This window comes from Cellulosimicrobium sp. MI9406, assembly GCF_040595865.1.
In the GTDB taxonomy this organism is placed as follows: Bacteria; Actinomycetota; Actinomycetes; order Actinomycetales; family Cellulomonadaceae; genus Cellulosimicrobium; species Cellulosimicrobium funkei.
Genome location: NZ_JALIZI010000002.1, coordinates 1 through 115343, shown reverse-complemented (window position 1 = coordinate 115343; position 115343 = coordinate 1). Strand labels below are relative to the sequence as shown.

Sequence of the window (115343 nt, the reverse complement as noted above, 5' to 3'; positions counted from 1 at the left end):
AGGACGTGTTCGCGGTCGCCGGCCTCGACGCCGAGGACCCACAGCTCGAGACGTACGACGACGTGCTCGCCGCAGCGCAGGCGATCAAGGACGCCGGGGCCGCGGACTTCGCGATCTACCCGCCCGCGACCGCGGACTACACGAACGTCAACTTCGACTTCTACCCCTTCTTCCTCGCCAACTCCGGTGGCACGCAGTTCATCGAGGACGGGAAGGCGACGTTCACGAGCGACGAGGGCCTCGAGACGCTCGCCTTCTGGCAGACCCTCTACGCCGACGGCTTCTCCTCGGCGGAGGCGTACAGCGGTGACATGTGGGCCGGCCCGTTCGCCGACGGCGTTGCCGCCATGGGTGTCGCCGGCCCCTGGGGCAAGGCGCAGTTCGACGGCAAGGTGAACTACGGTGTCGTCCCGCTGCCCACGGCAGCCGGTACCGCGGCCGAGGAGACGTCCACGTTCGCGGACTCGAAGAACGTCGGCCTGTACTCGTCGTGCGAGAACCAGCAGACCGCGTGGGACTTCCTGAAGTTCGCGACGAACGACGAGAACGACCTCGCGCTCCTCGAGGGCACGGGCCAGTTCCCGACCCGCACCGACGTGCCTGAGCTCGCCGCAGACTTCCTGGCCGAGAACGCCTTCTTCGAGCCCTTCGCCGCAGCCGTGCCGCTCGCGGTGGACGTCCCCACGGTGGACGGGCTCGCCGAGAAGATGCAGGTCTTCCGCGACGCGTGGAGCGGGTCGGTGCAGTCGGGGTCTGGTGACCTTCAGACCACGTTCGGCGAGGCCGCGAGCACCATCGACGGCCTGGGCTGACCAGAACGACGAGGTGAAGAACTCATGACCACCCTCCACGACGAGGACGTGCGGTCGTCCGCGCGGGCCACGGGCAACCGTGGCCCGCGCCCGGGCAGCGCGCGGCCCCGAGGGCGTCGCCTGCAGCGCTGGCTGGGGGAGCACCCCCTCGGGCTCCTTCTCAGCACCCCGTACACGGCGTTCGTCGTCATCGTGTTCCTCGTGCCGTTCGGGTTCGGGGTGTGGATGTCGTTCCACGACTTCTTCTTCACCGCACCCGGAGTGCACGTCCCGCACCCCTTCGTCGGGCTCGACAACTTCCAGCAGGTCCTTGCGGACCCCGCCGTGCGGCAGGCCTTCGGCAACCTGCTCGTCTTCGGCCTGATCAACATCCCTCTCACGGTCGTGCTCGGGCTCCTGCTTTCGTCGGGCCTTGACGCCGTCGTGCACTGGAAGGGCTTCTTCCGGGTCTCGTACTACATCCCGTACGTGACCGCGTCGGTCGCGACGCTCGCGGTGTGGATCTTCATGTTCAACGGCGGCGGGGTCGTCAACCAGCTGCTCGGCAGCCTGGCACCTGACCCGACCTGGCTTGCGAATCAGGGACTGATCATGCCGCTCATCGCGGTCTACGTGACGTGGAAGAACTTGGGGTTCTACGTGCTCCTGTATCTCGCGGCACTGCAGAACGTGCCGAAAGAACTCCACGAGGCGGCCGAGATGGACGGTGCCGGGGCATGGCAGCGGTTCCGCACCGTGACCCTGCCAGCGGTCCGTCCGGTGACGTCCCTGGTGGTGCTGCTCTGCATCATCACGACCGGGCAGATCTTCACCGAGCCGTACCTCCTGACCGGCGGCGGGCCGAACGGGGCGTCGATGACGCCTGCACTTCTCATGTATCAGAAGGGCATCCAGCAGGGTCAGCCGGACATCGCGGCGGCGATCGGCATGATCCTCGTCATCGCGGTGATGATCCTCTCGCTCGTCTCGCGCCGACTCACGGAGAGGAAGGGCTGATGGTCACCACCTCACCGCCCACACCGCGGGACGCAGGCCACCGTCCGCGCGGCGCCATGCAGCCAGGTGCGCGTCGCAAGAGGCGGGTCCTGCCGGCGCTGCGTTTCGTCGTGCTGCTGGTCGGTGCGCTCCTCGCGCTCGTCCCGTTCTACTACATGATCATCGGGGCGTTGCAAAAGGAACGGGACACGAGCGTCCTGGGCCTGCTCCCGCTGCCCGGCAACCTCACGCTGGACAACTTCGTCGGCGTCAACGAGTCGATCGACCTGCTGCGATCCCTGCTCAACTCACTGATCATGACGGCGGGTGTCGTGGGCTGCACGCTCGTGTTCGGCCTGCTCGTCGGGTACGCCCTGTCCGTGCTGTCGTTTCGCGGTCAGGGCCTCGTGTTCGCGCTCGTGCTCCTCGTGCAGGCGATCCCGTTCCAGCTGCTCATGATCCCGCTGTACGTCATGGTCGTGCGGTACTTCAACCTCGCGGACAACTACCTCGGCATGATCCTGCCGTTCGCCGTCAACTCGGTCGCCGTCCTGATCTTTCGCCAGTACTTCCTCCAGATCCCGCGCGACGTGTTCGACGCCGCGCGCATCGACGGCGCGAGCGAGCTGCGGATCCTGCGGTCGATCGCCGTGCCGCTCGTACGCCCGGCCATCCTCACCGCGATGCTCGTGACCTTCATCGGCCCGTGGAACGAGTTCCTGTGGCCGTTCCTAGTGACCAAGGACGCCACGATGCAGCCGCTCGCGGTGAGCCTCGCCAACTTCTCCCAAGCAAACTCCACGTTCCAGGCCAATCCGATGGGCGCCGTCCTGGCAGGGGCCTGCGTCCTCGCGATCCCCGCCGTCGTCCTGTTCCTGATGTTCCAGCGGCACTTCACGTCCGCAAACCTCGGCTCGGCCATCAAGGGCTGACCTCCCGTGTGACGCGACCTGCGCCGCGGACACTTCAACCTCTCAAGGCTAGGTAATGACCCAGGTGAACCACCCCGGACCCGTCACGACCGTCCCCTACACGCTCCGGCGGCTCGGCACGATCATGTCACCCCTACCCGGTGAGCCTCTCGAGGTCGAGGGCGTACTGAACCCCGGCACGGCCTGGGGTCCAGACGGTGAGCTATACCTGTATCCGCGTCTGGTCTCCGCGGGCAACGTCTCGCGCGTCGGCCGGGCTCGCGTCGTTGTCGAGGGCGGGGTCCCGGTGGGCGTCGAGCGGCTCGGCGTGGTCCTGGCCCCCGACGAGGGCTGGGAGCACGGGCGGCAGAACGCGGGCGTTGAGGATCCGCGGATCACGTTCGTCGAGCCCCTCGGCCTGTACGTCATGACCTACGTCGCCTATGGCCCGCTGGGGCCCAAGCCAGCGCTGGCCGTCTCGAAGGACACCGTGACGTGGCGCCGGCTCGGTCCGCTGAGGTTCTCCTACCAGCCCGAGCTCGACACCGACCTCAACCTCTTCCCCAACAAGGACATCGTGTTCTTCCCCGAGGCGGTCCCAGGACCCGACGGCCGCCCGGCTCTCGCGCTGCTGCACCGCCCGATGTGGGATCTGGACTGGCTGCGCCCCGGCGAAGGTGCCCGTACCCCGGCAGGGATCGACGACGCCCGCCCGTCCATCTGGATTGGCTACGTCGACCTGGACGCAGCGACCCGCGACCTGTCCGCGCTCACATACGTCCAGCACTCCGCGATGATCGCGGCACCCGAGATGACGTACGAGTCGTCGAAGATCGGCGGCGGCCCGGCGCCCCTGCGCGTCCCCGAGGGTTGGCTTGTCCTGCACCACGGCGTGACGGGCGCCGACTTCTCCGGGTTCGCCCTGGCCCACGGCGCCCGATACACCGCGGGCGCGATGCTCCTCGACCCCATCGACCCGCGGCGGGTCCTGGCCCGGACGCCTGAGCCGCTGCTCGTCCCGGAGACGGAGGAGGAACTCGAGGGGACGCTCGGCAACGTTGTGTTCCCCACTGCCATCGAGGAGATCCAGGGGCGCCGGTTCGTCTTCTACGGCATGGCCGACTCCAAGATCGGCGTCGCCGAGCTCGAGCGCCACGATGACTGAGGCGGAGACGCGCACGGGTCGGACCCACGACGCCCTGAGCCGTGTCGTCAAGGCGTACGACGTGCGCGGCATTGTCCCCGACGAGCTCGGACCCGACGTCGTCCGGGCCCTGGGAGCCGCTTTCGTCGAGGTCGTCGTGCGCCCCGAAGCAGGAGACGAGGTCGCCCGTGTGGTCGTCGCACGCGACATGCGGGACAGCGGGCCGGGACTTGTCGCCGCGTTCGTCGACGGCGCCCGGGCAGCCGGAGCCCATGTCCTGGACGCCGGCCTGTGCTCCACCGACGAGCTCTACTTTGCCTCGGGTTATCTGGACGCCGCCGGGGCGATGTTCACCGCGAGCCACAACCCCGCGCGGTACAACGGGATCAAGCTGTGCCTGTCCCGGGCACGCCCGGTCGGGACGGACACGGGCCTGCGCGCCGTCCGGGACCGGGCCGAGGAGCTCCTCGCGGGCGATCCCGTCGACGCCGGGCCGCGCGGCGGCCAAGAGACCGTCGACGTCCTGCGCCCCTACGCGGAGCGCCTGCGCTCACTCGTCGACCTGTCCGGGGGCCGGCGTCTGCGCGTGGTCGTCGACGCAGGCAACGGCATGGCGGGGCTCACGGTCCCCGCGGTGCTGGGGATGGCAGCGGGTCTGCCGCCGCTCCCGCTCGGGATCGTCCCGCTGTTCTTCGAGCTCGACGGGTCGTTCCCGCACCACGAGGCCAACCCGCTCGTGCCGGCGAACACGGCGGTTCTCCAGGCGGAGGTCGTGCGCCGGCGTGCGGACCTCGGGCTCGCGTTCGACGGCGACGCCGATAGGTGCTTCGTCGTCGACGAGCGGGGTCGGAGGGTGGACCCCGCGGTACTCACGACGCTCGTCGGGCTCCGCGAGGCACGTCGGGTGCGGGGCGAGGGCGGCGTGCCGGTCGTGCTGCACAACGCGATCACGTCGCGCGCGGTGCCCGAGATTCTGGGCACGCGCGGGGTGCGGACGGTCCGCACCCGCGTGGGCCACTCCTTCATCAAGGCGCTCATGGCGTCCGAGAATGCGGTGTTTGGGGGTGAGCACAGCGGGCACTTCTACTTCCGTGACTTCTTCGGCGCTGATTCCGGGTTGCTCGCTGCGATGCATGTCCTGTCGGCACTTGCCGAACAGGACCGACCGCTGTCCGAGCTGGTGGGAGAGTTGGACCCGTACGTGCGCTCTGGCGAGGTCGACGTAGCGGTCGAAGACCCGGAACGCGCTCGGGATGCCGTGCTCGCCGCGCTCGTTGAAGAGTTCGGCGCCATGACCCTTGAGGTCGACCGGCTGGACGGTGTCACCGTGTCCCGCTGGGCGGCGCCTGATCCTTGGTGGCTCAACGTTCGGGCCTCCAACACCGAGCCGCTGCTGCGCATCAACGTCGAGGCGGTCGATGCGGAGACCATGCGGATGGTGCGGGATCGGGTGCTGCGTGCGCTGGACGGCCAGCGGATCAGCGGCCAGGTAGACGCGCCGCAGCCTGACAGCGCTGCCACAGTACGTTCTACGGACGGGACGGTCTGACATGTACCGCCTTGAGGGCGCGATGCGTCGCTACTCCTGGGGTTCCACGACGCTCGTGCACCAGCTTCTGGGTCGGCCTGTCGACGGTCGGCCCATCGCTGAGGTGTGGCTTGGGGCTCACCCAGACGGCCCGGCCGTTGCCAACGGGGGAGGACGGAAGACTCCGCTTGACGAGCTCGTCGCGGCCCAGCCCCAGGCGATGCTGGGGCCGCGTGTGCTGGCAAGTACTGGACCACGGCTGCCGTTCCTCCCCAAGATCCTGGCGGCCGCGCACGCCTTGTCGATCCAGGTGCACCCGACGACCGCCCAGGCCGTGGCGGGCTTCGCGGCCGAGGACGAGCGGGGCGTCCCGCGCACCGACCCAGCGCGGACGTACCGGGACCGCTCCGCCAAGCCGGAGATCGTGTACGCCCTGACGCCCTTCGAGCTCCTCAGCGGGCTCCGGGAGCCGGAGCAGGCGGCGAAGCTCGTCGCCGAGCTTGAGGTACCCGCGCTTAATCCCCTCGTGGTGCTGCTGCGCGAGCAGCGCGCTGACGCCCACCGGGGTGCGCTCACATGGCTCCTCGGCCAGCGGGGGAGCGCGGCGCCGTGGGTGGAGGCCGTCGCAGCGACGGCGCGCGACGCCGTCGGCGCCCGGCCCGAGCTGGCCGTCGTGCACGACCTCGCCCAGCAGTTCCCCGGCGACCCCGGGCTCCTCGCGCCGCTCCTGCTCAACCACGAGCGGCTCGAGCCCGGCCAGGCCCTCTACACGGCCCCTGGCACGCTCCACGCCTACCTGCGTGGCATGGCCATCGAGGTGATGGCGGCGTCCGACAACGTCCTGCGCGCCGGCCTGACGACGAAGCACGTGGACGTGACGGAGCTGCTGTCGATCACCGACTTCACGCCGCGGCTCACCGGCTTCCTGCGTCCGGCGCGTGGAGTGCCCGGCATCGTGGACTACGTCGCGCCCGCCGCAAACCTGGGCCTGCGCGTGGTCACGCCACGAGCTGGTGAAACCTTGCCCGGGCCCGAGGAGGGTCCGCGGATCGCCGTGTGCGTCGAGGGCGAGGTCGAGATCGAGGTTGCCGCGGGTGAAGCCCAGCGACTGCTGCCCGGCGAGGCCGTGTTCGTCCCTCACATCGACGGTGCCTTGGCTGTGTCGGGCAACGGGACGGCGGTGGTCGCCCGCGCTTGACAGTCTCGCCCGTGGCCGGCGAGTGAAGCCACGGCTCGCGAGGGGTCCGACAACGCACGACCTCTTGCCATGTCGTCGCGTAACCGAGCTAGTCATTCAGAGATCAATGGAGATCGCCATCATGAAGAGAAGCGAACAGATTGCTGGGACGAGACGTCCGAACGGGGCGTCGTATCGCCAAACACTAGGCACGGCGCTCGCGCTCGCGTTGACCGTGACCACGGGCGGACTCGTTGGTGCCGCACCGGCAGTTGCCGCTGCGGAGCCCGGCGACTTCTCGTCGTCCTTCGAGTCGGGAGACCCGGCCGCGCTGCCCACCACGGTGGCCGAGCGCGACGGCGCACCCTGGCAGGCGAACGTCGGCTCGTTCACGGCCGGTCTGCCCGGGAGCGTCCTCGGGCAGCTGAAGGGCGTCACCGCGAGCGCGCAGAACCTGCCCAACGAGGGCGCGGCGAACCTGGCCGACGGCAGCTCGGGCACCAAGTGGCTCGCGTTCGCGTCGACCGGCTGGGTCCGGTACGAGTTCGCCGAGCCCGTCTCGTTCGTGGCGTACACGATGACCTCGGGCGACGACGCCGCCGGTCGCGATCCGAAGACGTGGACGGTCGAGGGCTCGAACGACGGCACGACGTGGACCGCGCTCGACCGGCGGACGGACGAGGACTTCCCGAACCGCCAGCAGACGCGCACGTTCGAGCTCGAGGCGCCCACGGCGGCGTACACGTACCTGCGTCTCAACGTCACGGCGAACTCGGGCGACTCCATCGTCCAGCTCGCCGGGTGGGACCTCTCGGGCGACCTGAGCGCCGGGCCCTCCGCGGCGCCCATGAACACCAAGGTCGGCACGGGCCCGCGCGTCAACTTCACCAACAAGGCGGGCGTCGGGTTCTCCGGCCTGCACTCGCTGCGGTACGACGGCTCGCACCTCGCCGACGGCGAGACCTACGCGACGAACGTGCTCTACGACGACGTGGACGTCGTCGTCGGCGAGGACACGCGTCTGAGCTACACGATCTTCCCCGAGCTGCTCGACGACCTGCAGTACCCGTCGACGTACGCGGCGGTGGACGTGCTGTTCACCGACGGGACCTACCTGTCCGACCTCGGCGCGCGCGACGCGCACGAGACGGTCGCGACCGCGCAGGCGCAGGGCGAGGGCAAGATCCTCTACGCCGACCAGTGGAACTCGGTGCGGGTCGACCTCGGCGACGTCGCCGCGGGCAAGACCGTGGACCAGGTGCTGCTCGGGTACGACAACCCGGGCGGTCACGCCGGGACGAAGTTCGCGGGCTGGCTCGACGACGTCGCGATCACGGCGGAGCCCGCCACGATCGACGGGTCGAGCCTCGCCAACTACGTCGACACGCGCCGCGGCACGCTCGCGTCCGGCAGCTTCTCGCGCGGGAACAACATCCCGGCGACGGCGACGCCCAACGGGTTCAACTTCTGGGTGCCCTACACCAACGCGTCGTCGCAGAGCTGGCTGTACGAGTACCACAAGGCCAACAACGCCAACAACAAGCCCGTGCTGCAGGGCTTCGGCATCTCGCACGAGCCGAGCCCCTGGATCGGCGACCGCAACCAGCTGACGTTCCTCCCGTCGACCGCGTCCGGGACGCCCGAGGCCACGCTCTCGACGCGCGGCCTCGAGTTCGACCACGCCGACGAGACGGCGCGGCCCGACTACTACGGGGTCACGTTCACCAACGGCTCCGCGATCGAGGCGACGCCCACCGACCACGGCGCGGTGCTCCGCTTCAGCTACCCCGGTGCCACGGGCCACGTGCTCGTGGACAAGGTGGACGGCTCCTCGAAGATCGCCCTTGATCGCGCGACGGGTGTGCTCACGGGATGGGTCGACGGGGGGAAGAGCTCGGCTGTGGGCCGGACGCGGATGTTCGTCGCCGGCACCTTCGACCGTAGTCCGACGGCGGTCGGGACGGCGGCGGGCAACCGCGCCGACGCGCGGTTCGCGACGTTCGACACGTCGTCCGACAAGACGGTCGAGCTGCGCGTCGCGACGTCGTTCATCAGCCTCGACCAGGCGCGCAAGAATCTCGAGCTGGAGGTGACGGGCAAGACCTTCACGGAGGTCAAGGCCGCCGCCGCGCAGGCGTGGAACGACCGGCTGGGCGTCATCGAGGTCGAGGGCGCGAGCGAGGACCAGCTCGTCACGCTGTACTCCAACCTCTACCGCCTCAACCTGTACCCGAACTCGCAGTTCGAGAACACGGGCACGGCCGAGGAGCCGGTGTACCGGTACGCGAGCCCGGTCTCCGCGACCACGGGCTCCGCGACCGACACGACGACGAACGCGAAGGTCGTCGACGGCAAGATCTACGTGAACAACGGGTTCTGGGACACGTACCGCACGGCCTGGCCGGCGTACTCGCTCCTCTACCCGGAGCTCGCGGCCGAGCTGGTCGACGGGTTCGTCCAGCAGTACCGCGACGGCGGCTGGATCGCGCGCTGGTCCACGCCCGGCTACCTGGACAGCATGACGGGCACGAGCTCTGACGTCGCGTTCGCCGACGCGTACCTCAAGGGCTCGCTCCCGACGGGCACCGCGCTCGAGGCGTACGACGCCGCGTTGAAGAACGCCACTGTGATCCCTCCTGGCGACCACGTGGGCCGCAAGGGCCTGCAGACGTCGCCGTTCCTCGGGTTCACCCCGGAGTCCACGCACGAGTCCGTGTCGTGGGGTCTGGAGGGCCTGGTCAACGACTTCGGCATCGGCAACATGGCCGCCGCCCTCGCGGAGGACCCGGCGACGCCGGACGAGCGCCGCGACACGCTGCGGGAGGAGTCCGCGTACTTCCTCGAGCGGGCCACGCACTACGTCGAGCTGTTCGACGAGGACACTGGCTTCTTTCAGGCGCGGAAGGCGAATGGACAGTTCCACACGTCCGCGCAGGACTACGACCCGCGTGACTGGGGCGGGGCCTACACCGAGACGAACGGCTGGAACTTCGCGTTCCACGCGCCACAGGACGGCCAGGGCCTGGCCAACCTCTACGGCGGCAAGCAGGGCCTGGAGGACAAGCTCGACGAGTTCTTCGCGATCTCCGAGGACGCTACGCGCAGTGGGGGGTACGGACAGGTCATCCACGAGATGCGCGAGGCGCGCGACGTCCGCATGGGCCAGTGGGGCATGAGCAACCAGGTGTCGCACCACATCCCGTGGCTCTTCGACGCCGCGGGCGCGCCGTCGAAGGCCCAGGAGAAGGTGCGCGAGGTCACCCGCCGCCTGTTCGTGGGCAGCGAGATCGGCCAGGGCTACCCGGGCGACGAGGACAACGGCGAGATGTCGTCGTGGTGGATCTTCGCCTCGCTCGGCTTCTACCCGCTCCAGGTCGGCTCGGACCAGTACGCGGTCGGTTCGCCGCTGTTCGACAAGGCGACCGTGCACCTGCCGGACGGCGACCTCGTCGTCAACGCCGAGAACAACTCGGTCGACAACGTCTACGTGCAGTCCCTCGCGGTGGACGGCGAGGCGCGCACCTCGACGTCGCTCTCGCAGGCCGACCTCTCGGGCGGCGCGACGCTGGACTTCGTCATGGGTCCGGAGCCGTCGGACTGGGGCACGGGCGAGGACGACGCCCCGCCGTCGCTCACCGAGGGCGACGAGCCCCCGGCGCCGGTGCAGGACGCGACGACGGCGGGCCTCGGCACGACGACCGTCGCCGACGGGGACGCGACCACGAGCGCCGCCGCGCTGACGGACAACACGTCCGGCACGCGCACGACGTTCGCCACCACGACGCCGTCGATCACGTGGGCGGGCAACGGCATCCGCCCGACCGTCGGGTCGTACACGCTGACCTCCGGGGCGAGCGGGACGGCGTCGCCGTCCGCGTGGACCCTCGAGGGCTCCGACGACGGCGAGACGTGGACGACGCTCGACGAGCGGTCCGGCGAGCAGTTCCGCTGGGCCCTGCAGACGCGGCCGTTCACGGTCGCCGAGCCGACGGCGTTCGCGCGGTACCGGGTGACGGTCACCGCGACGTCGGGTTCCGGTGCGCTGTCGCTCGCCGAGGTCGAGCTGCTCGCCGACCCGAAGGAGTCGGGGGCCGAGGAGCTCACCCTCTCGGCCGCGCCGGACCGCGACGCGGTCACGGGCCGCGAGGTCTCGGGCACCTTCGCCACCCTGACGGGGGTCGACGGTGACGCCGCGGGCCTCGACGCCACGGTGACGTTCGGGGACGGCTCTGAGCCGGGCGAGGCGACGCTCGTCGCCGGGTCCTTCGGGGCCTGGTCGGTGCGCGCCGCCCACGCCTGGGGCGCTCCCGGCGTCTACCCGGTGACGGTCACCGTCACGTCGGCGGTGGGGGACCCGGTCTCGGCGACCTCGCTCGTGACCGTCGGGCTGCTCCGCGAGGGCTCGCTGCTCGGCGCGTACGACAACGTCTGCATCGGCGACGTCGGCAAGAACGTGAGCGACTGCGACGGCGAGGGCGTGTTCTTCGACCGGGCGCAGCTCGCGGCGAAGGGCTTCGTCCAGGGCGAGCGCGCGACGGTGCCGGGCACGGACCTCGCGTTCGACGTCCCGGCGGTCCCCGCCGGGCAGCCGGACAACGCGACCGGCGACGGGCAGACCGTCGAGCTCGACGTCCCGGCCGACGCGGAGCAGCTCTCCGTGATCGGCACGGGGACGCTCGGAAAGCAGCCTGCCACTGGTGTGCTCGGATTCGACGACGGCTCGTCGCAGCCCATCGACCTGAGCTTCGGCGACTGGGCAGACAACGCACGCTCGACTCTCTACGGCAACATCCCCGTCGCGGTGACGGACAGCCGCCTCCGCGGCGGCAGCCCGCAGACCGGAACCCCGGCCGCGTTCTTCGCGACGGCGCCGATCACCCTGCCCGAGGGCAAGCGGCCCGTGAGCATCACGCTCCCGGACCAGCCGGGCGAGCTCTCGCGCGACGGCCGCATCCACGTGGTCGCGGTCGCGCACGACGGCACGTTCGCCGAGCACCCCGCGCTCGAGGTCACGGCCGCGGAGGGCGTGACGCTCGCCGTCGGGCAGACCACGGACGTGGCGCTGGCCCAGGTGGCCGGCGGCCGCGAGGGCGCCGACCTCCGGGCGGCCGTCACGTGGGGCGACGGGTCCGACGTCGCGGCCGGCACGGTGGCCGACGGCGCGGTGACCGGCGCGCACGCCTACACGGCGGCCGGGACGTACACCGCGTACGTCGTGGTCGACGACGGCTGGACCAGCCAGGTGGTCGAGGTCCCCGTGACCGTGACCGAGGGCCAGCCGACGCTCGCCGTCGACGTCACGGTGAGCACCCGCTGCCTCGCCGGCAAGGCGTACGTCGCGGTCCGCGCCGAGAACGGCGAGGACGTGCCGCTCGCGATCCGGCTCGTCACGCCGTTCGGCACCAAGGAGGTCGCGGCCGTCGCGCCGGGCGCCAACGCCTACCAGTCGTTCGCGACGCGGGCCACGGCGGTCGAGGCCGGCACCGTCACCGTCGAGGCGACGCGCGGCACCGGCGACGAGGAGGTGACGGCGTCGATCCAGACCGACTACGCCGCCGTGACCTGCGGCTGAACCCACGCGTTCTGCGAGCCCTCGTCCCGCGGGGGCATGACCCCTACACCGCAGTCATCAAAGGAGACTGGCATGAGACATCGACCCTTGGCACGACGATGCGCGGCGGGTCTGGTGACCGTTGCGCTCGCGATCACCTCGTCCGCAGCGTCCATCCTGGCACTTCCCGCCGCGGCAGCCGCCACGGATGAACAAGCCCTCGCCGACGTGACGACCGAGTACGTCGCAGATGCCTCGGCGGCCCAGCAGCGTTGGCTGTCCGTACCCGACTCGCGCATCGTGCTCAACCCCTTCGAGTTCGGCCGGTCCGGGAGCGAGCTGGAGCAGACGGCAGGTCCGTCGCTTCCGCTGAACCTGGGGTACTACGTGAACGACAAGGCTCTGCACGCCAGGAACGTCCTTCAGACGTTCGCCACGACGGGGGACCGACCACAGGGCAGTGCCTTCCGCAGCGCGCTGGCGGAGTCGTTCGACGACTCGTCGGGGTGGTCCGCGAAGGACGTCACTGCATCCTCGGCCTCGGGGACGACCACGTTGCGCCTGGCAGACGGCAAGCAGTGGGGGCATGTCGAGCGACGCATCACCGTCCAGGACGTGGCCGACACACGGTTCCTCACCGTCGACGTCGCATCCCTGAGCCCGAGCACGACGTGGAACGTCAAGATCAACGAGACCGGCTCGGGCGACGATCTGGCGGGCCTGCAGGCTGACTCCTCCCAGACCGGTGCCATCACGTTCGACCTGGCTGACACCTACGGGTGGCAGCCCGGCCCCAAGACGTTCACCGTGAAGCTCTACGCCGTCAACAAGACCGGGAGCAACGGCGGTACGGCGACGTTCCGCTCGCTGTCGCTCGACAACGGTGCGTCCCTGCCGTGGGAGGAGTCCTCGGCAGGGACGGTCGACGACCTCTCCGACACGTCAGCGTGGTCGACGGCGGCGCACGCTGGGAACGGCGCGGCGATCACATCGGACGGCACACAGGCGACCGTGCGCATCGGCGACGCCAGCTACGGCGCCGTCGAGCGCCAGGTCACGGTCGACCTCGACGCGACACCCCTGGTCAGCGTTCGCGTCGCCGAGACGAGCGGAAAGTGGGCGCTGAAGCTGTCCACCGGTTCCGGCGATGACCTCACCGTCCAGCCGGACACGTCGGCCACGGGCGTGCTCACCTTCGATCTGGCGGGAGCGACGGGCTGGTCGGGGGAGCGGACCTTCACGACGAAGCTGTTCCACATCGGGAAGAACGGCTACACGACGTTCGACGACCTCGCGTTCCATGCCGGTGAGGTGTGGTTGCGGTCGGCCGACGAGATCGGCAACGAGTGGTGGCCTGAGGCGCTGGAGTCCCGGGGTACGTACCCGGACGGGACGATTGACGTGCTCGACGTCTTCCACGACGCGGACTCGTTCTCGCGGACCGTCGAGGCGACCACGGACGGCGTCGCCCTGGCAGGGAACTACCAGGGCACGGCCGTGTGGGACGCGACGAACGCACTCCTGACCGTCACAGAGCAGTACCACACCTCGACCTACGCCCTGCCCGTCGGGGCCGACGTGCGTTTCGGCACGTCGGTGACCGAGCTCTCGACCAGCACCGGGTCCGCCACGCCCCTGAGCGGCCAGGGTGCCTGGGTCGCATCGTTGCCCGCAGGCTCCCGTCACGCGTCAGTGGGTGTCGGACTCGCGGTGAACGACGAGTCGGTGACCGCTGACCCGGCGGGGGCCTCGCGTGAACGAGCGCAGGCCGCGGCACAGGACCCGGACGGAGACCGCGAGTCCTGGCGGGGCTTCTGGGACGAGTACCTGGCAAAGGTGCCCGTCGTGCAGGACTTCTCCGTGCAGCGCGTCCCCGATGGAGGCGTCACCGCCGAGGAGATGCGGCACTTCTGGTTCAAGGCGTGGGTCAACCTGGAGATGAACGTGCTGCCGGCCACCCCGGAGACGGGGAACATGCACGCCCAGCTGGGCACGGGTAAGCCGTCGTTGTGGATGAACGGCACCCCGGGGACGAAGAACGTGGCGAGCTGGGACTCGTTGCTGGGTATGCAGCAGCTGGTCTACACCGACCCGGAGAATGCGTGGGCGTCCTTCGAGGGCATGATGGCTCTGGTCGAGGACGGTCCTGGTGCGACGGAGCCGAGCGACTCGGCGTACGGGACTCGTGGTGAGCTCGGTGGGGAGTCGCTGCCCTCGCGCAAGGCGCAGACCGCGTGGATTCTGTACTCGGTCACCGGGGACCGGGACCGGCTGGAGGGCGTCTACGACAAGCTGGCGCTGCACCTGAACTGGGAGCGCTACAACATGCGTTGGGTCCTCGGCGCGAACAACCACTTCGACGAGCGGGACAGCGAGTTCGTCACCTCCCTCGCCTACGACCTGAAGTTCGCGATCAAGATCGCCGACGAGCTCGGCGAGACCGCCGACGCCGACCTGTACCGGTCGATCATCACCGACATCAGCGCCAAGTACTCCGAGTGGTTCTTCCCCACGGCCGCTGACCAGGACGGCAAGGTCTGGGACACCGTCCAGAAGGTCTATCTCGACGCCTCCCGCACCACCGTGCCCTTCGGCGACGACACGGAAGGCCAGCCCTACCGCAACGAGAACGGGCAGTGGGTCCGTCCCGGTTGGTCGTTCTACACCTCGACCGCGTTCGTCATGGACGAGCTGACCGAGGAGTCGATGGTCAAGACCATGGACCGCTTCCTCGACGACTACGACGAGAGCGCCCAGCTCGCCGGCCTGGGGGACTTCGCCGTCAAGGCGCCCGACCTGCAGCTCATCGCCTACGGCCTGCTGGACATGGACCCGATCGCGGGGTCATCGGAGGCGCAGCTGCGTGACCGCGCCGCGGTGCTCGTCAACGCGATCACGCGCGACATGGTGCGCAGCGGCTGGTTCGCCGAGGTGTACTACGCGAAGGGCGAGCCGGGCGACGCGGTCGGGGCGCGCGGTGTGCGACCGTCGTTGTTCGGCATCTCGAACTACATCGACTTCGTCCTCATGGCGAACGGGGTGCGCACCGATGAGGGTGACCCGACGTTCGTGCGTCTCGCGGGCGCAACGGGCGGCGTGAGCGGCCTGACGTACCGGGGCGAGCGCCTCGACGTGGATCTCGAGGGCAACCAGGTGTTGTTCTCGGGGCCGGCCGTGCAGAACGCGTGCGAGGCGATCGATGTTGTCGAGGGCCAGACCGTCACGTGGGCCGAGGACTGCGGTACGACCACGCCCGCGGTTGCGCTCGACGTCCAGGCCCAGACCCGGTGCCTTGCAGGCAAGGCCTACGTTGCGGTGCGGGCGACCAACACCGGTGACGATCCGGCCGACGTGCGGCTCGTGACCTCGTTCGGGCAGCGCGAGTTCGAAGACGTCGTCCCGGGCGGCAGCGCCTACCAGTCCTTCGCCGCTCGTGCCATCAGCACCCCGCAGGGCACCGTCACCGCCGTCGGGACCGGTACCGACGGTCAATCCCGCTCGTGGGACGTCACGTACGACGCCACCACCTGCGGCTGACCGGCCACGCCCGGCCCGGGTAGAGAACCTCCCGGGCCGGCCTCCTTCGCGCTGCGGCCGGGTGCCGTCGCCGCGGCCGCAGCGCACCGAGTTCCCTCGGCACACACCCCAGTCCCTCAGCGAGGAGAGAGCTGATGAGTACGACGAGAAGACCTGCCCTGTGGCGACGTGTCGCATCGACGACGGCCGTCACGGCTCTCGTGTGCAGCGGCGCCGTGCACGCAAGCGCCGCCCAGACCGCCAGCCCGGACGGCGCTGCTGCACCTGTGACAAGCAGTGCCGTGGTTGCGGGAGTCGATGGCTTCCCGGGCGCGCCGTCCCCCTGGGGCGACCTCGACTGGCGTCAACGCGCGCTCGACTACGACGCCTACGTGTACGACTGGACCGACCGCGGCGTCTACACCACGATCCGCGAAGACAGCCACGCCCTCAACATGCCCGAGGGATCGACGACCTACTCCATGCCCGCCTACTACGGAGACACCCGGACGGTGAGCGGGGTCGGACACCAGGAGGCGGTCACCCTCATCGCCTCCGTGGTCGGAGCCACGCTCGTCGGAGTCGACAAGTCCGACCAGGACGGTCGCGACTACGTCGACATGCTGCGGACCTTCTTCCACCCCGACCTGGGGGTCGCGAGAAACACCCCCGCGTCGGACGCCGCAGACCCGGCCGCCCCCGGCGGCAAGAGCATGTGGTACGCCACGACTGCCAACGTCCTGTACTCCATGCTCGCCGCGCAGTATCCCGAGGCGACAGACATGACCACCATCCAGCGCTCCATCGCCGATCACCACTACGAGATGCTCGTCGCCCTCGGAGGCCCGCAGGCCGACCTCACGATGCAGGACTTCGACTTCGCCACCATGACGAAGATCACCGGTCGCAACGAGGGCGGGGACACGGCGGCCGGAACCGCCGCGATCCTGCTCTGGGCGCACCACGCGTTCGGCGACCAGAAGTACCTCGACGGCGCGATCTGGGCGATGGACTATCTCGAGCGCGAGAAGAACATCTACTATGAGATGCTTCCTCTGCTCGCCCCCTACGTCGCCGCCCGGCTCAACGCTGAAGCAGGCACCAACTACGACGTCACCAAGTACTTGGCCACCCTGCGCGCAGGCACCGACGTCCGCGGGGGCTGGGGCACCATGGAAGGCACGTGGGGTGGGTACGACGTCTCCGGCCTCAGCGGATCGCGTACCGACCTGAACGGCTACGCCTTCGCGATGAACAGCTTCGCCACCCCCTGGCTCGCGGCAACCGCGCGCTACGACACCCGCTACGCCGACGCGGTGGGCCGCTGGATGCTCCAGGTGTACAACGCCAGCCGGTTCTTCTACGCCGACCAGATGCCCGTCGACGCTCAGCAGCACGGGAACCGGTTCGTCGACGACCCCGCGCACGTCATCGCTTATGAGGGCATCCAGCACCGCGGCCCTGCCGGTCTGCTGGCTACTGCCGACACGTACGATCGGGCCGACGGCTGGGGCCTCAACCCGGAGACCACCCAGCTCGGCATGTACGGGTCGAGCTGGGTCGGTTTCCTCGGAGGCACCCTCAGCGCCACGAACGTCGAGCGGGTGCTGCGCACCGACCTCGACGCCCTCGACCTGTACGCGCCCAGCCCGTACCCCACGGCGCTGTATTACAACCCGCGCGAGGACGACGCGGTCGTCGATGTTCACCTCGAGTCGGAGGGTGCGCGCGATCTGTACGACGCCTTGACCGGGCGTGTGCTCATCGAGGACGTCTCCGGCGTCGCTCAGGTGACTGTCCCCGCGGGCTCGTCGCTCGTGCTCGTTGAGGCTCCCACGAACGCTGAACGTGACGTCGACGGGGCAACCACGACTCTCGACGGTGTTCCCGTGCGGTACGACACGGACCCGCAGCGCGACGTCGCGCTCACCGGAACCGCCTCCGGCCCTGGCTCGGAGCCCGGCGCAGCCATCGACGGGTACAGCGCGACGGCGTGGGTGACGGACAGCGCGAGCGAACACACGCTCGAGGTCGACCTCGGCACCCGACGCCCGGTGAGCGAGGTCACGCTAGACTGGTCGACCGCTCCCAGAGGAGTCGTCACGATCGAGACCTCTACCGACGGGACCACCTGGGCTCTGGCGGCGAACGCCGAGTCCGTGTCCGCCTCCGGCGTGTTCTCGCTCACCCCGCGTGGCGCACGGTTCGTGCGCGTGCGTGTTGCTGCCAGCACAGGAGACGAGCAGGCCCTCGCCTCCATGGAGGTCCGATCCCGCGACGTGGCTCGCGGTGCTCCCGCCACGGCAAGCAGCACGGCCAACGCCATCAATGTCGTCGACCACCTCACCGACGACTCGCCCTGGACCCGCTGGGAGTCGCAGGCAAGCGACCCGCAGCACGTGCAGGTCGACCTCGGATCCGTCCGCCAGCTCGGGTCGGTCGTGCTGCGCTGGGAGACCGCCGCCGCCAAGGCGTTCCAGGTCCAGGTCTCAGATGACGGCACGGACTGGCGCACCGTGGCGAGCGAGAGCGACGGGAAGGGCGGATCCCAGGTCGTCTCCCTCGACGGAGGCGCCGAGGCTCGGTACCTCCGTGTGGTCGGGACACAGCGGCTCACGCAGTGGGCGTACTCGCTCCACTCCCTCGAGGTGTACGCACCAGAGGGGCACACCGGGGGCCCGCAGCCCGAGTTCGTGAGCGCCGAGACGCAGGTCCGCTGTCTCGCAGGACGGGCGTATGTCGCCGTCCGCGCCCGGTCGGTGGCCACGGAGCAACTGACGATCGAGCTCTCGACCCCGCATGGCAGGATTACGCGCGAGGTTCCGGTCGGTGGGAACGCGTACCAGTCGTTCGCCACCCGCCTCAACGAGGTGCCGGACGGAACGGCACGCGTGACTGCTCGAGACGCGTCCGGTTCAGAAGAGGTCCTGAACGTGCCGTACACGGCAGCATCCTGCTCATGAGTCGTGGGCGGGGTCCGAGACTGGCACGACCCCGCCCACGACGCGAAGGATCTCGCGAGTGCGAGTCCCTCGGCATACCTGCATTTGCCCTCGACGGCGGCGGAGACCGCCGAGTAGGGCGTGTGCTGACCAGGGGTAGCAGTTAGGGCGCTGAGAGACCGCCTGAAGGCGTTTCGCCCGCGACCCTGCAAGCACCGCTCGGCGCCGTGCCGGCCACTGTGTCTTCTCCAAATGGCTCCACGACACCGAGATCTGCTTCGGGCGCAGGACGGCGGCGGGCACGCCAAAGCGTGGGTGCTCAAGGGCAGTCCCAAAAGGCAGTGTCTTCAGCGAGCGAGTGAGTTGTGGGGTCGTGGTCTCGCGGAGGTGTTGGACGGGGCCGCGGGGGGGGGAGTACGGACATCCTGGAGCGCCGCTTCGGTGCTGGGTGAGCGGCCCGCGCGCCGGGTCAAATATCGCGGTAGCGGTGCTGGCTGTGCTTGGGCGCTGTTGGGGCGTCGCTGTGATCCGGCGCGGGTGGGCTCGATCACGAACGGGGTCCGCCCGGCGCGGCGGTCGGCCGCGGCGTAGTGGGTCAGTACGCTTGCATGCCCGTGAACAATCGCCCGTACCAGACCAAAGTCATCACCCCAGCTGCGGTGTACGTCGGCATCATCCTCCTAGCGCTGGGACTGCTCGCCGCGGCGTTCGACGGCGGCGCGGGCCCGCTGCTCATCATTGTTGGTGCCGTCGTCACGATCATCGGGTTCGTAACCCGTGCGCGACGTCGACGCGAGGCGCTCGACTTCGAGGTCCAGTTGATGCTGCAGGCCGCGGACGACCCCGACGACTGACGCAGAAACTCTGCACCTGCGGCTTCGACTGTGGAGCTCAGTGGCTGGCGAAGGGATCGGGATGCCGCCTGGGCCCTTCGTCGTGTTCAGGCGGCGGAGGTGGACGCGCCGCCGAGTGTCATGAATCCGTGACAATGTCGCTTGTCGCTGCACTGTGACAGCCATGCCTCCTGTCTCTGGTCATCTCCAACTTGGGGCCGCGCTGCGCGAGCGGCGAGAGCGCGCCGGACTGACCCGGCCGAGCTCGCCGCGCGCGCCAACGTCTCGCGAGCCTTCGTTACCGAGATCGAGCGCGATCGGCGCCCGCGTGCGGAGCTCATGCGCGTCCTGTCGGTCATCCGCGCGCTTGACGCCGACATCATCTTCGTCGACCGCGACACGCGCTCGGTGGCGTATCCCCTCACGGAACCCAGAGCGGGCGTAACCACAGCCGACCAGCCCGACGCCTGTCAGTCGATTTCCCACAACTTGCATCGACGTCGCAGAACTGACGGCGGTCTCAACTCACCAACGCACCACAAGGGTGGATGATGCGTGGTCGTGGAGGTCGGCATGGGTGTGCTGGCGTCGCTGCCAGCGGCAGTACAGGACGTCGTGTGAAAGGCGTAGCGCGCGAGCGAACCCCTCTGGTGGATCGCCGATCGGGCCGGACTCCAGGAGCACCACGTGCGCCGCGACCTGCTGTGCCACGGCGGAGTGCGGCCCTCTCTTCCGAGACGGTCGCCGCGGCACCCTAGATCACGTGAGCGGGAAGAGATCTCGCGTGGGATAGTGACTGGCCTGTCTGCCCGGGTGATCGCCGAAGGGCTGGGTCGGTCGGCATCAGAGGTTTCGCGCGAGATCGCCCGCAACGGCGGCCGCGACACCTACCGTGCGATGCGTGCGGACGAGCGCGCCCACGTGGAGGCCAAGCGTCCGCGGCTTCCACGTCTTGCCGGCGATGAGCAACTGCGCACCGTGGTTCTGTCGCGGCCCGATCTGGACTTGTCCCTGCAGCAGATCGCGGCGTGGCTGCGTCGTGAGCACCCCGATGAGCCGGGTATGTGGGTCTCGCACGAGACGATCTACCGCGCGGCGTACCAACAAACCGTCGAGGTCTCACCGGCCGTAGGGAAGCGCGCAACGACTCGCCCGCCCTCGTCGAGCCCGTCACCTGACGCGTCGGCACCGGACGTGTGTTTGCGACGATCCCGGTTCACGGTGGTGTTCTAGCACCGACGGAGAGGGTGCCCCCGTGGCTGTGACAAGCGAGGTCTAGCACCAGGACGAGCAGTGGCACGTTGGTCGGCAGAGTGAGCGTGAGCCGTTGTGGAACCACACGACGAAGGACGACGCCGTAGCCGCCGGACGCGCGGCCGCCGACCGCGAGAGCGCCGAGCTCGTGATCAAGAACCTGGACGGGAACGACCGTTCGCAAGGACTCCCGCGGGCGCGACCGGCACAACATCCCAGGATGAGTCGTGGTCGACGCGAGGACGATGTCGTACGACGTCGGCCCCAAAATCGGCTTCCTCGGCGGAGACATCACCTCCGACCTCGTCAACACCCCCCGCCTACGCGGATACGAACGCGCCATGCGCGAGATGCGCCTCGAACCCCACATCGCACACGGCAACTCCCTCTACGAGTCGGCGCCAACAGCCCTCGCGACCCTTCTCGCCCGCGAGCCGGCCCTCACCGCCATCTTCGCTCTCAGCGACGAGATGGCCCCTACGCAAGATGGGGGGACTGGCGGTCGAGCGACTCCTGGGAACAGGGCCCAGCACCCGCGTGCTCGACCACCGCATCGTCGAACGCGGGAGTGTTCACGGCGCGGTCGGAGACCCGCAGGTAACGCCGAGGCATTAGGCTTCCAGTAAGCAGGGCGGGTGAATCCGTCAGAGACCGGGGTTGACGCGCTCGCCGGCGGTGACGGTGTCTACGAGCGCGACGCCGCCGTGGAGACAACCTCTGGACGCCGCGAGGCTGTGCCCCGAGCTCGCTCGGCTCCTCGCCGGGCTGCGAGAGGTCACCAGCTCGACGAAACAATGCGCTCAAAGCTCTCGGTGTACGCACGGATGGCTGCCTGTGCGCGCTCCACGCTGCCGCCGAACAGCCCGGCCTGGAGCGGAGGCCAGGCGTGCTGTTGGGCGGTCAGTTGGCGTGTGAACTCCTGCAGTGAGGTGACGTACCCGTGCCGTGCGCGCCAGGTCGAGCGGCCGAACCAGTGGGCGGAGGGGCGCCACCCGTTTGCGGCTTCGTTCGCGCGGTCCTGGTCGAGCAGTCCGAGGACGATCTCCGTGCGGTCGAACTGCCGGTCGTACAACGCCTCGTCGGGGAGCTGCTCGCTGAAGACCGGCTTGAGGATGCTGTGCAGCCATTCCGCAACCGGTGTGTGGAACTTGCCGACCCGCTTCTTCTCGAACGCTTCGAGCGCGACAGTTGACGTCTCGCCTTCTCGGGCGACGCGAGCGAGCACGTGGGGGACGAGGTCGGGACCCTCGAACGGCAGGTACGGGTAGATGGCGCTGACGAGGGGAGTGGGGGAGTCGCGCCGTGACTCTGTGACGACCATGTCCACCAGAAGGGTCTTGAGGTTGTCCCAACGGTCTTGACTGGCAGCCGAAAGCCCTGCAGTGAACGTCACGAACAGGAGCGGGAGTTGCCGGAGTCCGAGCAGGGCGGTGTTGCCTCCGAGGACCCGGTTGGACTCGCTGTGAACGCGCTGGATGGCAGACGTCCAGGGCGCGAGAGCCGTCTTGTCGGCCCAGCGGGCGGCGACTTGGAGCGTCGCGCACAGCGGCTCGGTGAGTGCCCAGTAGCGTGTCGCCGTGTCGACCACTTCGGCGAACGCCTCGGGGCCGTTCGTCACGGCGAGGCTCAGAGGGAACCGGGTCTCGTCCTGCATCGCTTGAACCAGTCGGCTTGTCTCCGTTGTTACCAGATCGTCGAGAGCGATGCGACGGCTGGGATTGGGCAACATCTCCTTCGTAAGGCGGCGAAGTTGGGCCGGCCTCGCGGACGAGCCGGCCGCTTCGATGGATGCCAGCGTTGTCGCTTCGTCGGCGGTCGAGTCGCCCATGACCCGGTGGATAGTGGTGACGAGTGCAGCGGCCTGGGCGGCGTACTGGTCACCGAAGAGATCAACCCGGTTGATGTCATCGAGGGTTCGGCCCGCGCCCAGGTCCATGAGCGGCACGTCGCTGTCGTCGAACCGGACCGGCACGAGCCATGGGCGCCCGTACGCACGTAGGCGGTACTCCTCGACGGCCAGAACAAGTTCCTCGTTCATGTAGGACTTGTCTCGAGCGCGCGACTTCTCGGAGAAGCACGCCAGGAAGACGAGAGCGCCGTCCTTGATGGCCTGACGGATCTTCAGCCGCCATGCGTCTCCTGGTCCGAGCGAAGTTCGGTCCCGCCAATACGGGATCTGCGCTGCGTCGAGAATCGCGCACAGTTGGTCAACCTCGCGGGAGTTCTCCTTGACGTAGGAGATGAAGACCCTCTTCGCGTCTGCCATGGGCGCGAGTGTACGAGCATCCTGGCGCCGCGCGTTTGCGCCTCCGCCGTACGACGCGGTCGCGCCGGTGTTTCCACGTCCCGCCCGATCACCGACGGTTCGCCGCAAGAGCGTTGTGGGCAAGCAGCAACGACTTACTTCACGCTCGGGTGATGTGATGCCGAGCGCAGCGGGAGCGGATTCACCTAGTGCATGGGAGGGGCTACAGCGAGAAGTCGCTCTGGGTGAGCGAGAGATCGAAGAGCCGCCCGGTATGCGCGACATCGACGCCTAAGGAGGTGGGAGGCCGTCAGTTGCGAGCAGGGTCGCGCTGAGAACGGGTGAAATTCGTTCCCGAAGGCGGCTGCTTTCCGCTAGTTTCGGCCGCTTCGGCAGGATTGAGGACGTAGGCCTCTGATTCGTCGCTTGTGCGGTCCACTACGGTGAGCGCGCAGATCGAGGTCGAGCGTGCCGGTTCGTGCCGGTGCGCGGGTGAGAAGCAGAGGGACGCAGCGTGGCGAAGAGGTCGAGCAGTGGGGGCGGGTTCGGTGCGATCGTCGCCGTGCTGATCGCGCTGGCGGTGGCGTACTACGTGATCGCGTGGCCCTACCAGCTCGGGGCCCGGATCGCGGTCGAGATGGGCGCCGGACTGCCCTCAACCCAGCGCTCTGTTCTGGCGTGGATCTTCGAGATCCTCTATCTCGGGGTGCTCGCCGGGGTGGGGGTGCGGTGGTTGTGGGTGCGGTACCGGACCCCGGACGCGTTGCCGCCCTTCGACCACGACGCGACGAGCCAGGTCCTGGCGATGATGGACGGTCGCACCGCGCCGTTCAGCGACCCGCGGGTGCCCGGGTCGGAGAGGGTCCGCGGCGGGTTCTCCGACGTGCGCCTGGTCGAACCGCGCGGACGTGTCGGAGCGAAGACTCCTACCGTGGTGTCCACGGGGACGTTGCTCCTCACAGACAAGGCGGCTAGGTTCGCCGGGACTGACGGTCGCACCTGTGTATGGAAGTGGACTGCGGTCAACCGCATCGAGTCCGAGGCCGGGTTCGTGAACCTGCCGGTGTCGACGCGGATGAAGGACTGCGGTGTGTCGTTCCCCGCGGCCCAAGACGCAGCCGGTCACGCGGCACTGGTGTGGTCCACCCGCATGGCGCAGGGCGCTGGCCCGGACGAGCTGGGTCAGATTGCGCGGAACCTTCGCACCACCGCGGCCGCCGTGAAGGCGCGGGCCCAGGCCCAGCCGGCGGGTCCGAAGCCTGTGCCGCGCCGCGTGCTCGGCACGGCCATTGCCGCGGTCGCGGCCACGGCACTGGTGTCGACGGGTGCGGTCGCGGTAGGGATCGGCACGGCACCGCCCGCGCCCACCGGTGTGGTCGGAGTGAACCTGGGCGGCGACGTCGCCGAGGATCCGGGCGAGTCGGTGGACGAAGCCCTGGTGGACACCGAGGAGGCTGCGGTCCCCGGCACGGACACCGCGACCGCGGAGCCCGTGGAGGCGGCCGAGCTCGACGCCGCGATCACGACCGCGTGGCAGAGCACGGCTCTGGCGGCGCTGGGCACGCTCGAGGTCAAGGGCCGCGCGCCCAAGACCGGGTATGACCGGGAGGCGTTCGGGCCGGCGTGGGCGGACGTGGACCGCAACGGTTGCGACACCCGCAACGACGTCCTCGCCCGCGACCTGGAAGGCGAGACGTTCAAGCCCGGGACCCACGACTGCGTGGTCCTGACCGGGACACTGGACGACCCGTACACCGCGACCACGATCGCGTTCCAACGAGGCAACGCCACGTCCAGTGCGGTCCAGATCGACCATGTCGTCGCCCTGTCGGACGCGTGGCAGAAGGGCGCCCAACAGCTCGACCGCGACACCCGCCAGGCGTTCGCGAACGACCCGCTGAACCTGCTCGCAGTCGACGGGCCGACGAACCAGGGCAAGGGCGACGGGGACGCCGCGACCTGGCTGCCCCCGAACAAGGCGTTCCGGTGCGAGTACGTCGCCCGCCAGGTCGCGGTCAAGGCCACCTACAAGCTGTGGGTCACCCAGGCCGAGCACGACGCCATCGCCCGCATCCTCACCACCTGCCCCGACCAGCTACTGCCCGCAGCCGACGGGGCCGTCGGCTCCTACGTCCAGGTCGAGGTCGCCGCCGAGCAGCCAACACCCGAACCCGAACCCGCGCCCGACCCGGTAGTCGCGCCCGAACCCGAGCCCGCACCGGTCGTCGTCCCCGACCCGGCCCCGGCACCGCCGCCCGCACCCGCACCGCAGCCCGAACCAGAACCCGCACCCGTGTTCTACAAGAACTGCGACGCCGTTCGCGCAGCAGGTGCCGCACCCATCTACGAGGGCCAGCCCGGGTACTCCCGCAAGCTCGACCGTGATGGTGACGGAGTCGGGTGTGAGTAGGCCACAGCTCCGTGCGTCCGTGAGCGCACGACAACCGGATAAGAGAACGAGGGAGGCAATGTGGCCCGCGTGAGCTTCAAGGTCGCACCAGGCGTGCGGATCAGCGCGTCGAGCAGGGGTCTGCGCACCAGCGTCGGTAACTCAAGAGCGCGTGTTTCGGTCGGGGGAGGGCGCACCTACACCTCGGCGAGCATCGCCGGGGTGCGCGTCTCGCAGTACCACTCCTCGGCTTCGCGACCGGCCCGGCCGCGAGTGAGCGCAAGCCAGCTTGAGCGCGAGACGCAGGCTGAGGAGATCGCGCAGATCGAGCGCGCGCTGACGACCCTGCACCTGGAGGACTTTCCACACTCGAAGCCACCGCAGCTTCCGTCCCCGACCCCGGTCGACGTCCAAGCGCTCGTCACCCGACGACGCAAGGAGTCCGTCTCAGGCATTGGGTTCTTCAAGCGTGCCGCTCGCCGCGCTGCGCAGGAGCGGGCGGAACGCGACGCCCGACATGAGGCTCAGCAGCAAGACGCAGCAAACCTCGAGGAGCACCGCACCCGTCAGGCCCAGGCTGAGTCGTTCTGGCAGCGGCTGGTCGCGCACGAGAGCGAGGCTGTGCTGGTCATGCTCGACGGCGTCTTTGCGGACAACGCTTCCGAAGCGACCTGCGTGGACGCGGGCACCGACGAGGGAAAGCGGTACGCGACAGTTGTGGTCGTCTTCCCGTCCGCCAACAGCATCCCCGAGCGCACCGTCGCGCTCACACCGGCAGGCAACACCACGACGCGCAAGCGCACCAAGAGCGACCGCAACGCACTCTATGTACGGGCGCTCGGCTCAACAGTGCTCGCCACCGTCAAAGAAGCGTTCGCCGCAGCGCCGTCCCTCGACGAGGTCCGCATCGTCGTGCTCCGCAAGGACCCCGACGCGCTCAGCCCGTCCGGCTACCTCACGGTCATCTACACCGCCGAGTTCGGTCGCGAGCGAACCCAGTCGCTTCCGTGGGCTCAGCTCGACCCCGCGGAGACCCTGCTCGCAGCCGACGATGCACGGCTTCGACGCAAGGGAGCTGCTGGGGACGTGATCCCGGTGGAGGTGGACGATCCGGCCCTCTCAGGGCTCGTCGCGATGTTCGCCGACGCGATCCGCACCGCGACATGAACACTCCGCGGCGCAGACTCGAAGGCCCTTCCGGGAATCCACCCGAGATGTCAACTGGGTGTAATACGCGCCGCGTCGCAGTCACACCGGCTGCGGCGCTGATGTACGGGTCCCGAGAACCGTCCCGACCTCGGTCTGCGGGCGAGTTTGCGGACGCAGTGTCCGCACGGAGGGTACCGGCTTCGCGGCGACTTCAACCGGGCATAACATCACATAAGGTATTATGTCGGCGCGCTGCCGTAGTCAGTCGTGCTGTGCATCGCCGAGTTCTTCCGATGCCGCCGAGTTCTTTGCGCGGCGACAGGATGTGCTGACAGACGCTGGCTTCGTCGCCGCTGATGCGATCCGACCGTCCGTGGTCGCATCACCCGCTCTCCACCTTCTGAGGGTCATCGAGGGCGGATCCCTTGATGCTGCGGGGGCTCGTGCCTTGGGCCTCTTCTCTCGCGCTCGGTTGGTGAGCCGCGAGGGGGGCGCCTTGCGACTCGATGCGGAGGTCGAAATGGCAGTGTCTTCAACGAGCGAGTGAGTTGTGGGGTCGTGGTCTCGCGGAGGTGTTGGACGTGGCCGCGGGAGGGTGGGTCGCGCGTACGGACATCCTGGAGCGCCGCTTTTGGTGCTGGGTGAGCGGCCCGCGCGCCGGGTCAATATCGCGGTGGCGGTGCTGGCTGTGCTCGGGGCGGTGTCGGGGCGTCGCTGTGATCCGCCGTGGGTGGGCTCGATCACGAACGGGGTCCGCCCGGCGCGGCGGTCGGCCGCGGCAGCCCGGCCACTGCGAAGGCGGCCTCGTCATGGGCAGCGCCCCAGCGCGGTCGCGACGCTCGTCCAGCGCACCACCCGTTACCTGAAGATCGTGCCCCCGCCTGACAGGACTGCTCAACGTCCCACCCGGCATGGGCAAGTACCTGACCTGGGACCGCGGACGCGAGATGGCCGACCACCCCTTCCTCAGCGCGCTCATCGATGCCCCGGTCTACTCTTGCGACCCTCGACCTGGACGCCTGCCCCCACGACCTTCGTGCCGGCGACCTCGGTCCCGGCGAGGTCCTGTGCTGCGCGGCGCAGGTCGCCCGGCGCGAACGCTGCCTCGACGACGGTCAGCTCGGTGCTGGGGACGATGTGGGTCGGCAGGTCGCCGAACCAGGTGACCGCGAGCTCGGTGCGGTCGTCGGAGATCGCCACGGCGCCGAACCGGTCGTCGTCGGCGTAGGTCGCCTGGATCCGCTCGGCCTCGGCGGCGAGGTCCTCCGGGATGGGAGGGAGGGTGAGTCGGTCCCGGAGGGTGTCGGGGTCGATCGCGGAGTCAGGGTCGGGCCCTGCGGGCGTGTCGGGAACGGGCGGGGGGACCGCTTCGCCTGCTGCTGCGGACATCCCGCCGAGGCCGAGGGCGGCCGTGGCGAGAAGCGCAACCCCTGCGCGGCGCAGTCTGGTGCTCATTGCTCTCCTTCGAGTGTGAACTGGACCTGCTTTCCGTCGATCTCGACGGTCGTTGACTCGCTCACCGGATGTTGATCCGGAAGTTCGACGACCTGGCTGATGGGCTCGTAGTTGGCGGCGCACTCGGTGTTCTTGCTGGGGGCTGTGGTGACCTCGATCGTGGATGGGTCGGCCCACCGCACGGACTGCGGGACGCGGACGCACCCTGAGCTGCCCCACGAGATGACGGTCAGGAGCGGCGGGGTGGTGCCCGCGTCCAGGAGCGCGTTCGTTGCCCCCTCGGGCGGCGGCTTGACGTCGGCGTCGACGGCCGGGAAGGAGTCGACGACGATCGACTCCTGGGAGGGCGAGGCGCCTGGCGAGTCTGTGGTCGCGCACCCCGTGAGCGCGACCAGCACAACGATCGCTGCCAGCCAACGTCGGCCCATGTGGCTTCGCCCCCTTGCGCACCCGCGTCGTCGTCGCGAAGACCTTCCCAGAACTGGGGGGAGGACTTCAAGGGCTCGTCAAAGCAGCGCGGCAGAGTGTCGAAGGCGCGACGGCTGAGAGGGACCTGGGGCGCGCTCCGCCCTGCGGCACGGGCGTCCGAAGCGGGCTGGCGTGGGCGGGGGTGTCGCGAATGCTTGACCTGCGGAAGTGGTTGAACGTGAACTCACCCTGTGACTTGAGTCACGAACGGCGGTTACTGCGAGCATTCCATCAACCCCTCTGCCAGCCTCGGTCACGAGTTCGCCAAGGGGGCAACTCATGAACGCAGGGAGCACGAGTTGAGAACACGCACGTACGCCCGTCCGGTCACCGCGGGGATCCTCACCGCAGCACTGGTCGGCACCGGCCTCACCGGCGCGATCGCCGCCGAGGATCCCACCGAGTCCACCGCCCAGCTCATCGCCGACGTCGCGCCCGACCAGGGCCAGGTCGTCGCCGGGGCGCTGCAGAACGGCGCTGTCACCACCCAGGCGCAGGACACCGCCGCCGTCATCTCGCTCGACCCGAACCAGCCGATCACCCTCGGCACCGGCTCGGAGGGCATCCAGGTCAACCTGCCCGAGGAGATCGCCGTCGCCGACGGCAAGGTCGCCTCTGACGGCACGGTCGTCTACCAGGCGACCGACGGCGGCGCCGACGCTGCCGTCCAGGCCCTGCACGACGGCTCGGTCCGCGTCCAGACCATCACCCCGGACGCCTCCGGGCCGCACGAGTTCACCTACACCTTCGGCGACGGCGCCCAGATCGTGGACACTGCGGACGGCGGCATCGCCGTGGTCACCGACGCCGGCGACGGCACCTTCACCGCGGCCGTGCTCGAGGACGCCTGGGCCCGCGACGCCTCCGGCGCCGAGGTCGCCTCCCACTACGAGATCGACGGCGACGCGCTCGTCCAGGTCATCGAGCCCACCAGCCAGACGGCCTACCCTGTCGTGGCTGACCCGAAGTGGAAGTGGTACGCCGGGGCCTGGTCAGCGAAGTTCAACCGCTCCGAGACGCGGCAGCTCGCCGTCGCTGGTGGCGCCGCTGCCATGTGCGGAGCGCTGGCTAAGATGGCGCCGAACCTGGCGGTCATCTGCGGGGTGTACGGCGGGTACATCTTCTCCCAGGCCGCGATCGCGAACACCAACAACGCGTGCATCGCGATCACCGCGACGCCGCCGCCGCTGGTGTTCCGGTACAAGGACAACGACTGCAAGTAGCAGGAACTGAGGAGTAGGACGTCATGGCGTACATCGCAGCAGCACTGTTCGGGGCGAGCGTGGGCCTGCTTCTAGCCTTCGGGGCTCCGCCCCGCCGCGGGTCACTTCTGCAGTTCACGGCCGCGGTCGTTGTGCTCCTCACAGGAGTGGCCACGGCTGTGTGGGAGCTTCATGCCCCCGGTGGCGTCCTCGCCGTCCTCGCCGTGGCGGTGTTCGCCGGCCTCATCCTGGGCGGCGGGCTTGCGTGGGACGACCACCCGCTCCTCGCAGGGGCCGGGTACTGGTCCCGGGTGTGGACGGTGTTCTTCAACCAGAGCCGCCTGCGTCAGTCCTGGCGCCAGAGCGTCGAGCCCGCCGAGAACGCGCAGACCTCCCTGCCGGGCTGAGCCCGGCACCCACAGACCGGTCCTCGCCCTGCCGGGCGAGGGCCGTTCTGTGTCCACGGGCCCACGCCGCCCGCTGCCGCACATCGGTGCGGCATGAAATCAACGGACGGCCTGTTGAAGGTTGCAACTGGCGGAATGGCGCGCTTTTCGACGCAAGGCGCGAGCGATCAACGTGACACTCGTCGACTAGGGCGCGTCTCCCAACTCTGGCGTGAGGCTCACGGCAGACTCGCGGTCGTGAGTCGGTTTCAGGTGTTGACTTACGAGCAGTGGGAGCGGGTTGATCCGTTGCTGCCGTCGAACGCGGGCAAGGTGGGGCGCCCGTTCGGTGACCACCGCACGGTGGTCGAGGGCATCGCCGATCGGTACCGGACCGGGATCCCGTGGCGTGGCTTGCCGCGGGAAGTCTTCGGGCCGTGGCAGACGGTGTGGAAGCGACACAAGACGTTCGCCGACGACGGCACCTGGGACCGCGTCCTGGCCGCACTCATGGCTGAAGCAGACGCGGCACGTGAGATCGACTGGATTGTGTCCGTGGACTCGACGATCAACCGAGTTCACCTGCACGCGACGAACACCAGGCGCCCGGAGCAAGACACAGGGGGCGACCTCGAATCACAAGAGGCGTCGCGAGGACGCCGTCCACAACGAACCCGCAGGCCAAGACATCGCCCGGTCTAGTGGTGTGCTGACAAGCAAGATCCACCACGCGGTCGAAGGACGTGGACGTCAGCTCGCCGTCGAGGTCATGCCCGGACAGTCGCACGACGGACGGGCGCTACGACAAGCACGCCGTGATCTACCGAGGGGCGAGGTACTTGCCGCGATCGTGGCCTGGCTGCGCACGTCGTGACCTGTGCTCAGCGCTCGCGCGGGTGCCAAGTCGACACCTCACCACCCGGAGCACAGACGATGCGGAGCCCGTCGTCGGAACTGATCTGCCAGGCCTCGTACTCGTCGTCGGGGTCGACTCTGAACCCGATCTCGGTGGAGAAGCGCAGGGTGAGACTGCCCCAAGACACACCGAGGTCAAGCACAGGCCGACCGAGGCACGCGAGCAGGGCCGTGGAGACCTGCGGGTCGGTCCACTCATACGCCGCGACTTGATCTCCAGCACCGGAGACCACGCGAACGACTGACTGTTCGACGTGGACCTCGTGGCGGACCGAGGCGGCGTCTTCACCCCAGAACGAGAGCCGGACGCCGTTGACCGCGATCGCGAACTGCGAGAGTAACGCCAGAGCCCGGCCCAGGTCGCCCCTGCATGTCGACCAGAATCGCATGCTCCACCAAATTGGGGCTCACCCGGAAGTAGTCCTCATCAGTGCGCAACTTCAGGCCACCGTCCGCAGGGGTGGCCCGCAGCCTCGAACGGCTCAAGAACTCCTTCGGACGGCCGCCCCACAACCACGACGGCACGCGTGCAATCACCATGACGGCACAGCGTGCAATGAACTGCCGACACTGCGCTGAGCGTACGGTTCACCCGATTGCGACGGGCCAGGTCGGTGGGAGTGGTCGAGCGGAGACTCCGTGGACTATGGCTGATCGCGACCATGCGTGAGGACATGCGAGTCGCCATCCCCGCGGCCGCATGGTGCGATCCGACGGAACGAATCTACCGCCAGGGGGCACAAGGTACAAGTTCGGCGCGCTGCCGAAATCGGTGCACGCGTCTCAAAGACGTGTGGGTTGGAGCCGCAGGTGGATGGATGGCGCGCGTCCAATCGTGTCCGGGCGAGTTGGCCGAGCGCCCAGCCCGCCGGAGGGTTGGCGTGAAGTTCACGGTCGTCGCCGCGTTCTCCTAACCTGACCGATGGGATCGTGCGCGTGTGTGCCCGCGAGGTTCCCTCCGGACGCCAGCGTTGTTGTTGCAAGCGACAAGGTCAGAAGGCTGCCTGGGGAGGGATCGATGTCGGTGGGCACACGAAAGGCGCCCCGCGTGGACACGCGAGAACGGCCCCTGCGCCGCGTTTCCGCATTTCAGAGGCCTTTTTCACAGCTTCCGGAGAAGGCGTGAACCCCCGGGGCGCGTTTCCCACTCAACGTCGAATCGGAAGCGAGAAGCTGGCGGGTCGAGGTGTGAGGTTAGTTGCCTCCGGCGAGGAGGTTCTGGAGTCGATCTGCGGCTCCTTGGTGCGCGTCGGGCATGAGGTGCGCGTAGGTGCTCAGGGTGATCGAGGCGCTGGAGTGTCCGAGGCGCTCCTGGATGATCTTGATGTCGACTCCTGCCGCGAGGAGCAGTGAAGCGTGGGTGTGCCGCAGGTCGTGGACGGTGAGGTCCGGTAGTGGGATGTTGGGGTGCGCGGTTCGGTAACCCGCCTGGGCGCGTTTGAATGCGGAGAGCAGTGCGGACTGGCTGGGTGAGCGGCCGCTGCGAGGCGGGAAGACGAGGTTGTGGCGCCGACTGCCGATCAGTGTCGAGGTGGTGTCCCGTTGCCGCATGAGGAGGGCGAAGTGCTTCCGCGCTGTGGGCTCGAGTTGGACCGTTCGGAGGCGGCCGTGCTTGGTCGGCCCGATCTCTGTGCGTTGTCCGTTGGGTAGGGATTCGTTGTACCGCAGTGCCTGCTTGACGGTGAGGCTGCCCGTCGTGAGGTTGACGTCTTGCCACTCAAGGCCGAGGAGCTCGCCCGAGCGCAGTCCGGTGAGCGCGAGGATCCACCAGGCGCGCGCCCACTGCTGGTCCGTTCGGACCGCCCAGTCGCAGAACGACATCATCTGGTCCATGTTCCAGACGGCGAAGGGCTTAACGCGACGTGCCTGCGGGCCGCGAGGTCGCCCCGAACGCCGGTTCGACGCCGGGTTGCGTGTGATCAGGCCGTCGTCGATTGCGGCTCCGAAGATGGTCACGAGCCAGCCGCTGTATCGGGCGACCGTGGAGGGCGCGAGCTTGCCGGCCGTGTACTTGGTGGTCGCCTTGCGGCCCGTGCCGTTCTCCAGCGCGCGGTAGCACGCCGCGAGGTCGGAGGGGAGGACCTGCGCCATCTGGAGGTTGCCGATGTGTGGCTGCACGGCGTTGATGACCCGTTGGACGTAGACGCGGGTGTTGGGCGACGGGAAGTGGTAGCCGGCAAGCCACCGACGGGCGTAGGAATCGAAGGTCGTACGGCTCTGCGCGGTCGTCGTCCTGCCGTCGGAGACGAGCACCAAGTGCTTGAGGAGCGCAATGCGGGCCTCAGCCTGAGACGCGAAGCCACCCTTGCCGACGAGGCGCTTCCCGAGGTGGGGGTTCATGGGGTCCTTCGGCTCGTACCACTGACAGCGCCAGCGGAGCTGGCCGTTGGCGAGGCGGTACGAGCTGATGGAGCCGTCGCCCTTGCTTCGGCGGGTCATGCCAGACCCCCCTGGGTGATGGCGGGGGGACTCGGGAGGGGTGGCCGGGATGGTGAGGGGTTCATGTCCCGTAGATGTGCGGGGTGCCGTGGGGGCGCACCTCTCGTCGCTCTATGCGCCTCAATGCGGCTAGGGTCGGTCGTTGCACGGTTCGTTGCATGACCACTGATGGAGATCACTCTTGTCCTCTCGTACTGACGGTATTTCCGCAGGTCAGCGCTCTATCGGGTTCTCTGGCGGCCTACCGTTGCCTGAGGCAACTTTGTGGGACATGGACGGGACGCTCGTCGACACCGAGCCCTACTGGATCGCGGCGGAGCACGAGCTCGTCGCCGCGCACGGCGGCACGTGGACGCACGAGGACGCGATGTCGCTCGTCGGGAACCCGCTGCGCGAGTCGGCGCGCATCCTGCGCGAGCGCGGCGGCGTCGACCTACCGGTGGACGAGGTCGTCGCGTTCCTCATCGGGCGCGTGATCGAGCAGGTGCGCGTCGAGGTGCCGTGGCAGCCCGGCGCGCGCGAGCTCCTCACGGCGCTGCGCGAGGCTGGCGTGCCGTGCGCGCTCGTCACGATGTCCTACCGCGAGCTCGCCCAGCCCGTCGCCGAGATGGCGCCGCCGGACGCGTTCCAGGTGCTGGTCTGCGGCGACGAGGTCGAGCGCGGCAAGCCCGACCCGGAGCCCTACCTCCTCGCCGCGCAGCGCCTGGGCGTCGACGTCACGCGCTGCGTCGCGATCGAGGACTCGCCCGCGGGGATCGCCTCGGCCCGCGCCGCGGGGGCCGCGACGCTGGGCGTCGAGGCCGTGGTCCCGGTGCTCCCGGCACCGGGCCTGAGCCGGACGCCGTCGCTCGAGCTCGTCGACGTCGCGCTCCTGTCGCGGCTCGTCGCGGGCGACGTCGTCGACCTCATGGAGGACGACGCCGCCTGAGGCGCCCGGACGGCCTGCCCGACGGTGCGCGGGCCGTCGGGACGGACCCGCCGAGCGCATAGGCTCTCAGGGTGGACGGACCCGAACCTCGAGCACCCCGCACGCCCGCACCGCCAGGCCCGCGCACGAAGGGCTGGGTGATCGGCCGCGTCGTCGGCGCACCGGTGATCCTCACGCCGTCGTGGTTCCTCGCCGCGGCGATCCTCACGGTCCTGTTCGCGCCGACGGTGCAGCGGCTCGCCCCGCACCTCGGCCCCGAGATCTACCTCGTGTCTTTCGCGTTCGTGCTGCTGCTGTTCGCGTCCGTCTTCCTGCACGAGGTCGCGCACGCGCTCGTCGCGCGCGCCCGGGGCCAGCACGTGACCGAGCTCGCGGTGACGCTCTGGGGCGGCCACACGGCGTACTCCGGGACGTCGGCGCGCCCGCTCGACGGCTTCCTCATCTCGGTCGTCGGCCCGCTGACCAACCTGGCGCTCGCGGTCGTGTTCTGGGTGACGTTCCAGGCGCAGCCGACCTTCTCCGTGCCCGCCCTCCTGCTGTACGCGGCCGCGTTCTCCAACGCGTTCGTCGGCTTCTTCAACCTCCTGCCCGGCCTCCCGCTCGACGGCGGCCAGATCCTCGAGTCCGCCGTGTGGGCCGCGACCGGGTCGCGGACGAAGGGCACGGTCGCAGCGGGATGGGTCGGGCGCGCGGTCGCCGTCGGGGTCGTCGCGTGGGCGCTCATCTGGCCGCTGACCTACGGCGGACGGCCGGACCTGTGGACCGTCGCCTGGGCGGCGCTCATCGGGGCGTTCCTGTGGAGCGGTGCGGGGCAGGCCATCACCGTCGGGCGCACCCGCGAGGCGGTGTCCGGGCTCACCGTCCGCAGCCTCGCGCGCCCCGCGGTCGCCGTGCCGTCCACGGCGACGGTCGGCGCGGTCGGGCGCTCGGTGGCCCTCGCGGGCGGTCCGCACGTGGTGGCCGTCCTGGTGGACGGCGCAGGCAGGCCCCTCGGGTACGTGGATCCCGCCGCCGCTGCGGCCGTGCCGCCCGACGCCGCGGAGACGACCCCGGTCGGCGCCGTCGCCGTGCCCCTGCCCGGGGCCGCGACGATCGACGCCCACAGTGCGGGGCAGGACATGCTCGCCGAGCTCTCGCGCGTCGGGCGGGACGCGGCGGTCGTCGTCGTGACCGACGGCGGCCGTGTCGTCGGCGCGCTCGAGGTCGCCCGGGTCGTCGCGGCGCTGCGGGACGCCCGACGCGGACGGTGACCGGCGCGTCGTCCGCGCGCGCGACCGACCGGCGTCGGGCGCCGGGCGGGCGGCCCGTAGGATGGTCGCCCGTGACCTCCGAGCCCGCCACCACGCCCGGCCACCCGACCCCGCAGCCCGGTGGGGACGGCGCAGCCGCCCCCGCGCACGGCGCGTCCGACCGCCCCGGTGCGACGGGCGCGGACGAGCGCCGCGGCCCGCTCCGCGTGGGGGACAAGGTCCAGCTCACGGACCCGCGCGGTCGCCTGCACACCATCACGCTCGCGCCGGGCGCGACGTTCCACACGCACAAGGGCTACCTGCGGCACGACGACCTCATCGGCCGCCCCGAGGGCAGCGTCGTGCGCAACACCGCCGAGATCGAGTACCTCGCGATGCGCCCGCTCCTCGCGGACTACGTGCTCTCGATGCCCCGCGGCGCGGCGGTCGTCTACCCGAAGGACGCCGGCCAGATCGTCGCGATGGCGGACATCTTCCCGGGCGCGCGCGTCGTCGAGGCGGGCGTCGGGTCGGGCGCACTGACGATGTCGCTGCTGCGCGCCGTCGGCGACGCGGGCGAGCTGCACTCGATCGAGCGGCGCGAGGACTTCGCCGCGATCGCCCGCGGCAACGTCGAGACGTTCTTCGGCGGAGAGCACCCGGCCTGGACGCTGTCCGTGGGCGACCTCGCCGACGTGCTCCCGACCGTCGCCGAGGACGGCACGGTCGACCGTGTCGTGCTCGACATGCTCGCGCCCTGGGAGAACCTCGACGTCGTCGCGCGGGCGCTCGTGCCCGGCGGCGTCCTCGTGTGCTACGTCGCCACGACGACCCAGCTCTCGCGCCTCGCTGAGGACCTGCGGGCCGACGGCCGCTACGCGGAGCCCGTCGCGTGGGAGTCGATGGTGCGCGGCTGGCACCTCGAGGGCCTCGCCGTGCGGCCGCAGCACCGCATGATCGGGCACACCGGGTTCCTGCTCACCGCACGGCGCCTCGCGGACGGCGTCGCGCCGCCCGAGCGCAAGCGCCGCCCGGCCAAGGGCGCGTACCCGACCGACGCGGAGCAGTGGTCGCCCGAGGAGCTGGGCGAGCGCCCGGTCTCCGAGAAGAAGATCCGGCGCGTGCGGCGCGACGTCGGCCAGGGCCCCGAGCAGACGACCGGTCCGGGCGCCGAGCAGAGCACGGACCGTGGCGCGGAGCACGGCGTGCAGCAGGGCGCGGACGAGGCCGGCGGGGCCCCCGACGTGTCGGGCGCGTGACGGTCCGGTAACGATCGGGGCGCCGCCGTCTCACCCTGGGTGTCGTCCGTGTGCACGGGCGAGACTTGTGCCTAAGGTCTACACCCGACCGCCGGACGATGGTCGGCACGGGCGCCTCGCGAGGCCCGTCGTCCGCCGTCCACCCGTGGTCGGGCGAGCCGGCGGCGAGAGGGACACCCGATGAGCGAGACATTCGGCCGTAGCGACCAGGCCCCGCAGGACGGCGCGCGCGAGCTCGCGCTGCTGTCCGCGAAGAACGAGAGGCTCGCCGAGGCGCTGCGCGCGGCCCGGGACCAGATCCTCGACCTCAAGCGGCAGATCGACGACCTCGCCAAGCCCCCGGGCACGTACGCGGTGTTCCTCGCCGCGCACCCGGACGGGTCGGTCGACGTGTCCGCCGCCGGGCGCAAGATGCACGTCGGCGCGAGCCCCAGCCTCGACGTCCAGCGCCTGCGCCCGGGCCAGGAGGTCAAGCTCAACGAGGCGATGACCGTCGTCGCCGCGGGCGGCTACGAGCGCACGGGCGAGATCGTCACGGTCAAGGAGATCCTCGACGCCGACCGCGTGCTCGTCGTCGGCCGGGCCGACGAGGAGCGGGTCGTGCGGCTCGCCGGGTCGGTCGCGCGCACGACGCTCCGCGTCGGCGACTCGCTCACCATCGACACGCGCAGCGGCTTCGTGTTCGAGGTCATCCCGAAGTCCGAGGTCGAGGAGCTCGTCCTCGAAGAGGTCCCGGACATCGAGTACGAGGACATCGGCGGTCTCGGCCCGCAGATCGAGCAGATCCGCGACGCCGTCGAGCTGCCGTTCACGCACCCCGACCTGTTCCGCGAGCACGGCCTGCACCCGCCCAAGGGCGTCCTGCTGTACGGGCCGCCCGGGTGCGGCAAGACGCTCATCGCCAAGGCCGTCGCCAACTCGCTCGCGCACACCGTCGCGCGGGCGCGCGGCGAGCAGGTGGAGGACGGCTCGGGCGCGGCGCGCAGCTACTTCCTCAACGTCAAGGGCCCCGAGCTGCTCAACAAGTACGTGGGCGAGACCGAGCGGCACATCCGGCTGATCTTCGCCCGCGCTCGGGAGAAGGCGTCGCAGGGGACGCCCGTCGTCGTTTTCTTCGACGAGATGGAGTCGCTGTTCCGCACGCGCGGCACCGGTCTGTCGTCCGACGTCGAGACGACGATCGTGCCCCAGCTCCTCGCCGAGATCGACGGCGTCGAGCGGCTGGACAACGTCATCGTCATCGGGGCGTCGAACCGCGAGGACATGATCGACCCCGCGATCCTGCGGCCCGGGCGCCTCGACGTGAAGATCAAGATCGAGCGGCCCGACGCCGAGGGCGCCAAGGAGATCTTCGCCAAGTACCTCACGGAGGACCTGCCGATCCACGCGGCCGACCTCGCCGAGCACGGCGGCAACCAGCGCGAGGCCCTCGACGCGATGATCCGCTCGGTCGTGGAGCGCATGTACTCCGAGGAGGAGGAGAACCAGTTCCTCGAGGTCACCTACGCCAGCGGCGACAAGGAGATCCTGTACTTCAAGGACTTCAACTCGGGCGCGATGATCCAGAACGTCGTGGACCGCGCGAAGAAGTCGGCGATCAAGGACCTCCTCGCCACGGGGCAGCGCGGCATCCGCGTCGACCACCTGCTCGCCGCGTGCGTCGACGAGTTCAAGGAGAACGAGGACCTGCCGAACACCACCAACCCCGACGACTGGGCGCGCATCAGCGGGAAGAAGGGCGAGCGCATCGTCTTCATCCGCACGATCGTCCAGAAGAAGGGCGAGGGCGGCTCGCCGCGCACCATCGACACGGTCACCAACACCGGCCAGTACCTGTAGCGGGGCGCGGTCGCTCCGCCCCGTGGACGGCGCAGCGCGGCGTCGGAGGGCGGACATAGGGTGAGCGCGTGAGCGTACGACGGGTCATGGGGATCGAGACGGAGTACGGCGTCCTGCAGCCGGGGAAGCCGATGGCGAACCCGATGCTCATGTCGAGCCAGGTCGTCACCACGTACCGAGCGCTCGCCGCGCGCAGCGACGGCGCCCGGGGCCGGGCGCGCTGGGACTACGACGACGAGGACCCGCTGCAGGACGCGCGGGGGTTCCACGTGCCGCGCGCGTCGGCGCACCCGTCCCTCCTCACGGACGACCCGTCGCGCCCCGCGCCGTCGGGGCCGGTCGACCGGGCCGGCGAGGGCGGTGCCGCCGGGGCCTCCCTCCAGGAGGTCGCGCGACCGACGACGGAGGAGTACGACGACCCGAGCGCGGCGAACGTCATCCTCACCAACGGCGCCCGGCTCTACGTCGACCACGCGCACCCCGAGTACTCCTCGCCCGAGGTCACGGTGCCGCACGACGTCGTGTGCTGGGACGTCGCGGGGGAGCGGGTCATGCTCGCCGCGTCGCGCGAGCTGGCCCAGGTGCCGGGCGGCGGCGTCGTGCTCTACAAGAACAACGTCGACGGCAAGGGCGCGAGCTACGGCACCCACGAGAACTTCCTCGTCGACCGCGAGGTGCCGTTCGGAGTCCTCGTGGAGATGCTCACGCCGTTCCTCGTGACCCGGCAGGTGTTCGCCGGCTCGGGGCGCGTGGGGCTCGGCCCGGCGGGGGAGGAGCACGGGTTCCAGATCTCCCAGCGCGCCGACTACGTCGAGGCGGAGGTCGGGCTGGAGACGACGCTGCGTCGCCCCATCGTCAACACGCGCGACGAGCCGCACGCGGACCGGCAGCGCTGGCGCCGGCTGCACCTCATCATCGGCGACGCGAACATGTTCGAGACCGCGACCTACCTGAAGACGGGCACGACGTCGCTCGTGCTCTTCGTCGTCGAGCACCTGGAGAAGCTCGGCCCGGACGTGCGCGCCCGCCTGGCCGGGCTGCGCCTCGCGGACCCGGTCGCGGACGTCCAGCGCGTGAGCCGTGACCTCGAGCTGACGCGTCGCCTCGCCCTCGCCGACGGGCGCGAGCTGACGGCGCTCGAGGTCCAGCGCGAGTACCTGGAGGTCGCCGCCGACGCGGCGGAGCGCCTCGCGGGACCGGACGGGGTCGACGCCCCGACGCGCGACGTGCTCGCGCGGTGGCGCTCGGTGCTCGACCGCCTGGCGACCGACCGCGACGCGTGCGGGCGCGACGTCGAGTGGGTCGCGAAGCTCCGGCTCCTCGACCGCCTGCGCGAGCGCGACGGCCTCGACTGGGGCCACTCGCGCCTCGCGGCGATGGACCTCCAGTGGTCCGACGTGCGGCCCGAGCGCGGCATCTACCACCGCCTCCTCGCCGCCGACGCCGTGGACCGCGTGGTCACCGAGCGCGAGGTCGGCGCGGCGGTGCACCACGCGCCCGAGGACACGCGCGCGTTCTTCCGCGGCGAGGTCATGGCGCGCTACGGCGACGAGGTCTCCGCGGCGAGCTGGGACTCGGTGATCTTCGACGTGCCGGGCGCGCCGTCGCTCCAGCGCGTCCCGATGATGGACCCGCTGCGCGGGACGCGCGCCCACATCGGGGCGCTGCTCGACGCGAGCCCGGACGCCGCCGCGCTGCTGGCGGGTCTGGCAGGCCCGTCGTGACCGGCGGCGACTAGGCTGGACGCACGACGGCGCCCGCCCTCCGTGGGAGGGGCGCCGCGTGCGAGCAGGGCCGGGAAGGGCGCGAGCCCGGACGGGGTTGGAACGGACAGAGCGTCGGCGCGAGGCCGGCCGACGGACGAGGAGGCAGCCATGGCGGGTACCGAACGCACGCACGCGTCGCACGAGGACCGGCGTCCCGACGACGAGCCCGAGGCCCCGGCGACCCCGGTCGCGCCGCAGGCGCAGTCGCGCGACGCCGAGGTGGACGCGCTCCTCGAGGAGATCGACGAGGTCCTGGAGACGAACGCGGAGTCCTTCGTCCGGGGCTTCGTGCAGAAGGGCGGCGAGTAGGAAGGGTGACGGCAACCCGATGAGCACGGACCAGCCCGGGCGCCTGCCCGACGCGTTCACGACCCCTGGGTCGTCGTCCTTCCTGGACTTCCTGTCGGGGCACGCCCCCGACCTGCTGCCGTCGCACCGCGCGGCCGGGCACGCGGCGACCGGCACGGTGCCCGACGCTCCGCACGCCACGACAATCGTGGCGCTGACGTTCGGCGCCGAGGGCGTGGGCGCGGGCGTCGTGATGGCGGGGGACCGCCGCGCGACGATGGGCTCGATGATCGCGAACCGGGAGATCGAGAAGGTCTTCCCGGCCGACGAGTACTCGGCCGTGGGCATCGCCGGGACGGCGGGGATCGCCGTCGAGCTCGTGCGCCTGTTCCAGCTCGAGCTCGAGCACTACGAGAAGATCGAGGGCGCGCTGCTCTCGCTCGACGGCAAGGCGAACCGCCTGTCGACGATGATCCGGCAGAACCTCGGCCTCGCCATGCAGGGCCTCGCGGTCGTGCCGCTCTTCGCCGGGTTCGACCTCGACCGCGGTGCCGGCCGGATCTTCTCGTACGACGTCACGGGCGGGCGGTACGAGGAGCGGGCGTACCACTCGGTGGGATCGGGCTCGGTCTTCGCGCGCGGCTCCCTGAAGAAGCTGTGGCGCACCGGTCTCGACCGGGCGGCCTCCGTGCGCGTCGCGGTCGAGGCGCTCTACGACGCGGCGGACGACGACTCGGCCACCGGCGGCCCGGACCCGGTCCGCCGCATCTGGCCGGTGGTCGCGGTCGTCACGGCCGACGGCTACGAGCGCGTGCCGGACGACGAGCTCGCGGCGGTCGTCGAGCAGATCGTGGCGGAGCGCTCCGGGGCGGGCGTGGAGCGCGGGCGTCCCCCGGTGACCAACGCCGAGGCCGTCCCGCACGACCGCCCGCAGGACGGCCCGACCGGAGGTGACGACGCGTGAACATGCCTTTCTACGTCTCGCCCGAGCAGCTGATGAAGGACCGGGCGGACTTCGCGCGCAAGGGCATCGCGCGCGGCCGGTCCGTCGTGGTCCTCGCCTACGAGGACGGCATCGCGTTCGCGACGGAGAACCCGTCGCGGGCCCTGCACAAGATCTCGGAGATCTACGACCGCATCGCGTTCGCCGCGGTGGGCAAGTACAACGAGTTCGAGAACCTGCGCGTCGCCGGGGTGCGGTACGCGGACCTGCGCGGCTACTCCTACGACCGCACGGACGTCAACGCGCGCGGTCTCGCGAACGCGTACGCCCAGACGCTCGGCACGGTGTTCACCACGGAGTCGAAGCCGCTCGAGGTCGAGCTCGTCGTCGCGGAGGTCGGTCGCACGGCGGAGCAGGACCAGCTCTACCGCATCTCCTACGACGGCTCCGTCGCCGACGAGCAGGGCGTGGTCGTCATGGGCGGCCAGGCCGACCAGCTCGGTCGCGTGCTCCAGGACGCGTGGCGGCCCGGTCTCGGGCTCGCCGAGGTGCTGCGCCTGGCGGTGCACGCGCTCGCGTCCGGCGGCGAGGGGGACGACACCCGCACCATCCCGGCCGCGCAGCTCGAGGTGGCCGTCCTGGACCGCACCCGGCCCCGACGCGCGTTCCGCCGTCTCACGGGCTCCGTCCTCGAGGGCCTCCTCGCGGACGACGACGCGGCGACCACCACCGACGGGACCGCCGAGGGCGCGCCCGAGGAAACGACGGGCACCGGCCCGACGGACGAGGGGTAGCGCCGCATGGACCGCAGGATCTTCGGGCTGGAGACCGAGTACGGCGTGACGTGCGCGTCCGACGACGGGCGCGGGCTCTCGGCGGACGAGGTCGCGCGGTACCTGTTCCGCAAGGTGGTCGCCTGGGGCCGCTCGTCGAACGTGTTCCTGCGCAACGGCTCGCGGCTGTACCTGGACGTCGGCTCGCACCCCGAGTACGCGACGGCGGAGTGCGACGACGTCCGTCAGCTCGTCGCGTACGACCGCGGCGGCGAGCGGATCCTCGAGGGCCTCGTCGCGGACGCGCAGCAGCGGCTCGAGCACGAGGGACTGCCCGGCCGGATCCACCTGTTCAAGAACAACACGGACTCGGCGGGCAACTCGTACGGCTGCCACGAGAACTACCTCGTGCGACGCCAGGGCGACTTCGCGCGCCTCTCGGACGTCCTCGTGCCGTTCCTCATCACGCGCCAGGTGCTCACGGGCGCCGGCAAGGTCCTCGCGACGCCGCGCGGCGCCGTGTACTGCCTGTCCCAGCGCGCCGACCACATCTGGGAGGCGGTGTCGAGCGCGACGACCAGGTCGCGCCCGATCATCAACACGCGCGACGAGCCGCACGCCGACGCCGAGAGCTACCGGCGCCTGCACGTCATCGTCGGCGACTCCTCGATGGCGGAGACGACGACCATGCTCAAGGTCGGCTCGACCGACCTCATCCTGCGCATGGTCGAGGCAGGGGTCCCCATGCGGGACCTGGCGCTCGAGAACCCCATCCGGTCGATCCGCGAGATCAGCCACGACATGACGGGCAAGCAGCCCGTCCAGCTCGCGAGCGGCCGGACGGTCACCGCGATCGACCTCCAGGGCGAGTACCTCCAGCGCGTGCGCGAGTTCGTCGAGCAGGACGTCGCGCCGACGCCCGTCGTCAAGCAGGTGCTCGACCTGTGGGAGCGCGGGCTGCGCGCCCTCGAGACGGGCGACCTCTCGCTCGTCGACCGCGAGCTGGACTGGGTCATCAAGTACCGCCTGATCCAGCGCTACCAGGCCAAGCACGGTCTCGAGCTCGACGACCCGCGGATCGCGCGCCTCGACCTCGCCTACCACGACATCTCGCGCACCGAGGGGCTGTACAACCTGCTCGCGGCGCGCGGCATGGTCGAGCGGGTCACCACAGACCTCGAGGTGTTCGAGTCGACGGCCGTGCCGCCGCAGACCACGCGCGCCAAGCTGCGCGGCGACTTCGTGCGCGCCGCGCAGGAGGCCCGCCGCGACTACACGGTGGACTGGGTGCACCTCAAGCTCAACGACCAGGCGCAGCGCACCGTGCTGTGCAAGGACCCGTTCCGGAACGTCGACGAGCGCGTGGAGCGCCTCATCGAGTCGATGTGATGCAGGACGTGATGTGACGAACCTGGCCCTCGCGGCCGGGCGCCCTCCGGGCGTCCGGCGCGCTCGTCGTGCGCCCGCGTCCCGGGCCGCGCTCGTGCTGCTCGTGGCGCTCCTCGCGGCGCTCGTGCTCGGTGCGTGCACGGAGCCGGAGGACGCGACGGAGACGCCGCTCAACACCGACCTCACGGTCGCCGGGTCGTCCGGCGCCCCGCCCGCGCTGGAGTACCGCGCGCCGCTCGACGTGCCGGACGCGCGGTCGGAGGTGGTGTGGCCGGGCGCCGGGGCGGAGCTCGTCGACGGCGGCCCGCTGCTGCTCAACCTCTACGCGGAGGACCTGCGCGACGGCACCGTCCTGCAGAACACGTACACGGACGCGCCGCGCTGGCGCACGCTGACCGACGAGTCCGTCGGCCGCGAGCTGCGCGACCTCCTGCGGGGGCAGCGCGTGGGGGCGCGCCTGCTGCGCCTCGAGGTGGACGACGGCGTTCCCGTCGCCCTGGTCGTCGACGTCCTGCCGACGCGCGCGTCCGGGGAGCCGGTGGAGCCGGTCGAGGGCCTGCCCACGGTGACGCTCGACGAGCAGGGCGCACCGAGCGTGACCGTCCCGTCGGAGACCGCGGCGCCAGCGGGCCTCGTGGTGCAGCCGCTCGTCCGCGGCGACGGGCGCCAGGTCGAGGTCGGTCAGGTGGTCACCGTCCGGTACTCGGGCGTGCGCTGGTCCGACGGCGAGGTCTTCGACTCGACGTGGACGGACGGCGCGGCGCCCCTGTCGGTGATGATCGGCATCGGCGAGGTCATCGAGGGGTGGGAGCAGGGGCTCCTCGAGCAGTCGGTAGGGAGCCAGGTGCTGCTCGTCGTGCCGCCCGACCTCGCCTACGGCGCCACCGCCAACCCGCTGGCCGGCGAGACGCTCGTCTACGTCGTCGACATCCTCGACGCCCAGTTCCCCGTGACCGAGGAGAGCGCGGGCGACACCGGCACGGCCGACGACACAGCCGGCACCGACACTACCGGCACGGCCGGCACCGACACGACCGGCGGAGCGCCGGCCGACCGAGGAGACTCCCCATGACCGTCGCGATCCGCGTGATCCCTTGCCTCGACGTCGACGCGGGGCGCGTCGTCAAGGGCGTGAACTTCGAGAACCTGCGCGACGCGGGCGACCCCGTCGAGCTCGCCGCGCGCTACGACACCGAGGGCGCCGACGAGCTGACGTTCCTCGACGTCTCGGCGTCGTCCGGCAACCGGGAGACGACGTACGACGTCGTGCGGCGGACCGCCGAGCAGGTCTTCGTGCCGCTCACCGTCGGTGGCGGGGTCCGCTCGGCGGACGACGTGGACCGTCTCCTGCGCGCGGGCGCGGACAAGGTCGGCGTGAACACGGCGGCGATCGCCCGCCCGGAGCTCATCGCGGAGATCGCGGACCGTTTCGGCAGCCAGGTGCTCGTGCTCTCGGTGGACGCGCGCCGCACGACCGGCGACGTGCGGACGGAGTCCGGCTACGAGGTGACGACCCACGGCGGGCGTCGCGGCACGGGGATCGACGCCGTGGAGTGGGCGTCGCGCGCAGCGGGGCTGGGCGCGGGCGAGATCCTGCTCAACTCGATGGACGCGGACGGCACGACCGCCGGGTTCGACCTCGAGATGCTCGCCGCGGTGCGCTCCGAGGTGCGCGTGCCGCTGATCGCGAGCGGCGGGGCGGGCACGCCCGAGCACTTCGTGGCGGCGGCGCGCGCCGGGGCGGACGCGGTGCTCGCCGCGAGCGTCTTCCACTTCGGCGCCCTCACCGTCGGTCAGGTGAAGGACGCGATGCGGGCCGAGGGCGTGCAGGTGCGCTGACCGGCGCGGACGCCCGGCGGCGGTGTCGGGAGCCCGTGAGAGGATCGGGCCACCCCTGAACGAAAGACGAGGACCGTCCCGTGCCCGGCAGCAGGACGCGCCCCACCGGCGCCGACGCCCCGCCCGCCCCGACCGACCCGCCGGCCACCGCCGCCCGGCACGACCGCCCCCGCGACCGGCTCCCCGCCGAGCCGTCGGTGCGCCGACCGCACGCGCTCACCGGCTCCCGCGTCCGCCGCTCGCTCGCGCTCATGGGGCGCGGCATCCGCGACGAGCCGCGCACGTACGTGCTGGCGATCGGCTCGTCCGCGCTCTTCGGCGCGCTGACCGTCGCCGTGAGCGGCGCGGTCGGCCGGGTCACCGACGAGGTCGTGGTGCCCGCGCTCGCGGGCGATGAGGCTGCGCGCGGCCGCATCTGGGTCGCGGGCCTCGTGCTCGCCGGGATCGCGCTCTCGCTCGCGGTGAGCGTCGCCGCGCGGCGCATCTTCGCGGGCAACGGGTACGCCGCGCTGCAGGCACGCCACCGCACCGCGGTGACCCGCCAGTACCTGCGCCTGCCGATGTCGTGGCACCGCTCGCACCCGGCCGGGCAGCTCCTGTCGAACGCGAACTCCGACGTCGAGGCCGCGACGGGCGTCTTCAACCCGCTGCCGTTCGCGCTGGGCGTCGTCGTCATGATCGGCGTCGCCGCCGTGATGCTCTTCCGGGTGGACGTCTGGCTCGCGTGCGCGGCGCTCGTGGTCATCCCGGTCGCCGTCGCCGTGAACATCGTGTTCCAGCGCTACATGTCGCCCGCCATCACGCGGGCGCAGCAGCTGCGCGCCGAGGTGTCCGACGTCGCGCACGAGAGCTTCGAGGCCGCGCTCCTCGTCACGTCGCTCGGCACCGCGGACCGCGAGGAGCGCCGCTTCGCCGAGCGCACCGACGAGCTGCGCGCCGCGAACGTGCGGGTCGGCGTCGTGCGGGCGTTCTTCGACCCCGTCATCGAGCTCCTGCCGTCGCTCGGCACGCTCCTCGTGCTGGGCGTCGGGACCGTGCGCCTCACCGCGGGCGACGTCGCGCCCGGCGACATCATCACCGCCGCGTACCTCCTGACCGTGATGGCCGTGCCGGTCCGCGCGTTCGGCTGGGTCCTCGGCGAGCTCCCGCGCGCGCTCGTCGGGTACGAGCGCATCAGCCGCGTCGTCGACGCCGGGGGCGTGCTGCGTCCCGGGACGACGACCCTGAGCGGGACGGGCGCCGGGCTGGGCGTGCGGCTCGAGGGCGTCGGTGTCGACGTCCGGGCGGGCGGCCGCGAGCTCACGCTGCTCGACGGCGTGGACCTCACCGTGGCGCCGGGGACGACGGTCGCCGTCGTGGGTCCGACGGGCGCCGGCAAGACGACGCTCGTCTCGCTCCTCGCGCGGCTCTCGGACCCGTCGCGCGGGCGCGTGCTCCTCGACGGCACGGACGCGCGCGACGTGCGCGAGGCGGACCTCACGACGCAGGTCGCCCTCGTCGCGCAGCAGGCGTTCGTGTTCGAGGACACCGTGCGCGCGAACGTCACGCTCGTCGGCGACGGCGATCCCGGCCCGGACGACGCGGAGGTCTGGGCGGCCCTGCGGCTCGCGCGCGTGGACGACGTCGTCGAGCGGCTCCCGGAGGGCCTCGACGCCCCGCTCGGGGAGCGGGGGGCCAACCTGTCCGGCGGCCAGCGCCAGCGTCTCGCGATCGCGCGCGCGCTCGTCCGGCGTCCGCGCCTGCTCGTCCTCGACGACGCGACGTCGGCCGTCGACCCGCGGGTCGAGCAGGAGATCCTCGCGGGCGTCGCGCGGGGCGGCGACGACCGCCCGACGGTCGTCATGGTCGCCTACCGCATGTCGAGCGTTGCGCTCGCGGACGTCGTCGTGCACGTGGAGTCCGGGCGGGTGGTGGACGTCGGGACGCACGACGAGCTGCTCGCCCGCGATCCCGGGTACCGCGAGCTCGCGACCGCGTACGCGCGCGAGGCGGAGCGCCGGGAGAACGAGCGCGCCGACGCGACGGACGACTCCGTGCGCGAGGCGGGCGAGGACGACCAGGTCCGCGACAGTCGCCGGGACGACGACCTCGCGCGCCAGGAGGAGACGGAGGAGGACGACGTCGTGCGGCACGTCGAGACGGGGGCGCTGGAGGAATGACCCGGACCACGACCGAACGACCCGGGCGGTCGCCCCGCCGGGGCGGGGGCCCCGCCGTCGACGGCGGCGCGGACGTCCGCACCGGCGACGCGCGCATCGCCTCGGCGAGCTCCCTGGGCGTCCTCGCGACGCTGCGTCGCGGCGTGCAGGTGTCGCCGCAGATCCTCGCCGGCATCTGGGTGACCCTCGGCCTCGCCGTCGCCGCGGCGCTGGGCCGGGTCGTCGTGCCCGTGACCGTGCAGCAGACCATCGACACGGGCGTGCTCGCCGACGGCGGTCCGGACACGACGCGCGTCGCGGTGCTCGTGGGCGTCGCCGCCGTGATCCTCGTCGTCGCCGGGCTGTGCTCGGCCCTCGTCAACGTGCGCCTGTTCCGGTCGACCGAGGCCGGCCTCGCCGCGCTGCGCGTACGCGCGTTCCGGCACGTGCACGACCTGTCGGTGCTCACCCAGAACTCCGAGCGGCGCGGGTCGCTCGTCTCGCGCGTCACGAGCGACGTCGACACGATCTCGCTGTTCGTGCAGTGGGGCGGGATCATGCTGCTCGTCTCGGTGCTGCAGATCGGCGTCGCGACGGCGCTCATGGCGGTGTACTCGTGGCAGCTCACGCTCGTGGTGTGGGCGTGCTTCGTGCCGCTGTTCCTCGTCCTGCGCCCCGCGCAGGCGCGGGTCAACGACGCGTACACCCAGGTCCGCGCGCGGGTCGGCGCGATGCTCGGCGCGATCTCGGAGTCCGTCGTCGGCGCGGAGACGATCCGCGCGTACGGCGCCGGGGCCCGGACGGCCCGTCGTGTCGACGCCGCGGTCGACGCGACGCGGCGCGCGATGGTCCGGGCGCAGAAGCTCGTCGCCGTCGTGTTCTCCAGCGGCGTGCTCGTGGCGAACCTCGTGCTCGCGGTCGTCGTGGTCGTCGGGTCGCTGCTCGGCGTGGCGGGCGACATCTCGGTGGGCCAGCTCCTCGCCTTCCTGTTCCTCGTCCAGCTCTTCACCGGCCCCGTGCAGATGGCGACGGAGATCCTCAACGAGCTGCAGAACGCCGTGGCGGGCTGGCGCCGCGTCCTCGCGGTCCTGGAGACGCCGGTCGAGGTCGTCGACAAGGGCCCCGACGGCGTGCGCAGCCCGCGCGGCCCCGCCCACGTGCGCCTCGAGGACGTCCGGTTCGCCTACCCCGACGGGCCCGAGGTGCTGCACGGCGTCGACCTCGACCTCCCGGCGCGTGCCTCGGTCGCCGTCGTCGGCGCGACCGGCTCGGGCAAGACGACGATCGCGAAGCTCGTCACGCGGCTCATGGACCCGACGGGCGGGCGCGTGCTCCTGGACGGCACGGACCTGCGCGACGTGTCCGTGGCGTCCCTGCGCGAGCGGGTCGTGCTCGTGCCCCAGGAGGGCTTCCTGTTCGACGGGACGCTCGCCGACAACGTCGCCTACGGGCTCCGCGGCACCGCCGAGGAGGAGCCGGCTGCCGCGCGTCGCGCCCGGATCGAGGCGGCGGTCGAGCGGCTCGGCCTCACCGACTGGGTCGCGGACCTGCCGGACGGGCTCGACTCCTCGGTCGGCCAGCGGGGCGAGTCCCTCTCCGCGGGCGAGCGGCAGCTCGTCGCGCTCGTCCGGGCCTACCTGGCCGAGGCGGACCTGCTCGTGCTGGACGAGGCGACGTCCGCCGTCGACCCGGCGACCGAGGTCCGGATCGCACGGGCGCTCGCGTCGCTCACCTCGGGCCGGTCGACGCTGACGATCGCGCACCGCCTCTCCACGGCCGAGGCGGCCGACCTCGTCGTCGTCGTCGACGCCGGGCACGTCGTGGAGGTGGGCCACCACGACGACCTCGCCCGCGCGGGCGGGGTCTACGCCCGCATGCACGACGCCTGGGTCTCCCAGACCCGCTGACCTGCCCGGTCGGGCGACCGACGTCACGCCGGGTGGGGCGAGACGGGGGACCGGCGGCGGCCCGGCGTCTGGCAGGATTCTCGGGTGCCCGACTCCACGACCGGCCCGCAGACCACGATCCCGTCCGCGCTCGACCCCGAGGTCGCCGCGCGGCTCAAGCGCGACGACGCCGGACTGGTCGCCGCGATCGTCCAGCAGCACGACACCGGCGAGGTGCTCATGCTCGGCTGGATGGACGACGAGGCGCTCCACCGCACCCTGACGACCGGGCGGGTGACGTTCTGGAGCCGGTCGCGTCGGGAGTACTGGCGCAAGGGCGACACGTCGGGCCACGTCCAGGTGGTGCGCTCGGTCGCGCTCGACTGCGACGGCGACGCGCTCCTCGTGCGCGTGCACCAGGTCGGCGCCGCGTGCCACACGGGCACCCGCACGTGCTTCGAGGCCGGGGGAGACCTGGGCGCCGTCGTCGGCGAGCTGCCGTCCGCGCCCGGTGCCCCGGACGCCGGGGCCGCGCCCGCCGTCGGACCGGACCCCGAGGAGGAGAACCAGTGAGCACGACCGTCGACCCGGCCGGCACCACCACCGTCCCCGCGGGCGGGCCCGCGTGGGGCACGACGTGGCCCGTGCTCGACGGCTTCCGCGCGCTCGCCCGCTCCCGCCGGGTCGTCCCGGTCGTGCGGCGCCTCCTGGCCGACGACGTCACGCCCGTCGGTCTCTACCGCACCCTGGCGCAGGGTCGGCCGGGCACCTTCGTGCTGGAGTCCGCGGAGTCGGACGGGCGCTGGGCCCGGTACTCGTTCGTCGGCGTCGCGTCCCGCGCGACCCTCACGGCGCGCGACGGCCGGGCGGTGTGGTCGGGCGACGTGCCCGCGGGCGTCCCGCGCGAGGGCGACGTGGTCGAGGTGCTGGAGGCGACGCTCGACGTGCTGCGCACGCCCGCGGTCGACGGCCTCCCGCCGCTGACTGGCGGGCTCGCCGGGGCGATCGGGTGGGACGTCATCCGGCACTGGGAGCCGACGCTGCCCGCGCACGCGCCCGACGAGCTGGGCGTCCCGGAGCTCACGCTGTGCCTCGCGACGGACCTCGCGGTCGTCGACCACGCGGAGGGCAGCGTGTGGCTCGTGGCGAACGCGATCAACTTCGACGACACGGACGAGCGGGTCGACGAGGCGTACGCCGACGCGGTGCGGCGCCTGGACGCGATGCAGGCGCGCCTCGTCGCCGGCGGTGCGCACGTCGCGTCGGTCGTGGCCGCCGACGCCGTCGAGCCGGAGCTCGAGTTCCGCTCGACGCGCGACGAGTTCGAGGCGTCCGTCGTGGCGGGCAAGGACGCGATCCGCGAGGGCGAGGTCTTCCAGGTCGTCCTCTCGCAGCGCCTGGACCTCGACTGCCCGGCGGACCCGCTGGACGTCTACCGGGCGCTGCGCACGATCAACCCGAGCCCGTACATGTACTACTTCCAGCTCACGGACGCGGACGGGCGCGACTTCGCGGTCGTCGGGTCGAGCCCGGAGACGCTGGTCAAGGTCGAGGACGGGCGGGTCACGACGTTCCCCATCGCGGGCTCGCGGCCGCGCGGCGCGACGCCCGAGGAGGACGTCGCGCTCGGGGAGGAGCTGCGCGAGGACCCCAAGGAGCTCGCGGAGCACATCATGCTCGTCGACCTCTCGCGCAACGACCTCGTCAAGGTCTGCGAGCCGACGTCGGTCGAGGTCGTGGAGTTCATGGCGACCAAGCGGTTCAGCCACATCATGCACCTGTGCTCGACGGTCGTCGGGACGCTGCGCGACGGCGCGACCGCGCTCGACGCCTTCCGGGCCACGTTCCCCGCGGGGACGCTCTCGGGCGCGCCCAAGCCGCGCGCGATCGCCCTCATCGACGAGCTCGAGCCCGCCTCGCGCGGGATCTACGGTGGGACGGCCGGGTACTTCGACTTCGACGGGAACATGGACATGGCGATCGCCATCCGCACGGCGCTGATCCGCGACGGGCGCGCGAGCGTCCAGGCCGGGGGCGGGATCGTCGCCGACTCCGTGCCGGCGCTCGAGTACGCGGAGTCGCGCAACAAGGCGGCCGCGGCGGTCCGCGCTGTGCAGGTCGCGGCGCGGCTGCGGGGGCTCGCGTGAGCCGCCCCGGCGGCCCGGCCCGCCGCACGGCCATCTGGGTCCTGCTGCTCCTCGGGGGCGCGACCCTCGCGGCGGCCGTGCCCACGTGGCTGCGCACGACGGGGGCCACCGCGCTCGACCCGCAGGTCGAGGTCGCGGTGGCCGGCACCTCGGCCGCACCCGGCGTGAGCGCGGCCGCGCTCGTGCTCGTCGCGGCCGCGCTCGCGCTCGGCCTCGTGGGACGGGTCGGCCGGTGGGTCGTCCTGGTGGTCGCGGCGGCGAGCGGCGTCGTCGCGACGGTGTCGGCGCTGAGCGTCGCGATCGACCCGGAGCCGACCGCCCGGTCGGCGGTGGCCGAGGCGACGGGCGTGACGGAGCTGACCGCACCGGTCGAGCTCACCGCGGCGCCCTGGGTGGCGGCCGTGCTCGGCGTGCTCACCGTGCTCGTGGTGGTGTGGGTGGCGCTCGGCGCGCGGTCGTGGGCGAGCGCCTCGACGCGGCACGAGCGGGCCGGGGCGACGCCCGCGACGGCAGCCGGCACGCCCGCGGACGGGACCCCCGAGGTCGCGGGCGCGGCGGGCCCCGCCGACGCCGAGGACGTCTCCGACCACGACGCGTGGGACGCGCTGTCCCGCGGCGAGGACCCCACGGACCGCTGAGCAGCGCGGACGTGTCCCACGCGACGTCCGCCGACGTCCCGCGACGGGACGGGCCCCGGCCCGGTCCGATAGGCTCTGACCACATCTTGACGAAAGGCACGACCCTCATGGCCGAGAACCAGCAGACCACCGAGATCGCCTACCTGCCGCCCGCGGCACCGCCCACGAACCACGGCCACACCGTCGCCGCGTGGTTCACCATGATCGGCATCATGGTCGGCGCCCTCGTGGCCGCGATCGGCGTCGTGGTCGCCGCCGTCTGGCTGTTCTGGGTCGGCATGGGCGTCGTGGCCGTGGCGCTCGTCGGCGGCCTCGTGCTCCGCAACATGGGCTACGGGCAGAAGAAGCAGGACGCGCGGTGACGCAGCCGCCGGGACCGGGCCCGCACGACGCCACGCCCCCGCAGGACGGGTCGCAGGCGCCGTACGGCTCGTCGGTGCCCGGCGGCGCGCAGCACCCCGGCCCGCAGGGTCCTGACCAGGGCTACCCCGGTCAGCAGCAGCCCGGTCAGCCGTACCCGGGCCAGCAGCAGTACCCGGGCCAGCAGTACCCCGGTCAGCAGTACCCGGGCCAGCCGTACCCGGCAGGCGCCTACGCGCCGCCGCCGTACTACCCGAAGAACAACCTCGCGATCTGGTCGCTCGTCCTGGGCATCGCCGCGTTCGTGCTCAGCTGCGGCTTCTTCACGGGCATCCCCGCGGTCATCGTGGGCAACGCGGCGAAGCGTGCCGTCGCGGAGGGCCAGGCGGACAACGACGGCATGGCGACGGCGGGGATCATCCTCGGCTGGGTCGCGATCGGCCTGTCCGCGATCGGTCTGCTGCTCCTGCTGGTGTTCTTCCCCGCCGTCCTCGCCTGGGTCGGCACGATCCCCGACCAGTACTGACGGGGCGGTCACGTGACGTCCGAGGCGGTGCGCCGACGGCTGGTGCCGCGCGAGGCCGTGGCGCCGCTCGCCGTCGGTGCGCTCGTCGCCGCCGCGACGGCGTACGTGGGCGCGGTCGACCCGAACCGCCCGGGCCACTACGTCACGTGCCCGCTGCTCGCCCTGACGGGCCTCGCGTGCCCCGGGTGCGGCGGCCTGCGGGCCACGCACGACCTCGTGCACCTCGACCTGGCCGCGGCCTGGTCCATGAACCCGCTGTGGGTCGTCGTCGCGCCGCTGCTCGTCGTGCTGTGGGGCCTGTGGCTCGTCCGTGCCTGGCGCGGACGCCCCGCGCCGCGCGTGCCCGCGGGGGTGGCGTGGACGTCGCTCGCCGTGCTCGTGCTCTTCGGGGTGCTGCGCAACGTGCCCGCCCTGGTCCCGTGGTTCGGCCCGGTGGCCGCCTGAGCCGGTGGCCGTGACCGCGACCGGCCGCGCCGCGCGCGTCTCGGGGGCTGGGCCGTGGTCATCGTCACTCGGGGGCGGCTCTACGATGGCAGGTACCTCCCTGTCAACGGGTCGGCCCGAACCTGTGGGTGCACGCCGGCCGACCGGCCCGGCAGGGGGCGGGACGACACGGGGAGTGGTGGGACGATGACGGTGCTGGACGACATCGTCGCGGGTGTGCGCGAGGACCTCGCGGCACGCCAGGCGACGACCTCGCTCGACGAGCTCAAGGAACGAGCCGCCCGCGTCCCCGGTGCGCTCGAGTGCGTGAGCCGCCTCAAGGCGGACGACGCCGTGGCCGTCATCGCCGAGGTGAAGCGGTCGAGCCCCAGCAAGGGCGCGCTCGCGTCCATCTCCGACCCGGCCGAGCTCGCGGGGGAGTACGAGAAGGGCGGCGCGGCCGCGATCTCGGTGCTCACCGAGCAGCGGCGGTTCAACGGGAGCCTCGCCGACCTCGACGCCGTCCGGGCGCGGGTCGACGTCCCCGTGCTCCGCAAGGACTTCGTCGTGACGCCGTACCAGGTGTGGGAGGCGCGCGCCCACGGCGCGGACATCGTGCTCCTCATCGTCGCGGCGCTCGAGCAGACGGTGCTCACGTCGCTCGTCGAGCGCGTGCACTCGCTCGGCATGACCGCGCTCGTCGAGGTCCACACGCTCGACGAGGTCACGCGCGCGCTCGACGCCGGGGCGCGGGTCGTCGGCGTCAACTCGCGCGACCTCAAGACGCTCGACGTCGACCGCACGACCTTCGCGCGCCTCGCGCCCGCGATCCCCGACGAGGTCGTCCGCGTGGCCGAGTCCGGCGTGCGCGGGCCGCACGACGTCATGGACTACGCCCGCTCCGGCGCGCACGCCGTGCTGGTCGGCGAGGCGCTCGTGACCGACGACGCGCCGCGCTCGTCCGTCGCCGACCTCGTCGCGGCCGGGTCGCACCCGTCGCTGTGGTCCGTGCGGCCTTGAGGCACGACGGCACCGTCCGTCACGCCGCAGGCGCCGCGCCCCGGCCCAGCACACCCCACCACGCAGGAGGACCGGCCCCGTGCCCGACTCGACACCATCGACCACCCCTCCGAGCGGCGCGCACTCCGTCCGCGCCGACCTGGCGCGCTCCCTCGCGACCCAGGAGGGCCCCTACTTCGGCGAGTTCGGCGGGCGCTACGTGCCCGAGGCGCTCGTCGCCGCGCTCGACGAGCTCGAGACCGAGTACCGCAAGGCGCTCGACGACCCGGCGTTCGTGACCGAGCTCGCGCGCCTTCAGCGCGAGTACACCGGCCGCCCGAGCCCGCTCACGGAGGTGCCCCGCTTCGCGGAGCACGCCGGCGCCTCGCGCGTGTTCCTCAAGCGCGAGGACCTCAACCACACCGGCTCGCACAAGATCAACAACGTCCTCGGCCAGGCGCTGCTCGTCAAGCGCATGGGCAAGAAGCGCGTGATCGCCGAGACGGGCGCCGGCCAGCACGGCGTCGCGACGGCGACGGCCGCGGCCCTGCTCGACCTCGAGTGCGTCGTGTACATGGGCGAGGAGGACACGCGGCGCCAGGCGCTGAACGTCGCGCGCATGCGCCTCCTCGGCGCCGAGGTCGTCCCCGTGACGATCGGCCAGCGCACCCTCAAGGACGCGATCAACGAGGCGCTGCGCGACTGGGTCGCCAACGTCGACACGACGCACTACCTGCTCGGCACCGTGACCGGGCCCCACCCGTTCCCCGAGATGGTGCGCGAGTTCCACCGCGTCATCGGCGAGGAGGCGCGCACGCAGATCCTCGACCGCATCGGGCGCCTGCCCGACGCGCTCGCCGCGTGCGTGGGCGGCGGCTCGAACGCGCTCGGGCTCTTCAACGCCTTCCTCGACGACGAGGGCGTCGAGCTCTTCGGCTTCGAGGCCGGGGGCGAGGGCATCGAGACGGGCCGCCACGCGGCTCGCTTCAGCGGCGGCGCGCCGGGCGTCCTGCACGGCGCGCGCTCGTACCTCCTCCAGGACGAGGACGGCCAGACCCTGCCGAGCCACTCGGTGTCGGCGGGTCTCGACTACCCGAGCGTCGGGCCGGCCCACTCGTGGCTCCACGACCTCGGCCGCGCGACGTACCTGCCCGTGACCGACGCCGAGGCGATGGACGCGTTCCGGCTGCTGTGCCGCACCGAGGGGATCATCCCCGCGATCGAGTCGGCCCACGCCCTCGCGGGCGCGCTGCGGATCGGGCGCGAGGCCGCGGCCGCGGGCCGCACCGACCACGTGATCCTCGTGAACCTCTCGGGGCGCGGGGACAAGGACGTGGCGACCGCCGCACGGTGGTTCGACCTCGTGGACGACGATGCGATCGCCGAGACGGCGACGGGCACGGAGGGACAGCTGTGAGCGCCGCCCAGACCCAGGACGCACCCGGGGCGTCGACGCCGGGGACGGCGTCGGCCACCGCCCGCCGCCTGCTCGAGCTGCGCGCGGAGGGCCGCGCGGGGCTCGTCGGCTATCTGCCCGTCGGCTTCCCGACCGTCGAGCGCTCCGTCGAGGCGGCGCTCGCGCTCGTGGACTCGGGCGTGGACGTGCTCGAGCTCGGCATCCCGTACACGGACCCCGTCATGGACGGACCGGTCATCCAGGCCGCTGCCCAGGCGGCGCTCGACGGCGGTGCGCGCGTCGCGGACGTCTTCCGCGTCGTCGCGGCCGTCACGGAGCGCACGGGCGGACGCGTGCCGGTGCTCGTCATGACGTACTGGAACCCCGTGCTGCGCTACGGCGTCGACGCGTTCGCGCGCGACCTCGCGGCGGCCGGGGGAGCCGGGCTCATCACGGCCGACCTCGTCCCCGACGAGGGCCGCGCGTGGCTGGACGCCGCCGAGGCGCACGGTCTCGACCGCGTGTTCCTCGTCGCGCCGAGCTCGACGCCGGAGCGCCTCCGGCTCACCGCGCGCGCGTCGCGCGGCTTCGTCTACGCCGCCTCGACGATGGGCGTCACGGGCGTGCGCGCCGCCGTCGGGCCCCAGGCCGCGCGGCTCGTCGCCGACACGCGCGCGGCGGGCGCCGAGCTCGTGTGCGTCGGCCTCGGCGTCTCCACGGCCGAGCAGGCCGCGGAGGTCGCGCGCTACGCCGACGGCGTCATCGTCGGCTCGGCGTTCGTCCGGCCCCTGCTGGGCGACGCCCCGTGGGACGAGCGGCTCGCCGCGCTCCGCACGGTCGCCGCCTCGCTGGCCGCCGGGGTGCGGTCCGCCCGCCAGGAGCAGCCCGGCACGACGACGCCCGGCGGGGTGGTCGCATGAGCGCCGCGCTCGCCGTCGGGCAGCTCGTGGAGGCCGCGGGCGCCCTGCCCGCGGCGATCCCGAGCCCGCCCCAGCACACCTGGTACCTCGGGCCGTTCCCCCTCCGCGCCTACGCGCTCGCGATCCTCGCCGGGATCGGCGTCGCGCTGTGGCTCACGCGCCGCCGCTGGGTCGCGCGCGGGGGAGAGGCCGACGACGTCCTGGAGATCGCGTTCTGGGCGGTCCCGTTCGGGATCGTCGGCGGGCGGCTCTACCACGTCTTCTCGACGCCCGACCCGTACTGGGGCCCGAACGGGGACCCCGTCCGCGCGCTGTACGTGTGGGAGGGCGGCCTCGGCATCTGGGGCGCGGTCGCGCTCGGCGCGGTCGGCGCGTACATCGGGTGCCGGCGCCAGCGCGTGAGCTTCCCGGCGTTCGCGGACGCGCTCGCCCCGGGGCTGCTCCTCGCGCAGGCCGTCGGCCGCCTCGGCAACTGGTTCAACCAGGAGCTGTTCGGCGCGCCCACGACGCTGCCGTGGGGCCTGCGGGTCGACGACTCGGTCGCCGCCGCGGCCGGCTACCCGCCGGGGACGCTGTTCCACCCGACGTTCCTCTACGAGATGGTCTGGAACATCGCCGCTGCCCTGCTCCTGATCTACCTGGACCGTCGGTTCCGGCTCGGTCATGGTCGGGTATTCTGGCTCTACGTCTTCGTCTACACGCTCGGTCGGGTGTGGATCGAGATGCTGCGCATCGACGAGGCCGAGCTCGTCCTCGGTCTCCGGCTGAACGTCTGGACCTCGATCCTGGTCGGTGTCGGTGCGTTGGTAGCGTTTATCGTTGTCGGGCGTCGCCACCCCGGGCGCGAGGAGACGGTGTCCCTCGACGCGCCGGGCGAGGCGCCCGCCACGGAGCCCACGGAGCCGGTCGAGGAGTCGACCGACGCCGCGGACCCCGAGAAGACCGCGGACTCCGACGACTCGGAGGAGTCCGAGCAGGCAGATGCCGCGCGACCAGACCCCGGTCGCTGAGCCTCCGTCACTCAACGGCGAATCCGCCGGGCGACCGCCCGGTGGTTCCGTCATGTCCACCAGGGCCGACGACGTCCCGAACCCCCCAGCTGGAACCAGCCCGGCCGTCTCGGTCGGGCGCCTGTGAGGACGGTGTTGATGACCACGCCGCAGTATCGGGACGCGCACCGGGCACCCGCCCTGTCCGCCCCTCCCACGGCATCCGGTCTGTACGACCCCGCCGCCGAGCACGACGCGTGCGGCGTCGCCTTCGTGGCGACGCTCCGCGGCACGCCCGGACGCGACATCGTGGACGCGGGGCTCACGGCCCTGCTCAACCTGGACCACCGCGGCGCGGTGGGCGCCGAGGAGAACAGCGGCGACGGCGCGGGGATCCTCACGCAGATCCCCGACGCCTTCGTGCGCGACGTGGTCGACGCCGAGCTCCCGCCCGCCGGGCACTACGCGATCGGCATGGCGTTCCTCCCGCAGGACCCCGAGGCGGCCGCGACCACGGCCCGCGCGGTCGAGGCGATCGCCGCCGAGGAGAAGCTCGAGGTCCTCGCCTGGCGCGACGTCCCCGTGACTGCCGACCTCGTGGGCCCGAGCGCGCGCGCGTCGATGCCGCTGTTCCGTCAGGTCGTCGTGGCCGACCCGTCGCGCGAGCTGGCCGGGGTCGACCTCGACCGCCGGACGTACCGTCTGCGCAAGCGCGCGGAGAACGAGCTCGGTCTCTTCTTCGCGTCGCTGTCGGCGCGCACGCTCACCTACAAGGGCATGCTCACGACGGCGCAGCTCGAGCCGTTCTTCCCGGACCTGTCCGACCCGCGGTACGCGAGCGAGATCGCGCTCGTCCACTCGCGGTTCTCGACGAACACGTTCCCGTCCTGGCCGCTCGCGCAGCCGTTCCGGATGATCGCGCACAACGGCGAGATCAACACGGTGCGCGGCAACCGGAACTGGATGGCCGCGCGCGAGGGCACGCTCGCGAGCGACGCCCTCGGCGACCTCACGCCGCTGCTCCCGGTCTGCTCCGACGGCTCGAGCGACTCGGCGAGCTTCGACGAGGTGCTGGAGCTCCTGCACCTGTCGGGCCGCTCGCTGCCGCACGCCGTGCTCATGATGGTCCCGGAGGCGTGGGAGAACCACGCCGAGATGGACCCGGATCTGCGCGCGTTCTACGAGTACCACTCGACGCTCATGGAGCCGTGGGACGGCCCCGCGTGCCTCAACTTCACCGACGGCACCCTCATCGGCGCGGTCCTCGACCGCAACGGCCTGCGCCCCGGGCGCTACTGGGTCACCGAGGACGGCCTCGTCGTGCTCGCGAGCGAGGCGGGCGTGCTCGACCTCGACCCCGCGACGATCGTCCGCAAGGGCCGTCTCGAGCCGGGCCGCATGTTCCTCGTCGACACCGGCCAGGGCCGGATCATCGAGGACGAGGAGATCAAGTCCCAGCTCGCGGCGCAGCGCCCGTACGCGCGGTGGGTCGCGGAGAACGCGGTCTACCTCGACCAGCTCCCCGAGCGCGAGCACGTCGCGCACAGCCCCGCGTCGGTCGAGCGCCGCCAGCGTGCCTTCGGGTACACGCAGGAGGAGCTCAAGGTCATCCTCACCCCGATGGCCAACACGGGCGCCGAGCCCCTCGGCGCCATGGGCACGGACACGCCCATCGCCGTCCTCGCGAAGCGCCCGCGCCTGCTCTTCGACTACTTCACGCAGATGTTCGCGCAGGTCACGAACCCGCCGCTGGACGCGATCCGCGAGGAGCTCGTCACGTCGATCGGCGGGGCGATCGGCCCCGAGCCGAACCTGCTCGTCGACACCCCGGAGCACGCGCGCAAGCTCATGCTGCCGTTCCCGGTGCTCGACAACGACCAGCTCGCGAAGATCATCCGCGTCGACAAGGACCCGAACCTCGCGGGCGTCTTCCGCGCCGTGACGATCAAGGGCCTGTACCGCGTCGCGGGCGGCGGCGAGTCGCTGCTCGCCCGGCTCGAGGAGATCTTCGCCGAGGTCGACGCGCACGTCGCGGCCGGCGCGAGCTTCATCGTGCTGTCGGACCGCGACTCGGACGCCGAGCACGCGCCGATCCCGTCGCTCCTGCTGTCGAGCGCGGTGCACCACCACCTCCTGCGGCGCCACACGCGCACGCAGGTGTCGCTCGTCGTCGAGGCGGGAGACGTGCGCGAGGTGCACCACGTCGCGCTCCTCATCGGCTACGGCGCCGCCGCGGTGAACCCCTACCTCGCGATGGAGACCGTCGAGGACCTCGCGCGCCGCGGCTACCTCGCGGTCGACCCGGCCAAGGCCGTCGCGAACCTCATCAAGGGCCTCGGCAAGGGCGTCCTCAAGGTCATGAGCAAGATGGGCATCTCGACCATCTCCTCCTACCGCGGCGCCCAGGTCTTCGAGGCCGTGGGTCTCTCGCACGACCTCGTGCAGGCGTTCTTCACGGGCACGACGTCGCGCCTCAGCGGCATCGGGCTCGACGTCGTCGCGGCCGAGGTCGCGGCGCGCCACGTGGACGCGTACCCGCGCTCCGGCAACCACCGTCCGCACGTCCGTCTGACCACGGGCGGCGAGTACCAGTGGCGCCGCGACAGCGAGGAGCACCTGTTCGACCCGGAGACGGTCTTCCGTCTCCAGCACTCGACGCGCGAGCGCCGGTTCGACATCTTCCGCGAGTACACGCACCGCGTGGACGAGCAGTCCTCGCGGCTCATGACGCTGCGCGGCCTCCTCGAGCTCCGCGAGGGCGAGCGCCCCGCGGTGCCGCTCGACGAGGTCGAGCCCGTGAGCGAGATCGTCAAGCGCTTCAACACCGGCGCGATGTCGTACGGCTCCATCTCGGCCGAGGCCCACGAAACCCTCGCGATCGCGATGAACCGCCTCGGCGGTCGGTCGAACACGGGCGAGGGCGGCGAGGACCCGGAGCGCCTGTACGACCCGGAGCGTCGCTCGAAGGTCAAGCAGATCGCGTCGGGCCGCTTCGGCGTCACGAGCGAGTACCTGACGAACGCCGACGACATCCAGATCAAGCTCGCCCAGGGCGCCAAGCCCGGCGAGGGTGGTCAGCTCCCGGGCCACAAGGTGTACCCGTGGGTCGCGAAGACCCGGCACTCCACGCCGGGCGTCGGCCTCATCTCGCCGCCGCCGCACCACGACATCTACTCGATCGAGGACCTCGCGCAGCTCATCCACGACGCGAAGAACGCGAACCCGGCGGCGCGCGTCCACGTCAAGCTCGTCTCCGAGTTCGGCGTCGGCACGGTCGCGACGGGCGTGTCCAAGGCGCACGCGGACGTCGTCCTCATCTCGGGCCACGACGGCGGCACGGGCGCGAGCCCGCTGACGTCGCTCAAGCACGCGGGCACGCCGTGGGAGATCGGCCTCGCCGAGACGCAGCAGACCCTCGTGCTGAACAACCTGCGCGACCGCATCGTCGTGCAGGTCGACGGGCAGATGAAGACCGGGCGCGACGTCGTCGTGGCCGCGCTGCTCGGGGCCGAGGAGTTCGGCTTCGCGACCGCGCCGATGGTCGTCTCGGGCTGCGTCATGATGCGCGTGTGCCACCTGGACACGTGCCCGGTGGGCGTCGCGACGCAGAACCCGGAGCTGCGGGCCCGCTTCACGGGCAAGCCGGAGTTCGTCGTGAACTTCTTCGAGTTCATCGCGGAGGAGGTGCGCGAGTACCTGGCGCGCCTCGGGTTCCGGAGCATCGAGGAGGCGATCGGCCACGTCGAGTACCTCGACACGCGCCAGGCGATCGACCACTGGAAGGCGCAGGGTCTCGACCTCGCGCCCATCCTCGAGAAGCCCGTCCCCGTCGAGGGCGCGTCGCTGCGGAACACGACGACGCAGGACCACGGCCTCGAGAAGGCGCTCGACAACCAGCTCGTCGCGCTGGCCGAGGACGCGCTGGAGCGGCGTGAGCCGGTGCGGATCTCGCTGCCGGTCCGCAACGTCAACCGCACGGTCGGCACGATGCTCGGCCACGAGGTGACCAAGCGCTTCCGCGGCGAGGGCCTGCCGGACGACACGATCGACGTCACCCTCACGGGGTCCGCCGGCCAGTCGCTCGGGGCCTTCCTCCCGCGCGGCGTCACGCTGCGCCTGTTCGGGGACGCGAACGACTACGTCGGCAAGGGCCTGTCGGGCGGGCGGATCGTCGTGCGGCCGGACCGCAACGCGGTCCTCACCGGGTCGAGCAACGTCGTCGCCGGGAACGTCATCGGCTACGGCGCGACGTCGGGCGAGATCTTCCTGCGCGGCCGCGTCGGGGAGCGCTTCGGCGTCCGCAACTCGGGCGCGACGCTCGTCGTCGAGGGTGTGGGCGACCACGGGTGCGAGTACATGACGGGCGGCACGGTCGTCGTGCTGGGCCCGACCGGGCGCAACTTCGGCGCCGGCATGTCCGGCGGCACCGCGTACGTGCTCGACCTGCGCGAGAGCGCCGTGAACACGAGCGCGCTCGCGACCGGCGAGCTCGGGCTGAGTCCGCTCGAGGACGCCGAGGTCGCGCTCGTCGAGCGGCTCGTCCGCCGTCACCACGAGGAGACCGGATCGCCGCTCGCGGCCGAGCTGCTCGAGGACTTCGCCACGGCGGTGCAGCGCTTCACGCGCGTCCTGCCGACCGACTTCGCCCGCATGCGCTCGGCGCTCGAGAAGGCCGAGTCGGCCGGTCTCGACCCGGCCGCGCCCGGCGTGTGGGACCAGATCTTGGAGGTGGCCCGTGGCTGACCCCCGCGGATTCCTGAAGGTGCGGGAGCGCGAGCTCCCGCCGAACCGCCCGGTGGCCGTGCGCCTGCGGGACTGGAAGGACGTGCACGCGCACCTCGAGGAGGGTCAGCCGTTCCTCAAGGAGCAGGCGGGCCGCTGCATGGACTGCGGCATCCCGTTCTGCCACCAGGGCTGCCCGCTCGGGAACCTCATCCCCGAGTGGAACGACCTCGTCTACCGCGAGCAGTGGGCCGACGCGATCGACCGCCTCCACGAGACGAACAACTTCCCGGAGTTCACCGGTCGCGTGTGCCCGGCGCCGTGCGAGTCGAGCTGCGTGCTCGGCATCAACCAGCCGCCCGTGACGATCAAGAACGTCGAGGTCTCGATCATCGACGAGGCGTTCGAGCGCGGGTACGTCACGCCCCAGGTGCCGCAGCGGCTCACGGGCTTCACGGTCGCGGTCGTCGGGTCCGGTCCTGCCGGGCTCGCCGCCGCGCAGCAGCTCACGCGCGCCGGGCACACCGTCGCGGTGTACGAGCGCGACGACGCCGTCGGGGGCCTGCTGCGCTACGGCATCCCCGACTTCAAGCTCGAGAAGCACCACATCGACCGCCGCGTCGCGCAGATGGAGGCCGAGGGCACGCGGTTCCGCCCCGGCGTCGAGATCGGCGTCGACATCACGTGGGACGACCTGCGGGCGCGCTACGACGCCGTCGTGGTCGCGACCGGTGCGACGGTGCCGCGCGACCTGTCGGTGCCCGGGCGCGAGCTCGGCGGCATCCACTTCGCGATGGACTTCCTGCACCAGGCGAACGCGGTCGTGGCGGGGCACGAGGTGCCCGACCAGATCACGGCCACCGGCAAGCACGTCATCGTCATCGGTGGCGGCGACACGGGCTCGGACTGCCTCGGCACCTCGCTGCGCCAGGGCGCCGCGAGCGTCACGACGCTCGCGATCGGCAAGCAGCCGCCGCTCGAGCGGTCCGCGACCCAGCCGTGGCCGACCGACCCGATCGTGTTCGAGGTGTCCTCGTCCCACGAGGAGGGTGGCGAGCGCGAGTTCCTCGCGTCGACCGTCGCGTTCCTCGGCGACGAGAACGGGGCCGTGCGCGCGCTGCGCGTCGCGGAGACCGAGTACCTGCCCGACGGCCGTCGCGTGCCCAAGGAGGGCACCGAGCGCGAGATCCCCGCGGACCTCGTGCTCGTCGCGATGGGCTTCACCGGACCGGAGACGGCTGCCCTCACGACCCAGACGGGCGCGGACCTCACGGGGCGCGGCCTCGTGGCGCGCGGCGACGACTTCGCGTCGTCGCTGCCCGGGGTCTTCGTGGCCGGCGACGCCGGTCGTGGGCAGTCGTTGATCGTGTGGGCGATCGCCGAGGGGCGGGCGGCGGCGGCTTCCGTCGACGCCTACCTTCAGGGAGGGACCGAGCTGCCCGCGCCCGTGCGCGCGAACACCGTGTCCTTGCGCGCTTGACGTGCACCCCGACGTCGGATGTCCGGCGCCGGGACGATGAGCGGGGCATCCTAGGGAGGGGCACCCCGCGACGACCGGCTCCTGGCCGGTCGGAAGACTAGAGGCTGGAGATATGCGCAGAGCAAAGATCGTCTGCACCATCGGACCCGCGACCGAGTCGAAGGAGCAGCTCCGCGCGCTCGTCGACGCGGGCATGGACGTGGCGCGGATCAACCGCAGCCACGGCAGCGCCGAGGAGCACGCGGCCGTCTACCACGGCGTGCGCGAGGCCGCCGCCGAGTCGGGCCGCTCCGTGGCCGTCCTCGTCGACCTCCAGGGGCCGAAGATCCGTCTGGGCCGCTTCGCGGGCGACGAGAAGCACTGGCTCGAGGAGGGTGACACCTTCACGATCACGACCGAGGACGTCGTCGGGACCAAGGAGCTCGTCTCCACGACGCACAAGGGCCTGCCGGGCGACGCCCGCGTCGGCGACCCGATCCTCATCGACGACGGCAAGGTGCTCGTCCGCGTCACCGCCGTCGAGGGCCCGCGCGTCGTCACGCGCGTCGAGGTCGCCGGCCCGGTGTCGAACAACAAGGGCCTGAACCTCCCGGGTGTCGCGGTCTCCGTGCCGGCGCTCTCCGAGAAGGACCAGGACGACCTGCGCTGGGCCCTCGCGCTCGGCGCGGACATCATCGCGCTGTCGTTCGTGCGGTCCGCGAAGGACTTCGAGGACGTCAAGCGGATCATGGACGAGGAGGGCCGCACGGTCCCCGTCGTCGCGAAGATCGAGAAGCCGCAGGCCGTCGAGAACCTCGCGGAGATCGTCGACGCGTTCGACGGCGTCATGGTCGCCCGCGGCGACCTCGCGGTCGAGCTCCCGCTGGAGCAGGTGCCGCTCGTCCAGAAGCGCATCGTCGAGCTCGCGCGTCGCAACGCGAAGCCCGTCATCGTCGCCACGCAGGTGCTCGAGTCCATGACGAACTCGCCGCGCCCGACGCGCGCCGAGGCGTCCGACTGCGCCAACGCCGTCCTCGACGGCGCCGACGCGGTCATGCTCTCGGGCGAGACGAGCGTGGGCGAGTACCCGATCCTCACGGTCCAGACGATGGCCCGGATCATCGAGGCGACGGAGGAGGCGGGCCGCGAGCGCATCGCGCCGCTCGGCTCGACGCCGCACACCCGCGGTGGCGCCATCACGCGCGCGGCGGCCGAGATCGGCGAGATCCTCGGTGCGAAGTACCTCGCGACGTTCACGCAGTCGGGCGACTCGGCGCGCCGCATGTCGCGCCTGCGCTCGTCCATCCCGCTGCTCGCGTTCACGCCGCGCGAGCACGTGCGCAACGTCCTGTCGCTCACGTGGGGCACCCAGACGTACCAGGTGCCCGAGGTGGAGAACACCGACGCGATGGTCGGCCAGGTCGACACGACCCTGCAGGCCAACGGGCTCGCCGAGGTCGGCGACCTCGTGGTCGTCGTCTCCGGCGCCCCCGTGGGCCAGCCGGGCACGACGAACTCGATCCTCGTGCACAAGATCGGCGACCACTCCGACACCCGGAACTGACGTCCGGAGCTCTCACCGGAGCTGACGCCGCGCGCCCGCCACGGGCGCTCGTGCTGCCCGACGGCGGCGCCCCCTGCGCGGGGGCGCCGCCGTCGGTCGTCCTGCGGGCTCGGGAAAGCCCGCGACACGGCCCCCGGCGCGCCCCTACCCTCGCGGGATGCGAGCCGTGCCTGCGTCCCTGGACCCCGCGGTCGTGCGTCGGGTCGACGCGCGGCTGGACGCCGTCGTGCGCGACGAGGGCGTCGCGGTCCCGCTCGCGGTGGAGAGCGGCAGCCGCGCGTGGGGGTTCCCGTCGCCGGACTCGGACTACGACTGCCGCTTCGTGTACGTGCGCCCGGAGGCCGACTACCTCGACCCCTGGCCGCGGCGCGACGTCGTCGAGACGCCGCTCGACGCGGTGCTGGACGTCAACGGGTGGGACCTCGTCAAGGCCGTGCGGCTGCTCGTGCGCGGCAACGCGACGCTGCTGGAGTGGCTGCGCTCGCCGATCGTCTACCGCGGCGACCCCGCGTTCCGCGCGGACCTGCTCGCGCTCGCCGAGCGGGTCGTCGACCGCGACGCCGTGCGGCGCCACTACCTGCACGTCGCGCTCGGCCAGCGGGAGCGCTGGTGGACGGCGGGCGACGTGCCGCTCAAGAAGCTCTTCTACGTCCTGCGCCCGGCCGCGACGCTGCGCTGGCTGCGCGTGCGGCCGGACGCCGTCCCGCCCATGCGCCTCGCGTCGCTGCTGGACGAGGGCGAGGCACCGAGCGCGGTGGTGCAGGAGGCGTCCGGGCTCGTCGCGCTCAAGGCGGTCTCGCGCGAGATGGGCGCGGGCCCGGTCCCGGCCGTGCTCCGCCGGTTCGTCGACGACGAGCTCGCCGCCGCCATGACGGCCGCGACGGTGGCGGGGGCCGGGGCCCTGACGGCTCGCTCGGTGGCGGGGGAGTTCTTCCGGTCGGCGGTCGCGCGGTACGGCCCGGCGGGGTCGCGGTCGACGACGGCTGCGGGCGTGCCGGGCGCCGCGTCGGGGGAGTGGCGGTGACCGACGGGCGCGCGCCTCGCTCGAGCGAGCACGGCGGGTCGGCCCTACCCTCACGTGGGTGACCAGCGACCAGATCGAGGACGTCGACCAGGACCTGTACGCGGCGGCGAGCGACCCCGACGCCGACGGCGCGGCGGCCGCCGCGCGCGAGGCGACCTTCCGTGCGCTCGTCGCGCGCCGCGACGCGCGCGAGACCGCGGAGGCGGCCGCCACCGTGAGCGAGCGGGTCCAGCAGGTGGCGGAGGCCGCCGCACGCAGCGCGCAGGACGCGCTGACGTCCGCGACCGTCGCGCACTCCGCCGCTCTCCTCGGCGACGAGGCGATCGCCCGGCAGGCGGCGCGCGACGCGAGCGCCGCCGCCCGGGAGGCCGCGCGCGAGGCGGTCGTGCTGGACACGGCGCGGCCCGAGCTCTAGACGGCGTCGGTCCGTGCGCGCGGGCCCGTCGCCCGTCCGTGCCGTCCCGAGTCCCGCGGCGCCGCTCGTCCTCGCCCTCTACCCTGGGCCCAGCGCTCGGCGACCGCTCGGTGCTGACCATCCAGCCACCGGTCGACGGTGGGAGAGCGAGGTCCGTCGTGCCCCGAGCGCACCGGCGCGGGCGCTCCTCGGGGAGCGCGGTCCTTCCGGCCCTCCAGGAGCGGTACGACCTGATCGACGGGGTGCGGGTGTACTCCGTCGTCGCGGAGCCGGACCGGGCGGACCGCCCGGAGGGTCGGGCCGTACCTGCCGACGTGGTCCTCGTGCACGGGCTCGCGCTGTCGACCCGGTACCTGGAGCCGGGCGTCCGCCGGCTCGGGACGGACCGCCGCACCGCCGCCCTGGACCTGCCGGGCGTCGGGCGCAGCGGTCGTCCGCCGCACCTGCCGTCGATGGCCGAGATGGCGGACGTCGTGGCCCGCTGGATGGACGGGCTCGGCATGACGGGCGCGGACGTCGTCGGGCACTCGTTGGGCTGCCAGATCGTCAGTCACCTCGCCGCGGAGCGGCCCGACCTGGTCCGGCGGGTCGTCCTCGTCGGCCCCTCCCGGGACCCGGAGCACCCCCGGTGGTGGCAGAGCGCGTGGCGCCTGCTCCTCGACGGCCCGCGCGAGAGGTGGTCGCTGCTGCCGATCGCCGTCGTGGACTACCTGCGGGCCGGTCCGGTCGCGGCGGTGCGGGCTCTGAAGCAGGCGCGCCGCGCCGAGGTCAGCCACCTGGTGCAGAGCATCACGCAGCCCGTCCTCGTGGTCGTCGGGGACCGCGACCCGCTCGTCTCGGGGACGTGGGCCCGCCGCCTCGTCGACGCGCTGCCCGACGGGCGGCTCGTCACGGTCCCGGGGGCTCCGCACGGGCTGCCGTACTCCAGCGTCGAGTCCTTCGTCGCGACGACGCGGGAGTTCCTCGACCGCGACGAGCCGTGACGTCGAGCACCGTACGCCTGCCGAGATGAGGGGTGCCCCGGGTGGGATTCGAACCCACACTGGATCGGGTTTGAGCCGAACGCCTCTGCCGGTTGGGCTACCGGGGCCGCGCGCGGAGGTGTCCAGCCGGGCTCCGCCGCGCGGGCACCATCGAACCACACGCGCGCGCCTTCACGAGAATCACACTCCTCGGAGGGTGAAACGCGGGGGCGGCACCCGGTGCGGCGCACTACGATGAGTCCCGTGAGTGACCAGACAGCGCAGCCCGAGGACAAGCAGCCGCTCGACCTGCCCCCGATGATCGAGCCCGAGCCCGCCGCCACCCCCGCCCCGTCGGGTCGCGCCGCGCGCCGCGCCGTCGTCGCGGAGGACGAGGCCCTGATCCGTCTCGACGTCGTCGAGACGCTGCGGGACGCCGGTTTCGACGTCGTCGGTGAGGCCGGCGACGGTGCGACGGCGGTGAAGCTGGCGCTCGAGCTCAAGCCTGACGTCGTGGTCATGGACGTGAAGATGCCCGAGCTCGACGGCATCTCCGCGGCGGAGCAGATCGGCAAGGCGCACGCCGCCCCGGTCGTCCTGCTGACGGCGTTCTCGCAGGCGGAGCTCGTCGAGCGGGCCCGCGACGCCGGCGCCATGGCGTACGTCGTCAAGCCGTTCACCCCGGCGGACCTGCTGCCTGCGGTCGAGATCGCGATCTCGCGCTACTCGCAGATCTCGGCCCTCGAGTCCGAGGTGGCCGACCTCGCGGAGCGCTTCGAGACGCGCAAGCGCGTCGACCGCGCGAAGGGCCTGCTCATGACGAAGATGGGCCTGTCGGAGCCGGAGTCGTTCCGCTGGATCCAGAAGACGTCGATGGACCGCCGCCTCACGATGCGCGAGGTCGCGGACGCCGTCATCGAGCAGGTCGGCGGCGCCTGAGCCGCCCGCCGCGCCCGCGCCGCGCGGGGGTCCTGATCAGGACCTTTGTCACGGGGCTCCGGGCGGGCTATCGTCTTGGACTGGCGTCCAGCAGTTCCGGGGCGGTGAACACGGTCGCCACGTAGTGCTCATGTCGACGGCCGACGGTGCTGTCCGAGCGACGTGGACCTTCTCACGCCCCACGTCCCTCGGTGCCGCCGCCGGTCCCACGGTGCGAACGAGGAGGAGCGCAGTGCGCCCAGCAGTGGAGGTCAGGCCCGCGGTCGGTGACGACCTGCCGGGGATCGCTGTGCTGTGCTCGGAGGCACGCCGCGAGTCGGCGTCCGGGGCGCAGATCTGCGCACCCGACGAGGACCGCCTGGTCCGGCACCTGTCGGTGCTGCTCACCCTGCCCGGCGGCAACGTGCTCGTCGCCCTGCACGACGGCCGCCCCGTCGGGTTCGTCCTGGCCCGCGTGCTCGACCCGCACCTGTTCGCGGACGAGCCGAGCCTGTACGTCGAGGCGGTGTACGTGGGGGAGGACGCCCGGCGCCGCGGCGTGGGCCACGCGCTCCTCAGCGCGACGGCCGAGCTCGCCGCGTCGTCCGGCGCGACGCACGTCTACTCCGTGCCCATCCCCGGTTCCCGCGGCGTGCAGCGCTTCCTCGCGCGACTGGGCTTCGGCCCCGTGGCCGGGCACCGCGTCGTCTCGACGGCGGTCCTGCAGCGCCGGCTCGCGGCCGACCTCACCCCTGCCCGCCGGGGCACGCGCTCGCTCGAGGACCTCATCGCGCGCCGTCGGCGCGCCCGCACCGAGACGATGTCGGGGCCGGTCGACCTGCGCGAGTTCCAGGCCGAGTACAACAGCCGCGCGGGCGTGGTGACGCCGGCCGACACGCGCGAGACCCTGCCCGGCTGAGCCGGGCTCCCGCGCCCTGCGACCGGCGTCGCCCCGGTCAGCCCTGCGCGAGGATCATGCACGTGAGGCGCGCCGTGCACACGCGGCGCCCCTCGTCGTCGGACACGACGATCTCGTAGCTCGCCGTCGTGCGCCCGCGGTGCACCGCGACCGCCTCGCCGTGCACCCAGCCGTCGCGCACCCCCCGGTGGTGCGTCGCGTTCACCTCGATGCCCACGGCCGCGCGCCCGGGCCCGCCGTGCAGCTGCGCGGCGATGGATCCCAGCGTCTCGGCGAGGACGACGGACGCGCCCCCGTGCAGCAGCCCCGCGGGCTGCGTGTTGCCCGCCACGGGCATGCGTGCGGTGACGCGGTCGGCCCCCACCTCGCCCAGCTCGATGCCCATGCGCTCGATGAGCGTCCCCTCCGTGCGCAGGCCCATCGCCTCGTAGGCGTGGCGCGGGGCGTCGGGTGTCGACGGGGTGACGGGGGTCGGCGTCCCGGTCGGGGCGGCGTTCTGGTCGGAACCGTGCGTGTGGGTCATGGGCGATAGGTTGGCACCCGTGACGACCTCCGCGCGACCTCGCCTCCTGCTCATCGACGGACACTCCATGGCCTACCGCGCGTTCTTCGCGCTCCCGGCGGAGAACTTCTCGACGACCACGGGGCAGCACACGAACGCGGTCTACGGGTTCACCTCGATGCTCATCAACCTCCTGCGGGACGAGGAGCCCACGCACGTCGCCGTCGCGTTCGACGCCGGGCGACAGTCCTTCCGCACCGAGATCCTGCCCAGCTACAAGGGCACGCGGGAGTCGACCCCCGAGCCGTTCCGCGGCCAGGTGCCGCTCATCAAGGAGATCCTGGAGACGCTGCACATCCCGACGCTCGAGCGCGAGGGCTACGAGGCCGACGACATCTTCGCGACCCTCGCGACGCAGGGCGCCGCGGCAGGCATGGAGGTGCTCGTCTGCTCGGGGGACCGGGACTCGTTCCAGCTCGTCGGCCCGGACGTCACGGTGCTCTACCCGAAGAAGGGCGTCTCGGAGCTCGCGCGCATGGACAGCGCCGCCGTTGTCGAGAAGTACGGCGTGCCGCCCGAGCGCTACCCGGACCTCGCCGCCCTCGTCGGCGAGACGTCCGACAACCTGCCGGGCATCCCCGGCGTCGGCCCCAAGACGGCCGCCAAGTGGATCACGGCGTACGGCGACCTCGACGGCCTGCTGGACCACGCGGACGAGATCAAGGGCAAGGCGGGGGAGAACCTGCGGGCGCACCTCGACCAGGTCCGCCTCAACCGGCAGCTCAACGCGCTCCTGCGCGACCTCGAGCTGCCCGTCGGCCCCGACGACCTCGCGACCCGTCCCTGGGACCGCGAGGCCGCCCACCGGGTCCTCGACGCCCTCGAGTTCCGCGCCCTGCGCGACCGGCTCTTCGCGATCGCCCCCGAGGGCGAGGTCGAGGCGGAGGCGGGGTTCGACGTCGCGCTCGCCGACGTCCTGCCGGGCGGCCTGGGCGCCTGGCTGGCCGAGCACGGTACGCGCCCGCTGGGCGTCGAGGTGGCCGGCAAGGCCGTGCCGGGCGGCGGGGACGCGTGGGGCCTCGCGGTGTCCGACGACGCCGGGGCGGCCGTCGCGCTCGAGCTCGCCGACGTCGCGGGTGCCGACGACGAGGCGCTCGCCGCGTGGCTCGCCGACCCGGAGCGACCCAAGGTCGTGCACGGCGCGAAGTCGGCCTGGCATGAGCTCGCGGCGCGCGGCTACGACCTCGCGGGCGTCACGTTCGACACCGAGCTCGCCGCGTACCTGTGCCACCCCGACCAGCGGGGCTACGACCTGGGCGACCTCGTCGTGCGGCACCTGCACCGCGAGCTCCGCCCGGACACGGAGGCGGGCAACGACGCGCAGGGCGCGCTCGACCTCTCGCTCGACGGCAGCGGCGAGCAGGGGCGCGACGCGGTGCGCGCGCTCGCCGTCGCCCAGCTCGGCGAGGTCCTCGCGGGCGAGCTCGAGGACCGGGGGGCCACGACGCTCCTCGCCGACCTCGAGCTGCCGCTGTCCCAGGTGCTCGCGCGCATGGAGCAGCGCGGCATCTCGGCGGACGTCACGTACCTGCGCGAGCTCGAGCAGCACTTCGGCGACCTCGTCGCGACAGCCGCGTCGGAGGCGTACGCCGTCATTGGGCGCGAGGTGAACCTGGGCTCCCCGAAGCAGCTCCAGGAGGTGCTGTTCGACCAGCTCGGGATGCCCAAGACGAAGAAGATCAAGACGGGCTACACGACCGACGCGTCGGCGCTCGCGGACCTCTTCGTCAAGACGCAGCACCCGTTCCTCGAGCACCTGCTCGCCCACCGCGACGCGTCGCGGCTGCGCCAGACGGTCGAGGGGCTGCTGAAGTCCGTCGCCGACGACGGCCGCATCCACACGACGTTCCAGCAGACGATCGCGGCGACGGGCCGGCTCAGCTCGACCGACCCGAACCTCCAGAACATCCCGATCCGCACCGAGGCGGGCCGACGCATCCGGCGCGCGTTCGTCGTCGGTGAGGGCTACGAGACGCTCATGACGGCCGACTACAGCCAGATCGAGATGCGCATCATGGCGCACCTCTCGGGTGACGAGGGCCTCATCGAGGCGTTCCGGTCCGGGGAGGACCTGCACTCCTACGTCGGGTCGCGCGTGTTCGAGGTCCCGGCGGCCGAGGTCACGCCCGCGATGCGCTCGAAGATCAAGGCGATGTCGTACGGCCTCGCGTACGGGCTGTCGGCGTTCGGGCTCTCGCAGCAGCTCACCATCGAGGTGGGCGAGGCCCAGAAGCTCATGGACGACTACTTCGAGCGCTTCGGCGGCGTGCGCGACTACCTCACGGGCGTCGTCGACGAGGCGCGGGCCACGGGCTACACGGCGACCATCCTCGGGCGCCGCCGGTACCTGCCCGACCTCACGAGCGACAACCGGCAGCGCCGCCAGATGGCGGAGCGCATGGCCCTCAACGCGCCGATCCAGGGCAGCGCGGCCGACATCATCAAGGTCGCGATGCTCAACGTGCAGCGCGCGATCGACGAGCGCGGGCTGCGCTCACGGCTGCTCCTCCAGGTGCACGACGAGCTCGTGGTCGAGGTGGCCCCGGGCGAGCGCGACGCCGTCGAGGAGGTGCTGCGCACGCAGATGGGTGCGGCGGCGGACCTCGACGTGCCGCTCGACGTCTCGGTCGGCGTCGGTGCCACGTGGCACGAGGCGGGTCACTGACCCGGGCGCGTCAGCCCGGGAGGCGCGTGCGGAAGATCGCCGTCCCGGGCAGGTAGGCGCCGCGCACCGGTCCCCAGCCGCCCCACACCTCGGTGTTGTCGGCGGGCCACTCGGGCTCGACGACGTCGCGCAGCTCCAGCCCGGCGGCGACCACCTCGCGCACGTGGTCGCCCAGGGTGCGGTGGTACTCGGCGTAGACGACACGGCCGGCGGCGTCGGTCTCGACGTAGGGCCGGCGGTCGAAGTAGGACCGGTTCGCGGTCAGCCCGTGGTCGCTCGGGTCGTCGGGGAACGCCCACCGGGTCGGGTGCGTGACCGAGAACGTCCACGTGCCGCCGGGCCGCAGCACGCGTGCGACCTCGCGGTGGACGGCCGCCGCGTCGGGCACGAACGGGATCGCACCGAACGAGGTGAACGCGACGTCGAACGTGGCGTCGGCGAACGGGAGCCGGCGCGCGTCGGCCTGGACGGCCGGGACGCGCACGCCCGTCGCCCGGTCCAGCGCCGCCCCGGCGGCGAGCATGCCGCCGGACACGTCCGTCGCGACGACCTCCGCCCCCTGCGTCACGAGCCAGCGCGAGCACTGCGCCGCGCCCGCGCCGACCTCGAGCACCCGGCGTCCCGCGACGTCGCCGAGCAGACGCGCGTCCCGCTCGCGCAGGCCCTCCGGGCACCAGCAGAAGTCCGCCGCGCCGAGGAAGGCCCCGTGCTCGTGGAGGTACTCCTGCGCGTTGGCGTCCCACCACCCGCGGCCGGCGCGGCCGCCCTCGGTCGCGGGCACGTCGCGGTAGCCGGCGTCGGCGGTCGGACCGGGGGCCGCGCCGGAGGGCGCGACGACGGGCGGCTCGGGCGAGGAGGGCACGCTCATGCCTCCCATTCTCCCGGTCTCCGCCGCACGGCCCGTCCGGTCGGGACCTTGGTCGTCGGCGTGCCCGCGGACCGGGACGGGCGGTGACCCGTCGCGCAGGGGTGGCTAGGGTTGAGGGCGACGCGGTGCCGCGGAGGTCGGCACCTCCGTCGACGCCCGGCATGCGCGCGAGGCCGCGCGACGCGACGACGAGACGGAGGAACAGGTGCGCATCGGACTTCTCACCGGCGGGGGCGACTGCCCCGGGCTGAACGCGGCGATCCGGGCCGTGGTCAAGCAGGGGACGGGGGAGTACGGGCACACCATCATCGGCTTCCGCAACGGCTGGCGCGGCGTCGTCGACGGCGACGTCCACCCGCTCGGCCGCCAGGACATCCGGAACGTCCTGCCCGTGGGCGGCACGCTGCTCGGCACGGCGCGGTTCCACCCGCGCGAGGAGGACGGCAGCATGGACGCCGTGCTCGCGACGGTCGAGGCCGAGCACCTCGACGCGCTGATCTGCATCGGCGGCGACGGCACGCTGCACGCGGCGAGCCGTGTCGCGGAGGCGGGCGTGAAGATCGTCGCCATCCCCAAGACGATCGACAACGACGTCGAGGGGACGGACCTGTCGATCGGGTTCCACACCGCCGTGAACATCGCGACGGAGGCGCTCGACCGCGTGCACACGACTGCGGAGAGCCACAACCGCGTCATGGTGGTCGAGGTCATGGGCCGCCACGCCGGCTGGATCGCGGTCAACGCGGGCATCGCCGGCGGCGCCGAGGTCGTGCTCGCGCCGGAGCAGCCGTTCGACATCGACCAGGTCGTGAAGTTCCTCCGCCACCGGCACCGCGCGCACGCGAACTTCTCGATCGTCGTCGTGGCCGAGGGCGCCGTGCCGCGCGAGGGGTCGTCGATGGAGTTCACGCAGCAGCTCGGTCGGTTCGGCGAGATCGTCGCCGGCTCGATCGGGGAGCGCGTGAGCGCCGAGATCGCGGAGCGCACCGGGTTCGACACCCGGCTCACGGTGCTCGGGCACGTGCAGCGCGGGGGCGAGCCCACGCCGACCGACCGGATCCTCGGCAGCCGCTTCGGCGTCGCGGCCGTGGACGCCGTGAGCGCGGGGACGTCGGGCGTCATGACGGCGCTGCGGGGCGAGCGGGTCGAGCTCGTGCCGCTCGCGGAGGTCGCGGGCCGGCCGAAGCGGGTCCCGGAGGAGCTGCTGCGGGTCGCCCGCGTGCTCGCGTGACGCGGATCCGGTAGTCGGGACGCCCCGGCGGGGCGCGCGAGACGCGTTGACCGCCGGGGTGACACCCGGATAAGGTGGACGGCGGTGCGCTGCGCCTGCCTTCATCCCGAGCCACGACGTCGACCACGACGCCGGAGCGTCCGGGGGCGTCGGCGGGAGACGCGCCGAAAACCCTACCCGCTCGACTACACCTGTCCGCATCGGAGCATCGAACTCAATGACCATCTCTACCCCCGCGAAGTCCGCACCCCAGGTTGCCGTCAACGACATCGGCACCGAGGAGGACTTCCTCGCCGCCGTTGACGCGACCATCAAGTACTTCAACGACGGCGACATCGTCGAAGGCACGATCGTCAAGGTGGACCGCGACGAGGTCCTCCTCGACATCGGCTACAAGACCGAGGGCGTCATCCCCTCCCGCGAGCTGTCCATCAAGCACGACGTGGACCCCGGTGAGGTCGTCAACGTCGGCGACGCGGTCGAGGCCCTCGTCCTCCAGAAGGAGGACAAGGAAGGCCGTCTGATCCTGTCCAAGAAGCGCGCCCAGTACGAGCGCGCCTGGGGCACGATCGAGAAGATCAAGGAGGAGGACGGCGTCGTCACCGGCACCGTCATCGAGGTCGTCAAGGGTGGTCTCATCCTCGACATCGGCCTCCGTGGCTTCCTCCCGGCCTCCCTGGTGGAGATGCGTCGCGTCCGCGACCTCCAGCCGTACGTCGGCAAGGAGATCGAGGCGAAGATCATCGAGCTCGACAAGAACCGCAACAACGTCGTCCTCTCGCGCCGTGCCTGGCTCGAGCAGACGCAGTCCGAGGTCCGCTCCACCTTCCTGCAGACCCTGCAGAAGGGCCAGGTGCGCCCCGGTGTCGTCTCCTCGATCGTCAACTTCGGTGCGTTCGTGGACCTCGGCGGCGTCGACGGCCTCGTGCACGTCTCCGAGCTGTCCTGGAAGCACATCGACCACCCGTCCGAGGTCGTCGAGGTCGGCCAGGAGGTCACGGTCGAGGTCCTGGACGTCGACTTCGACCGCGAGCGCGTCTCGCTGTCGCTGAAGGCGACGCAGGAGGACCCGTGGCAGACGTTCGCCCGGACCCACGCGATCGGTCAGGTCGTCCCGGGCAAGGTCACCAAGCTCGTCCCGTTCGGTGCGTTCGTGCGCGTCGAGGACGGCATCGAGGGTCTCGTGCACATCTCGGAGCTGGCCGTGCGCCACGTCGAGCTGCCGGAGCAGGTTGTCAACGTCGGTGACGAGGTCTTCGTCAAGGTCATCGACATCGACCTCGAGCGCCGCCGCATCTCGCTGTCGCTCAAGCAGGCCAACGAGGGCGTGGACCCGGAGTCGGACGACTTCGACCCCGCGCTCTACGGCATGGCCGCCGAGTACGACGAGCAGGGGAACTACAAGTACCCCGAGGGCTTCGACCCGGAGACCAACGAGTGGCTCGAGGGCTTCGAGGCGCAGCGCGAGGCGTGGGAGGCGGAGTACGCCAAGGCGCACGAGCGCTGGGAGGCGCACCGCAAGCAGGTCGCCGAGGCGGTCAAGGCCGACTACGACGCCGCGTCGGGCGAGACCACGAGCTCTTCGAGCTCGTCGTCCTCCAGCACGTCCTACTCGTCGGCCCCGGCCGCCGAGGCGACGGGCACGCTCGCGTCGGACGAGGCGCTCGCCGCGCTCCGCGAGAAGCTCACGGGCAACTGACCCGGCCGGCGGACCCGCGCGGGACGCCACGCTGAGCAGACGAAGGCCCGCCACCCCTGGGGGTGGCGGGCCTTCGCCATGTCCGGCACGTGCCGGGGCACTCACGGCGCCGACCAGGTGGTCCTGGTCCGTCAGCGGCCGCGGACGAGCCGGGACCGCCTGGTCGACGGCCCGGGGCGGCCTGCTCGGCGGTCGGGCCGTCAGGCGGTCGCGGGCGCCGGCTCGGGGGCAGTGGCAGCGGCCAGGTCGGTGCCCGACGACGCGGGCGAGTCGGCGAACTGCGTCCGGTAGAGCGTGGCGTAGCGCCCGCCACGTGCCAGGAGCTCGGTGTGCGTGCCCGTCTCGACGACCCGGCCGGCGTCGAGCACGACGATGAGGTCGGCCTCGCGGACGGTGGAGAGCCGGTGCGCGATGACGAGCGACGTCCGCCCGCGCAGCGCCTCGGCGAGCGCGGCCTGGACCGCCGCCTCGGAGTCCGAGTCGAGGTGCGCCGTCGCCTCGTCGAGGACGACGAGCTGAGGGGCCTTGAGGAACACCCGGGCGATCGCGAGGCGCTGCCGCTCGCCGCCGGACATCCGGTAGCCGCGGTCGCCCACGACGGTGTCCATGCCGGACGGCAGGGCAGCCACGACGTCCCACACGTGCGCGCGCCGCAGCGCGGACTCGAGCTCGGCGTCGGTCGCCTCCGGCTTGGCGTACCGCAGGTTCTCCGCGATCGAGTCGTGGAACAGGTGCGCCTCCTGCGTGACCACGCCGACGGCGTCGTGCAGGCTCTCCTGCGTGACGTCGCGCAGGTCGCGACCGGCGATCCGGACGTGGCCGGCGCTCGGGTCGTACATGCGCGTCACGAGCTGCGACACGGTGGTCTTGCCCGCGCCGGACGACCCGACGAGCGCGACCATCGCGCCCGCGGGCACGGAGAACGAGACGTCGTGGAGCGTGTCGGTGGTCGGGTCGGTGCCCTCGACGGCCACGGACTCGAGCGACGCGAGGGAGACCTCGGCCGCGCTCGGGTAGCGGAAGGTCACGCCGTCGAGCTCGAGGCTCGCGCCCTCGCGCGCGACGTCCGCGGCGAGGTCGTCGGCGTCGGGGGCGTCCGTGACGGTGGGCTCGAGGTCGAGCACCTCGAGCACGCGCTCAAAGCTGACGAGGGCCGTCATGACGTCGACCTGGACGTTCGACATCGCCGTCAGCGGGCCGTAGAGACGGCCCAGGTAGGCGGTGAGCGCGACGACCGTGCCGACGGTCAGCGAGCCCGAGATGGCCATGACGCCACCGAGGCCGTAGACGATCGCGACGGCGACGGACGCGACGACCGTGAGCCCGACGCGGAACACTGTCCCGTACATGGCCTGGCGGACCCCGATGTCGCGGACCCGGCGCGCCTGAGCGGCGAACCGCGATGACTCGCGGTCCGGGTCGCCGAACACCTTGACGAGGTGGGCGCCCGCCACGTTGAAGCGCTCGTTCATCGTCTGCGCCGCCTCGGCGTTGAGCTCGTAGCTCTCCCGCGTGATCGCGGCGAGGCGCTTGCCGACCCAGCGGGCGGGCAGGACGAACGCGGGCAGGAGGGTGAGCGCGAGGAGCGTGAGCTGCCACGACATCGAGAGCATCGCGGCGAGCACGAACACGACGGTGAGCAGGTTGGAGAACACGTTCGACAGGGTCGACGTGAACGCCTGCTGGGCGCCGAGGACGTCGCCGTTGAGGCGCTGGACGAGCGCACCGGTGCGCGTCCGGCTGAAGAAGGCGAGCGGCATGCGCTGGACGTGGTCGAAGACCGCGGTGCGCAGGTCGACGATGAGCCCCTCGCCGATGCGGGAGGAGAACCAGCGCTGCGCGACGCCGAGCGCGCCGGAGAGCACGGCGAGGCCGGCGGCGACCGCCGAGAGCGCGACGACGAGGCCGACGTCGCCGGCGGTGATGCCGTCGTCGATGATGCGCTGGAAGAGGAGCGGGGTGACGGCACCGGCGGCGGCGTCGACGGAGATGAGCACGAGGAACGCGGCGAGCTGGCGCCGGTAGGGCCGGGCGAACGTGAGCACCCGGCGGATCGTGCCGCGGTGCAGCCGTCGGGAGGTGACGGAGGCGTCCTGGCGGAACGAGCGCATGCCGCGCCCGCCGCCGGCGCCGGGGAGGGATGAGGGGAAGGACATGGGGCCTCCTGGGTGGGGGAGGGGCGCGTCGTCCGCGGCGGCGGTGGCCGTCCGGCGGGCGCGGTCCGAGGATCGCTCGCGCGACAACGATAGTGAGTTTAACTCACAATGAGCCGATACCACAAGTGGGCCCGGTCCCGGTACGCTCGGCCTCGTGACGACCGACGCGAGCCAGCCTGCCACGCCGGGCGCAGCCCCGGGTGGCCGAGCCACCTCCGCCGACGAGGCGGGGGAGTTCCTCGCGCTCCTGCACGCCGCGCTGCGCAGCGTGCGCCGCGAGGCGAGCGAGCGGCTCGAGCCCGCGGGCACGACGCCCGGCCAGTTCCGGATGCTGCGCTTCCTCTCCCGCTGCGACGGCCCGTGCCGGCTCGGCGCGGTGGCGTCGGCGCTCGACGTCGCGCCGCGCTCGGTCACCTCGAAGGTCGACGACGCCGAGCAGGCCGGTCTCGTGCGCCGCACTCCCGACCCGCAGGACCGTCGCGCCACGCTCGTCGAGCTGACGCCGCGCGGGCGCGAGGTCGTCGAGCAGGTCGGGGCGGAGAGGTCGTCGAGCGCGGGCACCCTGCTGGCCCGCCTGGACGCGCGCGAGCGCGCCGAGCTGCTCCGGCTGCTGCGCGCGGTCGCGGGCGAGCGGCCCGACGACGGCGAAGCGGCCGAGGGCTCCCCGGGGGCGATCTCCTCCCGCTGAGCGCCGGCTGGTCGAGGGGCGCCCCGCGCCCCGACGCGGGGCGGTGCGCCGACTGGCAGGATGGGACGCATGTTTCGCATCGGCCTGACCGGAGGAATAGCGGCGGGGAAGTCCGTCGCGCTCGCCCGCTTCGCCGAGCTGGGCGCGGTGGTCGTCGACTACGACGCCCTCGCGCGCGACGCCGTCGCGCCCGGCACCGTCGGCCTCGACGAGGTCGTCGAGGCCTTCGGCCCCGGGGTGCTCGGGGAGGACGGCGCGCTCGACCGGCCCGCGCTCGGACGCGTGGTGTTCGGGGACGACGTCGCGCGCGAGCGGCTCAACGCGATCGTCCACCCCGAGGTGCGCCGGCTCGCCGCCGAGCGCGAGGCCGCGGCCGGTGCGGCCGACCCGCGGGCCGTCGTCGTGCACGACATCCCGCTCCTCGTCGAAACGGGCGACCCGGCGCGGTTCCACTGCGTCGTGGTCGTGCACACGCCCGAGGACGTCCGGGTGGACCGCCTCGTGACGTCGCGGGGGCTGAGCGAGGACGAGGCGCGCGCGCGGCTCGCCGCGCAGGCCGACGACGCGGCGCGCCTCGCGGCCGCGGACGTCACCCTCGACGGCTCGGGCGAGCCCGGCGCGCTGCGCGCGCAGGTCGACGCGCTCTGGGCGCGCGTGCGCGCGGAGGTCGACGCGGAGGCGCTCGCGGAGCTCGAGGAGCGCGAGGCGTGACGGTCGTGGTGAGCGGCTTCGAGCCCTTCGGCGGCGACGCGACGAACCCCTCGTGGGAGACCGCCCAGCTCCTCGCGGAGCGCGCCGAGGAGCTCGTGGGGGACCGCGTCGTCGCCGTCCGGCTCCCCGTGACGTTCGCCGGGGCGTGGCCCGCGCTCGACGCCGTCGTCCGGGAGCACGACCCGGAGGTCGTCGTGGCGCTGGGGCTCGCGGGCGGCGCCGGGCGCGTGCGCCTCGAGCGCGTGGCCGTCAACGTGCGCGACGCCCGGATCCCCGACAACGCCGGGGCGCAGCCGGTCGACGTGCCCGTCGTGCCGGGGGCGCCCGTCGGGCACTGGTCCACGCTCCCGCTCAAGGCGTCGCTCGTCGCCGTCCGGGAGGCCGGCGTCCCCGTGGAGGTCTCCGGGACGGCCGGCACCTACGTGTGCAACGACGTGTTCTACGCCCTCATGCACCACTGGGGCTCCGTGCCGGGCCGCCGTGCGGGCTTCGTGCACGTGCCCGACGCCGGCGCGGTGCCCGTCGAGGGCCAGGTGACCGCCGTCGCGGCCGTCGTGCGGCAGGCGCTCCTCGGCGCCCCCGAGCCGCGGGTCGCCGCGGGCACCGAGAGCTGAGCGGGCGCCCGGGGGCAGGCAGGTCGCCCTGCCGGCCCCCGGGCGCCGCGGACCGTCAGCCCGCCGCGCGGCGACGGGCGACGACCACGAGCAGGGCCGCGCCCCCGGCGAGCAGGAGCGCCGCCACCACGGCGAGCACGACGACCGAGGAACCGGTCGAGGCCAGCCCGCCCCCCGGCGTCGGCTCGCTGCTGGGGGGCGCCGACGGCATCGGGTCCGTGCTCGCCACGGGCGTCGCCTCCGGAGCGGGCGTGCTCTTCGCGGCGGGCTCGCCGGACACCTCGGCGCCGGGCGTCTGGGTGGTCGTCGAAGGCGTCGTCGTCTCGGTGCCACCCGGGGTCGGAGTCTCGGGAGTCTGCTCCGGCTTCGGCTCCGGCTCCGCGGCGACCGGGACCAGCTCGCACGGGCCCGCGAACGGGTAGTTGTGGTGCTCGATGCCGGCCCCTCCGGTGTACGCGACCGCGCCGTTCGCGAGGACGCGCCCGTTCGTCGACGTGGACACCGTGAGCGTCGCGTCGGCGCGCGGGACGACGATCGTGCCGGGGAACTGGTCGTTCGTGCCGAGCGCGACCTGCGTCGCGTCCGGGAATGCCCAGAGGAAGTGGGACGACAGGTACTGCGTCGCCTGGTAGAGGCGCACGCCGTCGTACGCGACGTACGCGAGGGACGGGATGCGCACCGTGGACCCGCTGACGCTGAGCAGCACCGGCCCGGTGCCCGTGACGTGCAGCTCGCGGAGCGATGCGGCACCCTCTGCCGTGAGCGCGTACCGCGCGCCCGCCTCGACGGTCAGGACGCCGTTCTCGGGGGCGACCTGCTCGGCGCCGTCGGTGGCGTCGGCGGCGATGCCGGCGACGAGCGCGGGGAGCTCGTCGTAGGGCGCGAGCGCCGCGTCCCGGCCGACGCCCTGGCGCACGGACCCGTGCGTGCCGAGCGCGTTCGCGCTCTCGGTGCTCGGCGCCGAGCCGGTGATCGCGCCGCCCACCACGACGTTGCCGCCGCGCGACGCGTGGAACCCGACCTGCGTGTTCCGCGCGGTGGCGAGGTCACCGCCGACGACGAGCATGTCGGTCCCGCCCGCGGGGGTGATCGCGGACCCGCCGCCGCCCGCGGTCCCGACGTTGAGGGAGCCGGCCCCCGTGAGGTCGGCGTCCTTGCCGACCACGACGCGGCCCTCGAGCTCGGTCGCGGTCGCGACGGTGAGCCCGCCGCCCGCCCAGATGCCGACGCCCGCGTCCTCCACCGCGGTGAGCTCGTACACGCCGACGGGGCGGGTCGTGGCGTCCGCGGAGCAGACGTCGTCGGCGTCGACGACGGGCGTCGCGCTCGCGGGCGCGACGAAGCCGGCGGACAGGACCAGGGTGGTGAGGGCGATCAGGGGGATTCCGCGGGGGCGCGCGGGGTGCAGGTGCATGAGGGCTCCAGGTCGAGGGGTCGTTGACGGTGCTGACGAGAGCTGCGTGCAGGCCTCCACGCCCGTGGCCGGCCGGTCACCGGAGCTCCACGGGCGTCGGGGAGCGGGCAGGTCGAGGGAACCCTAGGGGTTCGGCACCACGCCTTCCAAATTGCGCGCGGGTGAACTCGGGTGTATACGGTGCGCAGCCCGTCGAGCGCTCCCGCGAACGATGTGGGTGGCTGGACGTACCGTGGTCACATGCGTCCCGTGACCGATCTCCAGCGCGCCACCGCTCCGTTCGAGGTCATCTCCGAGTACCAGCCGTCGGGCGACCAGCCCACGGCCATCGCGGACCTCTCGCAGCGCGTCCGCGCGGGCGAGAAGGACGTCGTGCTGCTCGGCGCCACCGGTACGGGAAAGTCCGCCACGACGGCCTGGCTGATCGAGGAGCTGCAGCGCCCGACGCTCGTCATGGCTCCCAACAAGACGCTCGCCGCGCAGCTCGCCACGGAGTTCCGCGAGCTGCTGCCGAACAACGCGGTCGAGTACTTCGTCTCGTACTACGACTACTACCAGCCCGAGGCGTACATCGCGCAGACGGACACCTACATCGAGAAGGACTCGTCCATCAACGACGAGGTGGAGCGGCTGCGCCACTCCGCGACGAGCTCGCTTCTGACGCGCCGGGACGTCGTCGTCGTGGCGTCCGTGTCGTGCATCTACGGCCTGGGCACTCCGCAGGAGTACGTCGACCGGATGGTGCGCCTCGACGTCGGGATGCAGGTGGAGCGTGACGACCTGCTGCGGCAGTTCGTCACGATGCAGTACACGCGCAACGACATGGCGTTCACGCGCGGCACGTTCCGCGTGCGCGGCGACACGGTCGAGATCATCCCGGTCTACGAGGAGCTCGCGGTCCGTATCGAGTTCTTCGGCGACGAGATCGAGAGCATCCAGACGCTGCACCCCCTCACGGGGGAGGTCATCCGCTCCGAGCCGAGCATCCACGTTTTCCCGGCGACGCACTACGTCGCCGGCCCGGAGCGCATGGAGCGCGCGATCTCCTCGATCGAGGCCGAGCTCACGGAGCGGCTCGACGAGCTCGAGCGGCAGAACAAGCTGCTCGAGGCGCAGCGGCTGCGCATGCGCACCACCTACGACATCGAGATGATGCGCCAGATCGGCACGTGCTCCGGGATCGAGAACTACTCCCGGCACATCGACGGCCGCGAGGCGGGGTCGCCCCCGAACACCCTGCTCGACTACTTCCCGGAGGACTTCCTCCTCGTCATCGACGAGTCGCACGTGACCGTGCCGCAGATCGGCGCGATGTTCGAGGGGGACATGTCGCGCAAGCGCAGCCTGGTGGACCACGGGTTCCGCCTGCCGAGCGCGATGGACAACCGCCCGCTGCGGTGGGAGGAGTTCGTCGAGCGCATCGGCCAGACCGTGTACCTGTCGGCCACGCCGGGCGACTACGAGCTCTCGATGGCGGACGGCGTGGTCGAGCAGATCATCCGCCCCACGGGCCTCGTCGACCCCGAGGTGATCGTCAAGCCGACCACCGGCCAGATCGACGACCTCCTGCACGAGATCCGCGAGCGGGTCGACCGTGACGAGCGCGTGCTGGTCACGACGCTCACCAAGAAGATGGCCGAGGACCTCACGGACTACCTGCTCGAGAAGGACGTCCGGGTCCGCTACCTCCACTCCGAGGTCGACACGCTGCGCCGCGTCGAGCTGCTGCGCGAGCTGCGCCTCGGCGAGTACGACGTCCTCGTCGGCATCAACCTGCTGCGCGAGGGCCTCGACCTGCCCGAGGTCTCGCTCGTCGCGATCCTCGACGCCGACAAGGAGGGCTTCCTGCGCTCGCCCAAGTCGCTCATCCAGACGATCGGCCGCGCGGCCCGCAACGTGTCCGGCCAGGTGCACATGTACGCGGACCGGATCACGCCGGCGATGGCCGCGGCGATCGAGGAGACCGAGCGTCGCCGCGAGAAGCAGATCGCGTACAACACCGAGCACGGCGTCGACCCGACGCCGCTGCGCAAGCGCATCTCCGACGTGACCGACATGCTCGCGCGCGAGGACGTGGACACCGCCGAGCTCCTGGCCGGCGGCTACCGCCAGCCGGGCAAGGGTGCCAAGGGCAAGGCCCCGGTACCGGGCGGGCCGAAGGAGGGCGCGTCGTCGGGCAACCGGCTCGCGGGCGCCGCGGCGAGCGACCTCGCGGAGCTCATCCAGGAGCTGAGCGACCAGATGCACGCGGCCGCGGGCGAGCTCCAGTTCGAGCTCGCGGCCCGGCTGCGCGACGAGATCTCGGGGCTCAAGAAGGAGCTGCGCCAGATGCACGCCGCGACGGCCTGACCGGTCCTGGGGGGGACCGGCCGGGCGTCGCCGCGGGCGCGCCCGCGGAACAGTCCACGGTGGCGTGGTGTTGTCACGCGTGCAGGAGCGATGGCCTATGCTGGCTCCTCAGCGAGGGGGAGTATTCCCACACGGTGATGTCGTCATCACGGTCGGCGCAGTCGTCGGCCCGGTGTCACCGGTCCCGCAACCACCAGCCCGCGTCTCGGACGCGCGCGCGTGGCGGTGCGTGGCGGAAGAGACCTTCGGTACTCAGTGCTACGTACCGGAGGTTTCTGCATGGACGTCCCCGTCTGGGCCTGGCTCGTCACCATCGGCGTGATCCTCGCGATGCTCGCCGTCGACTACGTCGGCCACGTGCGCACGCCGCACGCCCCGAGCCTGCGCGAGGCCAGCTGGTGGTCCGCGGGCTACGTTGCCGTCGCGGTGCTGTTCGGAGGCATCGTCTGGGCCGTCTGGGGCTCGACGTACGGCGGCGAGTACTTCGCCGGCTACATCACCGAGAAGAGCCTGTCGGTCGACAACCTCTTCGTCTTCGTGCTCATCATGACGAGCTTCCGCGTCCCGCGGCTGTACCAGCAGAAGGTCCTGCTGATCGGCATCACGATCGCGCTCGTCCTGAGGACGATCTTCATCCTCCTGGGCGCCGCGCTCATCGAGAACTTCAGCTGGATCTTCTACGTCTTCGGCGCGTTCCTGCTGTACACCGCGTGGACGCAGGTGAAGGCGGGCTCCGGTCACGACGAGGAGTTCCACGAGAACGGCGCGCTCAAGCTGACCCGCCGCCTATTCCCGACGACGGAGACGTACGTCGAGGACAAGATGACGACCAAGATCGACGGGAAGCGCTTCATCACCCCGATGCTCATCGTGATGATCGCGATCGGCAGCGCCGACCTGCTGTTCGCCGTCGACTCGATCCCCGCGATCTTCGGCCTCACGCAGGAGACGTACCTCGTGTTCGCGGCCAACGCGTTCTCGCTGCTCGGCCTGCGCCAGCTCTACTTCCTCATCGACGGCCTGCTGGACCGCCTCGTCTACCTCGCCTACGGCCTCGCCGCGATCCTCGGCTTCATCGGCGTGAAGCTGCTCATCCACGCGCTGCACAAGAACGAGGTGCCGTTCATCAACGGCGGTGAGCACATCACCGTCATCCCGGAGATCCCGACCGCCCTGTCCCTCGGGTTCATCGTCGTCGTGCTCACGATCACCACGGTCGCGAGCCTCGCCAAGGACCGCGCCGACCGCCGACGCGAGGCCGAGATCTCGGAGGGCTAGCCACCAATGGTTCACGAACTTCCCGTCTGGTTCGAGTGGGCGTCGCTGTCGGCGCTCGCCGTCCTGCTCCTCGTCGACCTGTTCGTCGTCGGGCGCCGGCCGCACGTCCCGTCCATGCGCGAGAGCGCGCTGTGGGTCGGGTTCTACGTCGCGCTCGCGCTCGTCTTCGGGGCGGTCGTCGGAGCGGTGGGGGGCGCGGCACCGGCCGGGGAGTTCTACGCCGGGTGGCTCACCGAGTACAGCCTCTCGGTGGACAACCTGTTCGTGTTCGTCATCATCATGGCGCGCTTCGCGGTCCCGCGGGAGCAGCAGCAGCGCGTCCTCATGGTCGGGATCATCGTCGCGCTCGTCCTGCGGGGAGGGTTCATCCTGGCGGGCGCGGCGATCATCTCGCAGTTCGTCTGGGTGTTCTACCTGTTCGGCGCGTTCCTCGTGTACACGGCGATCAAGCTCCTGGCGGGCGGCGACGAGCCCGAGGAGTACCACGAGAACCGCGCCGTCCGGGCGCTGCGCCGGGTCCTGCCGCTCGGCACCCGGTACGACGGCGGCCGGCTGCGCACGGTCGAGGACGGCAAGCGGGTGTTCACGCCGCTCGTCGTCGTGTTCCTCGCGATCGGCAGCACCGACCTGCTGTTCGCGTTCGACTCCATCCCGGCCATCTTCGGGCTCACGCAGGACCCGTTCATCGTCTTCACGACGAACGTCTTCGCCCTCATGGGGCTGCGCCAGCTCTACTTCCTGCTGGGCGGTCTGCTCGAGCGGCTGGTCTACCTGCCGATCGGCCTGGCCGTCATCCTCGGGTTCATCGGCGTCAAGCTCATCCTCGAGGCGCTGCACGAGAACACGCTGCCGTTCATCAACGGGGGCGAGCACCTCGAGGCGGTGCCGACGGTCCCCATCTGGCTCTCGCTCGTGGTGATCGTCGGGGCGCTCGCGGTCACGACCGTCGCGAGCCTGCTGCGCACCCGCGCGCTGCACGCACGGAGCGAGCCGGCGGACGGCGAGGAGCCCGGGCCTGCGGCGTCGTCCACGGAGGACGCCACGGAGACCGTGACCGACGAGGCGCCCGCCGCGGGGGAGACCCCGCCGCAGGGCGGCGGGGTCCCTCGCGGTGGTGCCGTGCGCTAGCGCGCGGCCCGGCTCAGACGCGGTCCGCCCAGTCGCCGATCACCGGCGACCACGGGCGGACCGCGCGCTGTGCGACCAGCCCGGCGCGCGCGAAGGGGTCCTCGTCGAGGACTGCGGCGACGGCGTCGGGCGTCTCCCCGTCGAGGACGAGCAGCGCTCCGGCGGGCGCGCCGTCGTGGGCGGGGAGCGGACCGGAGGCGAGCAGCGTGCCTCGGGTGTGGAGGTCGGCGAGGAACGCGCGGTGCTCGGGTCGCAGGGCGTCGAGCTCGGCGCTGCGGTCGGCGTAGACGTAGGTGACGGCGTGGATCGGCATGGAGCCAGTGAACCAGTCCGTCCCGACGTCGCGGGGCCCGGTCCGCGCCTCGGCTGCGCCCCGTGCTCCCTGCCGCCACCTACCGGCCGCACGCCACCGGCCGCCCGCTACCAGCCCTGCGCTACCAGCCGCGCTCGCGCCACTCGGCGAGGTGCGGCCGCTCGGCACCGAGCGTCGTGTCGGCGCCGTGACCGGGATAGACCCACGTGGCGTCGTCGAACCGGTCGAAGACGCGCCCGACGACGTCGGACAGCAGGCTCGCGAACCGCGCCGGGTCGCGGTCGGTGTTCCCGACCCCGCCGGGGAAGAGCGAGTCCCCGGTGAACAGGTGCACCCGGCCAGGCACGGCCTCGGGTTCGGCGACGTCGTCCGGCTCGCGGTAGGCGAGGGCGACGGATCCCGGCGTGTGCCCGCGCAGCGCCACGACCTCGAGGTCGATCGCGCCCACCCGCAGCACGTCCCCGTGCCGCAGGCGGCGGGCGACGGGTACGCCGGACGCCGCGGCGACCGCGTCCGCGTCGGGCTCGCCGGCAGCCGACCACGCGCCCGTCGCGGCGACGACCGGCGCGAGCGCCCGGAGATGGTCGGCGTGCCGGTGCGTCGTGACGACGCCGTCGAGCCGTCCCGACGGCGAGCCCGCCCGCACGAGGCCGAGCACGTCGTCGGGCGCGTCGGCGGCGTCGACGAGGAGCTCGGCACCGGTGCGCCGGCACGTGAGGAGGTAGACGTCGTTCGCGAGCGGCCCGACGGCGAGCTTGCGGATCTCGACCTCGTCGAGGCGTCGCAGGTCGTGCGGGCCGCCGACGGCGACCTGTCCGGTGTACGTCATGCGCCCAGTGTGCCGTCCGCTCGCGGGGGGCGGTGCGCCGCGACCCCGGGCCGCGGTGACCCGGGTCACGGCGGAGAGCCCGGACGTGGGGCGCTCGTGTGCGTTCGCCGGGTGCCGTGCGGAGGTGACGTCGAACACCTGTGCGAGTGTGGGTGGTCCGCCGTACGATGCTGCGGTGAGCAATCGCCTCGTCATCTCCGGTGCCCGCGAGCACAACCTGCGCAACGTCGACCTCGACCTCCCGCGCGACAAGCTCATCGTCTTCACGGGGCTCTCCGGCTCGGGCAAGTCGTCGCTCGCCTTCGACACCATCTTCGCGGAGGGCCAGCGCCGGTACGTCGAGTCGCTGTCCGCGTACGCGCGCCAGTTCCTCGGCCAGATGGACAAGCCGGACGTCGACTTCATCGAGGGCCTGTCGCCCGCGGTCTCGATCGACCAGAAGTCCACGAACCGCAACCCGCGCTCGACCGTCGGCACCATCACCGAGGTCTACGACTACCTGCGCCTGCTGTTCTCGCGCGCCGGGACGCAGCACTGCCCGGTGTGCGGCGAGCGCGTCACCGCGCAGACCCCGCAGCAGATCGTCGACCGCCTCCTCGAGCTCCCCGAGGGCACGCGCTACCAGGTCCTCGCCCCGGTCGTGCGCGGCCGCAAGGGCGAGTACTCCGAGCTTTTCAAGGAGCTCCAGACCAAGGGCTTCGCCCGCGCCCGCGTCGACGGCGAGGTGCGCACCCTCACGGACGTCCCGGCGCTCGAGAAGAAGCTCAAGCACGACATCGAGGTGGTCGTCGACCGCCTCGTCGCGCGCGAGGGCGTCCAGCGCCGGCTCACGGACTCCATCGAGACGGCCCTCGGGCTCGCGGGCGGGCTCGTCGTCGTCGAGCTCGTCGACGCGGACGCGGACGACCCGGCCCGGGAGCGCCGTTTCTCGGAGAAGCGCGCCTGCCCGAACGACCACGAGCTCGCGCTCGACGAGATCGAGCCGCGCACGTTCTCCTTCAACGCCCCGTACGGCGCGTGCCCGGAGTGCACGGGCATCGGGTTCCGTCTCGAGGTGGACCCGGACCTCGTGGTGCCGGACGACGAGAAGTCGCTGCGCGAGGGCGCGGTCGCGCCGTGGGCGCAGATCTCGTCGGAGTACTTCGAGCGCGTCCTCACGGCGCTCGCGGACGACCTGGGCTTCTCCATGGACACGCCGTGGCGCGCGCTGCCCGAGCGCGCGAAGAAGGCCGTGCTCCACGGCCAGAACCACCAGGTGCACGTGCGGTACAAGAACCGCTGGGGCCGTGAGCGGCAGTACTCGACCGGGTTCGAGGGCGTCATCACCTTCCTCGAGCGCCGGCACACCGAGACCGAGTCCGACTGGTCGAAGGAGAAGTACGAGGCCTTCATGCGCGAGGTCCCGTGCCCCGTGTGCCAGGGGGCACGCCTCAAGCCGGAGGTGCTCGCGGTCAAGGTCGGCGGCAGGTCCATCTGGGACGTGTGCCGCCTGCCCCTGCGCGAGGCCGCGGCGTTCCTCGGCTCGCTCGAGCTCGGCGCGCGCGAGCGCGCCATCGCGACCGAGGTCCTCAAGGAGATCGACGCGCGCCTCGGGTTCCTGCTCGACGTCGGCCTCGACTACCTCTCGCTCGAGCGACCGGCCGCGACGCTCTCCGGCGGCGAGGCGCAGCGCATCCGGCTCGCGACGCAGATCGGCTCGGGCCTGGTCGGCGTGCTCTACGTGCTGGACGAGCCGAGCATCGGCCTGCACCAGCGCGACAACCGCCGGCTCATCGAGACGCTCACGCGCCTGCGCGACCTCGGGAACACGCTCATCGTCGTCGAGCACGACGAGGACACCATCCGCACCGCGGACTGGGTCGTCGACATCGGCCCGGGCGCGGGCGAGCACGGGGGGCGGGTCGTGCACTCGGGCGACTACGCGGGCCTGCTCGAGGCCCCGGAGTCCGTCACGGGCGCGTACCTGTCGGGGCGGCGCAGCATCCCGCTGCCGGCGCAGCGGCGCCCGACAAACCCGGGCCGTCAGATCAAGGTCGTCGGCGCGCGCGAGCACAACCTCACGGGCATCGACGTGAGCTTCCCGCTGGGCACGTTCACCGCGGTCACGGGCGTCTCCGGCTCCGGCAAGTCCACGCTCGTGAACTCGATCCTCTACACCGTGCTCGCCAACGAGCTCAACGGGGCCCGGCAGGTCGCGGGCCGCCACACGCGCGTCACCGGCCTCGAGCACCTCGACAAGGTCGTGCACGTGGACCAGGGCCCGATCGGGCGCACGCCGCGGTCGAACCCCGCGACGTACACCGGCGTGTGGGACCACGTGCGCAAGCTGTTCGCGGAGACGACCGAGGCCAAGGTGCGCGGGTACACGCCGGGCCGGTTCTCGTTCAACGTCAAGGGCGGCCGCTGCGAGGCGTGCTCGGGCGACGGCACGCTGAAGATCGAGATGAACTTCCTCCCGGACGTCTACGTGCCGTGCGAGGTGTGCCACGGCGCGCGCTACAACCGCGAGACGCTCGAGGTGCACTTCAAGGGCAAGACCGTCGCGGACGTGCTCGACATGCCGATCGAGGAGGCGTCCGAGTTCTTCGCGGCCGTGCCCGCGATCTCGCGGCACCTCAAGACGCTCGTCGAGGTCGGGCTGGGCTACGTCCGGCTCGGGCAGCCGGCCCCGACGCTCTCGGGCGGCGAGGCGCAGCGCGTCAAGCTCGCGAGCGAGCTGCAGAAGCGCTCGACGGGCCGCACGATCTACGTGCTCGACGAGCCGACGACGGGCCTGCACTTCGAGGACATCCGCAAGCTGCTCGGCGTGCTCCAGTCCCTGGTCGACAAGGGCAACAGCGTCCTCGTCATCGAGCACAACCTCGACGTCATCAAGAGCGCGGACTGGGTCGTCGACATGGGCCCCGAGGGCGGCTCCGGCGGCGGCAAGGTCGTCGCGCAGGGGACGCCCGAGCAGGTCGCGCGCGTAGAGGCGAGCCACACCGGCCGCTTCCTCGCGGAGATCCTCGAGGGGCACGACCCCGTGCCCGTCGGGCCCGCGCCGTCGGCGTCCGCCGGGGCGTCGGCGCCTGCGGCGAAGGCCGGCAAGTCGACGAAGGGCCGGTCTGCGGCGGCCCGCCGGGCGACCGACGAGAAGCCGAAGACGGGGCGCCGGAAGGCGTCCGCGGCCTAGCCACGGTACGGCGTGGGCGCGGGTCGACCAGGCCCGCGCCCGCGCGGCGTGCTCGGTGCTCGCCGCGTCGGGGCCGGGGTGCTCGCCGCGCCCGGCGTCAGGCGGCGGCGCGCCGGGCTGGCGCCGGCTCGACGAGCACGCGGAAGTTCACCGAGCGCGCGATGAAGCAGTGGTCGTGCGCGCGCTGGTGGAGGGTCGCCAGCGCCGCCTCGTCCGTGCCGGGTCCGTCGTCGACCACCACGCGCGGGTGCAGCGTGACGTCCGTGAACTGGCCCTCGCCCCCGGACTCGACCCGCATGGTGCCGGTCGCGTCGTCGACGTACTCGCGCACGACGACGCCCGCCGCGGCCGCGAGGTGGAGGAACCACAGCATGTGGCACTGCGACAGGCTCGCGAGGAACAGCTCCTCGGGGCTGTACCGGGTCGGGTCGCCGCGGAACGCCGGGTCCGCGGAGCCGGGCAGCGGCGGCCTCCCGTCGAGGAGCACCTCGTGGTCGCGGCTGTAGGCGGTGTAGGACGCGGTGCCGCGGTCGCCCGCGCCGGTCCAGCGGGTCGTCGCGGCGTAGCCGTGCTGTGCGCTCATGGCCGCCACCCTAACGGCCGGTGACGCGCGTCACACGGCGCCGTCCCCGCGCCACCGCGTCCGTCGTCCCGCGTCCCCGCGTCGCCCCACACCCGAGCCACCGGCGTCGGTGGCCTGACCTAGGCTGGAGAACATGGCAGATCCCGCGACGTACCGCCCTGCGCCGGGGGAGATCCCCACCTCGCCGGGCGTCTACCGGTTCCGCGACGAGCACGGCCGTGTGATCTACGTCGGCAAGGCCAAGAACCTGCGCGCGCGCCTGTCGAACTACTTCCAGGACGTCGCGAACCTGCACCACCGCACCCAGACGATGGTCACGACGGCCGCGTCGGTCGAGTGGACGGTCGTCGGCACCGAGGTCGAGGCGCTCGCGCTCGAGTACACGTGGATCAAGGAGTTCGACCCGCGGTTCAACGTCAAGTACCGCGACGACAAGTCGTACCCGTACCTCGCGGTGACCATGGGCGAGGAGTTCCCGCGCGCCCAGGTGATGCGCGGCGCGAAGCGGCCCGGCACGCGGTACTTCGGGCCCTACGGCCACGCGTGGGCGATCCGCGAGACGCTCGACCTCCTGCTGCGGGTGTTCCCCGTGCGCACGTGCTCGGCGGGGGTCTTCAAGCGCGCCCACCAGACGGGCCGGCCGTGCCTGCTCGGCTACATCGACAAGTGCTCGGCGCCGTGCGTCGGGCGCATCACGCCCGAGGACCACAAGGCGCTCGCCGAGGACTTCTGCGACTTCATGGCGGGCGACACGCAGCGGTTCGTGCGCCGGCTCGAGCGCAAGATGAACGAGGCCGCAGCCGCGATGGAGTACGAGGCCGCGGCACGCCTGCGCGACGACATCGCCGCGCTCCAGCGCGCGACGGAGAAGAACGCGGTCGTCCTCGGCGACGGCACCGACGCGGACGTGTTCGCGCTCGTGGGCGACGAGCTCGAGGCGGCCGTCCAGGTGTTCCACGTGCGCGGCGGTCGCATCCGGGGTCAGCGCGGCTGGATCGTCGAGAAGGTCGAGGACGTCACAGACGCCGAGCTCGTCGAGCACCTGCTCCAGCAGGTGTACGGCGCGGCGGAGGAGGCCGTCGCGGCGGACGCCGGGACGCGCGCCGGGCGCGACCTCGCGCGCGACGCCGTGCCGCGCGAGGTCCTCGTGCCCGTCCTGCCGCCGGACACCGACCAGGTCACCACGTGGCTCTCCGGGCTGCGGGGCGCGCGGGTCGACGTCCGGGTGCCGCAGCGCGGCGACAAGAAGGAGCTCGCCGCGACGGTCCGCGCCAACGCGGAGCACGCGCTCGCGCTGCACCGCACGCGGCGCGCGGGCGACCTCACGACCCGCAGCCAGGCGCTGCGCGAGATCCAGGAGGCGCTCGAGCTCGAGACGGCGCCGCTGCGCATCGAGTGCTACGACGTCTCGCACAACCAGGGCACGTACCAGGTCGCCTCGATGGTGGTCTTCGAGGACGGGCTCGCGCGCAAGAGCGAGTACCGGCACTTCACGGTCCGCGGCCCGGACGGCGACGGCGCGGCCGACGACACGGCGGCGATGTACGAGGTGATCTCGCGCCGCTTCAAGCGCTACCTGTCCGACCGCTCGCGCTCGGGCGAGGTCGAGCTGGACCTCGAGGCCGACGACGTCGCCGACGGGTCCGACGCCGCGGCGCGCCGGGCGGAGCGTGCCGCGGAGGCGGCGGGCTACGTGCCGCGCAGCGGCGAGGTCGACCCCGACGCGCCCGTGGACCGGCGCGCGCGCTTCGCGTACCCGCCGAACCTCGTCGTCGTCGACGGCGGCCCGCCGCAGGTCGCCGCCGCGGCGCGCGCCCTGGCCGACCTCGGCATCGACGACGTCGCGCTGTGCGGCCTCGCCAAGCGGCTCGAGGAGGTCTGGCTGCCGGGGGAGGAGTACCCCGTCATCCTCCAGCGTTCCTCCGAGGGCCTGTACCTGCTCCAACGCGTCCGCGACGAGGCGCACCGCTTCGCGATCGCCCAGCACCGCAGGCAGCGCAGCAAGGGCATGACGGCCTCGGCGCTCGACGACGTCCCCGGCCTCGGCCCGGCGCGGCGCACCGCGCTCCTCAAGCACTTCGGCTCCCTCAAGCGGCTGCGCGCCGCGAGCGTCGAGGAGATCGCGAGCGTCCGCGGCATGGGCGAGCGGACGGCGCAGGCCGTCGTCGCGGCACTCGGCGGCGGGACCACGGACGACCGGACCTCGCAGGACACTCCGGCGCAGGACGAGGCCGCGGCCCGCGCGTGACGGCTGGCATGCTGGGGGCATGACCTCGGAGCCGACCCCGGACCTCAGCCCGCAGGGCCAGCCTGCCCGCGTGCCGGAGCCCTCCCCGACCACCGTCCCCAGCGGCATCCCCGCGATCGAGGCCGCGACCCACGCCCCCGAGCCGAGCGAGGCCGAGGTGCTCATCATCACGGGCATGTCGGGTGCCGGCCGCACCCGGGCCGCCGCCGTGCTGGAGGACCTCGACTGGTACGTCGTCGACAACCTGCCGCCGCGCATGATCGTCCCGCTCGTGGACCTCATGACGCGGTCCGGCTCGACGCTCGAGCGCATCGCGGCCGTCGTCGACGTGCGCGGGCGCGAGTTCTTCACCGACCTCGTCGAGGTGCTCGACCACCTGCGCCAGAGCGGCGTGTTCTACCGCATCCTGTTCCTCGACGCGTCCGACGAGGTGCTCGTGCGGCGCTACGAGCAGGTCCGGCGCCCGCACCCGCTGCAGGGGGAGGGGCGCATCCTCGACGGTCTCGCCGAGGAGCGCCGTCTGCTCGCGAGCCTGGAGGAGCGGTCCGACGTCGTCATCGACACGTCCGAGCTCACCGTGCACGACCTCGCGCGCGAGGTGCGCGCCGCCGTCGCCGACGGCACCCCCGAGACGCTGCGCATCAACGTCGTCTCGTTCGGGTTCAAGTACGGGTTGCCGCTCGACGCGGACCACGTGGTCGACGTGCGGTTCCTCGCCAACCCCTACTGGATCACCGAGCTGCGCCACCTCACCGGCCGGGACACGCCCGTGCGCGACTACGTGCTCGGGCGCCCCGGCGCGCTCGAGTTCGTCGACCGGTACGTGAACGCGCTCGAGCCCGTGTTGGCCGGGTACCTGGGGGAGGAGAAGCGGTACGTGACGATCGCCGTCGGCTGCACGGGCGGCAAGCACCGGTCCGTCGCGATCAGCGAGGCGATCGCCGCACGCCTGCGCGCCCAGGGGCAGCGCGTCATCGTCACGGCCCGCGACCTCGGCAAGGAGTGACCGGCGCCGTGGTCAGCCTGCGCAACCCCGCCGTCGTCGCCCTGGGCGGCGGCCACGGGCTCTCCGCGAGCCTGTCGGCGCTGCGGCTCATGTCCGACCGTCTCACGGCGGTCGTCACCGTCGCCGACGACGGCGGCTCCTCAGGGCGCCTGCGCGAGGAGCTCGGCGTCCTGCCGCCGGGAGACCTGCGCATGGCGCTCGCGGCCCTGTGCGACGACTCCGAGTGGGGCCGCACGTGGAGCGCGCTCCTGCAGCACCGGTTCACGTCGGAGGGCGACCTCGACAACCACGCGGTGGGCAACCTGCTCATCGTCGCGCTGTGGGAGCTGCTCGACGACCCGGTGGCCGGTCTCGACTGGGTGGGCAAGCTCCTCGGGGCGCGGGGCCGCGTGCTCCCCATGGCGGCCGTGCCGCTGCGGATCGAGGCGGACGTCTGGACGCAGGGCCGGCTCGAGACGGTCGTCGGGCAGAGCCGCGTCGCGGTCACCCACGACCGCATCGAGCAGCTCCGGCTCGTGCCCGCCGACCCGCCCGCGTGCCCGGAGGCGGTGCGGGCCGTGGAGGAGGCGGACTGGGTCGTGCTCGGTCCCGGGTCGTGGTTCTCGTCGGTGATGCCGCACCTGCTCGTCCCCGAGCTCGCACGCGCGCTGCACGAGACCTCGGCGCGCCGGTGCGTCACGCTCAACCTGTCGAGCGAGACGGGGGAGACGTTCGGGCTCACCGCGACGGAGCACCTGGAGGTGCTGCACAAGCACGCTCCGGAGCTGCGGATCGACGCCGTCGTGGCCGACCCGTCCGCCGTCGAGGACACCGAGCAGCTCGCGGAGGCCGCGGCGCGCACGGGTGCCCGGCTCCTGCTGCGCCAGGTCCGCCGGGGCGACGGCACGCCGCGGCACGACGCGCTGCGGCTCGCGGCCGCCTACCGCGACGTCTTCGACGACGTCCTCGGGGACGTCGGCTCGCCCGCCCGCTGAGCCCTCGCCGCCTCCAGCGCCCGTCGTGGACAGGCGCGCGAGAGGGCCGGGCCCGGGTGCGCGCCGGACACCGCGACGGCCGCCCCCGCGCTCCGGGACGCCGCCGCGACACGCTCCCATCGGTGGCAGGATGTCCCGCATGGCGCTCACGGCACAGGTGAAGGACGAGCTGGCACGACTGCGGGTGGACAAGACTTCGTGCCGCAAGGCGGAGGTGTCCGCGATGCTCCGCTTCTCGGGCGGCCTGCACCTCATCTCGGGTCGTGTGGTCATCGAGGCCGAGCTCGACACGGCCATCGCCGCGCGGCGCCTGCGCGAGACCATCGCCGACGTCTACGGCCACACGAGCGAGCTGATCGTGGTGTCCGCCGGGGGGCTGCGCAAGAGCAGCCGGTACGTCGTGCGGGTCGTGCGCGACGGCGAGTCCTTGGCCCGCCAGACGGGCCTCCTCGACCAGCGCGGCCGGCCCGTGCGCGGGCTGCCCCCGCAGGTCGTCTCCGGCGGGGTGGAGGAGGCCGAGGCCGCGTGGCGCGGCGCCTTCCTCGCCCACGGGTCCCTCACGGAGCCCGGGCGCTCGTCGGCCCTCGAGATCACGTGCCCCGGCCCGGAGGCGGCCCTAGCGCTCGTCGGCGCGGCCCGGCGCCTCGGGGTGTCCGCCAAGTCGCGCGAGGTCCGCGGGATCGACCGCGTGGTGATCCGCGACGGCGACGCGATCAGCGCGCTGCTCACGCGCCTCGGCGCGCACGAGGCGGTCCTCGTCTGGGAGGAGCGGCGCGCGCGTCGTGAGGTGCGCGGCACGGCGAACCGGCTCGCCAACTTCGACGACGCCAACCTGCGCCGCTCGGCGCGCGCCGCCGTCGCGGCGGGCGCCCGGGTCGAGCGGGCGTTCGAGATCCTGGGCCCCGACCTGCCGGAGCACCTCCGCGAGGCCGGCGAGCTGCGCCTCGCGCACAAGCAGGCGTCGCTGGAGGAGCTCGGTCAGCTCGCGGACCCGCCGCTCACCAAGGACGCCGTCGCGGGGCGCATCCGGCGCCTGCTCTCGACGGCGGACAAGCGCGCCGCCGAGCTCGGCATCCCGGACACCGAGGCGGGGCTGAGCCCGGAGCTGCTCGACCTCTGAGGAGCGCGGCCCTCCGCCCGCGACCGTCGCGCCGCTCGGCCGCCACCGTGGCGCCCGTCCCCTGGACGTCACGCACCGGCGGGACGATGGTCCCGAAGCATGGGATTCAGGTCACATGACGGAGTGGTGTTGGTATAGGCTCGTCAGTGTCAGGTGACAACGACGTGCTCCTTCGCTGACACCCCTCGTGGGCGTGGGTGGTCCCGGCTGTCGCCGTGACGGTCCACGAGCACGGAGGGTGCTGTGCCGGGATCCGGGCAGCGGGGCACGGGCGCGATCACCACCTGCGTACGACGGCGTACGTGATCGTTCGGCATCAACCGTGTGCGTCGGGACAACCGGCGCGCCCTGAGGAGGGCATTGTGACCATCCGCGTCGGTATCAACGGCTTCGGTCGTATCGGACGGAACTTCTACCGCGCCATCGTCGAGTCGGGCGCCGACATCGAGATCGTCGGCGTGAACGACCTCACGGACAACAAGACGCTCGCGCACCTGCTCAAGTACGACACGGTCCTCGGCCGTTTCCCGCTGAGCGTGGACTTCGACGACGACAACATCATCGTCGACGGCAAGAAGATCCGTGCGCTCGCGGAGCGCGACCCGGCGAACCTCCCGTGGGGCGAGCTCGGCGCCGACATCGTCATCGAGTCGACCGGCTTCTTCACCGACGCGACCAAGGCGAAGGCGCACATCGACGCCGGCGCCAAGAAGGTCATCATCTCGGCCCCGGCCAAGAACGAGGACGCCACGTTCGTCATGGGCGTGAACTCGGACCAGTACGACCCGGCCGCGCACCACATCATCTCGAACGCGTCGTGCACCACGAACTGCCTCGCCCCGCTGGCCAAGGCGCTCAACGACTCGATCGGCATCGAGCGTGGTCTCATGACCACGATCCACGCCTACACGGGTGACCAGAACCTCCAGGACGGCCCGCACCGCGACCTGCGTCGTGCCCGCGCCGCCGCGCAGAACATCGTCCCGACCTCGACGGGTGCGGCCAAGGCCGTGTCGCTCGTCCTGCCCGAGCTCAAGGGCAAGCTGGACGGCTACGCGCTGCGCGTCCCGGTCATCACGGGCTCGGCGACCGACCTCACCTTCACCGCCTCGCGCGAGGTCACGGTCGACGAGGTCAACGCCGCGCTCAAGGCGGCGGCCGAGGGCCCGCTCAAGGGCATCCTCGAGTACGTCGACGACGAGATCGTGTCGAGCGACATCGTCACCAACCCGCACCAGAGCATCTTCGACTCGAAGCTCACGAAGGTGATCGGCGACCAGGTCAAGGTCGTCTCCTGGTACGACAACGAGTGGGGCTACTCGAACAGCCTCGTCGCGCTGACCGCCCTGGTCGGCGAGAAGCTCTGAGCCACCTGCTGACGCAGCACATCCCTGCGTAGCACCATGCGTCCGCGTGCGCGTCCCGGCACCGCCCGGTGACGCGCACGCGGACGTCCTCATGTGCGGGCCGAGCCGGCTGCCGGCAGGCGTCCCGCACGACGGCGACAGAACCGTAGGAGACCGCATGAAGACCATCGACTCCCTGGGCGACCTGCGCGGCAAGCGCGTCCTCGTCCGCTCCGACTTCAACGTCCCGCTCGACGGGACGACCATCACGGACGACGGGCGCATCCGCGCCGCGCTCCCGACGCTGAGGAAGCTGACGGACGCGGGCGCGAAGGTGATCGTCACCGCGCACCTCGGCCGCCCCAAGGGCGAGCCGGACCCGAAGTACTCCCTCGCGCCCGTCGCGGCCCGCCTGGGCGAGCTGCTCGGCGTGCCGGTGCACCTGGCGCAGGACGTCGTCGGCGACTCGGCGCGCGAGACGGTCGCCGCGCTCGGCGACGGCGAGGTCGCGCTGCTGGAGAACATCCGGTTCGACCCGCGCGAGACGTCGAAGGACGACGCGGAGCGCCAGGCGCTCGCCCGCGACCTCGCGCAGCTCGCGGACGTCTTCGTCTCCGACGGCTTCGGCGTCGTGCACCGCAAGCAGGCGTCGGTCTACGACGTCGCGCAGGTGCTCCCGTCCGCGGTGGGCGAGCTCGTCCTCAAGGAGGTCGACTCGCTGCGCAAGGCGACGGAGGACCCGCAGCGGCCCTACGCGGTCGTGCTCGGCGGCTCGAAGGTCTCCGACAAGCTGGGCGTCATCGCGAACCTGCTCACCAAGGCGGACCGCCTGCTCATCGGCGGCGGCATGGTGTTCACGTTCCTCGCGGCGAAGGGCTACGGCGTCGGGAAGTCCCTCCTCGAGGAGGACCAGATCGACACGGTCAAGGGCTACCTCGCGGACGCGGAGAAGAACGGCGTCGAGATCGTCCTGCCGACGGACATCGTGGTGGCCGACGCGTTCGCCGCGGACTCGCCGCACGAGGTCGTCGCCGCGGACGCGATCCCGGCCGACAAGATCGGCCTCGACATCGGCCCCGAGTCGGCCAAGCTCTTCGCGAGCAAGATCGTCGACGCGAAGACCGTCGTCTGGAACGGCCCCGCCGGCGTGTTCGAGTTCGAGGCGTTCTCGGGCGGGACGCGCGCCGTGGCCCAGGCCCTGGTCGACGCGACGGCGAACGGCGCGTTCACCATCGTCGGCGGTGGCGACTCGGCCGCCGCGGTCCGCATCCTCGGCTTCGACGAGGCGGGCTTCAGCCACATCTCGACCGGTGGCGGCGCGAGCCTCGAGTTCCTCGAGGGCAAGGACCTGCCGGGGATCTCCGTCCTCGAGGGCTGACCGCCCCTCCGTACCCCTCCGCGCCGCCCGCTCCCGCGGGCGGCGCGGGCCCCACAGAGAGAAGAAGGACCCGTGGCGAACACCCGCACCCCGCTCATGGCGGGCAACTGGAAGATGAACCTGGACCACCACCAGGCGACCCACACCGTGCAGAAGCTCGCGTGGACCCTCAAGGACGCGAAGCACGACTACGCGGCCGTCGAGGTCGCCGTGCTGCCGCCGTTCACCGACCTCCGGTCGGTGCAGACGCTCGTGGACGCGGACAAGCTCGAGCTCAAGTACGGCGCGCAGGACGTCTCGGCGCACGCCGAGGGCGCGTACACGGGCGAGATCTCGGCGTCGATGCTGGCCAAGCTCGGCGTGAGCTACGTCGCCATCGGGCACTCGGAGCGCCGCCAGTACCACGGCGAGACCGACGCCCTGGTGAACGAGAAGATCGTCGCCGCCGTGGGTCAGGGCATCGCCCCGATCCTGTGCGTGGGCGAGGGCCTGGACGTGCGCAAGGCCGGCGAGCAGATCGCCTACACGCTCGCCCAGGTCGAGGGCGCCCTCGCGGGCATCCCCGCCCCCCAGCTCGCGACGCTCGTCATCGCGTACGAGCCCGTGTGGGCCATCGGCACGGGCGAGGTCGCGACGCCCGAGGACGCCCAGGAGGTCTGCGGTGCGATCCGCGGCGCCCTCGGCGACCTGTACGACGCGGACCTCGCGAACGCGACGCGCGTCCTGTACGGCGGCTCGGTGAAGTCGTCGAACGTGGCCGCGATCATGGCGCAGCCGGACGTCGACGGCGCGCTCGTCGGCGGCGCGAGCCTCGACCCCGAGGAGTTCGCGAAGATCGCGCGCTACCAGTCGCACGCGACCGGCGCCTGACCTCCGCCTCGCACCCCGCACCGACGGCCCCGGGACCGCGTCCCGGGGCCGTCGGCCGCCGTCCGGGGACGACGGCGGACGGGGTTGGCCGCGGCGGCCCCACGTCGCCTACTCTTGTCCCCTGTGCCGCGGGTCACGCCCGTGCACGACAACCGTGCGGTCGGTCCCGACATCGGTCGGGCCGGCCCTGAGCCTCAAGGACGTACTCGTGGACGTGCTGCGCATCATCCTCCAGATCCTGCTGGTGCTGACCAGCGCCTTCCTCACCCTGCTCGTGCTCATGCACAAGGGGAAGGGCGGCGGCCTCTCCGACATGTTCGGCGGCGGGATCTCGAGCTCCGTGGGCAGCTCCGGCGTCGCCGAGCGCAACCTCAACCGCATCACCGTGGCGTTCGCCCTCGTCTGGGCCGTCGTCATCGTGCTCCTGGGTCTCCTCCAGAAGGTCGTCTGACCGCACGCGCCCACCGGGGCGTCGTCGGGACGGCAGGAGAGTCCGCGGTCGGCAGGGGGCAAGCCGCGCACGGTCGCGCGGTCCGGGCAGGAACGAGTGCCGACGGCGGCACGGACGGGGGAGAGAGCACGTGGCAGGTGGTAACGCGATCCGAGGGTCGCGCGTCGGGGCGGGACCGCTCGGGGAGTCCGAGCGCGGCGAGATCGCGCCGCGCTTCTGGGTGTCGTACTGGTGCGCCAACGGCCACGAGACGCGACCCAGCTTCTCGTCGGAGGCGGGCATCGAGGCGCCGGAGACCTGGGACTGCCCGCGGTGCGGGTTCCCGGCCGGTCAGGACCAGGAGCACCCGCCGACGCCGTCGCGCAACGAGCCCTACAAGACGCACCTCGCGTACGTGAAGGAGCGGCGCAGCGACGAGGACGGCGTCGCGATCCTCGACGAGGCGCTCGCCGCGCTGCGCGCCCGCCGCGGCCGCTGAACCCCGCCCGGGCGGTACGGGTAGCGGCTCAGCCGCGCACGCGCGCGAGCACGAAGCCGTCGTAGCCCTTGGACCCGACGGTCTGCACGGCCGTGGCATCGAGGCGCGGGTCCGCGACGACGCGGTCCGCCATCTCCCGCACGCCGAGCACGTTCGGGTCGGTACTCGCCGCGTCCGCGACGGCCCCGCCGCGGACGGTGTTGTCCACGACGAGGAGCGTCCCGGGACGCGAGAGCCGCAGCGCGAGGTCGAGGTAGACCGGGTTCGAGGGCTTGTCGGCGTCGACGAACACGAGGTCGAACGGCGCGGCGCCGGCCGCGACGAGCACCCGCAGCGTGTCCGCGGCCGGTCCGACGACGACGTCGACCGTCCCGGAGAGCCCGGCCGAGGCCAGCGACTCGCGCGCGACGGCGGCGTGCGCCGGGTCGATCTCGCACGTGACGAGCGTCCCGTCGGCAGGCAGGGCCCGGGCGAGCCAGATCGTCGAGTAACCGCCCAGGGTGCCGACCTCGAGGATGCGCCGCGCGCCCGACGCGAGCGCGAGAAGCTGCAGCAGCCGACCCTGGGCGGGGGAGACCTGGATCTCGGGGAGCCCGGCGTCCCGGGCGCGCGCCGACGCGGCGGCGAGCACGTCGTCCTCGGCCACCAGGGGCGCGAAGTACGCGTCGACGGCCTCCCACGTGGCCGCGGGGTCCGCCGGGTGCTCGCCGCCGGTCGTCACGCGCGACCCTCGTCCGTCTCGGTCGGGGTCCCGGTGCCGGCCGCGGCGACGTCGACGAGCCACAGCGTGGCCTCCGTCCCCGCGACCGCGGCGGCCGGGGTCTCGCGCGGCGGCGCGCCGGCGAGCGCCGACGCGACCGCGGGCGCCTTCTCGGCACCCGCCGCGACGACCCACACCTGACGGGCCCGCGCGATCGCCTCGAACGTCAGCGTGACGCGCTCGGGCGGCGGTTTGGGGGAGCCGTGGACACCCGCCGTCGGGGCGCCCGTGACGTCGAGCCCGGGGTGGCCGGGGAAGAGCGACGCGACGTGGCCGTCGGGGCCCATGCCGAGCAGCAGGACGTCGAAGGCCGGGACCTGCTCGCCGTCCGGCGCGTGCTCCGCGAGCGTCGCCGCGTACGCGGTCGCCGACTCCTCGGGGGTCGCGGCCGCGTCCGCGGCCGGCATCGGGTGCACGTTCTCGGGCGGGAGGTGCGGCAGGTGGTCGAGCAGCGCCTCGCGCGCCTGCGTCTCGTTGCGCTCGCCGTCGCCGGACGCGAGGAAGCGCTCGTCGCCCCACCACACGTGCACACCGGACCAGTCGACGGCGTCGCGCGCGGGGTGGCGCGCGAGCGCGGCCAGGCTCGCGATCCCGACGGTCCCACCCGTCAGCACGACGTGCACGGGCCGGCGGACCGACTGCACGTCGAGCAGGCGGGTCACGAGCCGCGACGCCACCGCCTCGGCGAGCACGCCGGCGTCGGGGTGCACGACGACGAGGCGCGCCGGGGTGCCCGGCCCCGCGGCGGTCACGCGCCCACCTTCTGCAGGCCCTTGGTGAGCACCTCGCCGTAGATCTCGTCGGGGTCCAGACGGCGCAGCTCCTCGATGAGGGCCTCGCTGAGCGTCCGGATGGGCAGCGCGACGCGGCGGTCGGGCTTGCCCGGCTGGCTGATCGTCACCGTGCGGCCGTCGGGGCGGTCGAGGACGATCGGCCCGCTCTTGCGCTCGAGGGTCACGCGCGTGATCGCCTCGGCGCCGCGCCGTCGCACCACCTGCGCCGGGCAGCGCAGGCGCGAGCCCAGCCACGCGGCGAGCAGGTCGAGCGACGTGTGCTTCGCCTGGCCCTCGACGACGACGCTCGTCACCGGCTCGTAGGGCGGCTGGTCGAGCGCCGCGGCGATGAGGCCGCGCCACAGCGTCACGCGGGCCCACGCGAGGTCGGAGTCGCCCGGGCCGTACGTCTGCGCGAGCTGCGCGAGCGTCGCCTCGGGGTCCTTCGCCGTGATCGAGTCGGTGATGCGCCGTTGCGCCATGGCGCCGACCGGGTCGTCGTCGGGGGACGCGGGCGGCTGGCCCGGCCACCACACGACGATGGGCGCGTCGGGCAGCAGGAGCGGCATGACGAGCGTGTCCGCGTGCTCGAGCAGCGGCCCGGCGGTGCGGAGCACGACCACCTCGGACGCGCCGGCGTCGCCGCCGACGCGGATCTGCGCGTCGAGGTGCGGCGTCGCGCTGCGCCCGGACGGCGCGACGACGATGACGCGGCACGGGTGCTCGCGGCTCGCGTCGTTCGCGGCCTCGATCGACGTCTCGACGTCGGACTCGCGCGCGATGACGACGAGCGTGAGGACGCGGCCCAGCGCGATCGCGCCGCCCTCGTCGCGCAGGCGCACGAGGCGCTTGTTCACCGCGTTCGTCGTCGTGTCGGGCAGGTCGATGATCATCGCGGGGTCCTCGCCGGTCGGAGGGTCGTGCCGCGTACCGGCGCACGACGGGGTCGGGGGGTCTCTCGGGTGCGCGCGGCCCGCTCGGCGGGCGCCGGGGCGGTCACGGGCGCCGCCAGGCGCGGCCGTCGCGCGCGAGCATCGCGTCGGCGGACTCCGGCCCCCACGTGCCCGACCGGTACGGCTCGGGCTTGCCCTTCGCGGCCCAGTGCGCGGTGATCGGGTCGAGGATCTTCCACGAGAGCTCGACCTCCTCGCGCGTGGGGAACAGCGGCGGGTCGCCGAGCAGGACGTCGAGGATGAGACGCTCGTACGCCTCCGGCGAGGACTCCGTGAACGCGTGCCCGTAGCCGAAGTCCATCGTCACGTCGCGGACCTCCATCGCGGTGCCCGGGACCTTGGCGCCGAAGCGCATCGTCACGCCCTCGTCCGGCTGGACGCGGATCACGAGCGCGTTGTTCCCGAGGTCCGACGCCTGCGAGCTCTCGAACGGCAGGTGCGGCGCCTTCTTGAACACGACGGCGACCTCGGTCACGCGACGCCCGAGGCGCTTGCCCGTGCGCAGGTAGAACGGGACGCCCGCCCAGCGGCGGTTGTCGATGTCGACGCGGATCGCCGCGTACGTCTCCGTGGTGGAGGTGTCGGGGATGCCGTCCTCCTCGAGGAAGCCGATGACCTCCTCGCCGCCCTGCCAGCCGGCGGCGTACTGCCCACGGGCCGTGTGCCGGGACAGCTCGCGCGGCAGGCGCACGGCGGAGAGCGCCTTGATCTTCTCGGCCCGCAGGGAGGGCGCGTCGAACGACACCGGCTCCTCCATCGCGACGAGCGCGAGCAGCTGGAGCAGGTGGTTCTGGATGACGTCGCGCGCGGCGCCGATGCCGTCGTAGTAGCCGGCGCGGCCCCCGATGCCGATGTCCTCGGCCATCGTGATCTGCACGTGGTCGACGTAGTTCGCGTTCCAGATGGGCTCGAACATCTGGTTGGCGAAGCGCAGGGCCAGGAGGTTCTGGACCGTCTCCTTGCCGAGGTAGTGGTCGATGCGGAAGACCGAGTCGGGCGGGAAGACCTCCGACACGACGGCGTCGAGCTCGCGCGCGCTCGCGAGGTCGTGGCCGAACGGCTTCTCGATGACCACGCGGCGCCAGGCGTCCTCCGCCGAGCGGGACAGCCCCGACTCGGCGAGCTGGCGGCACACGACGGGGAACGCGCTCGGCGGGACCGACAGGTAGAACGCGTGGTTGCCGCCCGTGCCGCGCTCGGCGTCGAGCGTCTCGACCGTCTCGCGCAGGCGCTCGAACGCCTCGTCGTCGTCGAACGAGCCCTGGACGAACCGGATGCCCTCGGAGAGCTGGCGCCACGTCGCCTCGCGGAACGGCGTGCGCGCGTGCTCCTTGACGGCGTCGTGCACGACCTGCGCGAAGTCCTGGTCCTCCCAGTCGCGGCGCGCGAAGCCCGTGAGCGCGAAGCCCGGGGGGAGCAGGCCGCGGTTGGCGAGGTCGTAGACCGCGGGCATGAGCTTCTTGCGGGCGAGGTCGCCCGTGACGCCGAAGATGACGAGCCCGCACGGGCCCGCGATCCGGGGCAGGCGCAGGTCGAGGGGGTCGCGCAGAGGGTTGTGCTCTGGCGTGATCTTGGCCGGTCTCACCTGGTGGCACCGTTCCGTTCGGGGAGGGGTCGGAGGACTGCAGAAGGACTGGGGCGTCTGCGGATCATAGGGGCGTCGCGACGGGGTGCGCCGCCGTTCCCGCAGGTCGGACGCGCGGCCGGGACGCCGGCCGCGCGCCGGAGGTCAGGAGGAGGCGAGGCGGCGGAGGTTGTCGCGCGTCGTGGCGAGGAGCTCGGTCCAGCTGTCCTCGAACTTGCGCACGCCCTCGGCCTCGAGGCGGTCGGTGACCTCGACGAGGGAGACGCCGAACGACTCGACGGTCTCGATCGTGCGCCGCGACGCGGTCGCCGTGCCGGTGATCGTGTCGCCCGTCACGACGCCGTGGTCCGCGAACGCCTGGAGCGTCGCCTCGGGCATGGTGTTCACGACGCCGTCCGTGACGAGCTCGTCGACGTACATCGTGTCGCGGTACTCGGGGTTCTTCACGCCCGTCGAGGCCCACAGGGGTCGCTGGGGCTGCGCGCCGGACGCGACGAGCGAGCGCCAGCGGTCCGTCTGACGGAACTCCTCGTACGCCTCGAACGCGAGGCGCGCGTTCGCGACGGCGGCCTGCCCGCGCAGGTCGAGCGCCTCGGGCGTCCCGACCTTCTCGAGCGCGGCGTCCACCGCGGTGTCGACGCGCGAGACGAAGAACGAGGCGACGGAGCCCACGGGCGCGAGGTCGACGCCGTCGGCGCGCGCCTGCTCCAGCCCGATCGCGAACGCCTCCATGACCGCGCGGTAGCGCGCGAGGGAGAAGATGAGGGTCACGTTGACGCTGATGCCCTGCGCGAGCGTGCGCGTGATCGCGTCGAGGCCCGCGACGGTCGCCGGGATCTTGATGTAGACGTTCGGGCGGTCGATCGTGCGCCACAGACGTTCGGCCGTGACGACTGTCGCGTCGGCGTCGTGGGCGAGGCGCGGGTCGACCTCGATCGAGACGCGCCCGTCGACGCCGTCGGTGGCGTCGTAGACGGGGCGCAGGAGGTCGGCGGCGGCGCGCACGTCGTCCGTCGTGATGCGCTCGACGGCGGCCTCCACGGCCGCGTCGTCGGTGCCCGCGGCCGCGAGGTCGGCGAGCTGGGCGTCGTAGGCGTCGCCCTTCGCGAGCGCCGACGCGAAGATCGTGGGGTTCGTGGTCACGCCGACGACGCCGCGCGTCGCCACCAGCTCGGCGAGGTTGCCGGTGCGCAGCCGTTCTCGGGAGAGGTCGTCGAGCCAGATCGACACGCCCGCTCCCGTGAGCTGCTCGATGGGGCCGGGGACGGTGGTGGGCTGCGTCATCGGACTTCCTCTCGTGGTGCTCTCGCTGCGGGCGTGCGCCCGGGTCGCCGCTCGTGGCGGTCGTCCGGGGTGTCCCGAGGTGGGGCCGCGTGCACGGCCCCACCTCGGAATCTACGAAGGGTCAGCGCAGGTCGCCAGTGCCGCCCTCCGAGGGGGTGGGCTCGGCGCCCGGGGCATCGTCGCCGCGCGCCGCGGCGATCGACTCGCGCGCCGCCGTCGCGACGGCCTCGGACGTGATGCCGAACTCGCGGTACAGCACCTGGTAGTCCGCGGACGCGCCGTAGTGCTCGAGGCTCACGGAGCGGCCGGCGTCGCCGACGAGCTCGCGCCAGCCCTGCGCGACGCCCGCCTCGACCGAGACGCGCGCGCGGACGGCGGACGGCAGGACCGACTCGCGGTAGGCGTCGTCCTGGCCGTCGAACCACTCGCGGCTCGGCAGCGACACGACGCGCGCCTGCACGCCCTCGGCCGCGAGGATCTCGCGCGCCTCGACGGCGAGCTGCACCTCGGAGCCGGTGCCGATGAGGATGACGTCCGGCGTGCCCTCGGTGTCGAGCAGCACGTAGCCGCCGCGCGCCGTGCCGGACGCGTCGGCATAGCCGTCGGTCCCGCGCGGGAACGTCGGCACGTTCTGGCGCGTGAGGATCAGGCCTGCCGGCCGCTCGGTGTTCTCGAGCACGGTGCGCCACGCCCACGCGGTCTCGTTCGCGTCGGCCGGGCGCACGACGTCGAGGCCCGGGATCGCGCGCAGCGCCGCGAGGTGCTCGACGGGCTGGTGCGTCGGGCCGTCCTCGCCGAGACCGATCGAGTCGTGCGTCCACACGAACGTCGTCGGGATCTCCATGAGGGCGGCGAGCCGGACGGCGGGACGCATGTAGTCGCTGAACTGGAGGAACGTGCCGCCGTAGGCGCGCGTCCCGCCGTGCAGGACGATGCCGTTGAGGATCGCGCCCATGGCGTGCTCGCGGATGCCGAAGTGCAGCGTGCGGCCGTACTCGTGGCCCGGGAACTTCTTCGTCGCGTGCTCGGCCGGCACGAACGACGGCTCGCCGTCCATCGTCGTGTTGTTCGAGCCCGCGAGGTCGGCGGAGCCGCCCCAGAGCTCGGGCAGCACGTCCTTGAGCGCGGTGAGGACCTTGCCGGACGCGGAACGCGTCGCGACGGCCTTGCCCGCCTCGAACGTGGGCAGCGCGTCCTCCCAGCCGGCCGGGAGCTCGCGGCGCGAGAGGCGGTCGAGCAGCTCCGCGCCGGACGGGTTCGCCGTCTTCCACGCCTCGAACGCCCGGTCCCAGGCGGCGCGGGCGTCGGCCTGGCGCTCGCCGACGGCGCGCGTGTACGCGAGCACCTCGTCGTCGATCGCGAAGCTCGCCTCGGGGTCGAGGTCGAGCTCGACCTTGAGGCCCTTGATCTCGTCGGCGCCCATGGCGGAGCCGTGGATGCCGCCGGTGTTCTGCTTCGTGGGCGACGGGTACCCGATGATCGTGCGCAGCGCGATGATCGACGGCTTGCCCGTCTCGGCCTTGGCGGCCTCGATCGCGGCGTGCAGCGCGTCGACGTCCTCCGCGTAGCCCGTGCCGCCGTTGGTCCAGTCGACGCGCTGGGTGTGCCAGCCGTACGCGGCGTAGCGCGCGAGGACGTCCTCGGTGAACGCGATGTCCGTGTCGTCCTCGATCGAGATCTTGTTGTCGTCCCAGATCACGACCAGGTTGCCGAGCTGCTGGTGGCCCGCGAGCGAGGAGGCCTCGCTCGTCACGCCCTCCTGCAGGTCGCCGTCGGAGGCGATGACGTACACGTGGTGGTCGAACGGCGACTCGCCCGGCGTGGTGGACGGGTCGAGCAGGCCGCGCTCGCGGCGCGCCGCGAACGCCATGCCGACCGACGACGCGAGGCCCTGGCCGAGCGGGCCGGTCGTGATCTCGACGCCGCGGGTGTGCTTGTACTCGGGGTGGCCGGGGGTCTTGGAGCCCCACGTGCGCAGCGCCTCGATGTCCTCCATCTCCAGGCCGTACCCGGCGAGGAAGAGCTGGAGGTAGATCGTCAGCGACGAGTGGCCCGCGGAGAGCACGAACCGGTCACGACCGACCCAGTGGTCGTCGGACGGGTCGTGGCGCATGACCTTCTGGAACAGCAGGTACGCGGCGGGGGCCAGCGAGATCGCGGTGCCCGGGTGGCCGTTGCCCACCTTCTCCACGGCGTCGGCGGCGAGCGCCTTGATCGTCTTGACGGCCCGGTCGTCCAGGTCCGTCCAGTCCAGGGGCGTGTGAGCAGGGGACAACGCGTTCACCGAACCTCATTCCCGTCCGGAGCGCGCGCCCCGGATCCTCGCGACAACTCGAAGCAACCGTTGAACATTTCCCGGCCTCGCGCCTCAGGGGGCGGGGCGGCCCGGTGCCCGTCGCGCGGCCCGGAGGCCACGTCCGTGGCGGGCGGTCCGACGCGGGACGGTCGCGGGCACCAGCCTATACGCGCGCGCCGTTCCCGGCCGGGCGGTGCCCACGTGCTGGATTTCGGTCGGATGTCACACAATCGCCCGGCCCGTCCGGTCGGCCCCCGCGCAGGCGGGGACGTACGATGAGCGAGGACGACCGGCGGTCCGTCCCAGCTCGCCCCCCACCTCAGAACGGAACACCGAAGCGCGTGCACACCACGAGCCAGGCACCGATCGACGGGACCGGAAGCCCGTCGAGCGCCGCGTCGACCCAGCAGCCGTCCTCTCCGACGGCCCCCGCGACCCCCGTCGCCCCGACGGCCGAGGCCGCCCGCGCGACGCGCGCCCTGCGCGAGCGGGTCGGCGCCTACGTCGCCCTCACCAAGCCGCGCATCATCGAGCTCCTCCTCGTCACGACGGTCCCGACGATGTTCCTGGCGCAGGGCGGGCTGCCCGGGCTGGGCCTCATCCTCGCGACGCTCGTCGGCGGCACGCTCGCCGCGGCCTCCGCGAACGTCTACAACTGCTACCTCGACCGCGACATCGACGAGGTCATGAACCGCACCAAGCGGCGTCCGCTCGTCACGGGCGAGATCACCCCGCGCGCGGCGCTCGTGTTCGCGACCGTCCTCGGCGTGGTGTCGCTGGTCTGGTTCGCGCTGCTGGTCAACGTCGTGTCCGCGTGGCTGACGTTCGGGGCGATCGCGATCTACGTCGTCGGCTACACGATGATCCTCAAGCGCCGCACCCCGCAGAACATCGTGTGGGGCGGCATCGCGGGCTGCATGCCGGTGCTCATCGGCTGGTCGGCGGTCACGGGCTCGCTGAGCTGGGCGGCGCTCGCGCTGTTCCTCGTCATCTTCTTCTGGACCCCGCCGCACTACTGGCCGCTGTCGATGAAGTTCAAGCGCGACTACGCGAACGCGGGCGTCCCGATGCTCCCCGTCGTCGCGGACGACAGCCGGGTCGCGCGCGAGATGATCCTCTACGGCGTCGCGATGGTCGCCTCGTCCCTCGCGCTGTGGCCGCTCGCCGGCATGACCTGGGTCTACGGCGTCGTGGCCACGGCCCTGGGCGCCTGGTTCCTGTCGTCGTGCGTGACGATGCTGCGCCGGGCGCGCGACAAGGCCGACGGCAAGGGCGGCAAGGTGGGGGAGATGAAGGTCTTCCACGCGTCCATCACGTACCTGACCCTGCTCTTCGTCGCGGTGGCGGTCGACGTCTTCCTGCCGCTGTGAGCCCGGTCGTCCCGGGCGGGCAGTGACGCCATGAGCCCCGGCGAGGCCCACGTGCCCGAGGCGCTGGACCGCGCCGCGCGCGAGTACCTGGCGCACCTCGCCGTCGAGCGCGGGCTGTCCGCCAACACGGTCGCGGCCTACCGCCGCGACCTCGCGCGCTACGTCGCGTTCCTCGCGTCGCGCGGGAACCACGCCGTGCGCGACGTCGAGGCGGACGACGTCGCCGACTACGTCACCGCGCTGCGGACCGGGGCCGACGGCGGCGCGCCCCTGTCGCCGTCGTCGACCGCCCGGTCGGTGGCGGCCGTGCGCGGCTGGCACCGCTTCTGCGCGGCCGAGGGCCTGGCCGACGCCGACGCGTCGGCCGACGTCCGTCCGCCCGCCCAGGGCAGGCGGCTGCCGAAGGCCATCTCGACCGACGAGGTCGCACGCATCCTCGAGGCGTCCGGCGTCGGGGACGGGCCCGGCCCCCTGCGCGACCGCGCGCTCCTGGAGCTCGTGTACTCGACCGGCGCGCGCATCACCGAGGCGGTGAGCCTCGACGTCGACGACCTGGACCTCGACAGCGGCGCCGTGCGCCTCCTGGGCAAGGGCGGCAAGGAACGCGTGGTGCCCGTCGGGTCGTTCGCGCGCCGCGCCCTCGACGCCTACCTCGTGCGCGGGCGCGCCGCGCTCGCCGCGAACGGGCGGGGGACGCCCGCGGTGTTCCTCAACACGCGCGGCGCGCGCCTGTCCCGGCAGAGCGCGTGGGCCGTGCTGCGCACCGCGGCCGAGCGCGCCGGGATCGAGCACCCCGAACGCATCTCGCCGCACACCCTGCGGCACTCGTTCGCGACCCACCTGCTCGCCGGCGGCGCGGACGTGCGCGTCGTGCAGGAGCTGCTGGGCCACGCGTCGGTCACCACGACCCAGATCTACACGCTCGTGACGCCCGACACGCTGCGCGAGGTCTACGCGGCCGCCCACCCCCGCGCGCTGGGCTGATCCCGCGCCGCGACGGGGCCATAGCGCCCCCCAGCACCGCCGCCAGTACCGCCGCGCCACGTCCTCCCGGAACGCGGCGCGCGGGCGCGTACGCACGGGACCGGGCGAGGTCCTGCGATACCGTGGCGGACGTGAGCAGCCAGGCCGAGACCCAGCCCGAGACGCGCGGCGCGCACGGCTCGCACGGCGACGCCGTCCGTCCGGTCGTCCCGCAGACCTCCGCCGAGGGGGACGCGGCGCCTCCCGCCGACCGCCCCGTCGCGCAGCCCGAGGACCGTGCCGCCGCCGAGCCGCGCGTCGACGTCGTCGGCCGCACCCTGCCGGAGTTCCCCGTCCCGGCCTCGCTCGCCGCGCACGGCCCGGGCCGCATCATCGCCATGTGCAACCAGAAGGGCGGCGTCGGCAAGACGACGACGACCATCAACCTCGGTGCCGCGCTCGCCGAGTACGGGCGCAAGGTCCTGCTCGTCGACTTCGACCCGCAGGGCGCCGCGTCCGTCGGCCTCGGCGTCAACCCGCACGAGCTCGACCGCACCGTCTACAACCTGCTCATGGAGCGCGGCGCGGACATCCACGACGTGCTCGTGAGCACCGACGTCGAGAACCTCGACCTGCTGCCCGCGAACATCGACCTCTCGGCCGCCGAGGTGCAGCTCGTGGGCGAGGTCGCGCGCGAGTCCGTCCTGTCGCGCGTCCTGCGCCCGGTCGTGGACGACTACGACGTGATCCTCGTCGACTGCCAGCCCTCGCTCGGCCTGCTCACCGTGAACGCGCTCACCGCCGCGCACGGCGTGCTCATCCCGCTCGAGTGCGAGTTCTTCGCGCTGCGCGGCGTCGCGCTGCTCGTCGAGACGATCGAGAAGGTGCGCGACCGGCTCAACCCGCGCCTCGACGTCGACGGCATCCTCGCCACGATGTTCGACTCGCGGACGCTGCACTCGCGCGAGGTCGTCGCGCGCGTGCACGAGGCGTTCGGCGACAAGCTGCTCCACACCGTGATCGGGCGCACCGTGAAGTTCCCGGACGCGTCCGTCGCGGCCGAGCCCATCACCGTGTACGCGCCGAACCACCCGGGCGCCGTCGCGTACCGGCAGCTCGCCCGGGAGCTGGTCGCCCGTGGCGACGCCGCCTGAGCCGCCACCACCGACCGAGCCGCCCGCGCGGGCCGGGTTCGAGGTCCGGCTCGACAACTTCAGCGGGCCCTTCGACCTGCTGCTGTCGCTCATCACGAAGCACAAGCTCGACATCACCGAGGTCGCGCTCGCGCGCGTGACGGACGACTTCATCGCGTACATCCGCGCGGCCGAGCGCGCCGCCGCCGTCGCGCGGGCCGCGGGGGAGGACCACCCCGGCTGGGACCTCGGCACCGCGAGCGAGTTCCTCGTCGTCGCCGCGACGCTGCTCGACCTCAAGGCCGCCCGGCTGCTGCCGACGGGCAGCGTCGAGGACGACGAGGACCTGGCGCTCCTGGAGGCCCGCGACCTGCTCTTCGCCCGGCTGCTGCAGTACCGCGCGTACAAGGACGTGTCGGGCCTGCTCGCCGAGCGGTTCGAGAGCGCCGGGCGCCGGTTCCCGCGCGTCGTGCAGCTCGAGCCGCACCTCGCCGCGCTGCTGCCCGAGCTCGTGTGGACCATGGGTCCGGACCAGCTCGCCGTGCTCGCGGCCCGCGCGCTCGCCCCCAAGGCGCCCCCGCCCGGCGTCTCGCTCGACCACCTGCACGCCCCGGCCGTCAGCGTGCGCGAGCAGGCGGGGATCGTCGTCGACCGCGTGCGCAGCCACGGCACGACCACGTTCCGCGCCCTCGTCGCCGACGCGGGGGAGACGGCCGTGGTCGTCGCGCGGTTCCTCGCGCTGCTCGAGCTGTTCCGCCAGGCGCTCGTCGCGTTCGACCAGGTGACGCCGCTCGGCGAGCTCACCGTGCGGTGGTCGGGCGACGACGACGCGGCCGAGCCGCCGCTCGCCGACGTCGGCAGCGAGTTCGACGAGGGCGACGAGCTCGACCCGGCGGCCGCCCTCGCCGCCACCGACCAGGAGGTCCCCGCGTGACGCAGCCCGACGACGGCCCGGCCCCCGACGACACCCGCCCGCCCGCCGTGCACGACCTCCCGGGCGGCCTGCCGTCCGCGCTCGAGGCCGTGCTCATGGTCGCGGACGAGCCGATCCCGCCGGTCGAGCTCGCGGCGGCGCTCGCGGTCCCGGTCGACGAGGTGCTGGACGCGCTGCACGAGCTCGCGGCCGAGTACCGCGGCGACGACGGCGGTCGGCCCCGCGGGTTCGAGCTGCGCGCGGCGGGCGGCGGGTGGCGCGTGTACTCCGCGCCCGCGCACGCCGAGGTCGTGGGCCGGTTCGTGCAGGGCGGCCAGACGGCCCGGCTCACGCAGGCGGCGTTGGAGACTCTGGCCGTGATCGCGTACCGTCAACCGGTCAGCCGCGGCCAGGTGTCGGCGGTACGAGGGGTCAACGTGGACGGCGTGGTGCGCACGCTCGTGGCGCGCGGGCTCGTGGCCGAGGTCGGCCAGGACCCGCACACCGGCGCCGGCCTCTTCGGCACCACGGGGTACTTCCTCGAGCGCATGGGCTTCACGTCGCTCGACGAGCTCCCCCCGCTCGCGCCGCACCTGCCGGACATGGACGACCTCGAGGGCCTCGACGGGCTCGCCGACCTGCGCGCTCCCGCGCGGCCGACGGGCGTCGCGGCGCCGACGGACGCTCCCGACGTCGCGGCTGACGACGCGGACGGCGCACCGGCGCCGACCGCCACGACACCCGGCGTGACGCACGACGTCACGCAGGAACCGACGGACGAAGGACACGCATGAGCTCGAAGGACGGACGCCGCTCCGGCGACGGAGGGCGCGGGCGCACGCCCCGCGACGGGGCGGGCGACGCACGCCGCGGCGGGAACGGCGACGCGCGTCGTGGCGGCCCGCGGGGCGGCGACGGCGCACGCGCGGGCGGCGCGCCCCGGCGCCGCCCTGTGGTTCGTCCGCCCCAAGGCCTCCACCGTGTGGCACGACGACGTCGACTGGGCCCTGCTCGCGGGCGACGAGACCGCGCTGCCCGCGTTCCGCCGCTTCCTCGCCGAGCGCCCGGTCGACGCGCCCGTCCAGGGCGTCCTCGCGGTCGGCCACGCGCCCGCGCCCCCGGCCCTCCCGCTGCACGCCCGCGCCACCGCCCGCTCGTTGGTCGCGCCCGCGGGCGCCCCGCGCCCGCCCCGCGAGCCGGGCCGCCGGACCCCGTGGCGGACGGCGCCCCGCC

The 115343-nt window shown here is 72.4% G+C and carries 89 protein-coding genes, 1 tRNA gene and 2 pseudogenes (1 of these 92 running past the window's edge); 73 read left to right on the top strand and 19 right to left on the bottom strand.

The window, feature by feature from the left end; all coding sequences use genetic code 11:
• The 12 genes and pseudogenes from MT994_RS03610 to MT994_RS03555 all read left to right on the top strand — a co-directional run.
• Window positions 1-812 carry the 3' portion of a sugar ABC transporter substrate-binding protein gene (locus tag MT994_RS03610; protein ID WP_354805159.1) on the top strand. 478 nt of this gene lie to the left of the window's left edge, so only the last 812 of its 1290 coding nucleotides appear in the window; its start codon lies beyond the left edge, outside the window; its stop codon occupies window positions 810-812.
• Between the two features lie 24 nt (window positions 813-836).
• A complete protein-coding gene (locus MT994_RS03605) occupies window positions 837-1808 on the top strand; it encodes a sugar ABC transporter permease (RefSeq protein WP_257417445.1) in 972 nt (323 codons plus the stop codon).
• 56 nt (window positions 1809-1864) lie between these two features.
• Entirely contained in the window at window positions 1865-2719 is an 855-nt protein-coding gene (locus MT994_RS03600) for a carbohydrate ABC transporter permease (protein ID WP_257417447.1), read from the top strand.
• A gap of 307 nt (window positions 2720-3026) precedes the next feature.
• Window positions 3027-3863, top strand: coding sequence for a glycosidase (locus MT994_RS03595; RefSeq protein WP_354805158.1), 837 nt, complete (start codon window positions 3027-3029; stop codon window positions 3861-3863).
• The gene (locus MT994_RS03590) at window positions 3856-5391 is read left to right on the top strand and encodes a phosphomannomutase/phosphoglucomutase (protein ID WP_354805157.1); all 1536 of its coding nucleotides are present in this window, start codon (window positions 3856-3858) and stop codon (window positions 5389-5391) included. The genes MT994_RS03595 and MT994_RS03590 overlap by 8 nt, the downstream gene beginning before the upstream one ends.
• A gap of 1 nt (window position 5392) precedes the next feature.
• Window positions 5393-6568 (top strand): mannose-6-phosphate isomerase, class I, encoded by a 1176-nt coding sequence (gene manA / locus MT994_RS03585; protein WP_354805155.1) that lies wholly within the window; start codon window positions 5393-5395, stop codon window positions 6566-6568.
• A gap of 214 nt (window positions 6569-6782) precedes the next feature.
• Entirely contained in the window at window positions 6783-12119 is a 5337-nt protein-coding gene (locus MT994_RS03580; protein WP_354805154.1) for a GH92 family glycosyl hydrolase, read from the top strand.
• Between the two features lie 207 nt (window positions 12120-12326).
• Window positions 12327-15635: a hypothetical protein gene (locus tag MT994_RS03575; RefSeq protein WP_257419313.1), complete on the top strand. Its 3309-nt coding sequence runs from the start codon at window positions 12327-12329 to the stop codon at window positions 15633-15635.
• A gap of 134 nt (window positions 15636-15769) precedes the next feature.
• Entirely contained in the window at window positions 15770-18577 is a 2808-nt protein-coding gene (locus MT994_RS03570) for a discoidin domain-containing protein (protein ID WP_354805152.1), read from the top strand.
• A gap of 593 nt (window positions 18578-19170) precedes the next feature.
• Window positions 19171-19410 (top strand): hypothetical protein, encoded by a 240-nt coding sequence (locus tag MT994_RS03565; protein WP_354805150.1) that lies wholly within the window; start codon window positions 19171-19173, stop codon window positions 19408-19410.
• A gap of 666 nt (window positions 19411-20076) precedes the next feature.
• Window positions 20077-20622 (top strand): helix-turn-helix domain-containing protein, encoded by a 546-nt coding sequence (locus tag MT994_RS03560; protein WP_354805148.1) that lies wholly within the window; start codon window positions 20077-20079, stop codon window positions 20620-20622.
• Between the two features lie 61 nt (window positions 20623-20683).
• Window positions 20684-21244: pseudogene (locus MT994_RS03555) on the top strand (DUF2188 domain-containing protein); the annotation flags it as partial.
• Between the two features lie 174 nt (window positions 21245-21418).
• On the opposite strand, the gene MT994_RS03550 reads toward MT994_RS03555, so the two are convergent.
• Complete coding sequence (locus MT994_RS03550) at window positions 21419-22909, bottom strand: toll/interleukin-1 receptor domain-containing protein (protein WP_354805147.1); 1491 nt, start codon at window positions 22907-22909, stop codon at window positions 21419-21421.
• A 541-nt stretch (window positions 22910-23450) separates the two neighbouring features.
• On the opposite strand from MT994_RS03550, the gene MT994_RS03545 reads away from it, so the two are divergent.
• Both MT994_RS03545 and MT994_RS03540 read left to right on the top strand, forming a co-directional pair.
• Window positions 23451-25298 carry a DUF1524 domain-containing protein gene (locus MT994_RS03545; RefSeq protein ID WP_354805146.1) on the top strand — a complete coding sequence of 616 codons (1848 nt, stop codon included), beginning with the start codon at window positions 23451-23453 and terminating at the stop codon, window positions 25296-25298.
• 69 nt (window positions 25299-25367) lie between these two features.
• Entirely contained in the window at window positions 25368-26444 is a 1077-nt protein-coding gene (locus tag MT994_RS03540; RefSeq protein WP_257419222.1) for a DUF4236 domain-containing protein, read from the top strand.
• A 957-nt stretch (window positions 26445-27401) separates the two neighbouring features.
• Here MT994_RS03540 and MT994_RS03535 read toward each other — a convergent pair.
• Window positions 27402-27881, bottom strand: a complete 480-nt coding sequence (locus MT994_RS03535) for a hypothetical protein (RefSeq protein WP_354805144.1) — start codon at window positions 27879-27881, stop codon at window positions 27402-27404.
• The gene (locus MT994_RS03530; RefSeq protein WP_257419224.1) at window positions 27878-28309 is read right to left on the bottom strand and encodes a hypothetical protein; all 432 of its coding nucleotides are present in this window, start codon (window positions 28307-28309) and stop codon (window positions 27878-27880) included. Before MT994_RS03530 ends, MT994_RS03535 begins: the two co-directional genes overlap by 4 nt.
• A gap of 339 nt (window positions 28310-28648) precedes the next feature.
• Here MT994_RS03530 and MT994_RS03525 point away from each other — a divergent pair, with 339 nt between their 5' ends.
• The 3 genes and pseudogenes from MT994_RS03525 to MT994_RS03515 form a co-directional block, all read left to right on the top strand.
• Window positions 28649-29572, top strand: a complete 924-nt coding sequence (locus MT994_RS03525) for a hypothetical protein (protein WP_354805142.1) — start codon at window positions 28649-28651, stop codon at window positions 29570-29572.
• A gap of 23 nt (window positions 29573-29595) precedes the next feature.
• A complete protein-coding gene (locus tag MT994_RS03520) occupies window positions 29596-29958 on the top strand; it encodes a hypothetical protein (protein WP_257419480.1) in 363 nt (120 codons plus the stop codon).
• Window positions 29959-30195: 237 nt separating this feature from the next.
• Window positions 30196-30730: pseudogene (locus MT994_RS03515) on the top strand (IS5 family transposase); the annotation flags it as partial.
• An 88-nt stretch (window positions 30731-30818) separates the two neighbouring features.
• Here MT994_RS03515 and MT994_RS03510 read toward each other — a convergent pair.
• Both MT994_RS03510 and MT994_RS03505 read right to left on the bottom strand, forming a co-directional pair.
• A complete protein-coding gene (locus MT994_RS03510; protein ID WP_354805140.1) occupies window positions 30819-31241 on the bottom strand; it encodes a DUF6188 family protein in 423 nt (140 codons plus the stop codon).
• 805 nt (window positions 31242-32046) lie between these two features.
• Window positions 32047-33291 (bottom strand): site-specific integrase, encoded by a 1245-nt coding sequence (locus tag MT994_RS03505; protein ID WP_354805139.1) that lies wholly within the window; start codon window positions 33289-33291, stop codon window positions 32047-32049.
• 271 nt (window positions 33292-33562) lie between these two features.
• On the opposite strand from MT994_RS03505, the gene MT994_RS03500 reads away from it, so the two are divergent.
• The 29 genes from MT994_RS03500 to MT994_RS03360 all read left to right on the top strand — a co-directional run bounded on the left by MT994_RS03500 (window position 33563) and on the right by MT994_RS03360 (window position 68133).
• A complete protein-coding gene (locus tag MT994_RS03500; protein ID WP_354805138.1) occupies window positions 33563-34219 on the top strand; it encodes an HAD family phosphatase in 657 nt (218 codons plus the stop codon).
• 71 nt (window positions 34220-34290) lie between these two features.
• Entirely contained in the window at window positions 34291-35469 is a 1179-nt protein-coding gene (locus tag MT994_RS03495; protein WP_354805136.1) for a site-2 protease family protein, read from the top strand.
• A gap of 206 nt (window positions 35470-35675) precedes the next feature.
• On the top strand, window positions 35676-36707 hold the full coding sequence (locus MT994_RS03490; RefSeq protein ID WP_228485415.1) for a tRNA (adenine-N1)-methyltransferase: 1032 nt from the start codon (window positions 35676-35678) through the stop codon (window positions 36705-36707).
• Between the two features lie 180 nt (window positions 36708-36887).
• Window positions 36888-38546: a proteasome ATPase gene (arc, locus tag MT994_RS03485; protein WP_021479740.1), complete on the top strand. Its 1659-nt coding sequence runs from the start codon at window positions 36888-36890 to the stop codon at window positions 38544-38546.
• Between the two features lie 86 nt (window positions 38547-38632).
• Window positions 38633-40270: a depupylase/deamidase Dop gene (gene dop / locus MT994_RS03480; RefSeq protein ID WP_354805472.1), complete on the top strand. Its 1638-nt coding sequence runs from the start codon at window positions 38633-38635 to the stop codon at window positions 40268-40270.
• A 150-nt stretch (window positions 40271-40420) separates the two neighbouring features.
• Entirely contained in the window at window positions 40421-40621 is a 201-nt protein-coding gene (locus MT994_RS03475) for a ubiquitin-like protein Pup (protein ID WP_021479766.1), read from the top strand.
• 19 nt (window positions 40622-40640) lie between these two features.
• Window positions 40641-41564 (top strand): proteasome subunit beta, encoded by a 924-nt coding sequence (prcB, locus tag MT994_RS03470; protein ID WP_021479767.1) that lies wholly within the window; start codon window positions 40641-40643, stop codon window positions 41562-41564.
• Window positions 41561-42337, top strand: a complete 777-nt coding sequence (prcA, locus tag MT994_RS03465; protein WP_354805135.1) for a proteasome subunit alpha — start codon at window positions 41561-41563, stop codon at window positions 42335-42337. Before prcB ends, prcA begins: the two co-directional genes overlap by 4 nt.
• A gap of 6 nt (window positions 42338-42343) precedes the next feature.
• Complete coding sequence (pafA, locus tag MT994_RS03460; RefSeq protein WP_021479769.1) at window positions 42344-43705, top strand: Pup--protein ligase; 1362 nt, start codon at window positions 42344-42346, stop codon at window positions 43703-43705.
• Window positions 43706-43718: 13 nt separating this feature from the next.
• Window positions 43719-44777 (top strand): FKBP-type peptidyl-prolyl cis-trans isomerase, encoded by a 1059-nt coding sequence (locus tag MT994_RS03455; RefSeq protein WP_354805133.1) that lies wholly within the window; start codon window positions 43719-43721, stop codon window positions 44775-44777.
• The gene (gene hisF / locus MT994_RS03450; protein ID WP_043651192.1) at window positions 44774-45544 is read left to right on the top strand and encodes an imidazole glycerol phosphate synthase subunit HisF; all 771 of its coding nucleotides are present in this window, start codon (window positions 44774-44776) and stop codon (window positions 45542-45544) included. Before MT994_RS03455 ends, hisF begins: the two co-directional genes overlap by 4 nt.
• A gap of 251 nt (window positions 45545-45795) precedes the next feature.
• Complete coding sequence (locus tag MT994_RS03445) at window positions 45796-47703, top strand: ABC transporter ATP-binding protein (RefSeq protein WP_354805470.1); 1908 nt, start codon at window positions 45796-45798, stop codon at window positions 47701-47703.
• Window positions 47700-49589 (top strand): ABC transporter ATP-binding protein, encoded by a 1890-nt coding sequence (locus tag MT994_RS03440; RefSeq protein ID WP_354805132.1) that lies wholly within the window; start codon window positions 47700-47702, stop codon window positions 49587-49589. Before MT994_RS03445 ends, MT994_RS03440 begins: the two co-directional genes overlap by 4 nt.
• Before the next feature lie 117 nt (window positions 49590-49706).
• Window positions 49707-50141, top strand: a complete 435-nt coding sequence (gene hisI, locus MT994_RS03435) for a phosphoribosyl-AMP cyclohydrolase (protein WP_354805469.1) — start codon at window positions 49707-49709, stop codon at window positions 50139-50141.
• The gene (locus tag MT994_RS03430; protein WP_061267739.1) at window positions 50138-51715 is read left to right on the top strand and encodes an anthranilate synthase component I; all 1578 of its coding nucleotides are present in this window, start codon (window positions 50138-50140) and stop codon (window positions 51713-51715) included. Before hisI ends, MT994_RS03430 begins: the two co-directional genes overlap by 4 nt.
• The gene (locus MT994_RS03425) at window positions 51712-52353 is read left to right on the top strand and encodes a Trp biosynthesis-associated membrane protein (protein ID WP_354805131.1); all 642 of its coding nucleotides are present in this window, start codon (window positions 51712-51714) and stop codon (window positions 52351-52353) included. The genes MT994_RS03430 and MT994_RS03425 overlap by 4 nt, the downstream gene beginning before the upstream one ends.
• An 86-nt stretch (window positions 52354-52439) precedes the next feature.
• Window positions 52440-52715 carry an HGxxPAAW family protein gene (locus tag MT994_RS03420; RefSeq protein ID WP_228075274.1) on the top strand — a complete coding sequence of 92 codons (276 nt, stop codon included), beginning with the start codon at window positions 52440-52442 and terminating at the stop codon, window positions 52713-52715.
• Window positions 52712-53239 (top strand): DUF4190 domain-containing protein, encoded by a 528-nt coding sequence (locus tag MT994_RS03415; protein ID WP_354805130.1) that lies wholly within the window; start codon window positions 52712-52714, stop codon window positions 53237-53239. Before MT994_RS03420 ends, MT994_RS03415 begins: the two co-directional genes overlap by 4 nt.
• A 12-nt stretch (window positions 53240-53251) precedes the next feature.
• Window positions 53252-53683: a DUF2752 domain-containing protein gene (locus MT994_RS03410; RefSeq protein WP_354805128.1), complete on the top strand. Its 432-nt coding sequence runs from the start codon at window positions 53252-53254 to the stop codon at window positions 53681-53683.
• Between the two features lie 186 nt (window positions 53684-53869).
• Window positions 53870-54682: an indole-3-glycerol phosphate synthase TrpC gene (gene trpC, locus MT994_RS03405; RefSeq protein ID WP_043651188.1), complete on the top strand. Its 813-nt coding sequence runs from the start codon at window positions 53870-53872 to the stop codon at window positions 54680-54682.
• 139 nt (window positions 54683-54821) lie between these two features.
• The gene (gene trpB / locus MT994_RS03400) at window positions 54822-56078 is read left to right on the top strand and encodes a tryptophan synthase subunit beta (RefSeq protein WP_354805467.1); all 1257 of its coding nucleotides are present in this window, start codon (window positions 54822-54824) and stop codon (window positions 56076-56078) included.
• Window positions 56079-56146: 68 nt separating this feature from the next.
• Window positions 56147-56977, top strand: a complete 831-nt coding sequence (gene trpA / locus MT994_RS03395) for a tryptophan synthase subunit alpha (protein WP_206154114.1) — start codon at window positions 56147-56149, stop codon at window positions 56975-56977.
• Window positions 56974-57987, top strand: coding sequence for a prolipoprotein diacylglyceryl transferase (gene lgt, locus MT994_RS03390; protein ID WP_340698790.1), 1014 nt, complete (start codon window positions 56974-56976; stop codon window positions 57985-57987). Before trpA ends, lgt begins: the two co-directional genes overlap by 4 nt.
• A gap of 138 nt (window positions 57988-58125) precedes the next feature.
• Window positions 58126-62709, top strand: a complete 4584-nt coding sequence (gltB, locus tag MT994_RS03385) for a glutamate synthase large subunit (RefSeq protein WP_354805127.1) — start codon at window positions 58126-58128, stop codon at window positions 62707-62709.
• Window positions 62702-64168, top strand: a complete 1467-nt coding sequence (locus MT994_RS03380) for a glutamate synthase subunit beta (RefSeq protein WP_034651002.1) — start codon at window positions 62702-62704, stop codon at window positions 64166-64168. The genes gltB and MT994_RS03380 overlap by 8 nt, the downstream gene beginning before the upstream one ends.
• A gap of 112 nt (window positions 64169-64280) precedes the next feature.
• Window positions 64281-65711 carry a pyruvate kinase gene (gene pyk / locus MT994_RS03375; RefSeq protein WP_021480418.1) on the top strand — a complete coding sequence of 477 codons (1431 nt, stop codon included), beginning with the start codon at window positions 64281-64283 and terminating at the stop codon, window positions 65709-65711.
• 157 nt (window positions 65712-65868) lie between these two features.
• Window positions 65869-66735 carry a nucleotidyltransferase domain-containing protein gene (locus MT994_RS03370; protein ID WP_354805125.1) on the top strand — a complete coding sequence of 289 codons (867 nt, stop codon included), beginning with the start codon at window positions 65869-65871 and terminating at the stop codon, window positions 66733-66735.
• Between the two features lie 58 nt (window positions 66736-66793).
• On the top strand, window positions 66794-67150 hold the full coding sequence (locus tag MT994_RS03365) for a hypothetical protein (protein ID WP_354805124.1): 357 nt from the start codon (window positions 66794-66796) through the stop codon (window positions 67148-67150).
• A 158-nt stretch (window positions 67151-67308) separates the two neighbouring features.
• Window positions 67309-68133: an alpha/beta fold hydrolase gene (locus MT994_RS03360; protein WP_354805123.1), complete on the top strand. Its 825-nt coding sequence runs from the start codon at window positions 67309-67311 to the stop codon at window positions 68131-68133.
• Window positions 68134-68166: 33 nt separating this feature from the next.
• Here MT994_RS03360 and MT994_RS03355 read toward each other — a convergent pair.
• Window positions 68167-68240: transfer RNA gene (locus MT994_RS03355), tRNA-Leu, on the bottom strand.
• A gap of 190 nt (window positions 68241-68430) precedes the next feature.
• Between MT994_RS03355 and MT994_RS03350 the strand changes: the two genes are divergently transcribed.
• Window positions 68431-69051, top strand: coding sequence for a response regulator (locus MT994_RS03350; protein WP_044144409.1), 621 nt, complete (start codon window positions 68431-68433; stop codon window positions 69049-69051).
• A 232-nt stretch (window positions 69052-69283) separates the two neighbouring features.
• Window positions 69284-69949, top strand: coding sequence for a GNAT family N-acetyltransferase (locus tag MT994_RS03345; protein WP_021482502.1), 666 nt, complete (start codon window positions 69284-69286; stop codon window positions 69947-69949).
• A gap of 37 nt (window positions 69950-69986) precedes the next feature.
• Here MT994_RS03345 and MT994_RS03340 read toward each other — a convergent pair whose 3' ends face one another.
• Entirely contained in the window at window positions 69987-70370 is a 384-nt protein-coding gene (locus MT994_RS03340; RefSeq protein WP_043651213.1) for a hotdog fold thioesterase, read from the bottom strand.
• A 100-nt stretch (window positions 70371-70470) separates the two neighbouring features.
• Here MT994_RS03340 and polA point away from each other — a divergent pair, with 100 nt between their 5' ends.
• Window positions 70471-73176 carry a DNA polymerase I gene (gene polA / locus MT994_RS03335; RefSeq protein ID WP_354805122.1) on the top strand — a complete coding sequence of 902 codons (2706 nt, stop codon included), beginning with the start codon at window positions 70471-70473 and terminating at the stop codon, window positions 73174-73176.
• Window positions 73177-73186: 10 nt separating this feature from the next.
• Here the strand turns inward: polA and MT994_RS03330 are convergent, their stop codons facing one another.
• Entirely contained in the window at window positions 73187-74044 is an 858-nt protein-coding gene (locus MT994_RS03330) for a class I SAM-dependent methyltransferase (protein ID WP_354805120.1), read from the bottom strand.
• A 205-nt stretch (window positions 74045-74249) separates the two neighbouring features.
• Here MT994_RS03330 and MT994_RS03325 point away from each other — a divergent pair, with 205 nt between their 5' ends.
• Together MT994_RS03325 and rpsA are read left to right on the top strand one after the other, a co-directional pair.
• Window positions 74250-75275: an ATP-dependent 6-phosphofructokinase gene (locus MT994_RS03325; protein WP_034651013.1), complete on the top strand. Its 1026-nt coding sequence runs from the start codon at window positions 74250-74252 to the stop codon at window positions 75273-75275.
• Window positions 75276-75492: 217 nt separating this feature from the next.
• Complete coding sequence (rpsA, locus tag MT994_RS03320; RefSeq protein ID WP_021483115.1) at window positions 75493-76974, top strand: 30S ribosomal protein S1; 1482 nt, start codon at window positions 75493-75495, stop codon at window positions 76972-76974.
• Between the two features lie 200 nt (window positions 76975-77174).
• Here the strand turns inward: rpsA and MT994_RS03315 are convergent, their stop codons facing one another.
• Complete coding sequence (locus MT994_RS03315) at window positions 77175-79130, bottom strand: ABC transporter ATP-binding protein (protein ID WP_354805119.1); 1956 nt, start codon at window positions 79128-79130, stop codon at window positions 77175-77177.
• A gap of 154 nt (window positions 79131-79284) precedes the next feature.
• Between MT994_RS03315 and MT994_RS03310 the strand changes: the two genes are divergently transcribed.
• From MT994_RS03310 to MT994_RS03300, 3 genes are all read left to right on the top strand, one after another.
• A complete protein-coding gene (locus MT994_RS03310) occupies window positions 79285-79818 on the top strand; it encodes a MarR family transcriptional regulator (RefSeq protein ID WP_354805118.1) in 534 nt (177 codons plus the stop codon).
• A 69-nt stretch (window positions 79819-79887) separates the two neighbouring features.
• Window positions 79888-80529 (top strand): dephospho-CoA kinase, encoded by a 642-nt coding sequence (coaE, locus tag MT994_RS03305; protein ID WP_137280560.1) that lies wholly within the window; start codon window positions 79888-79890, stop codon window positions 80527-80529.
• Entirely contained in the window at window positions 80526-81143 is a 618-nt protein-coding gene (locus MT994_RS03300) for a pyroglutamyl-peptidase I (protein WP_354805117.1), read from the top strand. The genes coaE and MT994_RS03300 overlap by 4 nt, the downstream gene beginning before the upstream one ends.
• Window positions 81144-81198: 55 nt before the next feature.
• Here MT994_RS03300 and MT994_RS03295 read toward each other — a convergent pair whose 3' ends face one another.
• Window positions 81199-82557, bottom strand: coding sequence for a collagen-binding domain-containing protein (locus MT994_RS03295; RefSeq protein ID WP_354805116.1), 1359 nt, complete (start codon window positions 82555-82557; stop codon window positions 81199-81201).
• Window positions 82558-82797: 240 nt separating this feature from the next.
• Between MT994_RS03295 and uvrB the strand changes: the two genes are divergently transcribed.
• The 3 genes from uvrB to MT994_RS03280 all read left to right on the top strand — a co-directional run bounded on the left by uvrB (window position 82798) and on the right by MT994_RS03280 (window position 87312).
• The gene (gene uvrB / locus MT994_RS03290; protein WP_031315536.1) at window positions 82798-84906 is read left to right on the top strand and encodes an excinuclease ABC subunit UvrB; all 2109 of its coding nucleotides are present in this window, start codon (window positions 82798-82800) and stop codon (window positions 84904-84906) included.
• A gap of 279 nt (window positions 84907-85185) precedes the next feature.
• Complete coding sequence (locus MT994_RS03285) at window positions 85186-86184, top strand: TerC family protein (protein WP_034655130.1); 999 nt, start codon at window positions 85186-85188, stop codon at window positions 86182-86184.
• 6 nt (window positions 86185-86190) lie between these two features.
• On the top strand, window positions 86191-87312 hold the full coding sequence (locus MT994_RS03280) for a TerC family protein (protein ID WP_354805114.1): 1122 nt from the start codon (window positions 86191-86193) through the stop codon (window positions 87310-87312).
• Window positions 87313-87325: 13 nt separating this feature from the next.
• Here the strand turns inward: MT994_RS03280 and MT994_RS03275 are convergent, their stop codons facing one another.
• Together MT994_RS03275 and MT994_RS03270 are read right to left on the bottom strand one after the other, a co-directional pair.
• Window positions 87326-87625, bottom strand: a complete 300-nt coding sequence (locus tag MT994_RS03275; RefSeq protein WP_194522722.1) for a YciI family protein — start codon at window positions 87623-87625, stop codon at window positions 87326-87328.
• A gap of 121 nt (window positions 87626-87746) precedes the next feature.
• Window positions 87747-88454 carry an MBL fold metallo-hydrolase gene (locus tag MT994_RS03270; RefSeq protein WP_354805112.1) on the bottom strand — a complete coding sequence of 236 codons (708 nt, stop codon included), beginning with the start codon at window positions 88452-88454 and terminating at the stop codon, window positions 87747-87749.
• A gap of 175 nt (window positions 88455-88629) precedes the next feature.
• Between MT994_RS03270 and uvrA the strand changes: the two genes are divergently transcribed.
• Window positions 88630-91626, top strand: coding sequence for an excinuclease ABC subunit UvrA (uvrA, locus tag MT994_RS03265; RefSeq protein WP_354805111.1), 2997 nt, complete (start codon window positions 88630-88632; stop codon window positions 91624-91626).
• Window positions 91627-91723: 97 nt separating this feature from the next.
• Here uvrA and MT994_RS03260 read toward each other — a convergent pair whose 3' ends face one another.
• Window positions 91724-92209 (bottom strand): OsmC family protein, encoded by a 486-nt coding sequence (locus MT994_RS03260; RefSeq protein WP_085388754.1) that lies wholly within the window; start codon window positions 92207-92209, stop codon window positions 91724-91726.
• A 133-nt stretch (window positions 92210-92342) separates the two neighbouring features.
• On the opposite strand from MT994_RS03260, the gene uvrC reads away from it, so the two are divergent.
• The 9 genes from uvrC to MT994_RS03215 all read left to right on the top strand — a co-directional run bounded on the left by uvrC (window position 92343) and on the right by MT994_RS03215 (window position 102080).
• Window positions 92343-94457: an excinuclease ABC subunit UvrC gene (gene uvrC / locus MT994_RS03255; protein ID WP_194522719.1), complete on the top strand. Its 2115-nt coding sequence runs from the start codon at window positions 92343-92345 to the stop codon at window positions 94455-94457.
• A gap of 19 nt (window positions 94458-94476) precedes the next feature.
• Window positions 94477-95463, top strand: a complete 987-nt coding sequence (rapZ, locus tag MT994_RS03250) for an RNase adapter RapZ (protein WP_021482824.1) — start codon at window positions 94477-94479, stop codon at window positions 95461-95463.
• 8 nt (window positions 95464-95471) lie between these two features.
• The gene (gene yvcK, locus MT994_RS03245; protein ID WP_354805110.1) at window positions 95472-96437 is read left to right on the top strand and encodes a uridine diphosphate-N-acetylglucosamine-binding protein YvcK; all 966 of its coding nucleotides are present in this window, start codon (window positions 95472-95474) and stop codon (window positions 96435-96437) included.
• Window positions 96438-96576: 139 nt separating this feature from the next.
• Window positions 96577-97557, top strand: a complete 981-nt coding sequence (whiA, locus tag MT994_RS03240) for a DNA-binding protein WhiA (protein ID WP_034655142.1) — start codon at window positions 96577-96579, stop codon at window positions 97555-97557.
• A gap of 362 nt (window positions 97558-97919) precedes the next feature.
• On the top strand, window positions 97920-98924 hold the full coding sequence (gene gap / locus MT994_RS03235) for a type I glyceraldehyde-3-phosphate dehydrogenase (RefSeq protein WP_021481805.1): 1005 nt from the start codon (window positions 97920-97922) through the stop codon (window positions 98922-98924).
• Window positions 98925-99081: 157 nt separating this feature from the next.
• Window positions 99082-100281 (top strand): phosphoglycerate kinase, encoded by a 1200-nt coding sequence (locus MT994_RS03230; protein ID WP_354805109.1) that lies wholly within the window; start codon window positions 99082-99084, stop codon window positions 100279-100281.
• Window positions 100282-100353: 72 nt separating this feature from the next.
• Window positions 100354-101151, top strand: a complete 798-nt coding sequence (tpiA, locus tag MT994_RS03225) for a triose-phosphate isomerase (protein ID WP_021481807.1) — start codon at window positions 100354-100356, stop codon at window positions 101149-101151.
• Window positions 101152-101359: 208 nt separating this feature from the next.
• The gene (gene secG, locus MT994_RS03220) at window positions 101360-101602 is read left to right on the top strand and encodes a preprotein translocase subunit SecG (protein ID WP_021481808.1); all 243 of its coding nucleotides are present in this window, start codon (window positions 101360-101362) and stop codon (window positions 101600-101602) included.
• Between the two features lie 130 nt (window positions 101603-101732).
• A complete protein-coding gene (locus MT994_RS03215) occupies window positions 101733-102080 on the top strand; it encodes an RNA polymerase-binding protein RbpA (protein WP_021481809.1) in 348 nt (115 codons plus the stop codon).
• A 28-nt stretch (window positions 102081-102108) separates the two neighbouring features.
• Here MT994_RS03215 and MT994_RS03210 read toward each other — a convergent pair whose 3' ends face one another.
• The 6 genes from MT994_RS03210 to tkt all read right to left on the bottom strand — a co-directional run bounded on the left by MT994_RS03210 (window position 102109) and on the right by tkt (window position 109719).
• Window positions 102109-102801: an O-methyltransferase gene (locus MT994_RS03210; RefSeq protein WP_354805108.1), complete on the bottom strand. Its 693-nt coding sequence runs from the start codon at window positions 102799-102801 to the stop codon at window positions 102109-102111.
• Window positions 102798-103592: a 6-phosphogluconolactonase gene (gene pgl, locus MT994_RS03205; RefSeq protein WP_354805107.1), complete on the bottom strand. Its 795-nt coding sequence runs from the start codon at window positions 103590-103592 to the stop codon at window positions 102798-102800. The genes MT994_RS03210 and pgl overlap by 4 nt, the downstream gene beginning before the upstream one ends.
• On the bottom strand, window positions 103589-104506 hold the full coding sequence (gene opcA / locus MT994_RS03200; RefSeq protein ID WP_034655766.1) for a glucose-6-phosphate dehydrogenase assembly protein OpcA: 918 nt from the start codon (window positions 104504-104506) through the stop codon (window positions 103589-103591). The genes pgl and opcA overlap by 4 nt, the downstream gene beginning before the upstream one ends.
• 103 nt (window positions 104507-104609) lie before the next feature.
• Entirely contained in the window at window positions 104610-106151 is a 1542-nt protein-coding gene (gene zwf, locus MT994_RS03195) for a glucose-6-phosphate dehydrogenase (RefSeq protein ID WP_076404798.1), read from the bottom strand.
• Window positions 106152-106295: 144 nt separating this feature from the next.
• Window positions 106296-107435 carry a transaldolase gene (gene tal, locus MT994_RS03190; protein ID WP_354805105.1) on the bottom strand — a complete coding sequence of 380 codons (1140 nt, stop codon included), beginning with the start codon at window positions 107433-107435 and terminating at the stop codon, window positions 106296-106298.
• A 121-nt stretch (window positions 107436-107556) separates the two neighbouring features.
• Window positions 107557-109719 (bottom strand): transketolase, encoded by a 2163-nt coding sequence (gene tkt, locus MT994_RS03185; protein WP_354805104.1) that lies wholly within the window; start codon window positions 109717-109719, stop codon window positions 107557-107559.
• 353 nt (window positions 109720-110072) lie between these two features.
• Between tkt and MT994_RS03180 the strand changes: the two genes are divergently transcribed.
• The 6 genes from MT994_RS03180 to MT994_RS03155 all read left to right on the top strand — a co-directional run.
• The gene (locus tag MT994_RS03180; RefSeq protein ID WP_255218746.1) at window positions 110073-111101 is read left to right on the top strand and encodes a heme o synthase; all 1029 of its coding nucleotides are present in this window, start codon (window positions 110073-110075) and stop codon (window positions 111099-111101) included.
• A gap of 30 nt (window positions 111102-111131) precedes the next feature.
• Entirely contained in the window at window positions 111132-112085 is a 954-nt protein-coding gene (xerD, locus tag MT994_RS03175; RefSeq protein ID WP_085387888.1) for a site-specific tyrosine recombinase XerD, read from the top strand.
• 317 nt (window positions 112086-112402) lie between these two features.
• Window positions 112403-113218 carry an AAA family ATPase gene (locus MT994_RS03170; RefSeq protein ID WP_051028084.1) on the top strand — a complete coding sequence of 272 codons (816 nt, stop codon included), beginning with the start codon at window positions 112403-112405 and terminating at the stop codon, window positions 113216-113218.
• Window positions 113202-114131 carry a ScpA family protein gene (locus MT994_RS03165; RefSeq protein WP_354805103.1) on the top strand — a complete coding sequence of 310 codons (930 nt, stop codon included), beginning with the start codon at window positions 113202-113204 and terminating at the stop codon, window positions 114129-114131. The genes MT994_RS03170 and MT994_RS03165 overlap by 17 nt, the downstream gene beginning before the upstream one ends.
• Complete coding sequence (locus MT994_RS03160; RefSeq protein ID WP_338077488.1) at window positions 114128-114904, top strand: SMC-Scp complex subunit ScpB; 777 nt, start codon at window positions 114128-114130, stop codon at window positions 114902-114904. The genes MT994_RS03165 and MT994_RS03160 overlap by 4 nt, the downstream gene beginning before the upstream one ends.
• A 99-nt stretch (window positions 114905-115003) precedes the next feature.
• Window positions 115004-115343: SIP domain-containing protein (locus MT994_RS03155; protein ID WP_354805102.1), on the top strand; the 340-nt coding region annotated here is incomplete at its 3' end.

Excerpts from the sequence above, each read along its gene's own strand:
- whiA (WP_034655142.1), top strand. The coding sequence starts at position 96,577 with ATGGCGCTCACGGCACAGGTGAAGGACGAGCTGGCACGACTGCGGGTG.
- MT994_RS03340 (WP_043651213.1), bottom strand. The coding sequence starts at position 70,370 with ATGGGCCTGCGCACGGAGGGGACGCTCATCGAGCGCATGGGCATCGAG.
- MT994_RS03295 (WP_354805116.1), bottom strand. The coding sequence starts at position 82,557 with ATGCACCTGCACCCCGCGCGCCCCCGCGGAATCCCCCTGATCGCCCTC.
- hisF (WP_043651192.1), top strand. The coding sequence starts at position 44,774 with ATGACCGTCGCGATCCGCGTGATCCCTTGCCTCGACGTCGACGCGGGG.
- MT994_RS03445 (WP_354805470.1), top strand. The coding sequence starts at position 45,796 with ATGGGGCGCGGCATCCGCGACGAGCCGCGCACGTACGTGCTGGCGATC.
- MT994_RS03285 (WP_034655130.1), top strand. The coding sequence starts at position 85,186 with ATGGACGTCCCCGTCTGGGCCTGGCTCGTCACCATCGGCGTGATCCTC.
- gltB (WP_354805127.1), top strand. The coding sequence starts at position 58,126 with ATGACCACGCCGCAGTATCGGGACGCGCACCGGGCACCCGCCCTGTCC.
- MT994_RS03535 (WP_354805144.1), bottom strand. The coding sequence starts at position 27,881 with ATGAGCACCAGACTGCGCCGCGCAGGGGTTGCGCTTCTCGCCACGGCC.
- polA (WP_354805122.1), top strand. The coding sequence starts at position 70,471 with ATGGGCGATAGGTTGGCACCCGTGACGACCTCCGCGCGACCTCGCCTC.
- manA (WP_354805155.1), top strand. The coding sequence starts at position 5,393 with ATGTACCGCCTTGAGGGCGCGATGCGTCGCTACTCCTGGGGTTCCACG.
- lgt (WP_340698790.1), top strand. The coding sequence starts at position 56,974 with ATGAGCGCCGCGCTCGCCGTCGGGCAGCTCGTGGAGGCCGCGGGCGCC.
- MT994_RS03330 (WP_354805120.1), bottom strand. The coding sequence starts at position 74,044 with ATGAGCGTGCCCTCCTCGCCCGAGCCGCCCGTCGTCGCGCCCTCCGGC.
- MT994_RS03350 (WP_044144409.1), top strand. The coding sequence starts at position 68,431 with ATGATCGAGCCCGAGCCCGCCGCCACCCCCGCCCCGTCGGGTCGCGCC.
- MT994_RS03280 (WP_354805114.1), top strand. The coding sequence starts at position 86,191 with ATGGTTCACGAACTTCCCGTCTGGTTCGAGTGGGCGTCGCTGTCGGCG.
- MT994_RS03530 (WP_257419224.1), bottom strand. The coding sequence starts at position 28,309 with ATGGGCCGACGTTGGCTGGCAGCGATCGTTGTGCTGGTCGCGCTCACG.
- MT994_RS03370 (WP_354805125.1), top strand. The coding sequence starts at position 65,869 with ATGCGAGCCGTGCCTGCGTCCCTGGACCCCGCGGTCGTGCGTCGGGTC.
- pyk (WP_021480418.1), top strand. The coding sequence starts at position 64,281 with ATGCGCAGAGCAAAGATCGTCTGCACCATCGGACCCGCGACCGAGTCG.
- MT994_RS03230 (WP_354805109.1), top strand. The coding sequence starts at position 99,082 with ATGAAGACCATCGACTCCCTGGGCGACCTGCGCGGCAAGCGCGTCCTC.
- MT994_RS03505 (WP_354805139.1), bottom strand. The coding sequence starts at position 33,291 with ATGACCCGCCGAAGCAAGGGCGACGGCTCCATCAGCTCGTACCGCCTC.
- MT994_RS03510 (WP_354805140.1), bottom strand. The coding sequence starts at position 31,241 with ATGCGATTCTGGTCGACATGCAGGGGCGACCTGGGCCGGGCTCTGGCG.
- MT994_RS03570 (WP_354805152.1), top strand. The coding sequence starts at position 15,770 with ATGAGTACGACGAGAAGACCTGCCCTGTGGCGACGTGTCGCATCGACG.
- MT994_RS03440 (WP_354805132.1), top strand. The coding sequence starts at position 47,700 with ATGACCCGGACCACGACCGAACGACCCGGGCGGTCGCCCCGCCGGGGC.
- MT994_RS03315 (WP_354805119.1), bottom strand. The coding sequence starts at position 79,130 with ATGTCCTTCCCCTCATCCCTCCCCGGCGCCGGCGGCGGGCGCGGCATG.
- coaE (WP_137280560.1), top strand. The coding sequence starts at position 79,888 with ATGTTTCGCATCGGCCTGACCGGAGGAATAGCGGCGGGGAAGTCCGTC.
- uvrB (WP_031315536.1), top strand. The coding sequence starts at position 82,798 with ATGCGTCCCGTGACCGATCTCCAGCGCGCCACCGCTCCGTTCGAGGTC.
- uvrC (WP_194522719.1), top strand. The coding sequence starts at position 92,343 with ATGGCAGATCCCGCGACGTACCGCCCTGCGCCGGGGGAGATCCCCACC.
- tal (WP_354805105.1), bottom strand. The coding sequence starts at position 107,435 with ATGACGCAGCCCACCACCGTCCCCGGCCCCATCGAGCAGCTCACGGGA.
- xerD (WP_085387888.1), top strand. The coding sequence starts at position 111,132 with ATGAGCCCCGGCGAGGCCCACGTGCCCGAGGCGCTGGACCGCGCCGCG.
- MT994_RS03500 (WP_354805138.1), top strand. The coding sequence starts at position 33,563 with ATGGACGGGACGCTCGTCGACACCGAGCCCTACTGGATCGCGGCGGAG.
- arc (WP_021479740.1), top strand. The coding sequence starts at position 36,888 with ATGAGCGAGACATTCGGCCGTAGCGACCAGGCCCCGCAGGACGGCGCG.
- MT994_RS03550 (WP_354805147.1), bottom strand. The coding sequence starts at position 22,909 with ATGGCAGACGCGAAGAGGGTCTTCATCTCCTACGTCAAGGAGAACTCC.
- MT994_RS03270 (WP_354805112.1), bottom strand. The coding sequence starts at position 88,454 with ATGACGTACACCGGACAGGTCGCCGTCGGCGGCCCGCACGACCTGCGA.
- opcA (WP_034655766.1), bottom strand. The coding sequence starts at position 104,506 with ATGATCATCGACCTGCCCGACACGACGACGAACGCGGTGAACAAGCGC.
- MT994_RS03605 (WP_257417445.1), top strand. The coding sequence starts at position 837 with ATGACCACCCTCCACGACGAGGACGTGCGGTCGTCCGCGCGGGCCACG.
- MT994_RS03600 (WP_257417447.1), top strand. The coding sequence starts at position 1,865 with ATGCAGCCAGGTGCGCGTCGCAAGAGGCGGGTCCTGCCGGCGCTGCGT.
- MT994_RS03520 (WP_257419480.1), top strand. The coding sequence starts at position 29,596 with ATGGCGTACATCGCAGCAGCACTGTTCGGGGCGAGCGTGGGCCTGCTT.
- rapZ (WP_021482824.1), top strand. The coding sequence starts at position 94,477 with ATGACCTCGGAGCCGACCCCGGACCTCAGCCCGCAGGGCCAGCCTGCC.
- MT994_RS03275 (WP_194522722.1), bottom strand. The coding sequence starts at position 87,625 with ATGCCGATCCACGCCGTCACCTACGTCTACGCCGACCGCAGCGCCGAG.
- dop (WP_354805472.1), top strand. The coding sequence starts at position 38,633 with ATGGGGATCGAGACGGAGTACGGCGTCCTGCAGCCGGGGAAGCCGATG.
- MT994_RS03590 (WP_354805157.1), top strand. The coding sequence starts at position 3,856 with ATGACTGAGGCGGAGACGCGCACGGGTCGGACCCACGACGCCCTGAGC.
- MT994_RS03260 (WP_085388754.1), bottom strand. The coding sequence starts at position 92,209 with ATGAGCGCACAGCACGGCTACGCCGCGACGACCCGCTGGACCGGCGCG.
- prcB (WP_021479767.1), top strand. The coding sequence starts at position 40,641 with ATGAGCACGGACCAGCCCGGGCGCCTGCCCGACGCGTTCACGACCCCT.
- trpC (WP_043651188.1), top strand. The coding sequence starts at position 53,870 with ATGACGGTGCTGGACGACATCGTCGCGGGTGTGCGCGAGGACCTCGCG.
- MT994_RS03475 (WP_021479766.1), top strand. The coding sequence starts at position 40,421 with ATGGCGGGTACCGAACGCACGCACGCGTCGCACGAGGACCGGCGTCCC.
- pafA (WP_021479769.1), top strand. The coding sequence starts at position 42,344 with ATGGACCGCAGGATCTTCGGGCTGGAGACCGAGTACGGCGTGACGTGC.
- rpsA (WP_021483115.1), top strand. The coding sequence starts at position 75,493 with ATGACCATCTCTACCCCCGCGAAGTCCGCACCCCAGGTTGCCGTCAAC.